This window comes from Reinekea marinisedimentorum (genome assembly GCF_004341165.1).
GTDB lineage: Bacteria > Pseudomonadota > Gammaproteobacteria > Pseudomonadales > Natronospirillaceae > Reinekea > Reinekea marinisedimentorum.
Window position 1 is genome coordinate 115,343 of record NZ_SLZR01000004.1, and the last position, 115,343, is coordinate 230,685.

Below are 115,343 nucleotides of genomic sequence, written 5' to 3' on the forward strand. Positions count from 1 at the left end.
CTTTATTGATATCTTTAACAGTCATCATGCCGGTTAGCTTGAAGTTGTCATCGACTACCAGCACTTTTTCAATACGGTGTTCGTGCAGCAGATCACGCACGACATCGGCACTATCGCCTTCCTTAACGGTGACCAGCTTTTCTTTCGTGGTCATAATGGCAGAAACCTTGGCATCCAGGTTCTTTTCAAAGCGGACATCACGGCTGGTCACAATACCGACCAGGTCACCGTTCTCGAGCACTGGCACGCCAGAAATATTGTGCAGGCTGGTCAGGTTTATCAGCTCACGAATGGTTGCGTCAGAAGCGATGGTGATCGGGTCGCGAACCACACCGGCTTCATATTTTTTAACCAGTCGAACCTGATGAGCCTGCTGCTCAATAGTCATATTTTTATGGATAATACCGATACCGCCTTCCTGCGCCATCGCAATAGCCAAACGGGATTCTGTCACGGTATCCATAGCCGCAGAGACCAATGGAATATTCAGGGTAATGTTTCGGCTGACTTTAGTTTTCAGTGAAACATCTTTTGGCAGGACTTCTGAGTGCCCTGGTACTAATAGAACGTCGTCGAATGTGTAGGCAGTTTGAGCGATGCGTAGCATGACTTATCCCTTTGCTTAAAGTGGAAAGGAAATAGATGTAGCACCCATAAGTGGGATACCAACCTTTAATTGGCGCGGCATTATAACCATATTTGATTAATTGCAAAGTTTTATGGCATTATCGCCCGCTTTTATAAACTGCCTCTTTGCGGGTCGGACAAAACCTCCCACTTCTAACAAATCAAAGCGACGAGTATTTCGGTCATGTGGAGCCAACCTTCTGCCCCTCTCAGTGTTTCACAACTGAATCGCCAGGTTAAGCAACTACTGGAAAGCCAGTACCCAGCCATACCGGTTCGCGGTGAAATTTCCACCTTAAGCCGCCCCGCTTCCGGGCATATCTACTTCACCCTGAAAGACAGCAATGCCCAAATTCGCTGCGCCATGTTTAAAGGCCAGCTGGCTCGCAGCAGGTACATCCCAAAACAGGGTGACGAAGTCATTGTGCAGGGCCGGATTAGCCTCTATGAGGGCCGTGGTGACTACCAGATGATAGCCGCAAGCGTAGCGCCTGTCGGTGAAGGTGAGCTACAGGCCGCTTTCTTTCAGTTGAAGGAACGCCTTGCCGCCGAAGGCCTGTTTAATACCGAACACAAGAAGCATCTACCGGCTTCGATACAGCGCGTTGGCCTGGTTACCTCCAGCACTGGCGCGGCAGTTCACGATATTCTCACCGTGTTAAAGCGTCGCTACCCGGCAATAGAGGTAACACTTTACCCCAGCCAGGTACAGGGCAATGAAGCCGCCCAGACCATTGTCAGTGCCATCGCAACCGCCAACCGCAGAAAAGAGGTCGACCTGCTGATCGTCGGCCGGGGTGGTGGCTCACTGGAAGACTTATGGTGCTTCAATACAGAGCCGGTCGCTCGGGCAATTTTTAATTCTGATTTACCGGTGGTTTCTGCTGTTGGCCATGAGGTTGATGTATCGATTGCAGATTTTGTTGCCGATATCCGTGCAGCAACCCCCTCCCAGGCCGCAGAGCTGATCAGTCCGGATCAATTCGAGCGGATGCAGCAGCTCGACGCGATCAACCAAAAGCTTGCCAGCCTGATCAAGGCAAAAATTCAGCACCAAAAAGTGCAACTGCAGCACGCCAGTCAGCGCCTGAAAAGCCCGGCACAAATTGTCAGCGACTGGGCTAAGCAACTCAGTGCTCTGCAATCCCGGTTAAACTACTCAATGCAACAACCATTGTCGCTTTTCAGGCAAAAGAGCGAGGCATTGCAGAACCGTCTGTGGCTTTCCTCGCCAGACAAAGAGATAGCCAAACGCCAGCAGCTGGTACAAACGCTGACCGACCGCATGGCAAGAAGCACACAGAACAACCTGAAACAGAAAAAGAATGGCTTCGATATAGCCATCTCTAAACTCAACATCTTATCCCCCCTGGCGACTCTGGATCGCGGCTACAGCATCAGCCGCAATGACCAGGGCAATATTGTAAAAACCACAGACAACCTGAGTCTGGGCGATAAGATCAGCACGCGACTGTCGAACGGATCGTTTGTTTCTGAAGTAATTTCAGTCGCCCCTTCCAAACCTCAGGACTGATCCTTTCACTTAATTTTTGCTCAGATTCGGCATTCAGGATCTGTTTTTGCAATAGACGCATTTATTTTGAACGAAACATGACAATAAAATTGTGGAGACTTTAATGACCATCAACAACTTCGTCGACTTCGGACCACTACAGCTTTTAATCGGCGAATGGACCGGCAGCAAAGGTGATGACCGATCACCGGAGCCGGACGGCATCGAAGAAAACGCCTACCGCGAAACCATCCGTTTCGAGCCCATCCGGGAGGTGACCAATGCAGAAGAGCAGCGCCTGGCGGTATTGCAGTATCGGCAGATTGTTCACCGAATCCGCGACAACAAACAAATTCATGATCAGAGTGGTTATTGGATGTGGGATGCAGTTAATAACCAGATCATCCACACCTTCTGTATTGGTCGCGGCATTGCAGTGGTAGCGGGCGGCAGCTTCACTGAAACCGAAGACCGGGAATTCACCCTGACGGTTGCTGCCGAGGCTGGCGGTTCAGAATGGACAATTCAGCAAGCACCCTTTTTGACTGAAAAAGCCAAAACTACAGGCTTTACGATGTCTCTCACCGTTAAGGGCGATACGCTCAGCTACGATCAAACGACGATCGTAGACATCTACAACTACAAGCAGTTTGAGCATACCGATAAAAGTACGCTGACCCGTAAGCTGTAATCGAGGCATAAAAAAAGGTCGCACGAGCGACCTTCTGGTCTTTGTAGGTTGGCCTTCAGGCCAACAAGGATTGTCGGGCTGAAGCCCGACCTACACTAGTGTGGCTTGCTGTAGGTTGGTCTTTAGGCCAACTGAGTTTCTGTCGGGCTGAAGCCCGACCTACAAATAAGCCCCAGTTGTAGGTTGGCCTTTAGGCCAACATGGGATGTTACTAAACCCAGGTTAACTGTCGGGCTGAAGCCCGACCTACAAATAAGCCCCGGTTGTAGGTTGGTCTTTAGGCCAACATGGGATGTTACTAAACCCAGGTTAACTGTCGGGCTGAAGCCCGACCTACAGCCAGCAGCTACTTACGAGCCCCGCGCCTACCCTTCGGCTTGGTAGAACGACGACCTTTGGCCGCATCATCATAAGGGTTTTCACCCACTTTAAATTCGAAGCGGATCGGCGTACCGCGTACCTTCAACGCCTTGCGGAAGGCATTCTCCAAATAACGCTTATAGCTGCCCGGCAACTTATTCAACTGGTTACCGTGAATAACAACAATCGGCGGGTTAGTTCCGCCCTGGTGCGCATAACGCAGCTTAATACGGCGACCACCCACCATCGGCGGCTGATGCATCTCTACAACGCCCTGCATCAGGTTGGTCAGCTGATTGGTACTCCAGTGGCCACGGGCACTTTCGTAGGCAGTATCGACCGACTCGTAAAGGTGGCCAACATTGGTTCCGTGCTTGGCCGAAATGAAGTGGAGATCTGCCCAATCCATAAAGGGTAAACGGCGGTCAATAGCTGTTTTAACGGTGTCTTTCTGGTCTTCCGGCAGGCCATCCCACTTATTTACCGCCAGCACCAGCGCGCGACCGGACTCCAGCGCGAAGCCAAGCATGTGCATATCCTGATCGACCAGGCCAACCTGCGCATCAATCACCAGCACAACGACGTTGGCATCCTGAATAGCCTGCAACGTCTTAACGATAGAAAACTTCTCAACAGCCTCAGAGATATTCTTTCGGCGACGCACACCGGCCGTATCAATCAGGGTATAGTTCTTACCATGACGCTCAAACGGGATGTAGATGCTGTCCATGGTGGTACCCGGGTGATCGTATACCACGACGCGCTCTTCACCGAGCATGCGGTTTACCAGCGTAGATTTACCCACATTCGGCCGACCGATAATCGCCATACGAATGGTGTCGTCATCCATTGGGTCGGTGCGGTCTTCCGGTACCGGGAAGTTAGCCAATACATCTTCCAGCAGCGAAGACACGCCCCTGTTTTGTGAAGCGGCAATAGGAATAGGCTGCCCCAAACCCACTTCAAAGAAATCTGCCATGGCGACATCCGGATCGCGACCATCGGTTTTATTCACCACCAGGTACACCGGCTTATCGACCTTACGCAAATGGTCTGCCAAAAACTGATCGGCACCGGTCAGGCCGGTTTGAGCATCAACTAGGAACAGAACCAGATCGGCCTCTTCAATGGCCGCGAAACTCTGCTTAGCCATTTGAGCATCGAGACCTTCCTCGAAACCACTGACACCGCCGGTATCAATGACAATAAAGGGGTGCTCGCCAAGCTTGCCTTCCCCGTATTTACGGTCACGGGTTAGCCCGGACCAATCCGCAACTAATGCGTCCCGAGAACGGGTGAAGCGGTTGAAAAGAGTTGATTTGCCAACGTTCGGTCGGCCAACAAGTGCTATTACGGGGATCATTTTAATGTTCGTCTTAAGTTTTGCGTCTATTGTAGCCTGAATCGTCACCCGACTCAGTCTAAATTCTTGTTCAGCCACTTTTCAGCGGCCATAAAAAACGGCTCTTTCGCAGTAAACGCACCAGGCTGGTGGTTTCAGCTAAAAGAACCGCTTCAGTGTTTGTATTAGTTAGGCTCTACAACCAGATATTTAATACGGCTGCTACGCCCCTGGAACAAAACACCGTCCTGAAACTCAATCGGATCGCTGTTAGAGCCTTTCCAGTCAATCTGACGGGAAGTTAACCATTCGCCGGTTTCAGCATCAATAACGTGCACATAGCCCTTGATATCTGCAACAAACAGGTAGCCATCCTTAAGAAGGATTTCACTCAGCTGACGGTACTGGAAGCTTTGCAGGCTCCACAGCTCATTCATCGTCGCCGGGTCAAAGGCCTTCAGGTGCGATTGGGCATTCACGCCGTACCAACGCTCTCCATCCGATTGGATCGACCGGAATGAAGAAAACGGCAGCGCCTGTAATACCCGCCCGGTACCGGCATCAATAACCACCATATCGCCCTGATAACCACTGACAATCAGGCGGTCATCCAGCACGGTAACGGCTGCATCGACATCAACCAGGCGGCTGATGTCGGTCGTGCCGCTGGCTCTGGCGATGCGGTATTCCCAGAGCACCGAACCATCCGCGACACTCAATGCCACCACCTTGCCATTGGACAAGCCAGTCACCACGGCTTCGCCCTGATCGGTTTCAATCAGAACAGGCCGACTGGTGCCGGTAATGGTTAGATCGGGTTCAGAATCCTGATAGGCCCATAAAAGCCGCCCGGTTACCCTTTCCAGCGCATTCACCCGACCATCAATGGTCTGAACGAATATGCGGTACTCCGTTACCAGCGGCTGCTCTACAGAAATAGCCCCCAAACGGCTGGACCAGATTTCGTTGTAACTCAGGTTGTAAAGATGCGCTTCGCCGTTATTGTTCAGCACCAGCATTTCTTCATCCGCGAACACAACCGGTGCGGTAATACCACTGCTCAGGTGCTGTTTGTGCAGCACTTTGCCGTTCTCGCTCAGCTTGTATACATCGCCGCTGGCCAGTGGCACATATATGGAATCGCCATAAACCGTCGGATTTAAGTGAGCAAAGGCATTGAGGTCGGTGTCATTATCCAGAATACGCCACCAGTCCACCTTCAAATCAACGACAGAAGGCAATGGATCTATGAGCTCAATAGGCTCTTCTCGCAAACCGCCATTAGAGCAACCTAGCAGAGCCGCAGAAGCGGCTGCTATCAGAAACAGGCGGCCAAAGGTGTTTTTATTCGGCAACGGCTAGATCATCCAACTTAATTTTCAGATAAGGGTTGTTGATGCTTTGGCTTTCGGCCAAATCACTGGCAGTCTGATAGGCAGCCCGGGCATCTTCGACTTTACCCTGTTCCAGTAGGATATCGCCTTTTAACTCATAGCTAACCGCTTGATGACCTTCGCCTTCAATGGCGTTCAGGGCAGTTAAGGCATCATCCAGCTCATCCAATGCATACAGCACCTGAGCTTTTCGGTACAAAATAACGGGAGTCAGAGTCTTATCGGCGTTATCAAGCGCCCAATCCAGCTCAGTCAATGCGCTGTCCAGATCGCCCTCTTCAACAGAAATTTTTGCTTCCAGCAACGCGGCCATAATTCCGTAACCCAGATCGGCGTAGTCATCTTTAAGCTCATCAATCAGCTGCTGGTGCTTCTCGTCGGCCTGTGCGCCACTGGCCAGGCTCTCGCTCAGCTCTTCATAAATAGCTGAAGCTTCCAGGCGGTGATTCTCAGTAGAGTTCTGATAGAGCTGAACGCCAACATAGGCCGCAATAAAGATAATGAAACCGCCGACTACCCAGTTTCCGTTTTTAGACCACCACTTCTGTAAGGCTTCAATCTGTTCCTGATCGGTGTCGTACACGCTGTTACTCCAAAATATACACAAAATTGCCGGTTCAATACCGGCAGTTTCAAATTCGGCTGAATGGCTTCAGCCGGTTAAATTCGCAAGGCCGGAGATTATAGCCCGAGTTCACGTAAAACTTCAGCTACCTGATTCCAGGAAGTTGACTGCTGTTCGTTGTGACCTTGTAAATCTTTCACCTGCACAATCTCTTGCTCCGCTTCCTGATCACCGAGAATCAATGCAAAGCGGGCACCGGATTTATCGGCCTTCTTCATCTGGCTCTTAAAGCTGCCACCGCCGCAGTTCATCTGCAGGCGAACGGCCGGTAATGCATCGCGAAGCTTTTCAGACAGCGCAATAGCCGCAATCTCTGCATTATCACCGGCGGCCACCATAAATACATCGACGGTGTTATAAATCGATTCCGGTACGGCTTTCAGCTCTTGCAGCAACAGCAGAATACGCTCAATACCCATCGCGAAACCGGAGGCCGGTGTCGGCTTACCACCGAGCATTGGCACCAGGCCATCATAACGACCACCTGCACAGACTGTACCCTGCGCACCCAGTGCGTCAGTGATCCATTCAAAGACGGATTTAGTGTAATAGTCCAGGCCACGAACAAGGCGCGGATTAATAACGTAGGGGACGCCAGCGGCTTTCAGCAGTGCACACAGGCGATCGAAATGCGCCTTGGATTCTTCATCGATGTAATCATCGAAGCTTGGCGCACCGTCGAGCAGTTTCTGTGTGGATGCCGACTTGCTGTCAAGGATGCGCAGCGGGTTAACATACAGGCGGCGCTGACTGTCTTCGTCTAACTGATCTTTCACGCCTTCCAGGTAATCAACCAGCGCTTTACGGTAGCGGCCACGCGCCTCACTGCTGCCCAGCGTATTAATATTGAGCGTAACAGAATCTGCAACGCCCAGTTTCTTAAACAGACGATAAGAAAGAACGATAAGTTCAACATCAATATCTGCCCCGGCCATGCCGAAGGTTTCCACACCGATCTGATAGAACTGGCGGTAACGACCTTTTTGCGGCCGTTCATAGCGGAACATAGGGCCCTGATACCACAGACGCTGAATCTGATTATGCAGCAAGCCGTGCTGCAGGGCGGCACGGACACAGCCCGCGGTACCTTCCGGGCGCAGAGTCAGGCTGTCGCCGTTACGGTCGTCAAAGGTATACATTTCTTTTTCAACGATATCGGTGTGTTCACCAACACCACGGGCAAACAATTCTGTTGGTTCAACGACCGGCATCCGGATTTCCCGGTAACCGTATTGAGCGAGAACAGATTTCATCTGATCTTCGAGGTACTGCCAGAGAGGGCTATCAGTTGGCAGAATATCATTCATTCCGCGGATAGATTGCAGATTAGCCAAGCGGAAATCTCCTTAACTTTCTTTTGCGATTATTGCTTGTTCAAGCGCTTGCTTAGTTTTAATTTTTTCACGAATCAGCTTTTCAAAATGGTCGACCAGATCGGCGTTATCGACCTTATGGTCCGGCTTACCGCCAACATAAATCAGGTTATTTGGCGAGCCGCCGGTAACACCCAGATCGGCCTCTTTGGCCTCACCCGGACCGTTGACGACACAGCCAATTACGGCAACATCCATAGGCGTAAGAACATCTTCCAGACGCTCTTCAAGCTGATTCATGGTACTGATGACATCGAAATTCTGACGTGAGCAACTTGGGCAGGCGATAAAGTTGATCCCTTTGTTACGCAGGCGAAGGCTACGCAGAATATCAAAGCCAACCTTTATTTCTTCAACCGGGTCCGCGGCCAGCGAAACACGAATGGTGTCTCCTATGCCATCCATCAGCAACATGCCCAGGCCAACGGCCGATTTTACCGTACCACTGCGTAAGCCGCCGGCTTCAGTAATGCCCAGGTGCAGAGGCTGTTCAATCTGGCTGGCAATAGCGCGGTAGGCTGCGACTGTCATAAACACATCGGATGCTTTCAGGCTGAGTTTGAACTCCTGAAAGTTCAGGCGATCGAGAATATCGATATGACGCATGGCCGATTCAACCAGAGCCTGCGGTGTCGGCTCACCGTATTTCTTTTGCAGGTCCTTTTCCAGAGAGCCGGCATTCACACCAATGCGGATCGGTATATTGTTGTCACGCGCGCACTCAACAACGGCACGGACCCGATCTTCACGACCAATATTACCCGGATTGATACGCAGGCAATCTACGCCCAGCTCGGCAACACGCAACGCGATTTTATAGTCGAAGTGAATATCTGAAATTAACGGGACAGACACCTGCTTTTTAATCTCACCAAACGCTTCGGCTGCCTCCATGCTGGGCACGGAAACACGCACCATGTCGGCCCCTGCTTTCTCCAGTGCTTTAATTTGAGCAACGGTGGCTGCCACATCGGTGGTTTGGGTATTGGTCATTGACTGAACACTGATAGGCGCATCACCGCCCACAGGGACATCACCTACCCATATCTTCCGGCTTTGACGGCGGGTAATCGGACTTTGTTCCTGTTTATTCATAAAGATTTCTGCCAATCGATGAACTGTGCATATTCTTTTGTTTTGGAATACTGGTTTTTAAGCTGTAGGGCATAAGAGGCATACGCATCGGAATCGTCCTGCTCGTGCGCCAGCTGAATACCGAGCCAGAGCGTTGACGCATTCTGGCGTGCCAGCTTAGCCCGTACCAGTCTTACGAAACCGTTATAAGTTCGATAAGCCCGCGCGTAGTCTTCCTGCTCTTTATAGATGGCAGCCAAGTTCAGGTAGCTACTGCTCATTGAAGGGTTCAGCACAATGGCCTTTTGATAGGCCAGAATAGCCTCTTCCTTCATTCCCAGGCGATTGGCGACCAGACCTTTGAAATCGAATGCCTGAGCCCTGCGCGCATAGAGGGTATCTTTTAGTACCATATCGAACTCATCGATCGAGGCTTCCAAGTTACCACGGTTATAGAGGTATACCGCATATTGAAAATGTGCCTCGGTACCGCCGTTATACTTTATTGCTTTCCTGAAGTGATCATCAGAAAGTTCAAACTCCAGCTCTCGCTCGTATACTCTTGCCAGCCCCATGTGAGCACCGGCACTCTGACTGTTGATATCCAATGCATTCATCAGATTTTCTTTCGATTTGAGTAAGTCGCCCTTCTGGAAATAGCCATAGCCGATTTGAATGTAGGTTTTTTCGGCTTTATCCAGGTCTTTCTTATCTTCATATGGGCCGGTTTTGGTAGTAACGCAACCGGCTGCAACAAGTGCAATTACAGCTAAAAATACATACTTCACAATCAGTTTCATTTGGCAGAACTCCGATCTGAACGTTGGTTAGCAACCGTGGCGGCTGTGTGACCCAACTCAACGGCTTCAATAAACTTTTCAGAGCGGCGGGTTTTATCTGCAACCTGGCCAATGAGCTGGCCACAGGCTGCGTCGATATCGTCGCCGCGCGTTTTACGAATGGTTACATTGTATCCGCCCTTTTGAAGAATGTCCCTAAAGCGGTGAATTCGATTGTTGCTCGGACGCTGATAACCGGAATTCGGGAACGGATTAAACGGTATCAGGTTAATCTTACAGGGCGTGCTCTTTAACAGCTGCACCAGCTCTTCCGCGTGTGCCGGTTCATCATTCACCTTGTCGATCAGGGTGTATTCGATGGTACACACCCGCTTATCCGGCAGGCGGTCAAAATAGGTGTTTACTGCATCAAGCGTTGCTTTCAAGCCATAGCGCTTGTTTATTGGCACCAGTTGGTTACGCAGCGCATCGTTGGGCGCATGAAGAGAAAGAGCCATAGACACATCTGTGACCTTGGCCAGATCAAGTATTCTTGGTACCACACCAGAAGTACTGACGGTGACACGACGCTTGGAAAGGCCGTAAGCGTTGTCTTCCATCATCAGGTTCATCGATTCAACAACATTATCGTAATTCAGCAAGGGCTCACCCATGCCCATCATCACGACGTTGGTAACGTGACGTTCACGCTTTTTGCCCGGCTCATCCCAGGAGCGAGCGGCAACCCAGAGCTGACCAATAATTTCAGCGGAACTCAAATCACGGTTAAAACCCTGCTTACCCGTAGAGCAGAAGGAGCAATCGAGCGCACAGCCGATCTGCGAGGAAACACAAAGTGTGCCGCGATCGTCTTCAGGGATGAACACCGTTTCAACGGCACTGCCACCGGGCATTTTCATCACCCATTTGCGGGTACCGTCTTTGGAATATTTTTTATAGGTGATCTCAGGGCCGACGATTTCACAGCGCTGCTTCAGCTTTTCACGCATAGACTTGCTGACATCCGTCATTTGGTCGAAATCATCGACTCCACGCTGATGTATCCATTTCATAATCTGAATGGCACGAAACTTCTTCTCACCGAGTTCCTCAGTGAAAAACTGAACCATGTTATCCAGGCCCATGCCCAGTAAATTAACTTTTTGCGATGACTCTGACATACCAACCTTTCCGGAGACCTTAAACCACTAAGCTACTCATAATGATAAAGACAGAAAAAGGGAGGCCACTGATGACCTCCCTTTTATTATTCTGGCTAGTGTAGCTAGCCGGCGTATGTTACTAGAAAACGTGATGAATTATCTTGTAAATATCTTAGATTCACCGAAAAAACAGGCTATTTCACGTTCTGCCGAAGCCGGTGAGTCAGATCCGTGCGCCGAGTTCTTACTCATGCTGATCGCGAAGTCGTGACGAATGGTCCCCGCTGCGGCATTTTCCGGGTTGGTTGCACCCAGAATCTCGCGGTACTTGGCGATAGCGTTCTCTGCCTGCAGCACCTGAACCACAACTGGGCCGGAGGTCATATATTCGACGAGCGAATCAAAGAAGGGCTTGCCATCATGCTCGGCGTAAAAATTCTGCGCCTGCTCGACTGTCATTTGGATTAAACGCATGCCGACGATAACAAAGCCGGCCGCTTCCAAACGCGCATTGATAGCGCCGATCAGGTTACGTTCTACTGCGTCTGGTTTAATAATGGAAAATGTTTGTTCGATTGCCATGGTACTTCTCTCTATATTTATCTTTTAGTTATTTATTTTTAACGCGCGGATTATAGGTAGCTGCAGCACGACTGCCTATCTGACTAAGGTTGGAGTCAAAAGCGGCGCGGATATGTTAGAGCTTGTCCCAGATATCCTCGTTCATTTCCAGAATGACCGGCTTTGACAGGAACTGCACCTCTGCTTCCTTCGCAGAAAGCGGCCGGCTGAAGTAGAAACCCTGAATAGAGTCGGCCTTCATATCTCTTAGCAGACTGATCTGATGCGCCGTTTCAACGCCCTCTACGACCACCTCCATCTGCAACCCGTGAGCAATTGAAATGATCGCCTGCACCATTTTCAGATCTTTCGAATTGGTCGTTAAGCCATCGACAAAAGACTTATCAACCTTAAGTACATTAAATGGTAGCCGGTTCAGGTACGACAGCGACGAGAAGCCTGTGCCAAAATCATCCAACGCCAGCAACACACCGGATTGCTTAAGGTAATCAATGCCATCCAGAATCCGGTCAGACGCGGATAAAAACAGACCCTCGGTGACCTCCAGCTGAATTGAGCCGGGCAACACTCCGGTTTGCTTAATAACACTCTTCAGTGCCGGCAAAATGGTTTCATCCTGGAACTGTCTGGGTGATACGTTAATCGACATTATCAGCGGGCGATTGTACTTCAGCTGCCAAGCCTTCAACTGCTCGGTTGCCTCACGCAGCACCCAGGTACCTATTTCTGAGATTAAGCCAACCTGCTCTGCCACTTCGATAAACTTAACCGGTGAAATACTGCCCAGCTCCGGGTTGTTCCAGCGAATAAGCGCCTCGAAGCCCTTCAGCTTGCCACCCTGACTGTAGACAATAGGCTGATAAACCAGTGAAAACTCGCCTCGCTCCAGCGCACCGCGCAACTGTTGATCGATCAGCAGTCGCTCGGCTGCCACCTGGTTCAGGCTGCGGCTGTAGAACGAATAACCTTTACGGCCATTGGATTTACACAGCTTCAGTGCGCTTTCAGCGTGGCGGATCAGTGATTCACTGTCTGCACCGTCACTGGGAGCGACGGATATCCCGATACTGCAGGAAACCGTCAGTTTATGCCCTTCCAGCATGAACTGATTGGTCATGCTGTTAATCACCCTACGGGCAACCAGCTCTGCGGCCATACCATCGTTAATGTTGGGAAGAATGATAAAGAACTCATCGCCGCCGTTGTAACCCAGCAAGTCACCCTTTTTCACGATACTGGCCAGGCGTTTAGCCACCTTAACCAGCAGCTGATTGCCGAGGGTATGACCCAGTGCCTCGTTAAATTCTTTGAAGAAATCGAGATCCAGATAGAGTACTGCACAGAACTGGTTACGTTTAATGGCCACATTGACCATTTCATCGAGCCGCTCCTGAATGTACAGGCGGCTGTTTAAACCAGTGAGCGGGTCTTTGTTGGCACTGAGACGTACATTGGCAAGCTCTTTTAAAACGGAATGGGCATAGAGCTGCGACTCATCCAGCTCTTTGGCCAGCTGTCGCTCCAACAAGCGAGCCAAAACGAAAAGAAGAATCACAGGAACTGCGAGAATACTGATGACAAAGGCATTAACGCCCTGAAACCATAAATAAGCGGCAACGGCAGTTTGCGCAATGGTTGCAATAAGCGTGATTTTTAATGCACTAATCTTCACAGATGGCCTTATCAGTTAACTAAACAGCCAGATGAAGTACGACCCTACGCCTGAGCTGCATCCTTAATTCGACTAACCATAGCGCGAAGTCCGTTTCCACGTGTCGGGCTAAGGTGACGTATCAGATCAATGCTTTCAAAATAAGCATCTACGTCGAAGTCTAGGATGGCTTTGGCCGTCTTGCCATTAAATGCAGACAATATTATGGCCAAAAGGCCGCGAACTATGTGGGCATCGGAGTCAACCTGAAAGAAATATTGATCTCCCTCAACGGTTGGAACCAGCCAAACCTGGCTTTGGCAGCCTCGTACGATGTTAGCATCGACCTTCAGCGACTCATCAATGGCGGGAAGTTCTTTGCCCAAATCAATAATGTATTTGTAGCGCTCTTCCCAGCTGTCAAAAAAAGACAGATTTTCGAGAATATCTTCTGAAGTTATGTCGACACCAAAAACTGAACTCATAGGAATTAATCACCCATTATGCAAAACCGCAAGGGTGTCAGAAGAACATACCGGTTTCAAGCTGCGCTTCTTCAGTCATCATGTCGCGATGCCATGGCGGATCAAAAACCAGCTCGACATTGACCGAAGCAACATTAGGCACCATAGCAACACGATACTTTACATCATCAACCAGAACCGGCCCCATTCCGCAGCCCGGCGCCGTCAGTGTCATCTTGATGTTTACCTCCTGGCCGGCGATATCAACACTGTAAACCAAGCCCAACGCTACAATGCTGACCGGAATTTCCGGATCAAATACAGTAGAGAGTGCATACCAGACCTGATCTTCGACAACCTCATCGCCCTCAACTGCAGAAAAATCGAGCTTTTCTGCTTCAAAACCCAGCGCATCGGCATCGGTGCCATCAATGCGAGCCATATTGCCCTGATGCACCACCGTATAGGTACCACCCAGCGCCTGTGTCAGGGTTACAAAGGTATCGGAAGGAATGACGATGGGTGTACCCACAGGTACCAGTCGCGCATTAACTTCCCTGGTTGTTACGACAACGCGTCTTTCCACTATGCTTCGCCCTCAGCTTCTACAACAAAACTTTCGCCACAACCACATTCACCGGTCACATTCGGGTTATTGAACATCACCAGCTCATTGAGCCCGTCTTTACGGAAATCTATTTCAGTTCCTTTCAGAATGGTGATCGCATCACCCTGAACATGCAATGGAAAATCATCACAAACGGCGATGCTTTCATCACCCGGTTCAGCCTGAGAAACCAACGCCACACGATACATGTAGCCGGAGCAGCCGCTTTCTTCGATGTACAGCCGAACGGCATTGCCTTCAGACCTGGCCAGCTGCTTTTTAAAGTGAGCTACAGCCGATTCAGTCATCGTAATATTGGGGTTGTGCTTGAGCTCTTTGGGGTCAATTGATTGAACTGTCAAAACCTATACCTCGCGATAGAGCAAACTAAAAAAGAAAATACTTAACTTTGTCGAGCGCGTTAAACAGGCCATCGACATCCTCACGACTGTTGTAGAGGGCAAAGCTCGCACGCACCGTTCCGGTCACGTTAAAGTGATCCATGATCGGCATTGCGCAATGGTTACCTGTACGCACAGCAACACCCTGCTGATCGAGCAATGTGCCCACATCCTGCGGGTGAGCCCCATCCAAAACAAAGCTCATGACACCGGCCCGGTTTTTGGCATTTCCGATCAGACGAAACCCTTCATAACCGGCTGCACGCTCCAGCGCATATTGCAGCACATCATGCTCATGCGCGGCGACGGCTTTACGATCCAGCGCGGTCACATAATCAATCGCCGCTCCCAAGCCAATAGCACCGGCAATATTGGGCGTTCCCGGCTCAAACTTGTACGGCAGTTTGTTGTAGGTGGTTTTTGCAAAGGTGACGGTTTCAATCATTTCACCGCCGCCCATAAATGGCGTCATTTCATCCAGTAAAGCCTGCTTACCATATAAAACGCCAATGCCTGTCGGGCCATAGAGTTTATGACCGGAAAATGCGTAAAAGTCACAATCCAGCTCTGCCACATCAATCGGCCAATGGGCAACAGCCTGTGCACCATCGATCAGCACTTTCGCACCCACCTGATGTGCCAGCTCAATCACCTCTTTGACTGGGTTTACCGTCCCCAGCGCATTGGAAACCTGCACCATAGACACAAATTTCACGCGCGAATCGAGCAGCGCTTTAAAGGCATCCATGTCCAGCTCGCCGTCTTCGGTCACCGGAATCGGAACCAGCTCTGCCCCGGTACGCTGACAAACCATCTGCCAGGGAACAATATTGGCGTGATGCTCCATTTGCGACACCAGCACGCGATCACCGGCTTTCAGGTTTTCTAACCCCCAGCTGAACGCCACCAAGTTCACGCCCTCTGTGGTACCCTTGGTCCAGATAATTTCATCTGTCGAGGCAGCATTAATGAACGCTTTAACGGTTTGCCGGGCCTGCTCAAAATAACCGGTGGCCCGGTCACTCAGTGTATGAGCACCACGATGCACATTACTGTTGTCATGACGGTAGTAATGACAGATGGCATCAATCACCGCATTCGGTTTTTGCGTGGTCGCACCGTTATCTAAGTAGATCAGCGGCTTATCGTTGATGGTTTGCGCCAGAATCGGAAAATCCTGACGAATGATGTTCACATCAAAGCTCATGGAATATGCCTCGTTAAATCTGCCTGCCCCTTAGCAAACAGCTCACTCAGCATGGGTTGCAACAACAAACGCACCGGCTCATCGGACAGTGCGTCGAGCAACTCATTGATAAAACCAAAACTCAGCATAACTTCGGCTTCTGCCCGGCTGATGCCGCGCGAAAGGAAGTAAAACAGCATGTTGTCGTCGAGCTGGGCAATTGTAGCGCCGTGAGCACAACGTACGTCGTCGGCATAGATTTCCAGTTCCGGCTTGGTATCGATCTCGGCTTTCGGGCTTAACAGCAGGTTGCGGTTATTCATATCTGCCAGCGACTTTTGTGCATGAGGGTGAATATGAATACGACCATTAAAGACCGCCTTACCCTGCTCACCGAGAATGCCGCGGAAGATCTGATTACTGACGCAGTTCGGCACGGCATGATCAATACTGGTGTGGTAATCGATCACTTCATTGCCGGTTGGCAGATAAACGCCATTCATGCTCAGCTCGGCACCTTCGCCTCGGTAAACAACCGCAATATCTTTGCGCTTTAATACACCACCAATAGCCATGTGGAAGGTTGTCAGCCTGGCGCTGCGCTCAAGTGCCGCACTGACTCGACCAATGTGGTGGCTCTCGCCTTGCTCCAGCAACAGGTGATAATGCGTTAAATGCGCATTTTCACCGACAACAATGGTGGTATTGGCATTGGTAAACCCTACACAGCCTGCAACCTGCGTGAAGGTTTCGGCAACGGTCGCATTGGCGCCCGGCTCAACCTCAATCAACAACTGGGTGTTAACCATGCTGTTGCTGCCGGCCTGTAAAAAATTGAAATGTAATGGCTGAGCCGCCTGAACATTTTTATCAATTTTCAACCAGTAGCCCTGATCCAGAGCGCCCTGATTCAGGCTGTCAAAAAAGAAACTGCCGCGCTGCGCTTCAATCTTTTCAATAAAAGACTGCGCCTGTGCTTCGCTGAAGTCATCTGAGCTGATCAACGTTACACCAGCCGGCAACTCACCATGAAAGTTAAGCTTACCGTTTTCAATCCGAATAGAAACTTCGTTCCAGTCCGCAAACTGTATACCTTCACCAAAATCGGTTTCCGCGTGCTTTTGCCACGGCACCGCGACAACTTCTTTCAGCGGCGTGTACTTCCAGGCTTCCGTTTTACGCGTTGGCAGGGTTGCAGCTGTAAAGGCACTCTGCCCTGCGGCCTGCCAGCTTTTCAGCCAAGCTGGTTGTGATGCTGCGTTCGCAGCACTGAATACGTCAGATGTATCGAAACTGTTACTCACTTATACAGTCTCCTTTTCGATCCACCCATAGCCGTGCGCTTCCAACTCTTTCGCAAGTTCGCTGCCACCGGACTTAACAATTTTGCCGCCGGCCAGAACATGAACGTAATCCGGCACAATGTAATCCAGCAGACGCTGATAGTGGGTCACAACAATGAAAGAGCGGTCTGGGCTGCGTTGTGAATTCACACCATCGGCAACCACCTGCAGGGCATCGATATCGAGGCCAGAATCGGTTTCATCAAGAATACACAGCGACGGCTCAAGCAGCATCATTTGCAGGAGCTCATTACGCTTCTTCTCACCACCGGAAAAACCTTCGTTAACCCCGCGCTTCAGGAAGTCTGCAGGCAGGTTAACGGCTTTGGATTTTTCACGAGCCAACTTAATAAATTCTACCGATGTGTAAGGGGCCAGGCCCTTCGACTCACGGACAGCATCCACAGATGCCTTAAGGAATTCCATATTTGAAACGCCCGGAATTTCAACCGGATACTGGAACGCCAGGAACAACCCCTTACGGGCACGCTCTTCGGCATCCAGCTCGAGCAGATCTTCACCGTGAAAATCAACACTTCCACCAATGACTTCATAGCCGTCACGCCCGGCCAATACATTGCCCAGGGTACTTTTACCTGCGCCGTTAGGGCCCATAATGGCGTGAACCTCGCCCGGGTTAATGGTTAAATCCAACCCTTTGAGGATTTGCTTTTCTTCAACGCTTGCTTGCAGATTTTTAATGCTTAACATGAATTTGAATAACCTATAAATAATTTCAGGGTGGATTAACCAACGGAGCCTTCGAGGCTCACTTCCAATAACTTTCCGGCTTCTACGGCAAACTCCATAGGCAGCTCTTTAAAGACTTCCTTACAGAAACCGTTAACGATCATCGACACGGCCTTTTCAGCATCAATGCCACGCTGCTGACACAGGAACATCTGGTCATCACTGACTTTAGAGGTCGTCGCTTCGTGCTCTACAACCGCCGACGGGTTCTTACTTTCAATATAAGGGAAGGTGTGTGCGCCGCACTGGTCGCCAATCAACAGTGAATCGCACTGTGTGAAGTTTCGCGCACCCTCAGCACCGGCCTGCATTCTCACCAGACCTCGATAGCTGTTCTGGCTTTTCATTGCACTGATACCCTTGGAGATAATGGTCGACTTGGTATGTTTACCAATGTGGATCATCTTGGTTCCGGTATCGGCCTGCTGCTTATTACGCGTCAGCGCAACGGAATAGAACTCACCAATGCTGTGATCACCCTTGAGAATGCACGACGGATACTTCCAGGTAATTGCAGAACCGGTTTCAACCTGCGTCCAGCTGACTTTGGCCCGGGTATGAGCAATCGCACGCTTGGTCACAAAGTTATAGATACCGCCCTTGCCATCTTCATCGCCCGGATACCAGTTCTGAACCGTTGAGTATTTGATATCGGCGTCATCCATCGCTACCAGCTCAACCACCGCAGCGTGTAACTGGTTTTCATCGCGCATGGGCGCGGTACAGCCTTCCAAATAACTGACCTGGCTGCCTTCATCGGCCACAATCAATGTCCGCTCAAACTGACCGGTGTGGGCTTCGTTGATCCGGAAGTAGGTAGAAAGCTCCATCGGGCAACGCACGCCCTTTGGAATGTACACAAAGGAGCCGTCAGAAAACACAGCAGAATTAAGTGCTGCATAAAAGTTATCGCGCTGCGGTACGACCGAACCCAGGTACTTTTTAACCAGTTCCGGGTATTCCTGAACAGCTTCAGAAATAGAACAAAAAATCACACCGACTTCAGCCAGTTTTTCACGGAAGGTTGTACCAACCGAGGTGGAATCAAAAACCACATCAACTGCGACACCCGCCAAACGCTCACGCTCGTGAATGGGCACCCCTAACTTTTCATAGGTGGCCAGCAGTTCAGGGTCGACATCATCAAGCGATTTAGGCCGGTTTTCTTCAATACTTTTTGGCGAAGAATAGTAAGAGAGCGCCTGAAAATCGGGTGTAGGATAGTTAACATTGGCCCAATCCGGCTCTTCCATTTCCTGCCAGGCAGCAAAGGCTTTTAAACGCCATTCCAGCAGCCACTCGGGCTCGTTCTTTTTCGCCGAGATAATGCGAATGACTTCTTCATCCAAGCCAGCGCGAATGGTTTCAGATTCAATATCTGTCACAAAGCCAGCTTCATAATCTGACTTTATATACTTCTCTACTTCTTCACTCATATTTAAACCTTTTAACTTTTCGCAACTGTTCGCAAAGATGTGACTGCTTCAGTAATGGCTGAGACAGCATTATCGATATCTTCTTCGGTGGTATAACGACCCACGCTGAAACGGATTGAGCTGTGGGCATCGTGATCGGATAGCCCCATTGCCTTTAATACATAAGATGGGGCCACCGTCGCCGACATACAAGCCGAACCGCTGGAAACGGCCAGCATACGCAGACCCATCAACAGTGATTCACCATCGACCCCGTGAAAACACACATTCAAGTGCGCAGGAGAACGCGGCGCCTGACTGCCATTAACAGACACATCCGCTAATGAAGATGAGATGCCCTGCCACAACTGGTCACGTAGCTTTTGTAGCTTTTCAATTTCAGTGCCAGCTTCATCGCTCAAAATTTGTGCCGCTTTTCCAATTCCAACCAGCTGATGCGTGGGTAAGGTGCCGGAGCGCATGCCACGCTCATGGCCGCCACCGTGCATTTGAGGCAACAGTTTCAGTGTGCTGCGCCGTCGCACATACAAAGCGCCGACTCCCTTCGGGCCATAAAATTTATGTCCGGACATCGACAACATTGTCACTGGCAGCGTTTCAACACTGAGCGAAACCTTACCAATAGCCTGAGCAGCATCGACATGAAAATAGACGCCAACCTGCTCACACAAGCCGGCGATCTCATCGATCGGGTTTATTACGCCCGTTTCATTATTCACAGCCATCACAGAAACCAGCCGGGTATTTGGCCGCAACTCTGCCTCGACAGCCGCCTTGCTGATCACGCCTGTAGAATCCGGCTGAATAATCGAAACTTCATAACCCTGCTGCTGTAAGTGCACAACCGGGTCTAATACGGCCTTATGCTCTGTCGCGCTAGTGATAATGTGGCAATCTGACGGCGCATAGTTTTCTGCGACGCCCTTAATGGCCAGATTGTTTGATTCTGTGGCGCCGCTGGTCCAGACGATCTCGCGGCTGTCCGCACCGATCAGGTCCGCAACCTGATTACGGGCTTCTTCAACCGCTTCCTCGGCCATCCAGCCGTAAAAATGAGAGCGGGATGCCGGGTTGCCGAAGTCGCCATTAACATCGAGGTACTTCACCATTTCTGTAACGACGCGTTCATCAACCGGAGTGGTCGCGGCGTAATCTAAATAAATTGAGCGCATTAGTTAATTTCTACTTTATCTATGTTTGTGCTTTCTAACAGCATCGACAGCCTCTGGTTTTGCCGATTATTCACGGCCTGAATCTCATTCCGGGACACCAAATCTGCCAGACTGATACTATCAAGAAAGGAATATATCTGGGCGCTGAGATCTTGCCACAAATGATGGGTTAAGCATATTTCACCCTGCTGACAGCCTACCGAGGCACCGCCGCATTTGGTGGCATCCATAGACTCGGAAACCGCGTCTACAACCTTGGCAACACTGATTTCATGCTTTTCTTTGCCCAACAGGTAGCCCCCGCCGGGGCCACGCACAGACACCACCAGCTGCTGCTTTCGCAATTTTGAAAACAGCTGTTCCAAGTATGAAAGGGAAATCCCCTGCCTTTGCGAAATATCCGCAAGACTTGTTGGGCCCTTGGCCTCGTTAAGAGCCAGATCGAGCATTGCCGTTACCGCATAACGGCCTTTGGTGGTCAGTTTCATAGCGAAGCATCAACTAAGGATTTCGCTAAAAATTATAAATACCTGACTAAAACAGTCAACTATTAAAAATCCGAAGGTTATATGCGTATTTTTTGCATATAAATTAAAAGCACCGCTGGAAGCTGCCTCGTTGAGATAAGTGACGCTCAAACTTAACGCTAATCGAATTTTCAGGGTGCCATTTAAAGAAAACCCCAGCTAGAACTGGGGCTTTCGTGTCACTCGTTTAAGAGCATGACTTCACCATCACGGGCCTTAACGCAACAGCAACAACGGCACCTTAGTATTCAGCAACATCTTCGCAGTAAAGCTACCAAACACCAGCTCACGCAACCGGTTATGGCTGAACGCACCCATAACGGTCAGGTCAATGTTATGGATCTCCTGATACTGGCAAAGTGCTTTAGCCGCATCACCTTCCAGTACACCGGCATAGACCTTGCGCCCTGCCGAAACGAGTTTCTGCTTGGCTTTTTCAATGATCTCTGCACCCTGCCCCTTTTCTTTAGCGACATAAACCAGATGCACTGGAATATCGTTAAACATAGGGCTACTGGCGACCATTTCCAGGGCTTTATCACTGCAGGCGCTGCCATCGTAAGCGATCATAGCGGCCTTTGGCTCGGCAAACTCTTTGTTTACGACCAGAATGGGGCGTTGAATGCTGCGCACCAGAGTTTCCAGATGCGCGCCTAAATGGTCCGTGGCTTCCTCATGCTGTTCGCCACGAATACCAACCACGACAACCCGGGTTTCATGTTCAAAATCAAGCAGCGTTTCGGTAATAGAGCCATGACGCTGAACGGTAACAGGATTTTCAATGCCGGCTTCAGTGGCCCGTAGCTTAACGGTCTCAAGCATCTGCCGGCCCTTCTGCATTTCCAACTTATTACGCTGCTGTTCCAGCTCCGTCAGCTCAGAAAGCAGCAACTCCTGCGCGCCCAGGCCAATGGCACCGGTCAAGTCGGCAGCAGCCGTCGTCGTCGCATGCTCAATAGCGTAAACCGCCTTAAACGGTGCAGCCAGAACACGGCTTAACCAAACGGCATAATCACAGACCGCAGAGTTGAATTGAGAACCATCAATACAGGCAATAGTCCAGGTACGTTCGTTATTTTTATTTTCTGCTGCCACTAGTGGCCTCCCAGTACTTTTTCGATTTCATCAGATTTATCGTGCTTACCAAAACGGTCAACAATCGTCATGCTGGCTTCGTTCATGCCGGTCACATTTACTTCAGTGCCTTCCCTACGGAATTTCAACACAACCTTATCCAATGCTTCAACCGCTGTTATATCCCAGAAGTGGGCGCGGGATAGATCAATATCAATCTTTTCAACAGCTTCTTTAAAATCGAACGCTGCGGTGAACTTTGGCGCAGAGCTAAAAAACACCTGACCATGCACTTTATAGGTTCGGGTATCCGTACCTTCATCAAAGGAAGAATCAATATACATAAAGTGGCCAATCTTATTGGCAAAGAACATCGCGGCCAGTAAAACACCGGCAAAGACACCGAATGCCAGGTTATGCGTCCAGACCACAACAATAACAGTCACCAGCATCACCAGGTTAGTAGAAAGCGGGTATTGCTTTAAATTTCTGATCGACGCCCAGTTAAAAGTCCCGATCGAAACCATAATCATCACGGCCACCAGCGCGGCCATTGGAATTTGAGCAACCCAGTCATTCAGGAAAACAACAAGAATCAACAACACCGTACCGGCAACAAAGGCTGATAAACGGCCACGACCACCGGATTTCACATTGATTACAGATTGCCCGATCATCGCGCACCCTGCCATGCCGCCCAGCAAGCCTGCACCAATATTGGCTATGCCCTGCCCTTTACATTCACGGTTTTTATCGCTCGTTGTATCCGTCAGGTCATCAACGATGGTTGCTGTCATTAAGGATTCCAGCAAGCCAACAACGGCCAAAGGCGCAGCATAAGGGAAGATAATCTTCAGCGTTTCCAGGTTCATAGGAACATCAGGCCAGAGGAAGATTGGCAGCGTATCCGGTAGCTCACCCATATCACCTACGGTACGAATATCCAGATCCAGAACAATTGCAACAACGGTCAACAGCAGAATACACACCAAAGGCGACGGTATGGTCTTGTTAAGCAGCGGGAACAGGTAAATAACCCCAAGGCCGGCCGCCGTCATCGCATACACCACCCAACTGACGTCCGTCAGCTCTGGCAGCTGGGCCATGAAGATCAGAATCGCAAGCGCATTAACAAAGCCGGTTACCACTGACCGCGACACAAAGCGCATCAGCTCGCCCAAGCGAAGATAGCCAGCAATAATCTGTAATACACCGGTCAAAACCGTCGCTGCCAGCAGGTATTGCAGACCATGCTCTTTCACCAAGGTCACCATAACCAGCGCCATGGCACCGGTTGCCGCCGAGATCATCCCCGGCCGGCCGCCGACCACAGAGATCAGCACAGCAATACAGAAAGAGGCATACAGGCCAACTTTAGGGTCTACACCTGCAATAATAGAGAATGCAATCGCTTCAGGGATGAGTGCCAGTGCAACCACCAGACCCGCCAGAACATCGCCGCGGATATTACCCAGCCAATCTGCCTTCTTTTGTGCCAATAACATTTATACGCCTCTTAGTCTTTCTGAAATCAATATTCAATGAGTGTGCCATCTGATTATTTCAAACAGCCGATCAAAAAGCGCGCAAGCGTACACAGTCGGTGTGCACAATTCAATGAATTAGAGTGTGAAGCCTGCACTCATACTTTATGAGTACTAGCTCAAAAAATAAGCTTACAAACATATGCAAACGGTCAAGAAACTGTCACATTTGGGCCATAAGGTGACTGGCTGCTACTCAGATCACCTGATTACGAACTAAAAAAAGAGCGATACCCGCCGTACGTCTAATCACTTTGAGAGCAACATGAAATGGTCGCCGGTTTCTTTGAAGCCCGACCTAAAAGATAAAGATAAAGTCACCTATTGGGAGAGTATCCATGAAACAGCCTCTTGCTATCTTAGTGAGTAGCATAGTCCTCGCCTCTGCGGCGCAGGCAGATGTCATTTTTTCTGAATATATTGAAGGCTCCAGTAATAATAAAGCCCTCGAACTATACAACTCTGGATCAGAAGCCGCTGACCTTTCTGAATACACCATTGAACTATACACCAACGGCAATAGTGACGGTGCAGGAAGCACTAAAACACTATCTGGAACCCTATCTGCAGGCGCCTACTTTGTTATCGCCAATAGCTCAGCAGACAGTACTCTTGCAGCTCTTGCAGACCTTACTTCATCTGTTACTAACTTTAACGGCAATGATGTTCTGCTGCTTAAGCAAAACGATACAGTTGTCGATCGAATCGGCCAACTGGGAAATAACGAATATTTCGCACAAGATGTGACCCTGGTACGCAACAGCGATATTACCAGCGGTGACAGCGATTATGAATCAGCTTTCGATACCTCTGAAGAATGGACAGAGTATGATCAAGACACCTTCGATTACCTGGGTAATGGCGATGGCGGCGATGGTGATGGTGATGGTGATGGCGATACTAATGACTCTACAGCAGAAATAGATACCCCGCCAGAATATGCTGCAGAACTCACTATCATGCAGGTTCAGGGCGATGGCGACAGTTCTCCATACATCACATCCGGCTATGAAACAGAAGACAACTACAAGGTTACCGGCATTGTCACCGGCATTCAAACCGACACCAGTGATACCATACTTTCCAAAGGCTTCTTTATTCAGGACGCCAGCGGAGATGACGATGAAACAACCTCCGATGGCGTCTACGTTTATTATTCTGACACCGATGAATTAGGCCTGAGCATCGGCGATGAAGTCAGTGTTTATGGCCCCATCAAAGAGTATTACACCCTGACGGAACTGGCGCCGGTGTATGTAGAACTCACCGGTAATACCGGCAACATTGAGCCCACAGCACTGCGTATTCTAGAGAGTGATGAAGACTTCGAAGATACCCTTGAGCGCCACGAAGGCATGTATGTATTGCTGGACGAAGAAGCGGATATGCACATTACCCGCACCTTCAGCTTTGACTATGTGACCCGAGAAAATAGTGGTTACACCGAGTACCGTGACAACATGGTCGTTGCACATGGCGACTGGAATATCAATCCTAATCAGAACTTTGGTCCTGGCTCAGAGGGTGCCATAGCCCAATCTGAAAATAACGCCTTGAACAGACTGTATGTTGAATCTATGACTGAAGGAGAAAGTGGCGCTATTCCATGGTATTCCACCTTCCAAGATGATACTGACTTAGATGGCTCAGCCGATGAATACCTGCGCGTAGGTGCGGTGGTTGATGGCATGACGGGTTTTATTGGCTACGACTACTCTGAATATCGCTTTTATGTTGAAAAAGAACTGGATTTAAATTCTGAAAACTTCATCTATGCCTATGGTTACGACCGTACCGAAGAACCCCAACTGCTCGATGGCGATTTGCGCGTTGCAACGTTCAATGTACTGAACTATTTCAACTCTGCAATTGGTGGAAACGCCAACCCAGCAAACGACAACCGAGGTGCTGATAATACAGATGACTTTAATACTCAAACAGCCAAAATCATCAGCGCCATCATAGCAATAGATGCAGATATCGTCGGCTTAATGGAAATAGAGAATAACGGTTTTGATGAATATTCAGCTATATCTGTACTGGTTGATGCCCTGAACCAAGAACTTGAAGAAGATGATCAATACTCTTTTGTTGCACCAGAGGGTTATGACTATATCGGCACCGATGCAATCACCAACGCCATTATCTACCGTGCGTCTACTGTTTCCTTGGATGACGTTATCGTTATTGAAATGCCGGAACAACATGCTCCTGCAGTTACTTCCAGTACAGGTACTGTAGAAGAAGATGGTGACAACTATCAGCGTGATGCACTCACACCAACATTCACCCATATCGACAGTGGCGAACAACTCACCATTTCCGTTAATCATTTGAAATCAAACGGCTCTACTTGTTATGACGACTTTGATAGTTCTGGTGAACTAACAGATGATGATCTGCAGGGTAACTGTGAAGCGCTACGAGTTTCCGGCGCCTATCATCTAGCAGAACAACTGAGCGATATGGACGGTTACAAGCTCATCATTGGTGATTTGAACTCCTATGGTAATGAAGATGCCATCATGTTACTGACCAATCAGGATAACGCAGCTGAAGGCTATGAAATCGACGCGGCTGCTTACACCTATATTAGCGGTGAAGACGGCGAAGTATTGCATGGCGAAGATGGCGCTGTTCTGACCGAAAGTTATGGTTATTTAAACCTAATCGAGCTATTTGATGCGGGCTATTACAGCTACTCCTATAACGATGAATTGGGCACGCTGGATTACATTCTGGGCAGTGCAGATATTGAAGATATAGTCATTGATGCCATGCACTGGAATATCAACGCTGGTGAAAGCGATCTATTTGAATACGACTACAGCTATGGCGATGTGCAGACTTATGAAGATGCCTACCGCTCTTCAGATCACGACCCCGCCATTGTGGTACTGGAGTTTAATTCTGACAGCAGCACCGGCGGTGAAACGACCGACGATGAGGATGAAGAAGACGACGAAGACACCTCTGCCGGCTCATTTGACCCGTTCACGCTGATGGGAATGCTCAGCTTACTTGCTATTGGTGCCGTTCGACGCCGTAAGCTTTAATTATCTATCTCGATTCCAAACAAGCCGGGTTCGCCCGGCTTTTTTGTCACAAACTGTTCACCAAGCCTTCACAGTCCGGTCATGCGAAATTTCTACTGTTTGCAAAACGTAGACGGGCAAAGCCAATGCAGAAGCGCAACGTAAGAACCCTATTCCTTTCCGACATTCATCTTGCAAACCCGAACAGCCAGGTTAAACGGCTCAGTGAATTCCTGAACATGGTGGATGCCGAGTACATTTTTCTGCTGGGCGATATTGTCGATTTGTGGAAGCTCTCCAGCCGCAAAGGCCGTTGGTATAAATCGCATGAAAAGGTACTGCACCAGATTATGGATTTAGCCAAAAACGGCACCAAGGTGATTTACGTGCCCGGCAACCATGACCCCTTCTTCCGCACCTTTGGCGGCCTGAATATTGGCCAGGTCGATGTGTACGAAGAGTATATTCACACCATGGCCAACGGCGATAAATTCCTGCTGATGCACGGCGACCGCTTTGATAAAGAACTCTATGTGGGCGATACCTGGCACTACATTGGTGAAGCGCTTTACGAAACCATCGTCACCTGCAACCGGCTTTTGAATCAGGTACGCAGCTGGATGGGCAAACCTTATTGGTCACTTTCGGTTGCACTGAAGATGAACAGTAAAAAAGCGCGCGATTATATTGAACGCTTTGAACAACTGGCGGTGGACTACGCGAAACAACAAAACGCACAAGGCGTTGTTTGCGGGCACATCCACCAGAGTAAGCTGATCAAAAAGGATGGCATTATTTACGGCAATGACGGTGACTGGGTTGAATCCTGCACGGCACTGGTTGAAAACACCGACGGTACCTTGGAGCTATTAACCTGCAAAGCCGTAACGGTTCAGAAAACCAAACCAACAGTGACTGCCAGACCCGCCGTGGAAGCCTAAGCCAGAGCCAGTTTTTAACTGGCTAACGGCTTCTGGGGTTTAGGTTGCTTACGGGTTACCTCTATGTGGTCCAGCCAGTGAGCAACCACATAAATAAGCAACAGTGCAACGACCAGCTCGAACGCCCGTAAAAAGATCGACTGCAAGCCATAGCTGTCTCCGTTAGTGGCCACATAGAGTTGATAGGGAATTAAAAATCCCATTAAAGCATCGGCATGAATCGCCCTGTCACCCGGTTCGGCATAGTGGCTCCAGTACAGCAGCAGATAAATCAATAAAAAAGAAACAACGAAATAAGCAAACAAATTCGTTTCTGTACCAGACCACAATACTGAAACCACAATGGCAAGGCTGCACCCACCTACTTGAGAAAGAATTTTCTCCCGCGAATGGTTCTTCATGGTGGAATGCGTAGGCTGCATGGCAGATGTTACCAAGGGTACCAGGCAAAAAACGGCACTGGTTATTTCGTTAATCATAATAAAAGCCAAACCAACGCCAACTAACACCAACATCTTTAAGCGATCTGCACCGGTCACAGGCTGCTCTATAATTTGTGGCATTGGCGGCTTTATTCGCACCGGCATCAGGTGATTCACGGCACTGGCAACGACAGCAGAGAGAAACGTGGCACTAATAACACCCCTGAGAATAACCGGAATCGAGGCGTGATAAGCGCTGCTGTTAAAGTAGATAGTAATAAAAATAATCATAAACAGCGGCAAGGTCGCCATTCGAATTCTTAAGTTGGTATTTGCACGCCGGCGTACAAAATCAAAATAAACAAGAACAACCGTCCAGATAATAAATGGATGTTCAGAAAATAAATTATTGATCAGCACCGCCACCAGCGTTGCAAAAACTGAAGGTGCCAGAACCTTCAGCAAATGAACGATATGACTGGAAAAACTCGCTGTCGCCAGAACAACCGAAAACAGCACCACATAGACGCTGGCAGTTAAGTGCATAACTTTACTGAGCAACAGACATATGCAAATTATCAGCGCCTTACGGGTTAATTCGTACATAAAATACCTACCTGGTTACCCGCAACTAATACAGATACCTGAACCAACTCAGAATGGTCATCCAGACATCGGAAATATGATAGTTGTCTTTCACCATCAGGCTGGCACGGCTACCGGCTACTATCCTTAGCGGCGAATCGTCTGCTGCGACCCGAACCCGAATTTTCTGCTGCGAGCGAATCCATTGAGTACTGCTGCTAACCTGCGCTAATTGACTGGAGCTGGTCACACCTGAGCTGATAGCCGGGTCCACAGAAAGAATATGGCCAGAGAAAACCTGGTTTGGGTAGGCATCGTAAACAATATTCACCTGCTGATTTTCAGTCAGTACTGATATGCCCTTTTCGGTAAAGTCTGCGGCAATCCACCAGTTCTGCTGATCAACCAAGTGCACCACAACACTGCCGGCGGATACATACATCCCTTCACGGTAAAACAGATTCGTAATCACTCCGGGCTGCTCGGCGACAACCAATGTTTTATCCACATCTCGCTGAGCTTTACTAACCTCGGCGATGGCTGCACGAAGGTTAGCCTCTGCCGTACGGGTCGCTGTTTCGGCCTCCAGAGCGGCTTCCTTACTGACCGAACCGGATAACCCCTGGAGTGACGACACCCTTTCAGCATAAGATTTTGCCCGCTGCAGTTGGCTTTCAGCACTCACCTGCTGAGCTTTGGCTTTTTCCAGAGCAATCTGATACAGGCTTTTATCAAGCTGAACTAACGGCGTACCTTTCTCAACCTTTTGACCTTCTGAAACCAGCATTGATTCGATAGTGCCCTGCACCTGCGGAACGACTTCAATCACATTGGTTTTAATTGTCGCTTGCGTCGTAAAAGGTATGCGATTGTCACTTATCACCAGAAACGCACTAAAACCAACAGCCACACTCAGAACACCTGTCGTTAAATAGGCATAGACATCTCGTTTCATATTACAAAAACCCCAAAATTAGAAAGCCCTGCCCGCTCGACTGAATATGCCGATGTTTGCCAATCCACAAACGCTGTGATTACGCAGATCTGCGAGGCCAAAGGCGGGCAATAGTAGGGAGGTTTGGCAACCAGCAGGTAACAATGCTATTTCATATAGGGTATAAATATACTTATATCCAAATGGCAGCATTGGAAACCCTATGTCTTTAACTCGCATGCGCACCTTTATTGAAGTATTCCGCCAGAACTCAATCAACAAAGCGGCGAAATCCCTTAACCTGACGCAGCCAGCTGTGTCGCAGCATATTGCAGCGCTGGAAGTCGTTGTCGGTTACCCACTCTTTGAGCGATCTTCCAGCGGCGTTGTTCCGACCGCTGCAGCTACCGAACTGGCACTGGAAATTGGCGATAAACTGGATGCTGCTGAAGCCGCACTGGCAGCGGCACGAGCACGCTCAATGGATATAACGGGGGTTTTACAGGTCGTTGGCCATGCAGACTTTCTGGCTGAAATTCTCAGTGAGCAGCTACTGCCGCTGCTTGAGTCCGGCATAAAAGTGCGCATGCACACCGGCAGTCGGGAGATCGTCACAAGTATGCTACTGGAGGGCCACTGCGATTTAGGCGTATCAGCCTACCCGGTCATCGATAACCGTTTGAAAAGCGAAAAGATTTATACAACCAGAGCCTTGCCCGTTGCCTCTCCAGCGGTTGCAGAACGCCTGAACAACGCAGCAGACTTCACTCAGGCAATAAGCGAAGAACCCCTGCTGACCTATAACCTGGAATTAACCCTAATAGACAGGTGGCTGACAAAGAACCGAATCAACATTGATCGGGTTACACCCAGTATGGTTAGCCTCGACCTTCGGGCATTGCGCAAGCTCGTTATATGCGGCTATGGCTGGACGATACTTCCTGAGTTTTTATGTACCGAACATCTGCACAGCGGCAAGCTGGCACAGCTTCCTTCGCCGATTGGCACGCATGAAATAGATTATTATTTGATCTGGTTGCCCAGCGCGCTGCGCACTGCAAGAGTGGCTCACGCGCGGCAATTGTTACTCAACCAGAAAACGTTATCCCAATAAGCCACTCAATAAACTGCATCGCAGATGACGGCCTAATTTATTGTAAATGAAGTCATGGTCAGGTTCTGGATGTAAAGACTTAAACATCAATCTGAGTGATTTTTCACTCTCGCCAGGCTGTAAGTGCATTAGAAAAGCAAGCTCATCTCTATTTCCATTTATATAATCAACACATTATGCACAACAACAACATATTTTCTGTCGATTTAATTTACATGCAGAAAGGCTGCTTAAGCGAATTGAGTTAGATACCTCATTTTTTCTTTATTAACAAGCAAACCAACATGTTATGTCCAGTAAATTCACGCTCCCTTCTCTAGGCAAGGAATCTCAATGCCTGTAATCGATTTAGACTCAGGCATCAACATCATCGATTTTTTTTCAAAAGCAAATTTTAGTCCACATTTCAGACAAATTTGCTTGTCGATTATATTTACAGTTATGCCCGAAAATATCAGAGGAATCTTATTAACTCACTATATATCAGATACTTAAGAGCCATGGCGCAACCTATGCATTATCTCCTCCATACAACATAGCAATGTTGTTTACGTAAATTACCATCGCATCTATTCCGTAGTAATTTAACCTAGGAAGGAAATAAAAAATGAAAACGACCAATAAATTACTTACAGCTGGATTTGCAGTACTTGCCGCTGCTTTTTCAGCGAATGTGAGTGCTGAAACGTTTGTTTCATGGACTTCACCAGCTAACGGTTCTAGTTATGACTCAGGCTCAACAGTAACGTTAACAGGTACCGCAAACACAACTGGCTCGATAAGCGATCAGCTTGACCTTGTAATTGTCATGGACTCTTCAGGTAGTATGGGTTCGTATAGAAATAGCACAGGAGGGTATTGCTATGATTATGGGTCCTCAAGCTGTAAAACCGTCCAGGATTGGCAAAAAGAAGCAGCCTTAACATTGGTCAATAATTTGCCTGCCGCTACAACATCGGTCTCTATCGTTGAGTTCGATTCTTATTCAAGCACTGTCCAAACTTTGGTTTCTCTTTCTACAAACCTCGCAGATATTACTAATGCAATTAACTCAGTAAATGCATCTGGGGGCACCAATATTGGTACAGGGATTGACCAAGCAACCTCTGAGCTTACTGGCATTAATGCGACAGCTGGCGCTTCTAGCCAAATGGTTGTTTTTTCAGATGGCTATAGTTCTGGCTCCCCTGCTGCTTCAGCAAGCGCCGCCATTGCAGCCGGAGTCGATGCGGTTCATTCTGTTGCGCTACCGGGAGCAAGTATTACTACAATGGAATCAATTGCAACGGCAGGTAATGGCACGTTTATTAATGCCACAACTGACATCTCCAGCTTAACGTCTATCTTCACCAGTGGCGGTACTCTAGCCGGCTTAGACTATGTAGATATTACTCTAAATGACGGAACATTAGTGTCAGACGTCGCTACTGATGCATTCGGCAACTTTTCCATCGACGTCGTAATTGCTGCAGGAACCAACAACTTCTTTGCAGATGCCTACGGAACTGATGGAACAAGTGCCACTGCACAATTAACGTTAAACGGCAGAACATCGGATGTGCCAGAGCCTGCCACACTAGGACTACTAGCCGCTGGTCTATTTGGCATGGGCGCCGCTCGCCGCAAGAAAAGTGCTAGTTAAGTCAAAGGGAGAATAGTCCAAATAATCTCCCTGCCCTGTACGACATCAAGCAATGGCGCTCACGTGTCATTGCCTGATGTCGAATTCGAGCTAATATGAGGAAACAGCTTAAAGCATAGGAAGCAATAATAATGCTGAAAAAAATTTGTACAGTCCTGTTTGTCACAATAGTATCTGCTAGTTACTCATCAGCAGTTCCGCTAGAACTTGAAAATGATTCTTTTAGCGATAACAGGGAAATAGAGCTCCCCAAAATAAACTTCGATCTGAATTCCAAACTTCCTCCTTACCACAGTTTATCGAATGACCAAAAATACGCATTAATGCTGACTTCAACTCAGAATGGGCAGTTCAACTATGCTATTGCAATTGCGAAGGAGTTAGAAAAGGTTCGTAGTGCAGATACATCCATAAAGGCACTATTGGCAGCAGATCTAGTTCAATCAGGTAATTATAGCAAAGCAGAAACAGCCCTTAGCAAGCTCGCACCTAATGACAAATATGAATCAGCCCTAATTAATTTGGTAACAGCAATCCTATACTATAAGAACAATGACTTAGAGGTCGCTGAAAAACTAATTGACGAAACATTAGAAGAAATACCAAGGCACCCCTACGCACATGCAATTAAAGGTATGATTGCCCAGTCTAAAGGTATTTACTTTGAAGCTAAGCAATCCTACTCAAACGCTATATCCTATTTTGATCGTATGGCGCTAGCCCACATAAACCTAGCTAATATACTTTTTGAGGAAGGTGATACTGAGAAAGCCTTGAGCCACTACAATCATGCGATCTCCATTGACCAGAAAAACTGTAATGCTGTCAATGGCAAAGCTCGAATCCTTTATTCGTATGAACAGCGTACAGAAGCAGAACAACTGCTAGAGGAATGCGTATCTGAAAAATCTTTAAATTCTGTATTACTTAAATCTGAAATCGACTTCGCACAAAAAGAATACGGAAAGGTTGTTAAGTTACTCACCCCTCTATCGAAGGCCGATTTGCTCAACAGCTGGCATAGAACCATATTCATTCAAAGTGCTCTTAAGTTAAACGACCTAGACAGCGCTTTAAATGCAAACAAACAGGCGACAGACCAGGAAAAATACTTGCTTGCAGTTACTCTAATGGCTCAAGAAGATGCCCAAGGTGCTAACAGGATTTTTTTAGAGTTGTGGGATAAGAACGAGAGTAATGTAAGTGCGCTTCTCGGGGCTGTCATAACCTCTATTTCTCTAGGAAACAACCCTGACAAAAACCATATAAATGTCATTTCTGATTCAAAGTACTCAGCTCTAATGAGTTTTATTGAATCAAAAAATTTATTTTCAACAAACACAAAATCAGCGATATATAGCTTCAATAAAGCCGCTTCTTTTGATGAAAACAATGATTTTTCCAGAGTAAATCCATCTATCATTGAATCTCAAATAAGGAGCACTGAACTAAAATACTTTCTACCTGGGGTTTATTTTTATCTGTTCGAGCTTTATGAACCTGCAACTAAGAATTTCAACTTGTCCGCAACAACTAAAGAGTTCTTCACTCAGTTCCTGATAGGAAAATCAGCCTTTATTACCGGAGACTACGAGCAGGCTGAGCTCTCGTTAAATACGGCTCTAAGTACTGCACCTCAGTACTGGTCTGCACAAATATTGTTAGCAGAGACATACTTAAAGTTAGGTGAAATAGAAAAGTCTAAATTTGCATTTAAAAAGAGCATTAATATACGCCCGACGTCAGACGCTTACTTTAAACTCGGAGCTTTGTATGAGAAAACGGGCGATATTAAAAGAGCTCTTGAATATTACGAACAATTAGTAAATGTTGAACCAGATAACTTTATCGCACTAAACCAACTGGCTTGGGTCTATGCCGAAAACAACACAAAAATTGACAGGGGAATTCAACTCGCCTTAAGAGCAAACCAACTGTACCCCAATTCACCTATTATTTATGACACTCTCGGCTGGCTGTATTATAAAGACAACAATTTAAATGAAGCATATAAATGGCTGGATAGTGCAAAAAACCTAAGCAACTCAAAGAGTGCTTCAGTACTATACCATCTAGCCAGCGCTCAAATTAAAGGTGGTCAAGAACAAAAAGCCAGAGAGAACATTAACCTTCTACTCGAAATGGATGGCCCTTACAAAGAGCGAGCAAAAAACCTACTGAATAAAATGTAAACTGTAACAGATTTATGAGTTTCGAACTCAGATTACAGTTTCTAAATACGCATGGATTATTGCTTTCAATATCTAGAACTCTGCACCGAATGAACATATCTCTATTAGCTAACCGATGTTTTGCTGATCAGACTCTTCAATTGGTGCAAAATCTTCATCTTTTAATGCAACCGCATCTTCAATTTTAAAGTTTTTATCCAGCTGCTTCAGCACACCGCACATACGTTCCATACGCTCATCCTGAGCATGCTGGTGATCCAATAGTGCCTTAATTGCATGCGCGGTCACATCGGGCATATCGGCCACACCGTAGGCATCGAAGCCCATTTTCTTGGCCAGTTCCTGCTGCTGATCGGAAAACGGCACCACCTTTTTGCCATTCTGTCGAACAACACGCCCCGGAATACCAACCACCGTCGCCGATTCCGGCACAGCCTTGGTAACCACAGCATTAGAGCCAATGCGCGCATTCTTTCCGACGGTAAAAGGCCCAAGTACTTTCGCGCCGGCGCCGACGATTACGCCGTCTTCCAGCGTTGGGTGGCGCTTGCCCTTTTCCCAGCTGGTGCCGCCCAGAGTGACGCCCTGATAAACCGTAACGTCGTCGCCAATAATGGCGGTTTCACCGATCACCACGCCCATGCCGTGGTCGATAAAGAAGCGCTTGCCGATGGTTGCGCCGGGATGAATTTCAATACCGGTAAACCAACGCGCTACCTGCGATGACCAGCGCGCCAGCGTTTTTAAGTTCCACTGCCACAGCTTGTGGTTAAAACGGTGAAAGATAATGGCGTGCACGCCGGGATAGTTCAGTAAAACTTCCACCCAGCTTCGTGCTGCCGGGTCTCTGTCAAAGACACTTTTAATATCGTCTTTCAGCTGAGAAAACATCAGTTTCTCCTCAATTTTTTATCAATATGGCTGAGCATTCCACGCAGAATATTGGCTTCTACTTCATCCGGAAGCGCACGCAGTACAAACCGTCGCAGTTTGGTCATCAGGTGCCTCGGGTTATTGGGGTCGAGAAACTCAATATCAACCAACACCTTCTCCCAGTGATCAAACAAACCTTCCAGCTGCTTGCCTTTTGCCAGCGGTTGATCCCATTCTACGCCCCATTCGGGCTTTTCCTGCTCTTGCGATGCAATGGCCGACATGCGCAATTCGTAACACAACACTTGCACAGCAGATGCCACATTCAGGGAACTATAGTCCGGATTCGCCGGTATATTCACATGCACATGGCAGCGCGCCAGCTCTTCGTTGGTTAAACCGCTGCGCTCACGGCCAACCACCAGAGCGACCTTTGCATCCTCTGGCAAGGCCAGAACCTTAGTGGCCATTTCCCGCGGATTCACCAGTGGCCAAGGCAGGTTGCGTGACCGGGCCGATGCGCCAATAACGAAATCGCAATCGGCTACCGCCTCTTCCAGAGTATCTGTGACAACCGCCCTCTCAAGAATATCCGTCGCCCCTGAAGAAAGCGCCGTCGCCTCTTCGGAAGGGAACTGTTTAGGCTCAACCAATACTAAATGATGAAGCCCCATGGTCTTCATAGCACGGGCAGCCGAGCCAATATTACCGGAATGAGAAGTATGAACCATTACAATGCGTGTACGGTTTAGAACATTGAGCGCGGAGTTTGTCATGGAGTTGTCTTGCTCTGACACGAACGGGTACCTGATTGAATAACTGAACGAGCGCAAAGGATAACAGCTTTTTCACCGCAACTGACCGATAACGAAATCAGCGTGAATTTGAGCTGGCTAATAAGCCCCCTTTTAACGTAGAATGCGCGCCCATTGAAGAACCGCAATCCAACCGGTTCACGGGTAAGTGCCGAAAGCCGCGCTGCCCTGCGCTTTTTAACATGTCCCTGCGGGCCCAAATTTCCTGAGCTTCTCCTCTTTGGGGAGGTTCCGTTTACGTGTGAGAAAATTATGCAACCTATTTTAGCCATAGCATTGCGCGCTGCTCAAAGCGCTGCCGATAAACTCAACTACACCGTTTTGAACATTCTGTCCTTAACAGCAGATGGTGATTCCCGCATGGATGTGTTCAACAAATCTATCGAGGACGCCGCCTGGCGTGCCCGTAAGACCATCCGTAATGCCCACACCCAACACCACATTGATTCCGTACAGCTTGGCCTGGAAGAAAGCCGCGACTGGGACCGACAATCACGCTGGGTAATTGATGTAGCTTGTGGCGAAGAAAACCTGCGTAACGGCCTGCCCGGTTTTGTTGTAAACGTCGCGCTTTACACCAAAGACAAGATCGACTGTGTCGCCATTGTTGACCCGATGACCGGCGATTACATGACGGCCTTTAAAGGCCGTGGCGTTCAGTTCTCGGACAAGCGTGTTCGCGTTGAAGCTGCGCCATTGAAAGAAGCTATCTGCGCCATCGAAACCAAAGACATTCATGTTCTGAGCAATTGGCATCAAAAAGTAAAAGCGCTGCGCGTATCTGGCTGTGCACTGCAAAACTTTGTTAACTTGGCCGCCGGTCGCATCAATATCGCCGTTGCCCAAAATATGTCACCGTCAGATATGGCCAGCGCCATGCTGATTGCACAGGAATCCGGTGCGCTGACCGGCGATGCTAATGGCCGCCCGGTTAAAATGGACAAAGGCGAACTGATGGCCGCAGCACCAAAGCTGTTTAAGCAGCTGATGGCGCGATAAACCCAACTCCGCCCAGACACAACTGAGTACAGCCCCAATGCAAGCAATCGATATTTATGCCGGTAGTGAAGCCTACCGGCACATTGAACAGCACGGCTTAAAACCGGAACACACCCGCATGATTATCGGTGCATCCGGTGGGCCCAAGTGGTTTGTACTCAGTCATCTCGACCGCTACCTGGTAGAGCACTGGCTTCCCAAAATTCCACACAAGATAGATTTAATCGGCAGCTCAATCGGCGCATTCCGCATGGCATGCTATGCCAGTAAAGACCCGCTGCAAGCGATTAAAAACCTGGAATCGAACTACGTTAATCAACGTTACTCAGCAAAACCGACGGCTCGCGAAGTCACTCAGTCCGTTGAAGAGATGCTGGATGTCATAGCCAGCGCTGAAGACCTGCAACATCACCAGCTGCGCAAGCTGCACATTGTTGCGGCGCGCACCAAGGGCTACTGCAGTTCAGAGAACAAGTTTGTTCAGTCACTGGGGCTGGCCGGCGTAGTTCTGGGAAATTATATGTCGCGCAATACCTTGCCGATGTGGTTCGACCGGGTCATCTTTCAGTCACCCGGTGGTGAATTACCGGTTGAAAACTGGGATAAATTTAAAACCAGCGCCATTACTCTGTGTGAAGAAAACTACCGCGATGCCCTCTTTGCCAGCGGTGCGATACCCATCGTTATAGAAGGGGTTGAAACACCCTATGGCGCACCTAAAGGCCTGTACCGTGATGGCGGCATGGTGGATTACCACTTTGACCTACCCTTCAAACCCAAAGATGGTCTGGTACTGTACCCGCACTTTTCACCGGTCATGAAACCCGGCTGGTTTGATAAATCCATTGCCCGACGCAAAATTTCGGCACACAACTATTCGCATACTGTCGTGATTTGCCCGAGCCGGGAATTTATTGATTCGTTACCGCATCAGAAGATTCCTGACCGGAAAGACTTTGAAAAAATGACCACCGAAGCCCGCATTGACTACTGGAAAACCGCCGTAGAACAAAGCAAGCAGATTGCCGAACAGTTCGACCAGTGGCTAAGTCAGGGCGCGCCTATCTCAGCGGTCCAGCCAATAGAAGCGATTGCAAACTAAAAACTGCGGCCTAATCAAGGCTATTGCACGGTTGCGGTAATCGACTCGAACATTTCACTGATCATCTGCTCCAGCGGCGCATCGTCGTTGGCTTTCGCATAAATACGCAGCCCGGCTATCTGCACCTGAACAAAGCGCGCCAAGTGTTCTGCGTTTTTTTCTGCAGAGATTTCACCCGCCTGTTGCGCTTCCTTAATCAATTCAGCAATTGCATCCTCAACGGATTTTAACTTTGCCTTGGCAAACTCGAGTAACTCCGCTTCATTATCCGTCAGTTCTGCCACAGTCTTAACCAGCATGCACATGGAGCTGGGGGCATCTGTTTTCGACTGAATAACCACCTGCCTAACGGTATTCTTCAGCGCCTGCAGGGGTGAGCTCGCAGCAGCACGCTGCGCGCGGAACCGGCCGATGCTCTGCTCGGCATAATGCTCCAGCGATTCTCTAAACACCCCATCTTTACTGCCAAAAGCGGCATAGATACTGCCGGGGCGCATATCTATAGCATCCTGCAGGTTGCGCATGGATGTTGCGTGATAACCCCGCTCCCAATAAAGATTGGTCGCTTTAGCTACAACCTGCTCACGATCAAACTTGGGACTTTTACTCATGAAATTACCTATTTGAAAAAATATTTGAGCGATTGTTCAAATATAGCTTGAACGATTGTTCAAATCCAGTTAAATTAGCCCTCAAATTGAACGATTGTTCAATCAACAGCACAATCCCTTAAGAATACGAGAGAGTACAAAACATGACAGATTTCACTTTTCACACTCTGGAAACAGCCCCTGAATCAGCCAAACCCGTATTGGAAGCCGCTCAGGCAAACATGGGCCGCATCCCTGGCCTGTTCGCAATCATGGCTGAATCACCAGAAATTCTGAAAGCCTACACACAACTGCAGCAGGCTTTTACCAGCACATCTTTCGATGCCGAAGAGCTGACAGTTGTCTGGCAAACCATTAACGTAGAGCACGAATGCCACTTCTGCGTTCCGGCTCACACTGCCATTGCACATTCAATGAATGTTGATCCGGCGTTGACCGAAGCACTGCGCAACAAAGAACCGATGCCTACGCCAAAACTTCAGGCATTGCAGGATTTAACCCTGACGCTGGTTCGCAGCCGTGGTAACGCAACCGATGCAGAACTGGAAGCCTTCTACGCAGCCGGCTACAGCCCTAAGCAGGTGCTGGAAATCATTCTCGGCCTGTCGCAAAAGGTGATCAGCAACTACGTTAACCACGTTGCTAAAACGCCGGTTGATGAAGCGTTTAAACAATTTGAATGGAGCAATAAATGAGCAAAGACTATGTACCTGCCGAAGTCTGGAGTCTCGACTCCGGCAACGGCGGTGAATGGGCGGGTGTAAACCGCCCTGTTTCCGGCGCGACCCATGAAAAGGCTCTGCCTGTGGGTCAGCACCCTTTCCAGTTGTACTCTATGGGCACGCCGAATGGTCAGAAGGTGACCATTATGTTTGAAGAGTTACTCGCCCTTGGTAAAAACGCTGAGTACGATGCCTACCTGATTAAAATCATGGAAGGCGACCAGTTCTCTTCAGGCTTTGTCGACATTAACCCGAACTCCAAAATCCCTGCCCTGGTCGATCATTCCGGTGCAGAGCCGATTGAGGTGTTCGAATCCGGCTCTATTCTGGTTTACCTGGCCGAAAAGTTTGGTGCTTTTTTACCGGAAGACACCGTTCAGAGAACCAAAACACTGAACTGGCTGTTCTGGCTGCACGGTTCAGCGCCCTTCCTAGGTGGCGGCTTCGGGCACTTCTACGCCTATGCACCGGAAAAGTTTGAATACCCAATCAACCGCTACACCATGGAAGTAAAGCGCCAGCTGGATGTACTCGATAAGCACCTGGCGAAAAACCGCTTCCTGGCCGGTGACGAATACACCATTGCCGACATCGCCACCTGGCCGTGGTATGGCAATCTGGTGATCTATAACGGCTACGATGCCGCTAAATTCCTGTCCGTACATGAATATACCCATGTTGTGCGCTGGGCTAATGAAATTGCCGAACGCGAACCCGTTCAGCGTGGCCGTATCGTCAACAAAATCCGTGGCGAAGAATGGGAACAGCTGGCGGAACGACACAAAGCGGAAGACATTACCGAAGTTCTTAATAAAAAAAGTTGAGGAAAATCTATGAGCTATCCAGTTGAAGGTTCCTGCCAGTGTGGTCAGGTAACATTTAAGATTCATGAAGCGCCTAAAATGGTCATCGCCTGCCACTGCAAAGAGTGCCAAAAGCTGGCGACTGCTCCCTACAGCGTCACTGCTGTTATCGACTACGACAAAATTGAATTCAGTGGCGAACTGAAAGAATGGAGTCGACCTGCCGATAGCGGTAACACCAGCACAGCAGCTTTTTGCCCGGATTGCGGTAACCGCCTCTACCACTACAACCCTGCGGATAAAGCAACGCTGAAACTGAAGTTAAAGCCAGTGGGCCTTAAAGATGACGCGTTTTACAAACCAACGGTTCATGTCTGGACTGATGAAAAGCAAAACTGGGTAGAAATTCCTGAAGGCGTAAAAACCTTCGCCAAGCAGCCCTGATAAGCACAACCCCCTTTGGCCGGAATGTTTCTTTTCCGGCCCGGCTTAACGCCATTCAGATTAAGTTCAGCCTCCGCATTGCATAGTTAATGCAAAAGGAGGTGAGCTTATGTTTTTGAACGACCAATCTTTTCAGCCTGTCAGCGTATTCCGGTTTGGAGCCGCCAGCTCCCTGCTACTCGCCGTTTTTGCACTGAGTGGCTGCTACGTGGAGGTTGGCCCGAACCCATCGGCTTACTATGACACGGAAGTTAATTACTCGACTGATATCACCGACTTCAGCACAAAGTATCTGGTTCTGACCGCTGTCACACCTTTGGCGTTAGCGATGGAAGCCCCCGAGATGATCGCGGACCCTGATGATTACACAGCACCCAGAAGCGTTCAGCGTGCCGTGGTCACAGAAACGACCTACACCTATCTGTATGACGATTGGTATTGCGATGCCGGCGGCTACACGGAGATTGAAGCCGAAGCCGATACAACCAGCTACTCAGATGGCTTTACTTATGTCGATATTCAGTTGAGCAGTGAATCCCACAACTGTACCGGTTGGTCGAAAGGCACGGCCTATATGGTCAATAGCGATCTGTTCTATGACGTTTATGGCTGGTATGACGACTGGCAAAACAAAATTGATTCCGTTAATGGCGCTCTCAGCGGCGAGCTGGTCACCAGCTTTAGCGGAAAAGCCATTGATTACAGCCACCTGGATGTCACCATCAATGATATTTCACCCAACGATTACGCGATTCAGGTAAGGGCTGATTTAGCACTGGACTACGACTGGGATTTTGAATACGCCAAGCTGACAACGAGCAGCACCTTACACTGGTACCGCTACGATTCTCACCCGCATCAGGGCAAGGTACGCATCAGCGACGGTCACACCTGGGTAACCCTTCGCTTTGACGCCGGCGGTGTATGGCGCGAAGACAGCAGTTACCACGACAGTTACTACAGCTGGTATGAGCTGGGCTATTAAAGGCAGATACTCATTAGGGATTAAGGTATTCACTAGGGATTTAAGGTATTCACTAGAGTTTTAAATAGTAAAAAGCCCGGAGCTATATGCCCGGGCTTTATTCCCTGCTTACGAACCAGGGGGTCTTTCTTAGCCTTATCGGTCGTATAGGGCTGAAAGCCCTAAACCTGAATCAGTTACCCACATCATAGTACATTTAATGGAATTTTCAGGTAGCGGGTGCCGTTATCTTCAGCCGGGGGCATTTCACCGGCCCGCATGTTGATTTGCACCGATGGCAGAATCAACACTGGCATGGCCAGGGTTGCATCCCGTTCGGTACGCATCTTCACGAACTCCTGCAGGCTGATATTTTGGTTCACATGAATATTGGCCTCACGCTGTTCCTTAACGGTTGTCAGATACTTGTACTCCCGCCCGTTAGGCGCGTAGTCATGACACATATACAGCTTGGTATCGTCCGGTAATTGCAGAATACGATGAATAGAATTGAACAGGGTGTTGGCATCGCCACCGGGGAAGTCACAGCGGGCGGTGCCCTGGTCTGGCATGAAGAGGGTATCGCCCACAAAGGCAAGCTCGTTTTCAACAACGTACGTAGAACAGGCTGGCGTATGGCCAGGCGTATGCATGACATAAGCCTGCAGGTTACCAATGCTGAAGGTATCACCTTCAGACAGTTTGACATCAAACTGTGAACCATCGGTGCTGAATGACTCTTCGGCATTGAAGATCGACTTAAAGGTTTCCTGAACAATGGTAATGTGATCACCAATGGCCACCTTGCCACCGAGCTTCTGTTTGATGTACGGCGCGGCAGAAAGGTGATCGGCATGCACATGGGTTTCCAGCTGCCACTGCAGCGTTAAGCCGGCATCCTGAACATAGGCGATAACCTCATCGGCAGATTGGGTATCGGTTCGGCCGGATTTAGGATCGTAATTCAGCACCGAATCAAAAATGGCCGCCTGCATTGTTTCCGGATCATGCAACACGTGGGTATAGGTAAAGGTCGCCTGATCGAAAAAGGTTTTAACGACTGCTTTGGATGACATAATCTCTCTCCTTCTAATCTTTATATTAGAATTTTCTAATTTAGATATAGCATAATCTGTGTTTTTATTTATGCAAGCCTTATTAATTATTTATTTTAAATACTAGTATAAAGATGAAACAAGCTGATTAATTAGGTTGAATCTGGCGTCAATAAGCGCCATAACAGTTTAGCTGGTGTTTAAGCAAACCCTGACTGAATACCAAACCGAACGGTAACCTGAAATAACGAAAACTAACCTGAACCACGATGGAGAGACCTATGAGCTGGACACAAATCGCCGACAAATTTTTTGTTAATGGCCAGATCGATGCTGCAGATGTTGCCGCAGCAAAAGAAGCGGGTATTGAATTAATTGTCTGTAATCGCCCGGATGGCGAAGAAGCCAATCAACCGCCACATGCACAGCTGAAAGCGCTGGCAGAAGAAGCCGGTATTGAATTCACCTACCTGCCAATGCGCGATCTGAACGTACTGCCCGAGGCTGTTGAAGGCTTAAAGGCTGTGCTGGCGCAGGATAAAAAAGTGCTGGCTTACTGCCGCAGCGGCCGCCGCAGCTCCGTGCTGTTCGAAGCAGCGGTAGTGTGAGGCGCGTTGGACGTTAGATGTTAGATGTTAGATGTTAGATGTTAGATGTTAGATGTTGAATATGGGTGGTCCGGCATCCCGGCGTCAAACCCTACATGTAATGTAGTAGCTCAGACTCGATCTGACAGGTTTTAAAGCAAGCAGAGACTTGATCTGACAACCCATATTACTCATTTCTGGCCCTTTTCGAGTTTGAAAGTGGCAATTGGAAATGATTCTGTCGGCCTAAAGGCGCGACCTACAGAGTGACCGAAATGTGCAGGCTGAGTAGGGTTTTGTAGGTCGGGGCTTTAGCCCGACAAATATAGAAAAGTCAGATAAAACACGAAACTATCCAGTAATGAGTTAACGCTCGAAAGCTAGACTTGCCAAGCCTAGTACAGCCTCTTGGCCAAAACTGTCAGATTAAGTCTAAGCTACTATGCATATAACTTCTAACGCCGGGATGCCGGATAACGTCTTACATCTAAAGCCACGCGCTACCATCCGGTACTTCCCCTAAAAAACCATTTCCCCCTTGCATTTCTCCGCTTTATCGCCACAATATTAGTCATCACTAATATTTATTACGAGAGTTAAGATGGAGATCATCAATTTTACACCCCTTTCCGCCACCATTGGTGGTGCTTTAATTGGCCTTTCAGCTGCTCTGCTGCTGTTGGCCAAGGGCCGAATCGCGGGTATTTCCGGTATAGCCGGCGGTATCATCTTCCCTGAGAAGGGTGATGTTGTCTGGCGGGTTATTTTTATTGTTGGCCTGATACTGGGTGGGTTTCTATACCAGCTACTGAGCAGTGACAGTTCCGAAGGCCTGTTCAAGGGTGTTGAACACATTCAGCCTGTGGTAGGTACTCCGCTGTTGATCCTCGGTGGTCTGTTTGTAGGCATTGGCACCACGATAGGGACCGGTTGTACTTCCGGCCATGGTATTTGTGGTCTGGCACGTCGCAGTCCTCGCTCGCTGGTCGCAACGCTAACCTTTATGGCGACGGGCTTTATAACCGTTTTCATTGTTAAACAGCTGCTGGGAGCCTGATGATGACTGTCGTATCCAAAGCTCTGTTCCGATTGTTTTTTGCCCTGATTGCCGGTGTGCTGTTTGGCCTGGGTCTATCTGTTTCGCAAATGATCGACCCTGCCAAGGTTATTAATTTTCTGAATATCTTCGGCGCATGGGATCCGTCACTGGCGTTCGTAATGGGTGGCGGTCTGCTGGTGAATGCGATTGCCACACCTTTGATTCTGAAGCGCAGACAACCCATCTTTACCCATATGTTCCGGGTACCGGCGAAGAGCCAGATTGATTCACGGCTGGTTATTGGCGGCGCACTCTTTGGTATCGGCTGGGGTCTGGCCGGCTATTGCCCGGGCCCGATGATTACATCATTGAGCTTTGCCAGCACGGAAATTTTAACGGTCGTACTGGCCTATGTAGTTGGCACTTACGCCACTAAGTGGGTGCTGTTTAAAATTGAACAGGTCAATCAGATTGAACATCAGAAAGACGAAGCCTGCGTGGGTTAATCCGAAGGCGCTCTAAACCTAAGCGCTCCATCTGGGAGCGTTTTTAGCTTTCTATCAAATCCTGAGCTGAAACGAAGCTCAACCACTGTTTACTGATCCAATGGTGCCCCAGGTACGTCGGGTGAACGCCGTCACTCATATAATCGAACAGCTTGCCGCGCGCTGTCGACATCAGCGCATCCTGCAGCGGCAGAAAGCTGGCGCCATGCTGTGCAGCCAGTGCACGCTGCCCTTTTGCCAGCTCATCCATATAAGACCACCATTGCTGGGTTACTTCACCGCAAGGCAAGGCAACGGGCTCACAGATCACCACCTGTTTAGCGCGTTCCGATAAGCGGCGGACCAGTTCGTCAAAGCTTTGCAGCGATCGATCGATGTTGTGTGATAATCCTCGCCAGAACGGCATCCAAACGTCATTCACACCTATCATCACACTGACGATATCGGCAGTTTCCAGCTGTTCCGGCCACCAATCGAGCTGACTCATCAATTCATGGGTCTGGCAGCCGGCATAGCCACGGTTAAACAGCTGATATTCCTGCGGGCGAGCCTGCAGAACACTGCCGACCTTCGAGACCCAGCCATCGCCAAGGCTTTCGGGTAAGCCCTGGTATCGGGCTGCACGTTTGCGTGAACAGTCGGTTACTGAGTCACCCAGAAATAAAATACTGCTCATATCATGCTCCTTCATACAGCAGACTGAACCACTGGCATCGGGCTATTGCGCGACAACCTTTTGCCATTGCTTTTCCAGTCGCTTTTTAGACACAGGGAACCGCGTCTTTAAACTCTGCGCAAACAGAGAGACACGATACTCTTCTATCATCCAGCGGAACTCGGTTAAATCTTCCGATATACGCTGGCTACTGCTCAGCTGTTCGTTGTGCTTCAGATAACGTTGCCACAATTCCTTCAATTCATCGACCACCATGGTCTCTGACGATGGAATGCCCGAGGTTCGGTTTAGGCGCTTATCAATGGCCGATAAGTAACGCGGCAACTCACTGCGCCAGTATGCAGGCGTTTTTGCGATAAACCCCGGGTAAATCAGGTTATCGAGCTGTGCCGCAATATCAGCAAAAATAAAGGCCGTGGCAAACGATACCTTGCCTTTTATCTGCTTGCGCACCTTGTGGTGCAGCAACAGAACATCGTGAACCTCTTTAGCTAATTGCTCTGCAACACTGACAAAATCAGCCCTGCCCTTTTCCAGCCAGCGGAGAAAATCCTGCTCCGTTCTGGGCATATCAGCATTCAATGGTAAGGCCGCCTGAACGGAGGCAAACAGCATATCCTGCCGAAGGTTATCGGCTTTACCATAGGGCGCAAACAGCAGTGCCGATTCTTTAAATTGCGGCAGGCGCTTAGACAGGTACTGGATGTTTTCATGCCAGTAGAAACTGGCGAGGCGCCACAAGGCTTGGCGGTGCTGTTCATCAGACCAGTCCTGACTGGTGAAACTTTCACGCGAAACGGCATTGATTTTATCGACCAGCGCCGGGTACATCACCACCTTAATACCCGCCTGAATCCGGTGTTCTACCGGCGGCAAATCGGAAAATTGCCAGCGCGTCGCCGTGGGGATTTCTTTCTTCTTCGCTGTGATCTCGGTTGCCTGCTTTTGCGCAGTTTCATTGGCCGGTTGCAGAATCTTTTCCAGATCGCGCCCTGCGGTAACGACCTTACCCCGCTCATCCACAACCTCGTAGCGCATACGCAGGTGGTCGGCAACGGTATCGACCGGCCATTCATCCTCCGGCACGCGTACACCGGTCATACGGAACAGTTTTTCAGCCATGCCTAAGTGCAGCGGCGTTTCATCCGGCACCAGTGCAGCCATCAACGCATCCACATAGTTCGGCACCGGCACAAAATTTTTACGGTAGGCTTTCGGCAGGCCTTTCAGCATGGCGGTCACTTTTTCACGCAGCAGGCCCGGTACCAACCATTGCATTCGGCCCGCCGGAATTTGGCTAACAGCGCCCGCCGGTACCTTCATGGTAACGCCATCGGCTTTATGCCCGGGCTCAAAGTGATAGCTGAGCGGCAGTACCATGCCGTTAATCTCGAAGGTATCGGGAAAATCATTTTCCGAAACGGCTGTAGCGTTGCTGGCAATCAACAGCTCCGGCTTATAATTCAAAAAGTCTTTCGGCTGCTTCTTCAGCCAGGCATGAAAGCCCCGGCTGTTAACAATGTTCTCCGGCAGCTTGCTGTCGTAAAACTGAAACAGAGTTTCTTCATCCACCAGAATATCTTTGCGGCGGGCTTTGTCTTCCAGCTCTAAAACATCTTCAGTGAGCTTTTTATTATGTTTAAAGAACTCCGCCTTGGTGACCAGTTCACCTTCCACCAGCGCGGTTCTGATAAATATTTCACGCGAAAGTTTTTCATCGATGCGGCCGTAATTTACCGTCCGATTGACAACAATCGGCAGGCCATAGAGCAACAAGGTTTCACTGGCAGTCACCTGCCCGCGCTTCTTCTCGTAATGAGGCTCAGAATAGTTACGCTTGACCAAATGCATGGCCAACGGTTCCAGCCAGGCCGGTTCTATCTTGGCCACACAACGGGCAAACACCTCGGTGGTTTCTACCATTTCCCCACAGACAAACCATTTCGGGCCGCGCCGGCGGTGTACCGATGATGGGTGAATGACACAGCTCTTACCGCGTGCGGCACTGTAAACTCTGTCTTCCTTGTGGGTAGCAACATGGCTCAGCAGGCCCGACATCAGCGATTTGTGGATAGCCACATAATCGGCTTCCTGACTGTTTTGCTTGTAATTAAGCTGCTGGCACATCAATGTGAGCTGGCGGTGAATATCGCGCCATTCACGCATGCGCAGGTAATTTAAAAACTGGGTTTTACAGTACTTGCGTAATTGATTCTGCGATAGCACCTGCCGCTGCTCTTCATAACGCTGCCAAAGATTGTAGAACGCCAGAAAATCAGATTCTTTGTCTTTATCCTGGGCATGCTTTTCTGTCGCGGCCTGTTGTTTATCTTGCGGACGCTCACGCGGGTCCGGCACGGAAAGCGCACTGGCAATAATCAGCACTTCGCGCAATGCACCCTGCTTGTTGGCAGCGATGACCATGCGCCCAATACGCGGGTCGACCGGCAGGCGCGCCAGCTCTTTACCCTCGGTGGTCAGATTGCCCTTGTCATTGACAGCACCCAGTTCATTGAGCAGCGTATAACCATCACGAATCATGCGGTGATCCGGCGGCTCTACAAACGGGAAATCGGCCAGCTGGCCCAATCGCATGTGCAGCATCTGCAAAATAACGGAAGCCAGATTGGTACGCAGAATTTCCGGGTCGGTAAATTCAGGCCGGCTGATGAACTCTTCTTCATCGTACAACCGAATAGCAAGGCCCGGCGCAATACGCCCGCAGCGCCCCGAGCGCTGGTTCGCTGAAGCCTGAGAGATGGGCTCAATCGGCAAGCGCTGAATCTTAGAGCGGTAGCTGTAACGGCTGATACGCACCAAGCCGCTGTCAATAACATAGTGTATGCCCGGAACCGTCAGCGAGGTTTCAGCAACATTGGTCGAAAGAATAATTCGCCGACCGCTATGGCCGGAAAAAATTCGCTGCTGCTCACTGGCGCTTAAGCGCGCATAGAGCGGTAATATTTCAGTCGCGCGTAGCTCCGAACGACGCAGAAAAGTATAGGCTTCTCGAATCTCACGCTCGCCGGGCAGGAAGACCAGAATGTCTCCGCCACGGCCATGGGTATGGCCACTGCGCTCCAGCTGCTCAATCTCTTCCACTGCGTTGAGAATTGCACCGGGCAGATCCGCCGCGTAGTCGTCTTCATCGGTACTCATCGGCCGGTACAACACATCCACCGGGTAAGAACGGCCACTGACTTCAATGACCGGGGCATTATCGAAGTGCTGTGAAAAGCGCTCTACATCGATGGTTGCGGAGGTAATAATCAGCTTTAAATCCGGACGCTTGGGCAGCAGTTGCTTCAGGTAGCCGAGCAGGAAATCGATGTTCAGGCTGCGCTCATGCGCTTCGTCGATAATCAGCGTGTCGTAATTATTCAGGTACGGGTCGCTCTGAATCTCGGCCAGCAGAATACCGTCGGTCATCAGCTTGATCGCAGTTTCGGTACTGGACTGATCGGTAAAGCGCACCTGATACCCCACCAGCTCACCCAGGTTGGTATTCAGTTCTTCGGCAATACGGCCGGCCACCGAACGCGCAGCCAGGCGCCGGGGCTGGGTATGCCCAATCATACCTGCCGAACCCAACCCCAACTGCAGGCAGATTTTCGGTAACTGAGTGGTTTTACCGGAACCGGTTTCACCGGCAACGATGACCACCTGATTGCCGGAAATAGCCTCGCGGATTTTATCGGCATGCTCACTGACCGGTAAATCAGCCGCCAGCTTCACCTCCGGCATGCGGGCCTTTCGGTTGGCGTAAGCCTCAACGGACTTCTTAAACGCATGATCAACCACGCCTTCCAGCTGCCCGCTCGGCTTATTCGCCTTTTTGAGCGAGGCAATGCGACGACATCGCGTTGCCAGAAAGTGACGGTCTTTAATTAAACATTTATCCAGTGAGGAAAGAATTTCCTGAGGGCTTACCAGTGAAGACATGTGTAACCAGCGCGAAAATGAAAGCGGGATTATAGGCGCAGTACCGAAGGGAGGAAACCCGCCAGTCGTTCTGGCGGGCACAGACGCTACTGGGCCGGATCGCGCAGTTCGCGGCGCAGAACCTTACCAACGTTAGTTTTGGGCAGTTCATCTTTGCGCTCGTACAGACGCGGCACCTTGTAGGCCGTCATCTCTTTACGGCAGAACTTAATCAAATCGTCATCCGCAATATCAGACTTACTGACGTAGTAAACCTTAACCGCTTCGCCGGTCTTCGCATCTGGCACGCCCACCGCTGCACACTCGATGATATCCGGATGGCCAGCCAGCACCTCTTCAATTTCATTCGGGTACACATTAAAGCCGGAGACCACGATCATATCTTTCTTGCGATCGACAATTTTCAGATAGCCATCGGGTTGCAGAACGGCAACATCACCGGTTTTCAGCCAGCCTTCTGCAGTGATGGTTTTCTTGGTATCACCGGGGCGGTTCCAGTACCCCTTCATCACCTGAGGGCCGCGCACCCAAAGCTCACCTGCCTCGCCCATGGGCAGCGGTTTTTCGTCATCATCGACAATCATCACATCGGTCCCGGGAGCCGGAATACCAATGGAGTCCACCTGACTGGCACCGGGCGGGTTAAAGGAGATCACCGGCGAGGACTCGGTCATACCGTAGCCTTCGTTGATGCTGCAGCCGGTTACCTGCTGCCATTGATCAGCCGCCGCCTTTGTCAGCGCCATACCGCCGGAGATGGTCAGCTTCAGGCTGGAGAAATCGAGCTTTTTAAAATCTTCATTACTGCAAAGCGCAACGAACAGCGTATTCAGACCGACAAAGCCGGTAAAGCGGGTTTGCTGCAGGGCTTTCACGAAACCCGGAATATCACGCGGATTGGGGATCAACAGGCTGTGGTTACCGGTGTACATCAACACCATGCAGTGAACAGTAAAAGCATAAATATGGTAAAGCGGCAGCGGTGTGACCAGTGTTTCTTCACCTTCGTTCAGAGACAGCTTAAAGAATTCATAACACTGCATCATATTGCCGATCAGGTTGCGGTTAGTGAGCATTGCGCCCTTAGCCACGCCGGTGGTACCGCCGGTGTATTGCAGGACAATCGGATCGTCGTGGCCGGTGTGTACCGGCTTGAACTTGTGATACGAACCGGCACTGAGCACCTGACGGAAGCTTTCTGTCGCTGTCGCATCGTAGGCCGGAACCATCTTTTTAATATGCTTAACCACATTGTTGATCAGAATTCGCTTTAACGGCGAATGCATGTCGGCGATCTCGGTGACGATGATCCGTTCGACCGGTGTTTTCGGCTGCACCTTCAACGCCGTTGCCGCCATACCGGCGTAGACCACCATCGCCTTTGCACCGGAATCATTAAGCTGATGTTCCAGCTCGCGCTCGGTGTAGAGCGGATTGGTATTCACGATGATCAGGCCCGCGCGTAACGCGCCCCAGGCGGCTATCGGGTACTGCAGGATATTGGGTATCTGTAAAGCAATGCGGTCTCCGGGCACCAAATCAGTTTCAAACTGCAGATACGCCGCAAACTGGGAAGACAAGCGATCCAACTCACTGTAGGTGATCGTTGTTCCCATACAACTGAAAGCAGGCAGGTTACCAAAGCGAGTAACCTTTGCTTCAAACAGATCGGTGACGGTAACGAAACTCTCGGGGTTAATAATGGCTTTCATGCCCTGAGGATAATTCTGATGACGGTAGAACTGCGCCTCTGTCATGTCTCTCTCCAACATTTATTCTTGTTATAAGGCAGAATAGCCAACCTTCCGACGGTTAAACTGCCGGATCGGAATGGCTATTCTAAATTTGACATGAATCAATTGTTATCGCCTGAGAGCCATTCATCAACCAGTACTTGTGAGAATTTCTCTCATAACAAGACTAATTGATGACTAAAAGGACAGACTAAGCACTCTTGCAGCACTCATCACGCTTCTTGTGAATCACCTCCGGGCCATAGTCACGCCAGACGCAGAGACCATCGCGGAACATCCTGCCCTCACCGGACTTCATGGTTTCCCACTTTTCGTTATCGGTCAGCGGCTCGGTCGCGATGACCGTGGCGATATCGGTTTCGTTCGTTACCGCAGCGAAATCGAGTGACACATCGCAGTCGCGCAGGTGCGCTTCACCAAACGGAGCCTTACGGGTAATCCAGCTGAGCTTGGTAGAGCAGAAGGTAAAAATATCTTCACCGTCTGAAAGAATAATATTACTGACGCCTAACGAATTCAGGTGATTACACAGGGTCAGCAGAAAGGCAGAAACCTTGGCAATGGCAGTACCGCAACGGTATTCATTGCGTAACTCGCTGAGTATCCAGCAGAAGATTTTTTCGCTGTCTGTGGTGCCGACCGGCTGATAATGGGTTGGCTCCGGTACCGATTCGATAGGCATTTGGCCGTTATGCGCAAAGGTCCAGGTCTTGCCGCATAGCTCCCGGTGGAAAGGATGGGTGTTCTGCAGGTTCACGTCACCCACATTCGCCTGACGGATATGACAGACAATATTCTTACTGCGAATAGGGTAATCCTGCAGGAATTTCGCAATCGGGGATTGGCAGCTGGGCAGGTAATCTTTGAATTCCCGCATGCCACCGTGTTCATAAAAACAGATGCCGAAACCGTCGCGATGCGGACCGGTCTTTCCGCCTCTTGGGCTAAAACCAGTAAAGCTGAAACAGATATCGGTTGGTACATTGGCGCTCATCGCCAGCAGTTCACACATGATTGCCTCCTTAGTGCAAACATTCTACCGTAACCGCGAGCCCTTTTAATGCTCCAACTCAGGTAATTCATTACAGTAGTACCGAGAATCTTGTGGTTTTTCAGCTAGTTAGGCAATGGCTTTTTAAACTTTATTTTTTTGTGTCATCAATATCAGCAAACGGGTCATCGCCATCCAGGGCTAAATCCAGGTCTGCCAGATCATCATCGATACTGCTGATATCAAACAGCTCTTCTTCCTCTGTTTCCGGCTCTGGCGCGGGCTCTTCAGCGTCCAGTAGCGCCTCCGGCAGGGTGTCATCGAGCATGTCTTCCATCGCTGGGTTCGGTGCCTGTGTATTTTTTGGCGGTGGCGGCGGACGGTTGTCAGACATGATGGCATCAATTTCAGCATCGCTGAGAGACTGCGGCTCTGCTTCTGTGTCGGCTTCAGGCTCAGGCGCAGCCTCGGGCTCAGGCTGCAAAACGGAGAGATCCAAATCATCCGGGCTTTCTTCATCCGGCATATCCAGATCAAGATCCGGGTCCGGGCCTGGCACAGTGCCCACATCGGCCAGCGAATCTTCGCCGACCAGAAAATCCGGCTCAGCACTCTTCAGCTCGCGACGGCTCTCAAACCATCGATAACCCAAATAGCCAACACCCAGCACAAGGGCACCGGCCACACTGAGCAGCAGGTAGGTAAGCCAGGAGACCGGCTCAGAAACCGGAATAGTCTGCGTTTGACCTTGCGGTGCCGTCGGGGAGGCCTGTTCATCGCCGGGCTCGGTGACCGTCAGCTCCGGCTGCAACTCTTCAAACTCCGGCATGGGCTCTTTAATAAATTCAGTGCCAGTCATGGCTGTTTCCGCCATCAGTGGTAGCCGGTTCATAGCGGCAGCCTGAGTTTGAATCATACCGGGCACAGCCATGGGTGGCAGCGTAAACAGCTGCTCTTCCGGCTCAAGTTGCGTGCGCAGGCCAGCCGCCTGTATCAGCTGACCACTGAGCTTCACCTGATATTGACCATCGGGCTTATCAAACGGCAGCCGCCAGTACCAGTAGCCGCCATCGTGCTGAACGAAGACTTCAGACATCATTTGACCGCTCTGCTCATAAAGAGCCAAGGCTTTCAGACTTTCAACATCGAGGAAGCGGTTGGTGTAAAGGCGCCATTCATAGGCGTTTTCGAGCATCAGTACTTCGGTCATGTACGGCTCAATGGCGTGTAATTGCCGGGTAAGGCTGCGGCTGAAGGTGCCACCATCGACGTTCAACTTCACCTCACGGATGTTCATGGAGTGCTCTGCCGGCAGCGATGCATGAATGACCTGATCGGTCTGGTGAACCGGCACACTGGCACCCTCTACCATCATCATCACGTTGATGTGCTCCGGCATGGCCATCAGGATCGAACGCCCGCGATTGTCTTTCAGGCTCGCTTCCAGGGTTACGCTCGCACCCTCAGCCACACTGCTCTGATCCGGCCTTACCCAATTGAGCTCAATATCTGCATACTGCTGAATCTCGCTGGCTTCAACGCCCTTCACCTGCCATTCGCCCGCTTCAGGTTGGCTGACCGTCACCTGGCTCATGCCCGCATAAACCTGCCAGCGCTGTTTGGCCGGGGCCACAGCTGAGGTTTCCTGCCCGGAAGGCGCTACCAGTATCGCCGCGCCGGAAGAGTGCTTCACCGTCACGGTCAGCTCTTCTATATCGGCATCAACTCTGAACCGGTTGGCAGCACTGACAGCCGGATTAGAGCCTGATGTTGCGGCTCTGCTATTCGAAGCACTGACCGATGACACGTTAAACAAGGCGTCCACAAACGCTTCCGGGTTTTCAACGCGGTAATATTTGCCTCCGGTTTCTGTCGAAAGCTGTTTCAGCAGGTCGTGATCGGCATCATCGGAAAGCGCGACTGTGTGAATCTTCGCATTTGCGCCCCGGTACAAGGGTATCAACTGGTTGATCACCCGGGTGCGCTCTACCCGGTTCACTTCCGCATTTGGTGCGATATCCACTTCGCCGTCGGTGATCAGAATCACCTCAACATCGTTTTCAAAGCCAGGAAACCGGAAATCGTAGGCGGCCTTCTCCAGCACTCCGCCAATATTGGTGCGGGTCGCGGGCGCACCCAAGTTCTGGATTTCTGCCCGCGCCGTTCTGCGCCAGCTATTGTTGACGGTTTCGTGTGGCACCAGCAGGTTGATGTACTGGCCAAAGGTCCAAATAGCGGCGCGGTCACCTGCAGGGATTGTGTCGACCAGCTGGTAAAGCGCTTCGCGGCGATGATTTTCGGGGTCGTGCTGCGCCATGCTCTGGGAAACATCCAACAGAATGCGGATATCGGCAGCCTGCGCTGCAGTCGCTCCCAGGCACAATACCCAGCCGAACAGCAGCATCGCCATCGGCCTGAAAAGCGCGCCGCTGTTATAATTTGAATGTTTACTCATCATTACCCCTGAATTGAATCGCTACCGCTCACTCTGATAAATCGGCACCTATTGCTTCAACTGTAGTCTTTTTTTCTGAAATACAGATACAAAAACGCCCCGTTTTAACGAGGCGTTTAAGCAGATCAGGGGTTATTGCCGTACCTTTCAGCCGGCACCGTTAGCTTCCGGGTCGCTATCGGCATCGGGTTCATCATTCCGCTTCAGCTGGCGGATCTTCAGAATAATGGCCAGGAAAACAATCACCACACTGCCAGCGACTATGGCGGCGATCATCGGCCGCAGAATCTCCAGCGCATCGGCCATTCCAAGATCCAGAAAATCAAACGCCGCGACAATAATAGCCGGCGCGTAATAGACCTCCGGTTCTGTCCCCTGCCAGGGCGTCAGCACAACGCAGAAGTAGATCCAGGTAATCCACCAGCGCAATGGCCGCCACGGAAGATAGGAGGTGATCTTCCAGATACAAAGCCAGAACCCGAGAAAGCCGGCAAAGTAAAACAGCGCCGCTTTCATGTATAAATCCTGATAAACCATGAGTTTCCCCAGTGTGGCTTTAAGCCATTAAGTTAAGTAATTCAGCAACTATTGATTATCGATAACGTAATCTTGCCAGTCTTCTTCCGGCACTTCGTTGTCTTTGACTAAATCCATATGCTGCACCGAAATATTTACCGCATGAATGATATCCGGGTCGCCACACACCAGCGGGTGCCAGGCCGGTAAATCGCGGCCTTCGGCCAAAATACGGTAAGCACAGGTTGAAGGCAGCCAGAAGAAATTCTCGACATCGGAAGGCTTCAGCCAGACGCAGTTCGGCACCAGTTCATGGCGGTTCTGATACTCCGAGCATTTGCAGTCGTCGGTCATGTAGCGACAGATCACCGAGGTGTAATACACCATACCGTCTTCTTCGTCTTCCAGCTTCTGCAAACAGCACTTGCCGCAACCATCGCACAGAGATTCCCATTCTGTCTGAGACATCTCCTGCAATGTTTTATGCTTCCAGAACACCCGATCAGCCATGATCCGAATAACCCTTTTCCCGGTACAAATCCAACAAGTAGTCTTCTTTTGGCGGTGGCAGCTGCAGGTAGAAGCCCTTCTCTTCGATACTTTCCAGCACTTTCGCTGCATCGGCCCGGGCCAGTTTTTTATCTTCGGTCAACAGCATATCCATCGCGGTAATGCCGCGGCCAAACAGTTCTTTCAGAGCATCCGGCAGGCCATCAAAGGCATCCTTCTTGCGCATATAAAGATATGTTTCCGGCGATTTGGACGAACGGTATACCCTAACAACTTCTCGTTTCAATGCAGTTCCTACCCGGGTTATGTGCCCCACTGGGCACTTAAAAGCTCATTAACAGGTGCCAGCAGAATTTGTCCCCGCCAGCCGTTGAACACATCCGGCGCACGGTACTGACCATCCCGGCAACCACTGCGCAACCAACTTTCCAGCTGCTTACGCTTGGCCAAAACTTCTGCCGGTATATTATGCTGATCCGCCAACTGACTGATGCGTTCACGAACCTTCTTCAACAGCTCGGATTGATCGGCCGGCAAGGGGCCATCGATTCGCTCTGGCCACTGCTGGCGGTTTATTGTTTCTGCTGTTTTCAGAATCTGCATAATCGCATCGCCATACAGGCGAATCTTACGCGGATTCAATTTTAACCGGTGTTGCAGGTCGCCTTTGGTCGACGGCATGCGCTCCACAATCTGGATCAGTTCTTTATCCTGCAGAATGCGGCCGCGGTTGCAGTTTTCCTGACGGGCCTTGCGTTCGCGCCAGGCTGCGAGTTCTTTCAGTGCAAACAGCGATACACCCTTGAGTTTCCAGCCACCGCGCAATTTTAAGTAATACTGATCAGGCTCGGCAGGCAGATTGTTCAGAATCTGCCGCTCGCTGTCTTCAGCAACCCAATCGTAGCGCTCAATATTCTTCAGTTGCTCAGCCAGCTCACCATAAATGCGGTACAGCCAGAATACGTCGGCCGCCGCATATTCACACTGCTTATTGGTGAGCGGTCTGGCCAGCCAGTCACTGCGGGTGGCGTCTTTATCAATTTGCTCGCCAAACAGGCCTTCAACCAGCTTGGCATAGCTGACCTGAAGCGGGTAACCCAACAGCGCCGCAGCGATTTGGGTATCAAACACATTGCACAGCAGCACGCCGACACTGTGTTTTATCACCTCTGAATCTTCTGAAAGAGAGTGAAACACCTTGGTAATGTCAGGGTTTGTCAGCACCTGCTGTAACGGCCGCCAATCCTGAATATCCAATGGATCGACCAGCCAGACGGTATCTTCAATACAAACCTGAATCAGGCCAAGGTTGGCGTGAAAGGTTTCTGTACGTACAAATTCGGTATCAATCGCAATTACTGAAGACTGCTGCCACTGCTGGCACACCAGAGCGAGTTGCTGATCCCCCTGCACCCAGATGAAAGGATCACTTCTGCTCAATGTTTATCTCCCTTTTGTGTTCAATGGCGCTGACCAGATGACGGCTTTCGGCCTGATCGAGACTGCCATTTTTAAGATGAGCAACCATTGCCCGGCTGCATTTCACGTTTAATCCCTTAAGCTGTTCGGTGATGTAATAGATGGTCGCTTCCGACTCCATCTGGTCATCCAGAACGAACATAATCTCTTCAATGGATTCGGCTTTAACCTTATCGACCAGATCGAACACGCCCAGCTGCTCAGGGCCGACAGCATCCATCGGCGAAAGCACGCCATGCAGCACGAAGTAGCGACCAGTAAAACGGTTGGACATTTCAATGGCCGAGCGGTCAGCGTCGTTGGCAACCACACACACCAGTTTGGTATTGCGGTCGGTACTTTCACAAACCGGGCACACCGGAAGTTCTGTCAGTGTTCGGCATGAAGGGCAGCGATGCACTTTTTCCAGCGCATCTGCCAGCGAGTGGCTCAATTGCCGGGCCGAGTCGGTATCGCGCTCCAACAGGTACAACGCCATGCGCGTTGCCGAGCGGGTTCCGATGCCGGGCAGCAATTGCAAAGCACGGATCAGTTCTTCAGTTGCGGGTGTGTATGCCATGATTCAGTCGTTTGAGTTCAGTATTCAGAATGGCAGTTTCATGCCCGGTGGCAAACCCATACCGGCAGTCACTGAAGCCATCTTTTCCTGGCTCTGGGTTTCAATTTTGCGCACGGCATCATTTACCGCAGCGGCGAGTAAATCTTCCAGCAGGTCTTTTTCTTCACTCATCAGCGAGTCATCAATCGATACCTTGCGGACATCGTGACGGCCAGTCATAACCACTGAGATCAGGCCTGCGCCAGCTTCACCGGTCACTTCCATGTTGGCTACTTCTTCCTGCATCTGCTGCATTTTTTCCTGCATTTTCTGGGCTTGTTTCATCATGTTGCCCATGCCGCCTTTCATCATTACTTATTCTCCTGAAGGAATCGGATTGTGGTTGGTCACCGCTGTTTCGCGCTGCAACTCCGCATTGTATGTTGCGATGAGCTGAGAAACGAACGGATCTTCCTGTAAATATTCATAGGCCTGATCTTTGGCTTTCTGCACCAGCTGATCAACCCAGAGCTGTGGCGTCTGCTCTACCGCGGTAAATTCATAGGAAAGCTTTTTACAGCCTTCCAGCCACTGCCCTATTACCTGCATCAGTTTTTCCTGATGGCTGGGATTCATAATTTTCCGGTAGTTCTGGGAAATTTTCAGCGACAGCGTTTCACCATCGAAGCCCACCCATTCGCTGTTGGCGAACAGGGTTTTGGTCATCCCCTGAAGGCCCAAACGGTGCAGGGTTACCTGCCACCAGAACATTGGGTCGGTATCCAGATTAGTTGCCGGCCATTCAGCGATATGCGGGCGCTCTGCATCTACTTCAACTGACGCTGTTTCAACGGGTGCTGGCGCAGACATGACCGGCGCTTGCGGAACAGGCGCAGGCACCGGTTCCGCAAGCGGTTCTGGCTCTGGTTCTGGAGCGGGTTCTGCCTGAACAGCAGCAACGGCGGCTATTGCTGGCTCCGGCTGCAGTGCAGCGACATCCGCCACCGGCTCTTCCCAGGGTGGCGGCATTGATTGCGGTTGCGCGGTTGCTACAACAGGTTCAACGGGCTGAGGCTGTGGTTCGGGTGCCACGATGGGCGCCTCCTGCGGCACAGCCGGCTGTGGCTGTGGCTGTGGCTGTGGCTCGGGCTCCGGCTCGGGCTCGGGCTCGGGCTCGGGCTCGGAATGAGCCTGTACCGGCTCCGGTTGAGCCTCAACATACGCTTCAGACTTTTTTGTCTCAATACCTGCACTGGCCGGTGCAGCTTCAATTGCCGCGGGCTCTGCAGAAAGCTCGGGTAACTGCCCGACGTTGGCGGCTGGCGTCTGGCTAAACGCCAGCATGCGCAGCAAGGCCATCTCAAACCCAGCACGCTCACTCGGCGCCAGGCTCATCTCCGGCTTGGCTTTCGCGGCAATCTGGTAATAAAGGTGTACATCTTCCGGCTGCACGGCACCCGCCAGCTGAACAACGGCGTTGCGATCACCCTTGCTGTTATCAATCGCGTTCGGTGCGGCCTGAGCAATGGCCGTTCGGTGCAGCACGGACATCAATTCGGTCATCAGCGCCAGGTAATCCGGCGAGTGAGCGTCTATCTCTGCCACCAGCGCCATCAATGCATCAATATTGCGTTCGAACAGGGCCACGGCAAGGCGCAGTACGCGCTTTAAATCAACCGTACCAAGCATGGAGGCCACTTCCTGATCTTTCAGCTCGCCTTCACCGAAGGCAATGGCCTGATCTGTCAGGCTCAGGGCGTCGCGCATACTGCCGGCCGCCGCTTCGGCGATGGACCACAACGAAGGTTCATCGTGAGGAATACTTTCTTGCTGAAGGATATGAGCCAGATGATTCACGATATTCTCGCGGGTCATATTCTTCAGGTTGAACTGCAGACAGCGGGAAAGCACCGTCACTGGCAGCTTTTGCGGGTCTGTCGTAGCGAGCAGGAATTTCACATGCTCTGGCGGTTCTTCCAGCGTTTTCAGCAGCGCGTTAAAGCTGCTGGTTGAAAGCATGTGCACTTCGTCAATCAGGTAGACTTTATAGCGACCCCGGGTAGGCGCGTACTGGACGTTATCGAGCAGCTCGCGGGTATCTTCAACCTTGGTTCGGCTGGCGGCATCCACTTCAATCAGATCAACAAAACGGCCTTCGGCAATCTCCACACAGCTGGAGCAGACTCCACAGGGCTTAGAGCTGACACCCTGCTCACAGTTCAGGCTTTTGGCCAGCAGACGTGCGATTGAGGTTTTACCCACTCCGCGGGTACCGGTGAACAGATAGGCGTGATGCAAGCGCTGCTGATCGAGCGCATTCACCAGAGCACGTAAAACATGTGCCTGCCCCACCATTTCTGAAAAAGTAGATGGGCGCCATTTTCTTGCCAAAACCTGATAGGACATAGGAATTCAGTTCTAAATTTGCTAAGCGCGTATCCTAACTATGATTACCGGCCTCTACCAGTCCTGAAATGAACCAAGCCCGCAAAAAGCCAAAGAAAACAAAAAGTTAGATTGCTGAAGCAAAAACGGATCAATGACTGCAATGCCTTTGCCGATCACTTAGCCACCCGCAGTTAAAGCCTGCTGCACCAGCGGCAGTACGTTCTGTAGAATGATGGGCTGAGCTTCCGCGGTGGGGTGAAGACCATCGCTTTGCATCAGGGAAGGCTCCAGAGCGACACCTTCAAGCAAAAAAGGCAGGTAAGCACTGCCGGATGCCAGCGCAACATTTTCAAAGGCTTTAAAGAACGGCTCGGTATAACGCTTACCAAAGTTGGGTGGCAAATGGGTGCCCACCACGATTACGCTGGCCCCCATGTTCTGGCTCATGGTAACCATAGCCTCCAGGTTCTGCTGCATCATGGTCACCGGAAAACCTCGCAGGCCGTCATTTGCGCCCAGTTCCAGAATAAGGATATCCGGCTTCACACTGCTGAGCAGAACCGGTAAGCGCTCCAGGCCGCCACGGGTGGTTTCACCGCTGATGCTGGTATTGAGCACCTCATGTTCCGGCTGAAGCGCCTGCGTCAACAGCGCCACCCAGCTCTCTTGCGGGTTAATACCGTAACCGGCTGAAAGGCTGTCGCCGTGAACCAAAATGGTTTGCGCCTGACTAAGCTGAGTAAAGTGGCACAGAAACACCGCCAGAAACAAACCGTACATCGGCTTCAGCCGTAATTTAGAAATTTGGAATCGCATAGTTATGAACAGCCCAGTCATCATTCAGACCGTCGATCTTAAACAGGTTGTCTCTAATCGAGAAGAGCCCATTGTCATTCTCGATGGCATCAATTTGTCGATACAGAAAGGCGAAACCGTTGCCATTGTTGGGGTTTCCGGCTCCGGCAAGTCCACCCTGCTGGGTATGCTGGCGGGTTTGGATTACCCCAGCTCCGGCCAGGTACTGATGGCAGGCGAAGACATTACCGGCCTGGATGAAGAGGCCCGCTCAGAGCTTCGCGGAGAAAAGGTTGGCTTTGTCTTCCAGAATTTTCAGTTGCTACCTGGCCTGACCGCACTGGAGAATGTCATGCTGCCGATGGAAGTACGCGGTGACCGGGCAGCCAAAGAAAAGGCCAGCCAATGGCTTGAAAAGGTCGGCCTGGCCAAGCGCGCCAGCCACCTGCCTCAGCAGCTGAGCGGCGGCGAGCAGCAGCGTGTTGCCGTGGCCAGAGCCTTTGCCGGCGAGGCTGACATTTTGTTTGCCGATGAACCCACCGGCAACCTGGATACCAAAACCGGCGAACACATTGCCAACCTGCTGTTCGAGCTGAATGAACAACAGGGCACCACGCTGATTCTGGTGACACACGACAACAAACTCGCCAGCCTCTGTCAGCGACAATTGCGTATGGAATCCGGCCGATTGAGCGAGGTTAGCGCATGAGCAGAAAGGCAAGCTCACACCTGACCCGCCTTGGCTTAAAGCTGCTGTGGCGCGACTGGCGCAGCGGTGAATTGAATGTCCTGGTATTCGCACTGGTGGTTGGTGTTGCCACAGTCACCGGGATCGGCCTGTTCGTAGACCGTATTCAGCGCTCCATTCTCGATGAAGCCAGTACCCTGCTGGCAGCGGATGCACAGATTGGCGGCTCGCAACCCATTCCAACCGAATGGGTAGATCAGGCTGAACAGCAAGGGCTGGACACTGCCTTTTCCACCTCGTTCAGAGCCATGGCCTTTGGTGGCGAAGGCCGTATGCAGCTCGCCTCCATCAAGGCAGTTTCCGATGAGTACCCGCTCAAAGGCGAGCTGGAAATCAGCCAACAGATATTCAGCGAAGGTCAAAAGACCCGAAGCGGCCCGCAACCGGGCGAGGCCTGGGTCAATTCGCGTTTACTGGCGGCACTGAACCTCAGCATCGGAGATTCTATCGGCGTGGGTGATGCCGACTTCACCATCGCCCAGGTGCTGTTGAGTGAGCCGGACAATTCAGGCGTATTCGCCTCGGTTAACCCCCGGGTAATGATCAGCCAGCAGGATTTAGCCGCAACGGCCGCCGTTCAACCCGGCAGCCGGGTGCGCTATGAATTACACCTGCTGGGCGATGTTGAGCCCTTCTACGCCCAGTGGCAGCAGCAGGACCACAACCATCACCGCTGGCAAAGCGTTGAAGATGCCAGCGAGCAGGTTGCCGATACCCTGAGCCGGGCGGAGTCTTTTCTGCTGTTGGCCGGGTCGTTATCAGTCATCCTTTCCGGTGTTGCACTGGCCCTGTCATCCAACCACTACGCCCGGCATCAGGCCAGCCACGTTGCCTTACTGAAAACGCTGGGCCTGACCCCGAAAGCAATCACCCGCCTGTACGCCGGCAACCTTACCCTACTGGCCGTCATGATCGTCATCTGCGCCATCGCGCTGGGCTGGTTGATCCACTGGTTATTTCTGCAGCTGTTTGCGGGACTGCTGCCGCGTGAACTGGTTGAAGCATCGGCCAAGCCCTACCTACTGGGTCTGGCGACCGGCATGATCTGCTTTCTCGGCTTCTCACTGCCGCCGATATGGCTACTGAGAAACACGCCGCCCGCCAAAGCCCTGCGCAGCCAGGAAGCCGGCGGTCAACTGACGCAATTGAAGGCGACCCTGCTCGGCATCGTTGCCGTTATCGGGCTGATCTACCTCTATTCGCAGAGCCTGCTGATTACCACCGTACTGTTTGGCGCGGGTGTCATTGCCATCTTTGGTGTCGCCGTTTTAGCGCGCGCTCTTATTGTGCTTGCCCGCCGATCGGCTTCACGCTTAGGGCCTATCTGGCGAATTGGTCTTGCCAGTGTGCAGCGAAACCAGGCGCAGAACTCTTACCAGATCATGATATTTTCGGTCGCCTTTCTGCTACTGTTTGTTCTGATTCTTGTGCGAACCAGCCTGGTTTCAGAGTGGCAGCAGCAACTGCCGGAAGGTACACCCAACCACTTTGCCTTCAATATTTTTCAATCGGAACGCGACTCTATTGAACAGATACTGACGGATAACGGCGTCGACACTCAGGCGTTCTACCCTATGTCACGCGGCCGGTTAGTGCAGGTAGACGGTGAGGAAATCAGCGAACGCATTGAGCGCCTGCAGCCCCGCGGCGACGATTATCAGCGCGAACTGAACATCACCTGGACAACAACACTTGCCGACGACAACGAAGTCATAGAGGGCGACTGGTTTACCGAAGCCGATACCTCACAAAACCTGATATCCGTTGAGCAGGATTTCGCCGAAGGTTTGGGTATTGAGTTGGGCAGCGAACTGCAGTTTTCCTTTGGCGGCCAGTCTGTCAGCGCCACGGTAAAAAGCATCCGCACCGTTCAATGGGACAGCATGGCACCCAACTTCTATGTCATCTTTTCCTCACCGGTACTTGCAGGCAGCGGCGCCGCTTATCTGACCAGCTTCTATCTGGACGCTGAACAAAAACCGGCGCTGGTGGATATTCTTCAGGCGCACCCCACCGTTTCAGTGATCGAGGTCGACATCATCATTGCCCGTATTCAGGCCATTGTTGGCCAGGTAACCCGAGCCATTGAGTTCATCCTGAGCCTGACCCTGGTGAGCGGATTAGTGGTACTGATCGCCAGCATTCAGGCCACCATTGATGAACGCATGCGCGAAAGCGCCATGCTGCGGGCATTGGGTGCCAAACAGAAAATGGTGCTGGGCGCACTGGCCATCGAATTTCTGTTTATCGGCGCCATTGCAGGGTTCTTAGGTGCGCTCGGTGCCCAAGTAGCACTCTACTTCCTGCAGACAGAATTGTTCGGCATGGACTTCAACCCGAACGGGCTGGTGTTTGCACTTGGCCCGGTTGTAGGGGCGGTGATTATTGGTTTGGTAGGATTGGTTTCGACCAGGAAAGTGGTCAGGGTGGCACCGCTGACAATTTTGCGCGGGACTTAGCGTTTATCGGGAAGGCAGCTCAAATGAAATCTATGATCAGGCTGGAAAATTCCTGCTTTAATGGCCGCGATTCAATGTTTTAATTTTTTGGCTGGCCAAACCTAACTGATGATTTCAGCCAGCCTTGTTTACATGAGTGGTACCTTATTTAGAAACCCATTGATTATCTACATTGATGATTTCGCAAGCAATTCTATCGCTTACTTCATCGTACTTTTTCAGCAGTTGCTGATTACAATTTTCTAAAGCCAGCTCTATAGCAAAATCAGCAGTTGTTTTGTTTGTAACATAGCTAGAAGCTCTAGTTCCTTTTGATTGAGCCCAAGCTTTGTGATCTGGCTTATTGTAGTACTTCTCATACATTCCAAGAGCATTATTGGTCTTCAAAGTCACTTTAGCTTGTTCATACGACTCTTCATATGCAGCCGGGTCTTTAGTCGAAAGTGTCGTAGCACAACCTGTGAGTGCAAAAGCAGTTAGAAATATGCAAATCTGATTTTTCATGTAACTTCCCTTGTTTTTATTAGGTTCTAAAAGTTAATTCGACTGGCACTACTTAGTGAGAAATATTTCAGCCAGATCGCCAATACTGAGCACGAGTGCTTAGGATTATTGTTGTTCTCAAGCCGAAATATGAACGCCATTTGACAGCGTGTCAATTTGTCACACAAATAGGCTATGACCTATATCAATTGCGAGCGTTACTGAACGAGCCCCTCCTTGGCAACTCAGTCGCGGCGGCAATTTCAAAACCATCTCACAGCACGCTCAGACACATCCATGTAAGGACTACCACGCCCACCGGAAGCCCTTAATTAGAGCCTACCAGCCCTCTCCAGCACCACAGAGCTACTCATAAAGGCACAACGCCGATCACTAGTCTGCAATGAGCGTTTGATATGAGTACAGGAGAGCGAATCAACAAGTGCAACAGGCACGCGCTGACGAAAGTAATAAACACCGTGACGGGAAGTCTGCAAATATGCTGAGTTTCTGGAAATGTGTCCCACTTTGTGTCCCACCTAGTGGTCAACAAAGCGAATTTCAGAGAAAACCTATATAAAACAATAGGTTAAAAAGATTGGGTGGCAACCCACCAGCCACACCCCGGCACACGATGCAGTCGCTACCGTTGCTCCCTTCCGGGCCTGGCGGGGTTTACGACCTTTCGTTGCGAGGGGACCGGCAGGTCGCCATAACGAGAGGCGGCATTATCCACAGCCTGAAAAAAAACTCAACTCAAATTCGCCCTATTATTCAATAATGAACTGAAAAACACCGCAATCTGTTCCAGCCGACCAACAGTTCAGGCCATGTTTAACAGCAGCTGCTAAGCTGTTGTGATCATTGAGAATTAACTCTCATCCGGAAAGCAGCTTTTTGGTAAAACTGTCACACACTGCTTTACTTGTTGATAATCCTTAACAAAGAATCCCGCTTCTAGATGCTCAGAGACAAAAGCGCTATTCCACAGTTCAGTAAAAGATTGTCTGTTCGGGCAATCGTTGCGGGCATTCTAATCACGCTGGTTACCAGCGGGCTTGTGACTGTTTTCCAGGTGATTTCTTCCATCAACAGCAACAGCAAATTACTGTCGTCAGAGATACTGGCTCGTGTGGAAACGTATCGCAGTGATGTCACTTATGCCCTAATAGAGGGTGATGCCGCGGCGGGCATTGAAGTGCTTAAGAATATCAGCGCTCCGCCTTTTGTCATCCGTGCAGGCTTGTACCATAACGATGATCAGACTCTTGCGGAAACCGCCAAACCGGCCAGTTTCAGGAACCGAAACTTCACAGGCATTGCCGACCTGGTGAACAACCCCATTCGCGAGCTAACCCTGGCTGTTACGGAGCAAGACCAGGTTTTGGGCTATCTGAAGCTGGAACTGGACGTGCGCTTTCGCCTGGAGCGTATCTCCAGCAGCATTGTGCACGGAATGTATCTGCTGTTGGGCCAGGGTGTGCTTATCTCCTGCGTTCTGGCTTACTTCTATCTACGCTACCTGATAAAGCCAATCAATGAAGTTGCCCGGCAAATTAAAGAAAGCCCTATAACCGGCAATACCCAAACTTTGATCGGAGAAAAGCACCTGTCACGCGATGACGAAATTGGCATTCTGGTCCGGGAGGCGAATCGATTTATTCGCCTGATCAACGAAACCTCCAGCGAAAAAGAAAGCGCCTTAGCTGCGGCCGACCAATCCTATAAAAGCATCGCGGATCTGCTGGAAAGCCTGCCGCACTTTATCAATGTGAAAGACACCTCAGGAAGGTTAATGCTGGCCAACAAGTCCTTTTTAAAGGCATTAAAGCTCAACCCCGAAACCTATATTGGTGCTGATGAAGACGACTTCATGACTCTAATCCCCGAAGCTACCCGCAAGATGGTCAAAGAGGCCGATGAAGATGCACTGGCACTGGAAATACCGGTGGTTCTGCCTGAGGTGGAATGGAAGCACGCGGACGGCAGCTATATGGCGCTGGAAGTCCGTAAAATAGCCATTAGCTATCGCGGCCAAAAGGCGATTCTTTCTGTCGCCATGGACGTTACCGAACGCAAGGAACATCAGGCACGGGTGCAGTATCTGGCCTATCACGACTCGCTGACCGGCCTGCCAAACCGCCATCTGTTTCTGGATCGTCTCGATCAGGCGCTGCTGCGCGCCGAGCGCTCCGGCCTGTATGGCGCGCTGATCTTTTTCGACTTGGATAATTTTAAAAACTATAACGACACCCGCGGCCACCTGTTTGGCGATGAAATTCTGGCAAATATCGCCAGCCGGCTGAAAGAGACGGTTCGCAGTCAGGATACCGTCGCCCGGTTGGGTGGCGACGAATTCGTAGTCTGCATGACCGAACTCTCCGAAGATGAGCAAACCGCAAAAACACTGGGCGGTGAGCTGGCGGAGCGCATTGTCAGCAATCTGAGAAAACCGCTGATGATCGAAAACTTCGAAGTAAACATCAGTGCGAGCCTTGGTATTGCCTACTTTAACAGCTACGGCCTGAATGCTTCAGAACTGCTTCAGCACGCCGACATGGCCATGTACAAGGCTAAGGATTCCGGCCGCAACAAGGTTATTGTCTTTGAAGATAAGATGGCCGACGCCGCAAACCGATTGCGCCAACTGAAGGCAGACTGTAAGCAAGCACTGGCCGAAGAACAGTTCTTTCTGGTATTTCAACCCCAGATCAACTCAGAAACCAAACAGATTATCGGCGCAGAAGCTCTGATCCGCTGGCGTCACCCTGAACGTGGGGTAATATCGCCGGGCGAGTTTATTCCCCTACTCGAAGAAGCCGGGCTGATGACCAAAGTGGGACAGTGGGTTCTGAAAAAATCCATTGAGACCACTGCAGACTGGCACAACCAGAACCTGGTTCACGATGGCTTTAAAATCAGCATTAATGTCAGCCCGCAGCAGTTCAGGCAGTCTGGCTTTGCAGACGAAGTACAAAGCATCATTCATGACTATTCGCTTGAAGCGCAGCTGATTAATCTGGAAATCACCGAAAGCATGATCATCGATGACATCGCCCATACCGCCAGCTCAATGAACGATCTGCGCAATATCGGCATTAACTTCTCGATTGATGATTTTGGAACCGGCTATTCAAACCTGAACTACCTGAAGCAGCTGCCGCTGGATGTTATCAAGGTCGATCAATCCTTTATCCGAGACCTGCTTAACGACCAGAACAGCATCGCCATTGTGCACACCATTCTAACGATGGCTAAACAGCTGAAGCTGACGACCATTGCCGAAGGCGTGGAAACCAACGAGCAATTGCTGGAGCTGAAAAAAATGGGATGCCATGTTTACCAAGGCTATCTATACTCCCCGCCGGTCGAAGCCGAACGGTTTCAGCAACTCCTTACAGATTAAAGCCTTATTCCAGTTATGACTTACAGCGTAAAAGAAATGTTTTACAGCCTTCAGGGGGAAGGCCACCACAGCGGTCGCCCGTCTGTTTTCTGCCGGTTTGCCGGCTGCAACCTGTGGAACGGCAAAGAAGCCAGCCGCGCGACATCCGTATGCACCTTCTGCGATACAGATTTTATCGGCACCGATGGCCAGAACGGCGGCAAGTTCAAAACAGAAGCGGCACTGGCAGAGGCCATCGAATCATTGTGGCCAGAAAACGCCGGCAACCGGTTCGTGGTTTTTACCGGTGGCGAACCGGCTCTGCAGTTAACCCCGGCATTGATCCGCGAACTACAGCAAAGAGGGTTTGAATGCGCAGTGGAATCAAACGGTACCCTGCCACTGCCCACCGAGCTGGACTGGGTCTGCATCAGCCCCAAGGGTTCATCCGAGGTCGTCATTACAGAATGCGATGAGTTAAAGCTGGTTTACCCCCAGCAGAACGCTCTGCCGGAACGCTTTGCGGCTGTGAAGGCCCGCTACCGCTATCTGAGCCCGTTAAACGACTGGACACAAAGCTCATTGCTGGCCAGCAGCCACGGCAACACGCAGCAGTGCATCGAATACTGCCTGCAAAACCCGCAATGGCGGCTGACACTGCAGAGCCACAAAATTCTCAACATTGACTAATAAACATACAGAGAATTAATTCCGGCGGTAACAAACATTCACCGCATGAATGCCGCCTATTAGTCTTGTTTGACCGGTATTCACTTAACTTTCAAGCCTTTATTCACTAAACTTTTCCCGCAATACAGCCTGATCGGGTGCCAGCAACGCTTCATACAGCGCAGCACCTGAACTCTTTGAACAGTGCATTATCCTAAAGAGCTGGCTCGGACTACCCGCTTTGGGTTTACAACTATTTCCGTAATGGATAGACGCTGCAGAGAAAATAACCGGCGCAAACCATTCACCCCAAAGCTCACACTTACGAGAATGGAGATCAAATCGTGCTTGAAGCTTATCGTAAACATGAACAAGAGCGCGCCGCACTAGGCATCCCAGCTAAACCTCTGAGCGCTGAACAAGTAACCAGTTTGGTCGATCTGCTGAAGAACCCTCCTGCCGGCGAAGAAGCATTCATCAAAGACCTTCTGGTCAACCGCGTACCGCCAGGCGTAGACGAAGCCGCCTACGTTAAAGCTGGCTTTTTATCCGCGGTTGCCAAGGGCGAAGACAGCTCTCCTCTAATCACCAAAGCTGAAGCCGTTGAACTGCTGGGCACCATGCAGGGCGGCTACAACATTGAAACTCTGGTCGCCCTTCTGGACGATGCTGAACTGGCCGAACTGGCCGGCGAGCAACTGAAGCACACCCTGCTGGTTTTCGATGCCTTCCACGATGTTAAAGAAAAGGCCGATTCCGGTAACGCCTCGGCTAAAGCGGTCATGCAAAGCTGGGCCGATGCCGAGTGGTATCTGAACAAGCCTGAAGTCCCTGAAAAAATCACCCTGACCGTATTCAAGGTGACCGGTGAAACCAACACCGATGACCTGTCTCCGGCGCAAGATGCCTGGTCGCGTCCGGATATTCCGCTGCACGCTCTGGCCATGTACAAAATGGAGCGCGATGGTCTGACCCCGGATAAAGACGGTGAAATTGGCCCGATCGCACAAATCGAGAAACTGAAAGAACAAGGCTACCCGCTGGCACTGGTGGGCGATGTCGTTGGTACCGGCTCGTCGCGTAAATCTGCGACCAACTCGGTATTGTGGTACACCGGCCAGGATATTCCGAACGTACCGAACAAGCGCTTCGGTGGCTTCTGTCTGGGCGGAAAAATTGCCCCAATCTTCTTCAACACCATGGAAGATGCCGGTGCCCTGCCGATTGAACTGCCGGTAGAAAAAATGAACATGGGCGATGTTATCGACCTGTTCCCATACGCTGGTAAAGTCGAAAAGAACGGCGAAGTTGTCTCTGAATTCCAGCTGAAAACCAACGTGCTGCTTGATGAAGTGCGCGCTGGCGGCCGAATTCCACTGATCATTGGCCGTGGCCTGACAGACCGTGCCCGCGAAGCCATGGGCCTGGAACCTTCAACTGTCTTTAACCGTCCGGGTGATGTTGAAGATACCGGCAAAGGTTACACACTGGCGCAGAAGATGGTTGGTAAAGCCTGCGGTGTTGACGGCGTTCGTCCAAACCAATACTGCGAACCTAAGATGACCACCGTCGGCTCTCAGGACACCACTGGCCCAATGACCCGTGACGAACTGAAAGACCTGGCCTGCCTCGGCTTCTCTGCCGACCTGGTGATGCAATCATTCTGTCACACTGCGGCCTACCCGAAACCAGTGGATATCGACACCCAGCACACCCTGCCCGACTTCATCATGAACCGTGGCGGTGTTTCCCTGCGTCCGGGTGACGGCATTATTCACAGCTGGTTAAACCGTATGTTGCTGCCTGATACCGTCGGTACAGGTGGTGACTCTCACACCCGCTTCCCAATGGGTATTTCCTTCCCGGCCGGTTCCGGCCTGGTCGCCTTTGCGGCCGCCACCGGTGTTATGCCGCTGGATATGCCAGAGTCGATTCTGGTGCGCTTTAAAGGCGAAATGCAGCCGGGTATCACCCTGCGTGATCTGGTTCATGCCATTCCTTATTACGGCATCAAAGAAGGTTTATTGACCGTTGAAAAAGCCGGTAAGAAGAATGAGTTCTCTGGCCGCGTCCTGGAAATTGAAGGTCTCGACCACCTCACGGTAGAGCAGGCATTTGAACTGTCTGATGCTTCTGCAGAGCGCTCTGCAGCTGGCTGTACCATTGCGCTGTCGGAAGAGTCTGTTGCCGAATACCTGCGTTCCAACATTGTGATGCTGCGCTGGATGATCGCCAACGGCTACGGCGACGAACGCACTCTGGAGCGTCGCGCCAAAGCCATGGAAGAGTGGCTGGCCAACCCAAGCCTGATGAAAGCCGACGCCGATGCTGAATACAAGCACATCCTCGAAATCGATCTGGCCGACATTAAAGAGCCTATCCTGTGTGCACCGAACGATCCGGACGATGCCCGCCTGCTGTCTGAAGTGGCTGGCGACAAGATTGACGAAGTCTTTGTTGGCTCCTGTATGACCAACATCGGTCACTTCCGTGCCGCCGGTAAACTGCTGGAAAACCACAAGGGCTCTATCTCAACCCGCATGTGGATTGCACCGCCAACCAAGATGGATGCCCACCAGCTGATGGAAGAAGGCTACTACAACATCTACGGTCGTGCCGGTGCACGTACCGAGATGCCGGGCTGTTCACTGTGTATGGGTAACCAGGCACGGGTGGCGGATAAATCGACCGTGGTTTCTACCTCGACCCGTAACTTCCCGAACCGTCTGGGTGCCGGTGCCAACGTCTACCTGGCCTCTGCAGAGCTGGCCTCGGTTGCTGCGGTTATGGGCAAACTGCCAACGCCGGAAGAATACCTGGAATATGCCAACAGCCTGAACAGCATGTCCGCTGAAATCTACCGCTACATGAACTTTGATCAGATGGAAGAGTTCACCGACGCGGCAAGCTCGATCATTGCTTCGGTCAAGTAAATAAGACTGACAACACAAGCCCGGTTCGCCGGGCTTTTTAGCATCCTCAGGATGCACGTCAAATTACCGCCTGTTTAAAAAACTCATACAAATCACCAGTCTTTTGGCCAAATATTTGGCCAAACTCAACGGTCCTTATCGTACTTTCTGACCATTCAAACGAATTTTATTGCTTGTTGAAAATTCGCCCTTATAGTGCGCCACCCCCTATTCAATTCACCGGTTTTCAGACTTTATTGTCGTCAGAGGTTTAAGGATGAAAGCATTAGCATCACTTTCCATTAAGTCGCGACTGATCATTTCCATGGTCCTTGCGGTTATCTTATCCACCAGCATTGTTACCGCCGTTGGTTTGCATAAAACCAAAGCGCTGCTGGTCACCCGTGTGGAATCATCAGATTTACCCAATCTGGTTTTACGCATCCGCAACGCTGTTAACAGCGAGATTTTAGAAATGAAATCCTATACCCGTGCGATAGCAACCAACCCGTTCATTATTGAATGGTCAAAGGCTGGGGCAGACAGCGCCGGTGAAGCCCGGCTGACGGAGTACCTGGGCAGCATCAAGCGGCTTGGGCACCTGAGCAATGCCTCGTTCGTGGACCGTGAAACCAACAATTACTGGAATCAGGATGGTTTTCTGCGTCAGCTGAAAAACGACAACCTGGACAGCTGGTTCTTTGCCTTCAAAAACAGTGGCAACGCAGAGTCTGCCAGTACCTACACCTACCCCAACGGCGATGTCGATATCTTTGTGAATTACCAGCAATTGAACGGTCGTGGTGCCTCCGGCGTATCGAAATCGTTCAATGAAATGGTCAGGTACCTGAACGGCTTCGAGGTAGAAGAAACCGGTACCGTTTATCTGGTCGATGCCAACGGCCTGGTTAAGGTACACAAAAACAAAAGCATTACCGATTCAAAGCGTCTGCACGACCTCTATTCCGATATAAACTACGCCAGCCTGCTGAACAGAAAAGACTTCAGCTTTGAGCATACCGATGATCTGGTGATTGCCTCCAGTTACGTATCCGGGCTGGATTGGTACGTCATCGCCGAGGTGCCCAAGGCCGAGCTGTACGCCGGTTTAGACAATACCCGCAACTATATGCTGCTGATGCTGGCCGGCTGTGTACTGCTGTTTACGCTGGTCAGCTACGTCATTGCGAAAAGCGTTGTCCGACCGATCGATAAAATGGCCCAGGCCTTTGAACAGCTTGGTGCCGGCAGCGGTAATCTGAACAGCAGCATCAGCGAACAGGAAGCAGAGGAAATCTCCCGCCTGGCTGCCGGCTTCAACAGTTTCGTCAGCAAGATACGCTCGGTGGTTGTCGATGTTTCTGAAACGTCGGCGCAGGTTAAAAAAGCCTCGGAGATGACCTTTTCCGACGCCCAAAAACTGAAGGCTATTGTTGAACAGCAGCGTGACGAGAGCCATCAGGTGTCTGTCGCCATGAATGAAATGGGCAGTACCATTGCCGAGATCGCCCAGAGCGCTAACGTCGCCGCACAGGCTTCGAGCGACGCCAATGAAGTGGCCCACAGAGCGCGTGATACCGTTACTCAATCGAGCGGTACCATCGAGCAAATGGCCGGCAATATGGATAAGGTTTCTGACAGCATTGAAAGCCTGGCCGGTAAAAGCGACTCAATCAGTGCGGTACTGGAGGTTATTCGCGGTATTTCTGAGCAGACCAATCTGCTGGCACTGAACGCCGCCATTGAAGCAGCGCGCGCCGGTGAACAGGGTCGCGGGTTTGCCGTGGTAGCCGACGAGGTGCGTAACCTGGCCAAGCGCACCGGCGAATCCACCGAAGAGATTCACGAGATGATCTCTGAATTGCAACAGGGTGCGAAAGCAGCGGTAGAGGCCGTACACGACAGCCGCACTCATGTGCAGATGAGTGTTGAAGCATCCGATAAAACCAGCCAGGCGCTGGAGGATATCGTTGCCAATGTTCAAAACATTTCTGATCTGAACATGCAGATTGCAACAGCAACCGAAGAGCAAGCCGCTGTGGTGAACGAAATCAATTCACATATTGTCAGGATCAGCGATACCACCGAAGAGAGTGCAGATGCCTCGGCCAGCATTGAAACATCCAGCGATGACCTGAACTGCATGTCGGAAAGCCTGGAAAAACTGGTTGGCCGCTTCGAGCTTTCCTGACCGGGAAAACAGCCAATCTTAAGCCCGTAAGTTACGGGCTTTTTTGTGCAATCAATAAAACGTAGCGGCCAATATCGCAGTAAGGCCGCTGCTCGCACAGCTGCAGCTCTGCATTGAACAGCTCTTGTTCTTCATACCAGTCGATGACGGTTTTTTCCGCCAGGTCTGAAAAGGTGCGAATACCGGCCTGACACAACAGCCTGAAACCTGCCTTTTCCAATTGGGCAATTACCTCCAGGGGGTCGAGCGGCGAAATCGGCGTTAAACCCTTGCGATCACCGGCGATGTTCCCGCTCATGGCGCGCTGCAGAGTACCCCGCATCAGGTGGCGCAGCATCAGCATATTGCGGTTGTAAACCATCAAGCCAAGATAGCCGCCAGGCTTCACCGCGCTGCACAGGCTTTGCAGTGCGCTATAAGGCTGCTCCAGCCATTCAAGCACGGCATGGGCATTGACGATGTCATACTCACCTAGGGCATCCAGATCGGTAATGGATAGGCACAGGGTTGTTAATGCCCCGGCTTCTATCGCAGCTGAAAAGTTCTGCCGAACGCTTTCAACCATTTCAGTGGATACATCAAAATAATCGACCGCACTGCCTTCGGATAGAAACCAGTGACTCATTTGCCCCAACCCGCCTGCGGCGTCGAGCACCCTGAGCCCGGAAAGCCCGCTAACCGGTAAATATTTTTTATAGAGCGCATCGATCAGCTGCATGCGCAACCGGCCTTTTCGGCTCTGATAGATCTGTTGTGAGAACCGGTCGAACAGACCGTCGAAATTTACACCAGCCAATGTTGTTACCTGCCAATTAAACCGGCGCTATTGTATGCAAAAACTGCAAGAAAAGATTTAAGGGCACCTCTAATAACTCTGATATGTCTCTGCGGAGTCTAAAAAGCTCAGCGGCAAGGCGACGATGAAAAATCATAGTTATTAGAGGTGCCCTTAAGGCAGGCTCAGTGGCCTGCCTGGTGCGGGTAGCGGTTTATTCCGGGTACAGCTTCACAACCGCAATCTCACTGCGTTCCAGCGGCAAATCGGTAAAGCCGGTGCTGAATCGGGTACGCACAATCACCCGCGCAGAATTAACCGAAATCATTTCACCGGTGAAGGTATAACCGTCTTTGCGCTGAATCTGTACCGTGCGGTACTGGTGATTTGCCAAAGACGAAAGCGGCACCTCAATGAGCATGCGGGTTGGCGCACTTCGGGCAGCCGCTGCCGCCTGCTCTGCTTCCTCTTCGGCATTAGCGATACGGAACTCACGACGTATGTTGCTTAAATCGAGCTCCGCTAATTTGTCGTTATCCCATTCGAATTTGCCGATAGCCAGTGGCTCATCATTGATCGAGATTTTAAGGTCTACCAGGTCGATCAGCTCGCTGGCGCCATAAAACTGCAGGTCGCTCATGCTGAAACCAGACAATGGACGCAGATCTACCTCTATGTAGGATCGATCCGCCAACAGTTGACGGTATGCCCCCAGCAGATCGAAATCGGTAGACAAGTCAATATCACCAATCACAGCGTTGATCATCTTAAGGTGGTGCTCTAACCACTCAGACTTTTCCATTCCGGATTCAACGGAACAAAAAGACTGATACTTGCTGTTATAGCCAAGGTCGGTATAGGCCATGGAGATGTTCGTGGTGGAAATGGTGGAAGGATCGAGGCCAAACAGCGCGTTACGGTAGTTTTCCATCACCGGGTACAGGCCGATAATCGTCTGATCCATCTCCATGCGGCCCATGCCATCCATATACAGATCGACCGAGCTGATCAGCTCATCGCTGCTATCGTTGTAATCGTAGCCTACCGATAAATCCATGGTCAGATTGTTGATGCCCATATCGTAGTAATTCACCGGGCTTAAGGCGATATGACGGCCACAACCCAGTGTACTTAGTTCAGCCAGCAGGTTTTGTGATGACCCCTGCTGTGAAAACGCGGCCAGTGCCTCGCGTTGCAAATCGATACTGAAGGTATCGATATCGACCTGCATGGATTTAGGCAAGCGGCCTTCCTGCAACGATTTTTCTATACTCAGGGTTTCCCAGAAGTTACTGGTGGCAAAGGAAATACTGTTGACATCAATGGTCACGCCGGCCAGAGGTATTTCGACAATGATGTCGTGAACCGTCATTCTGCCGTTAAAGTCGAAACTGAAATCATCGTAAGTGCCTTCAACTAAAGGCATATTCTGAAAAAAATCATCCAGCGTTTTTCTTACCTTCCATTGCATGCCGATATAGCTGGCAGCGGTCGCAATGACCAATCCAATTAAAATAATGACCAGAAGTTTTTTCATAGTGCCCTCTTGAATATGCCGGTTTCCATCCGCCAGCCCGGCAGGAAATTAGATAAGCGTTAATTAACCATAAGGTAATGATACAACAAATCTCAACGATGACATGCCCCCTGGGCCTGTTCGATACGGCCGCAGCTGTCATGAAGCCGAATGCATTGAGTAAGCATTGAATAAGACCAGTGAACGAAAAAGCAGCCATTGACCCATATCAAGCCAATTTTACCAATAGCGACTACAACTAATATTCATATTATGCGTTAAAGGTGGCCGGTATGAATATTCCGAACCCAATCACCGTAGACGGCAATGAGGCTGTCGCACGCATCGCGCACCAGACCAGCGATATATTGGCAATCTACCCGATTACTCCTGCCTCCCCGATGGGTGAAATTGCTGACCTATACTCCTCTTTGCAACAAAAAAACCTGTGGGGCGTTATACCGTCGATCGTAGAAATGCAAAGTGAAGCCGGAGCCGCGGGTGTTCTGCACGGTGCTTTACAGGGCGGCGCTATCAGCTCAACCTTCACGTCATCGCAGGGCCTGCTGCTGATGATCCCCAACCTGTATAAGATTGCCGGCGAACTGACACCCTGCGTGATCCATGTCGCCACACGCTCTGTTGCGACGCATGCACTGTCTATTTTCTGTGATCACAGCGATGTCATGGCGGCCCGCGCGACTGGCTGGGGAATCTGGTTTTCCAATTCTGTCCAGCAAGCTCAGGACGGCGCTCTGCTCTGCCAGATGTTCAGTCTGAAAAGCCGCATTCCATTCATACATGCCTTTGATGGCTTCCGTACGTCACACGAAATTTCGAAGATCGACGGCATTACCCGCGAACAGGCTGCAGAGCTGTTCCCCTGGGCGGAAGCCGCGGCGCACAGAGCCCGCGCCATGCAGCCGGAGCAACCGGAGGTACGCGGCACCTCGCAGAATCCGGATGTTTTCTTCCAGTCCCGCGAGCGCATCAACCCAATTTATCAGAACAGCCCGGCAATCTTTACCGAATGCCTGGCGCAGTTTGAGCGGGTGACCGGTCGCAGCTACCAGCCATTCGAGTACTTCGGAGCCGCCGATGCGCAAAGAGTCGTTATCGCTATGGGCAGCAGTATTGGTGCAATACGTGAAACCGTACAGCAGCTGAACAATGCCGGTGAAAAGGTCGGCATGATTGCTGTACACCTGTACCTCCCGTTCCTGAGTGAGCCGTTTATCGAGGCTCTGCCGGACACAACCCGCAGTATTGCCGTTCTCGACCGAACCAAAGAACCCGGCGCTCAGGCCGAGCCGCTGATGCTGGATATTTCTCTGGCGCTGGTGAAAGCCGGCAAAGCAAACATCGAGATATCTCATGGCCGCTACGGACTGTCTTCAAAAGAGCTAACACCGGCAATGGTGACGGCATTATTCCGCGAAATGAGTCATTCGGTTCTGAATGGTTTCACACTGGGCATAAACGACGATCTGACTAACCTGTCGGTGGATTATGACAGCGCTATCCATTGTCAACGCCCGCCCGGCACGCACCAGTCGGTATTCTATGGTTTAGGCGCAGACGGCACCGTCTCAGCAAACAAAAACACGATAAAGATCATCGGCGAACTGACCGACCAGTTTGTTCAGGGCTATTTTGAGTACGACTCTAAGAAATCCGGCGCGGTGACGGTATCCCATTTACGCTTCTCACCAGAGCCGATTCACTCCAGCTATTTAATTGAACCGGACAGCGCAGACTTTGTTTCTTGCCACCAGTTTAATCTGCTCGATAAATACGACGTTCTGAACAAGGCAAAGCACGGTGCAACACTGCTGATCAATGCACCCTTTGAAGCAGAGAATGTCTGGCTGAGCCTGCCTTACCGTACCCGCAACCAGATAGCCAGCAAGGGTTGCCGGCTGTATGCAATCGATGCCTACAAACTGGCCAGAGAGCTGGGCCTGGGCAGGCGCATCAATACTATTATGCAGGCCTGTTACTTCAGGCTAAGCGGTGTTCTGCCAGAGCAGACTGCGCTCGATAAAATGAAGGAATACACGACCAAAACCTATCAGCGCGCTGGCACCGAAATACTGAAAGCCAACCATGACGCCATCGACAGGGCTCTGGAGCGCCTGCATCAGATACCAGTGAACTGCGAAGAGGCAGAACCAGAGCAGCGGCCAGACCTGCAAACCGGCAATACCATCATTGACCAGGTGGTGTTGAGGGCCATGCGTGGTCAGGGCAATTTGATTCCGGTTTCTCAATTACCGCTGGACGGCAGCTACCCAACCGGTACCGCCAGATTTGAAAAGCGCAACCTGACCGATCGTATTCCGGTGTGGGAGCCAGATCTTTGTACGCAGTGCGGGAAGTGCGTTTATGTTTGCCCGCATGCGGTAATCCGCAGCAAGCTTATTGCTGAAGACAGCGCCAGCAATGCCCCCGCCAGCTTTAAGCAGCAACCGGCAAAATCGAAGGCTTACGGGGCGGGTTGGCTGATGAGCTATCAGGTATCTCCGGAGGACTGCACCGGCTGTGAACTCTGTGTGGATGCCTGTCCGATTACAGACAAACAGAACCCAGACCGCAAAGCCATCAACATGGCAGACAAGCAACCACTGCTGGCGCAGGAAATCGACAACTGGGAATACTTCCTGCAAATACCTGCTGTAGAGGCTCATCAGGTAAAAACCTCGACCATTTCTGGCAGTTCACTGGTCGACCCGCTGTTTGAGTTTTCAGGTGCCTGTTCCGGTTGCGGCGAAACACCCTATATCAGCTTAATCACCCGGCTGTTCGGCAATCGAATGCTGATCGCCAATGCAACCGGCTGCTCTTCTATTTATGGCGGCAACCTGCCAACCACTCCGTATACCAAGAACACCCGTGGCGAAGGCCCGGCCTGGAACAACTCGCTGTTTGAAGACAACGCGGAATTCGCTCTGGGGCTGCGATTATCTGCCGACCAGAATAACATCAGAGCCAGAAGCCTGCTGTCAGAGCTGGCAGCACAGTTGCCGGATCAGCTGGTCGACAGCCTGCTCAACAACCCGCAACAAACCGACCAACAATTAGAGCAGCAGCGACTGTCTATCATTGAGTTAAAACAGTTGTTGAGCACAATAGAACAGCCTGAAGCCACTGACCTCGGTTCCGTTGCTCAGTACCTGCAAAAGAAAAGCATCTGGGGAATTGGCGGCGATGGCTGGGCCTACGATATTGGCTTTGGTGGCCTGGACCATGTTCTGGCATCCGGCAAAAATGTGAACCTGCTGGTTCTGGATACCGAAGTTTATTCCAACACCGGTGGCCAAATGTCGAAGGCAACCCCGACCGGCGCCATTGCCAAATTTGCCGCCGGCGGCCGATCACGGCTGAAGAAAGACCTCTTTGCCCATGCCATGGCCTATGAAGATGTCTATGTCGCTCAGGTCGCCTTTGGCGCGAAAGACACGCAAACCCTTAACGCCATTATCGAAGCAGAGAACTACCCGGGCACCAGCCTGATCATTGCCTATTCGCCCTGCATCGCACATGGCATAGACCTGAAGAACAACCTGCACCAGCAGCAGCTTGCCGTTTCATCCGGGCACTGGCCGCTGCTGCGCTACAACCCGGCTGCCACAGCAAACGGCAGCAATCCATTAAAAGTGGATTATAAAAAGCCGATCATTTCAATTAGGGACTATATGGAAACAGAAGCGCGCTTCAGCTTATTAAAACGCACCCATCCGGAAGCGGCGGAACAGCTCGCCACTCTGGCACAGGAATACGCCTGGCACCGCTTCAACCACTACAGCGCGCTAGCCAATCTGCCTGCTGAAAACAACAGCAGTGAGGAGGCCTGACATGACAAACTTAACGACCACTTATCTGGGGCTGACGCTGAAAAACCCTTTGGTTCCGTCGTCATCTCCCTTCACCAAAAAATTAGACACGGCCAAACAACTTGAAGATGCCGGTGCCGGGGCGATTATCATGCACAGCCTGTTTGAAGAAGAAGTCACCGCGCACCAAAAGGTATTTGCCAGCCACCTCGCTGACAACAGTTTTGGCTTTGCTGAAATGGATAATTTCCTGCCGGAACCAACCGACTATGAAGATGTCACCAGTCAATATCTGAAAACCCTGACGGAATTGAAATCCGCGCTGGATATTCCCGTCATTGCCAGTATTAACGGCATCGGCAGTGGCGAGTGGCTGTCGGTTGCCAAGGATATTCAGCAGGCCGGCGCGAATGCACTCGAGGTTAACCTGTATTCGGTGCCGTCTGATACGGATAAAACAAGCAGCGAAATTGAAAAAAAATATCTGCAGATTGTGAATGCCCTGAAAGCTGAAACAACACTGCCACTGACCTTTAAGCTCAGCGATCAGTTTTCTTCGCCGGGGAATTTCGTTAAACAGTTGGAAGCAGCAGGTGCCAATGGCGTCAGCCTGTTCAACCGGTTCTATCAACCGGATGTCGACCTGGATACCGGCCAGGTTTACCCAAGCCTGAACCTTTCAAATAAGTATGAATACCTGCGGGCACTGCACTGGATCGCCCTGCTCTACAACCAGACCGGGCTGTCACTCGGCGCAACCGGTGGTGTTCACAACTCAGCAACCGTACTCAAGCTGATCGGTTCTGGCGCAAATGTTGTGCATACCACCAGCGCACTGCTTTCCACAGGGCCAAGCACCCTGACGCAATGGCAGACTGAAATTGAGCAATGGCTGGAAGAACAGGAACTGGAGCTGGAGGACTTCAGAGGCAGGTATTCAATGCAACAACTGAGGGACCCGGCAGTGTTTGAGCGCGTCAACTACTACCAGAACCTTCAGTTGTACCGTCGTTAATCACTGGGAGATCGCTAACCTGGCTTATTCCACCTGAACAGCTTCAATACCGAGCAGGTTGTTCAGGTCGGCTTTATTTTCGACCAGGTCGGCCAGAGTATAGCGATCCATCACCGCTATAAACTCACCCAGCGCCTTCTTAAAGATCGATTGCAACTGACAAACCGGCGAAATGACACAGCCTTCGCCCTCTTCTGCCATGCATTCAACAAAGGCGGTATCCGTTTGTGCAATACGGAAAATTTCCCCTAATCCAATTTCGCTCGCAGGCTTACTGATTCTGAGCCCGCCGGAGCGACCTCGTTCTGTTGAGACGTAGCCATTTTCAACCAACCTCGCCGAAACCTTCTTTAGGTGATTCAACGAGATATCGTAGGCACTGGCGATCTCAGTTAGAGAGATCGTCTTGTCCGGGTTGGCACCCAACATAATCAGGATTCGGTACGCATAGTTGGTAAAGCTATTAATTTTCATGTGTGGCAGTCCTTCTTATAAGGGCTTGGCGACTTTGTGACTCAGGCATCATATAGCCAATTCAGGCATATTAACTATCATTTTAGATCATCAGAGATCGTAGCGTTATAACCAGATAGTCTTATAGCGGTCTTTTTATCGTAATAATGGGTACTGAAACTGAAGACCACGAGGCTACAATGAAGCGTAATGGAAGTCATTCTCATAAATGTGGTAATTTTATTACATTGTTTAGAAGCCAATTCACGATTTTGTACATTGGCGCAGGCTGTTTCAAATTCTGGGTTTGCCGAACAAAAAACAACCAAAGCCCTGTGCATGGGGGCTGAAGCGGACTTTCCCGACACAAAACGATGATCTAAGTCATATAAATCAGGGCTCAAATTGCCTTTTGTATGACAAATAAACCTACGTACATAATGAAATATTCATTAAAAATTGCTAGTATTCGCCACCTATAAAGTTTTACTTAAGTTTTAAACCGAAACTGACAATCCTGAACAAAAGGGCTTCAAAAATGACGCGTAAGACCAAGATCGTATGTACGATCGGACCGGCTTCCGAATCTAAAGAAATGCTGACCAAACTGACTATGGCTGGCATGAACGTAATGCGACTGAACTTTTCTCACGGCGATTACGATGAGCACGGCGCTCGAGTAAGCGCTCTGCGTGAAGTTGTTAAGGAAACTGGTAAGAAAGTAGCGATTCTACTGGACACCAAAGGCCCAGAAATTCGCACCATGAACCTGGCAAACGGCGACGTTGTACTGAAGGCCGGTCAGACATTTACTCTGACAACTGACCAGACTGTAGTCGGCGACGAAACCCGCGTTGCTGTGACTTATGAAGATTTTGCAAAAGACCTGTCTGTTGGCAACACTGTACTGCTGGACGATGGTCTTCTGAACCTGACTGTAACTGAAATCAACGGCAACGACGTTGTTTGTCGTGTTGAAAACACTGGCGAACTGGGCAACAAGAAAGGTGTTAACCTGCCTGGCGTTAGCGTTAAGCTGCCTGCCCTGTCTGAAAAAGACAAGTCCGACATCATCTGGGGTGCAAGCCAGGATGTTGACTTCGTTGCAGCTTCTTTCATTCGTAAAGCATCTGACGTTCATGAGATCCGTGCTGTTCTTGAAGCCAACGGTGGCAAGCGCGTTAAGATCATCTCTAAAATTGAAAACCAGGAAGGCGTTGATAACTTCGACGAAATTCTGGAAGCATCTGACGGCATCATGGTTGCCCGTGGTGACCTGGGTGTAGAGATTCCGGTTGAAGACGTAATCTTCGCTCAGAAGATGATGATCAAAGCATGTGTACTGGCACGTAAGCCGGTTATCACTGCAACTCAAATGCTGGATTCCATGATCAAGAACCCACGTCCTACCCGCGCTGAAGCCGGTGACGTTGCTAACGCAATTCTTGACGGTACCGATGCAGTAATGCTTTCCGGTGAATCCGCCAAAGGTAAGTACCCAGCAGAAACAGTCGCTATCATGGCTCAGATCTGTGAGCGTACCGATATGGCTATGAAGCAGATTGAAATTAAACTGCCGGAAGAAAAAGGCGCGCTGCGTGTTACTGAAGCGGTTTCTAAAGCTGCAGTACAAACTGCGAAAGAACTGGATATCAACACAATCGTTGTATCTACTGTTGAAGGTAAGTCTGTTAAGGCTGTACGTAAGTACTTCCCTAAAGCCCGCATTCTGGCTATCACAACTGACCCGAAAACTTCTCAGCACCTGTGTCTGTCTAAAGGCGTTACTACTTCTGTTGTTGAGCCGTTTGCTGACACTGACTCTATCTACGAGAAAGCGAAAGCGAAAGCAGTTGAATACGGTCACGCTAAATCTGGCGATGCCATCCTGGTTGTTGCCGGTGCTCAGCACCAGTCTACCAACACCATATCGGTCCACTACATCGACTAATAGGGTAGCGGTTAGCTAATACCTAAAAAGGAGCCTCAATGGCTCCTTTTTTTATGGTTCAGTAAACCAGCCTGATAACTGCGGCTACTGAGTCAACAGACCCGTCTGGCTCCGGCATTAATCCTGAACCACCTTTTCAAAGGTGTGCGCATAAAGTTTATACCCCAGCTTCTGATAAAATTTTATGGCTGCCTTATTGGTGGCCAGAACCTCCAGCCGTAATATTTGTGCCGGCCCGGCATGAGCTTCAACATAGTCGAGCAGCTTTTTTGCCAACCCCCGTTTACGATAATTACGCAGGGTGAACAGTTGGCGAATATAAAGGCTTTCGGCCTCTGTGCGACACAAACAATAGGCCACCGGCAGGCTGCGGTGCATGATGGCGTAGCACTGGTACTGGCCGCTATCCAGCCAATCAATCATGCGCTCTTCAAGCTGTTGCAGGGTCATGCTGTTGCTGTGCCCCTCATCCTGAATTAACTCTGCGTTAAGCAACGCAAGGGGCTTTGAACTCTGCGATGTCAACCTTGCGACCGGGTATCCAACGGACTGCTGCAGTATCGTCATCAACCGCTCCTTCTCTTTTACTCTGTTTGTTAAAAGATTAGTCGTTTTTGGCGGCTGCTACAGCACAAAGATTAATCTAAATGATATGAATCGACCTCGACCGAACTCACCTTATAGCCCAATAAAACAATGCGGCCGGTATACCGGTATTCGCCGGTCGAGGAGAACTCAAACCGGTAGTTTCTGCGCAAGGCCAAACTGCCCTGCTCACCCCTGACCGGCCAGAAGCGGCGCAGCACCAGAGTTTCATCGAGCAACTGCAGATTATGCTGCTCACAGTATTTGCGCACCTTCTTCAGAGCGAATGACTTCACGCCCTGACCATGCCACCAAAGTGCCCCGGCGATACACAGAGCGCCAAACCAAACCACATCAGACAACATCAAATTCATAAATAACCCTAAGCTGTAATCAGTCCCGGTTCAGTCTGCAATGCTCTGGCATCGTTTAACAGCCCGGCATAGACGCCCTCGGCCCGCACCAGCTCATCATGATTGCCACGCTCGACAATAACCCCATTCTCGAGCACCAGTATCATATCGGAATGACGCACAGTGCTCAGCCTGTGGGCTATTGCAATGACGGTTTTTTCAGCAAATAAACGCTGCATTGCCTTCTGAATGAGATCTTCTGTGATTGAGTCCACCGAGCTGGTGGCTTCATCCAGCATCATGACCTGCCCGCCCTGAGCGACTGCCCGCGCAAAGGAGATCAGCTGCGTCTGACCAATAGACAGATTTGAGCCGTTTTTATCCAGCTTAAAGTCATACTTCTCCGGCAGCTTCTCGATAAACTGATCGGCATATACGTACTTTGCGGCCTGCCGGACTGCATCGTGAGTTATCTCCGGTTTACCCAAGGCAATATTGAAGTGAACGGTGCTTTCAAACAGGAAGGTATCCTGCATCATCAGCGAGAACAGGTGATTGCTGTCATCCACAGAAAGTTCAGAGAGCTCAATTCCGTTCAGCTGAATACTGCCCTCGTAATCCTGATAGGTTTTGGAGATCAACCTTAAGATGGTCGATTTGCCGGAACCGGTAGCACCCACCAACGCAACCTGATGACCGGCCTCCAGCACAAAGGAGACATTCTTCAACACATAAGGAGAATCTTCGTTGTAACGGAAGCTGACATTCTTAAACTCAAGCCGTTTAAATTCTGTTAACTGCCCGGCCACCTGCTGTGAAGGCAGCAACGCGCGGCCTTCGTCTTCAGTCGCCTCAGTGAACAGCTCTTCAATGTGATCGAACGCTGCAAATGAACTCTGGATAGAGGCAATCTGCGATGTGAAATCGCGTATCGGCACAAATACCTTTTCAAGGGTATTAATAAACGCAATCAACACACCCAGCGTAAGGCTGTTCTGCAACACCTGGCCGGAGCCGTACCAGATCATCAGCGCTATGGTGATGGAGGTGACGCCGGAAATAAATGCAAACAACACGGCATCGTATTTATTCACCTTTAACTGCGCCTTCAAAAACTCTTCTGTATAGCCTTTATATTTTCCCTCCACCTCATCTTCAGCCCGGTAAAGCTGAACGGTTTTCACGCCGTGCAATAATTCCTGCAAATAACCGATACCGCGTGCCAGCGCCGAACGGGTGACCTTAAAGGTTGCCCGCAATTTATTACGGATATAAACCGTCAGGTACATCACCGGTGGCATTACCAGGACAACCACCAGCGTTAACTTCCAATCGATGAAGAACATCATCACCAACAGAGCGATGGTGTTGATTGAATCTTTAACCAGGCCGACAATGGCCTGCACAAAGGATTCTCCGATGGTTTCAAGGTCGCTGGTCAGGCGTGAAAGTGTCACGCCGTTTGGCGTGTTATCAAAATAACTGCGCGGCAATTTCATGACCCGCGCAAACAGCGCGGCCCGCATATCGGTAATGGTGTATTGGCCGGTTTTTCGTAAGCTGTATGAGTAGGTGGACTCAACGATATAGTTCGCTACCAGCACCAGTACCAGGTAAAAGATGTATCGCCATAGGCTGTCCATATTGCCCTGAGCCAAATGCTGATCGATGACCTGAATGATCAGCCACGGAAACAGCAGGCTGGTGGCCACCGAAAACGGCAACATGCTGATCCCTAAAAACGCCGAAGCTTTATATTTCTTGGCAAACTTAAAGAAGTGCTTCATGTAATGTAAATCAACAGCCTTCAGCATGCGGCAGCCTCCTCTTCGTATTGCTGCAACTGCCAGGTTTCCCGGTAGTAAGCACTGGTTTTTAACAGCTCGTCGTGACTGCCGCTGGCGATGACCTGACCGTCCTTCAGCACAAGGATTTCATCCATATACTCAAGCGCACTGACCCGATGTGACACCACCAGAACCGATTGGGTATCGAGCCGGGCAAACAGCCCCTGCAGGATCTTACGTTCAGTTTCGTAGTCGACGGCTGAAAGCACGTTATCCATGATGATCAAATCAGCAGGCATCAACAGAGCACGGGCGATACTTAAGCGCTGCTTTTGGCCTCCGGAAAGCATGATGCCCTTTTCGCCAACCAGGGTCTGGTCACCCTTTTCAAAACGGGAAACATCGCCAGCCAGCTGGCTCAATGCAAGGACCTCTTCAACCTGCGATTTACTGACCTCACCATCGCCACTGCCGAAGCGAATGTTTTCTTCTACTGTAGCGGAAAACAGGTAAGGGTCCTGAGTAACGGTTTTAACGTAGCGCCGAAGGTCACTGCGGGACATTTCGGTAATATCCGTTTCGTTGAGAAAGATACTGCCCGCGGGAACATCCAAATGATGGTTCAGGCAATTCACCAGGGTAGTTTTACCTGAGCCAATGCTGCCCAACACGCCAATCTTCTTACCGGGTGGAATATCGAAGCTTATGTCTTTCAGTACCGGGCGGCTGTCATTGGGGTACTGATAACTTAGATTACGAACCGACAGTGTCGCTCTGCGCAATTTCTGCCGGTCGGCATCGGCATGCTGCTGAAGATCCTGCTCGGGAATTTCAGCGTTTAAAATGGTCTGCACACTGTCGATACCCACCATACCGCGCTGATAGATAGTTGCGACCCGCCCCAGCTGCATCAGCGGAAGCGCCAGCAACACCGAATAGGAAAGGAAGGCGGTTATTTCACCCAGCGTAAGGTTTTGATTCAGTAACATATAGCCGCCCAGCCCCAGCACCAGAACCTTCATCAGGTTATTTGCGTAATCCAGAACCGGCATCACAAAGGTTTGAATGCGGGTAATCTTCATACGGCAACGCAGTAACAGTTGATTCATCTTTTCAACCTCAGCGCTGACCCAGGGAGACATCTTCTGGCTTTTGATCAGATCGATCCCGGACAGGAAGTTCATGAGCTGCGCGGAGAGATCCTGCAGCCGGCGCTGATGCTCCACATGCAGCTTCTTCATGCGTTTAAAGCCCATACGGAAGACAACAAAGCCAAACACAATCGGAATAACCGAGTAAAGTGTCAGCTCTGGCGATATACGCCACATCCAGAGCGGGGTGAGCGAAAGAGCGAACACTACATTGGAAAGCTGTAAAAAGCCGGCACCGAAAAACAGCCGGACACCATTCAGATCGTTGTTAATGATTGAAATCAGCTTTCCGGATGCGAATTTTTCGTGATAGCTGTTGGGCAACCGGTTGAGCTTATGCAGCAGATCGCCCTTGAGCGCCGCTTCGGTAATCCGCCCCGGGTTAAGCGCATAAACCCGGGAGAGTATGCGTATGCCAATCATGGATACTGCCATGATGACCACGACCCATACATAGAATTTCAGCTGCTCATGCCCGGCCGATGTCGGATCATCAATCAGGTCAATCGCCTTCTGAATAAAGTGGGGGATCTCCACCTGCAGCCAGTTCACGGTAAAGATAAATACAAGCGCCAACAGGTAGGACGAAAGGTTTAACCGAAAGAAGTGACTGATAAACTGCCTTTTATTCATGACGATCCTTATTAGCCGGGCGTTGAATTCCGTACTGTTCCATACAGGCTTTGACAATGCTCTTGCGAGGATCGCCGACTTCTTCAAGCGCATCCAGCAGCCACTCAGGCAACCGGACCGGTCTGGTTTTCACACCCGGCTTGCGCCCGCAGCCTGGCCGCTTGCCGCCCCGCCCGCAACAGCTTTGGCTGTTTTCAGAATGCTCCGTCATACAGGTATCCAGATTAAAGATCGAATTGAATAGTGTACACTTTTCAATCTCAAAGACTATTGGCTTTGTGTAAAAGGTGGAGGCTTCAGGCAGGCCAACCCGAATTACAGGCATAAAAAAAGCGCCAGTTGGCGCTTTAGTGAAAAATACCCGTGCTGCTTACAGCGCACCCAGTACCTTTTCTTTAATTTCTTCTACGCTGCCAACACCTTCAATATAGACGTACTTTGGTGCTTCAGCAGGGGTCGCTTCTGCCCAACCGGAATAATACTCTACCAGCGGCTTGGTTTGCTCATGGTAAATATCCAGACGCTTACGCACGGTCGCTTCCTGATCGTCTTCACGCTGTACCAGAGGCTCTCCGGTTTCATCGTCCAGACCTTCCTGCTTAGGTGGGTTGTGCGCGATGTGATAAACACGACCGGAAGCCGGATGCACACGACGGCCACTCAAGCGTGCAATAATTTCTGCATCGGCCACATCGAAATTGATAACTGCATCAATATCAATGCCTTCAGATTTCAACGCATCTGCCTGTGGAATGGTGCGAGGGAATCCATCAAACAGACAACCATTTTTGCAGTCGTCTTCCTGAATACGCTCTTTAACCAGGCCGATAATAATATCGTCAGAAACCAGACCGCCCTGATCAATGATTTCTTTAGCCTGAACACCCAGCGGAGTACCCGCTTTTACTGCGGCACGAAGCATATCGCCAGTTGAAATTTGTGGAATATCATATTTTTCACACAGGAACTTGGCCTGTGTACCCTTACCAGCACCAGGTGCCCCTAGCAAAATAATACGCATTGAAAACGTACTCCTATTTTAATCGTACTTGCAGTTGCCTTTTACTTTTCAGCGTAGTCCCGGCAACCTAAGTTTTATAAGGGGCGCTACTTTACCTGCGCTCCTTTTTAGATACAACCAGCGGTCAGGTTTAACCGCTGTTCAGTCGTTGTCAAATTAACCTGTATTGCGCATACCGGCTGATATTCCCGCCATTGTCACTTTCAGCGCCTGCTCCAGCTCCGGCGCTATCTGACCGGCTTTACGCTCACGCTTCAACAGCTCGGCCTGAATATAGTTCAGCGGATCCGTATAGGGTGCGCGAACCTGAAGCGATTGCAGCAGCAAAGGATCGGAAGCCAGTAATTGATCCTGATTGCGCAGTTCGTTGAGCAAATTCTGGCAGCGCTGCAGATCATCACGCAGCTGAACACCCAGGCCCTTGTACTGCTCTGCGACCAGCTGCTCTTCATAATAGGATGCAATGGAGCATTCTGCCTTACCGACAACCATTTCCAGCAGATCAATGTAGGCAGCAAAGAACGGCCACTCTTCCATCATTTCCTTGAGCGTATCCAGTTCGTTTTCTGCGGCATATTCCAGAGCCTGCGTGGCACCCAGCCAGGCCGGCAGATTCAGGCGAACCTGCATCCAGGCAAACACCCATGGAATCGCCCGCAAGCTTTCAACACCACCACTGGCTTTGCGTTTGGCCGGGCGACTGCCCAGTGCCAGCTTGCCCAGCTCTTGTTCTGGCGTCAGCGAACGGAAATAAGGCACAAAGCGCTCGTCTTCACGAACGATGCGACGGTAAACCGCCAGGCTCTCATCAGACATCTTGCCGATTAAATCGCGCCACTCCTGCTTCGGCGCCGGGTTAGGCTTCAGTGTTGCCCGCAACGTTGCCGCCATATACACAGCGAGGCTTCGAATCGCAACACGGGGCGCACCGAACTTGTAGCGGATCATCTCACCCTGTTCAGTTACCCGAATCTGACCCGGAACAGAGCCCGGAGGCTGAGACGCCATAGATTTTTCAACCGGGCCGCCCCCGCGACCAATGGTGCCACCACGGCCATGGAACAGCATCAAGGATATTTCCTGCTGCTGAGACAGTTCCACCAGTGCCTCCTGAGCGCGGTACTGAGCCCAGGTTGCGGTGATTTTACCGGCATCTTTGGCTGAATCGGAGTAGCCGATCATGACGGTTTGCGAACCGGCGGCGTAATTGCGGTACCAGTCATTCGACCACAGCTGCGACATCACCTTAGGTGCGCGGTCGAGGTCGTCGAGCGTTTCAAACAACGGAACGATTGGCATATTCCAGGTAACGCCGCTTTCTTTGAGCAACAGCGCAACAGACAGCACATCCGAAGGTTGCTGAGCCATCGAAATAATATAGTGCGACAGCGCCTCTGGCGGCTCCGCTGCAATCACAACACAGGTTTCAAGAACCTCTTTGGTATCGTCAGATGGATTCCAGCTGCGCGGAATTAATGGACGCTTGCTTTGCAGTTGCTCATAAAGGAACGACTGACGCTTGGCTTCATCCCAACTTTCGTACTCACCCAGTTCCAGATAGCGGGTAATTTCATCAATAGCCTTAACGTGACGTTCACTGTCCTGTCGGATATCCAGCGGCGCGAGATTCAGGCCAAAGCAATGAACACGACGGATGGTATCCAGCAATGCACCATTGGCAACGCGGGTTAAACCCAGCGCCATCAACTCGTCATAACAAGCCACCAGCGGTGCCAGCAAATCACTCTTCGTCAGCAGCGGCTGCTCGGACTGCACCGGCAAAGGCAAGCCTTTCAGCTGGGCTTCCATCCTGCTGCGGGTTGCTTCCAGGCGGTCACGAATGCCATGCATACAGGCGCGGTATGGCGTTTTCTCACCGTTACCATACCTTTCACGGAAGTCGTCTGTTGAGGCTTGCATACTCAGGCTGGCGGTCAAATCTTTAATATCACGCAGATACAAATCTGCCGCCATCCAACGGCCCAGCAAAATAACCTCTTTGGTCACCTTATGGGTCACGTTCGGGTTGCCGTCGCGGTCGCCCCCCATCCATGAGTAGAAGTTAAACGGGCTGGCATCCAGCGCTAAACCCTGGCCAATCTTGCGGCGGGCAATGGCATCGAACTCACGCATGAAGTCCGGCAACGCATGCCACAGAGAGTTTTCGATCACCGCAAAGCCCCATTTGGCCTCGTCAACCGCAGAAGGACGCTCTTCACGCACTTCATCGGTATGCCAAATCTCGTCAACGGTTGAACGCAACTGACCACGCACCTTGTCGATTTCATAAGGGAATAAATCAGTTCTTCCCAGGTTGGTCAGTGCATTGGAAATTTTTTCATACTTGCGAATCAGGGTTCGGCGGGAAACCTCAGTCGGGTGAGCGGTCAGAACCAGCTCAATATTCAACTGAGACAAGGCCTCGCCTACCTTTTCTTTGCCCAGCTCTTCGGTCAGCTCATCAATCGCCTCTTCCAGAACATCACGCTGCGACGCCTCCGCACTGGAGAAATAATTCTGTTCAGCAATGTTAGCGAGGTTGAGGAACTGGTTGAATGAACGCGCAATAGGAAGAATATCTTTGTCTTCCAGGCTGGCCAGTACGGCTTGCAGCGGCTTTACATCGCTGTCGCGATCATCGTATGCCTCCTTGCCCAGTTTTCGAATTTCTTCCACCTTCCGGAACAACTCGGGCCCATGGCTCTCGAGCAGGGTATCTCCGAGCAGCTCGCCAAGGAGGCGCACGTGAGATCGTAAAGTATCCGGTATAACTGTCATTTGATAACTCCAATAGCTATTGCTGATAAACATCAGACATTGCTAATTAGCCTATTTCAGGCTGAGCAATGTGCCTATTAGACCTTTCGGCAGGCTAGCCAAAAGAAGCACACAATACTCAACCGCTGGATTAATAATGATAATGCATAAAAGAAAGGTTTCTTAGATGTTAGAGGTGAGACTATTCGCGTACTGTATTTCAATTGAAGCAATATTGTCATACAAAAAGAACCCCAAACGATTGTTTGGGGCGGCATAGTAATGCAAGAGAGTCAAAATCAGTGGCTATTCTAATGTGAATACACCAATCGTAAAACAATGATTCCAGTTTATACGATATTTCAAAACAACGAATTTCGTAAACTTAAACATACACTCTATTGCAATGGTACCGGTGTGCCATTCAGGAAGGTGCCATCATAAAGACTATCGATTCCTGGCTGATCAAGGCGGTATTCGTCACTCTCAAAACTCTCCAGGCGTAGCTCCCAAATGCCGTTCAGGCGTTTCTTTCGGTATTCCGACATATCATCGGTAACAATACTCGGGCGCATAATAACCAACAGATTGCTCTTTGAAGTTTCAGACGAGGTAGATTTAAACAGGTTACCCAGAATAGGAATACTGCTTAGCAAAGGCACACGGGTTTCAATCTCCTGTACTTCATCAGAAATAAGACCGCCGAGAATAACCACCTGCCCGCTCTTCACCAGAATTTCGGTTTTAATCTCTTTCTTACTGGTCACGATATCTACAGCACCATCGACAACATCATTGGTAACAGACTCAACTGACTGATCTACTTCCAACCGAATAGTGCCATCTTTCTGCACATGCGGAACGACTGTCAACGTTGTACCCACATCTTCACGGTCAATGGTGTAAGGATCATCATCGGTACCACTGCCACCCGTAATAAAGGGCACTTCATTACCTACAGTAATAAAGGCTTCGGTGTTATCCAGCGTTAGCACGCTAGGTGTCGATAACAGATTGGAATTGGTTTGCGACTCCAGTGCCTCAATGATGGCCATGATAGATAAGGTTGGGTCCGAAATAGCGAAAGTCGTACCGGTTGAAACCCCGGTCACCGCGCCCCAGGCACTGTCAGCATCGTCAATCGCCGAAGCAATCGTGCTGATGGAGTTGCCAGCAACATCACTGGAAGATGAGAAAAATGGCAGGCCATCCTCATAGGTACTTTCCGGGTTGGTCAGCCATTGCACACCAAATGACTCATCACCACTGGAGCTAATTTCAACGATAGCTGCTTCGATCAGCACCTGATTGCGAGCAATATCGAGTTGAGAAATAAGGTTTTCTATCTGGCTCAGCTCAGAGGGTGACGCCTTGATAACCAAAGCATTCTGGTTTTCATCCGCCAGAATGGTCACACCCTGGCTATCTTGCGGGCTGCCGTTTTCCGATTTGCTACTTGTAGAGGCAGGAGTCGAAATACCCTTCAGAATCTCGGACATTTGAGTCGCATCGGCGTAATTCAGAAAGATAACCTTATAGGATGAATCCTGCTCTTTATTGACCGGTGTATCGAGCTTGGTAATCAGGTCAATAATCTGCTGCCGCTCCGCCTTCTCACCCTTCACAATAATGCGGTTGCTGCGCTCATCACCCACCAGGTGAACGCCCTGAGCAGAAGATGAAGACTCTTTTCCGGTAGAAAGATTACCCGGCGCTATGCTTTCCAGAAGCGTAATCATGCTACTGACATAGCTGTGCTGCAGGCTGACCACTTCAATTTCCTGAGTATCTGCCCGGTCGAGCAATCGGATAATGTCCGCCAATCGCTCCATGTTGGTCGCGCGGTCGGCAACCACCAGCACGTTGGCTGAAGCCACACCTGCCAGGTGCCCGTACTTCGCTACCAGTGGACGCAGAATAGGCACCAGCTCTGTAGCCGTCACGTTTTCAATCGTGAATACACGGGTAACAATCTCTTCACCAACGCGTTCACCGTCCAGGTCGACCGAGATGCCGGACGATTTGATATCCGACTGAGAGATAATCTTAGTAACATCTCCCGCTTCTACCGCAGAAAAACCATATACCTCCAGAGTTGCCAGGAAGGTTTCGTATATCTGCGGCTCGGTCATCTCTTTATCTGAAACGACAGTCACATTGCCGCGTACACGAGGATCCACAATGAAGGTTTTGCCAGTTACTTTCGCGACTAAGTCGATGACCTCTTTAATATCAGCATTCTGCATGTTCAGGGTGTACTTCTCACCATCTGCAGCAAATATCATGGCCGACGCAAACACTACCGATGCAGCAAAAACCAGCTTAAGTTTATGAATAACTACCATTGTGAATCCTTTTTAATTAGTCGGTATTGTCTGGTAAATGGTTAGAGAGCGGGAGCCACGGGTAATCTGAATCTTCAGTTCACCCCCGGTGTCCATAATTTGGTTAAGCAATGCCTGATCGGTTGATACATCCCCCACCGGCACATCATTAACCGAATTGATAACATCTCCCGGACGCAAGCCAACCATCTGCAGTTGCCTTGCTTTTCGCGACACCTGATAGCCCTGATCGGTTACTTCAAGGCCCAGCTCTGCGATAAATGCCTCAGGGTCTGCATTGGCACGCTCAGCAACGTAGCCCATCACACCCTGTACCTCGGCGGCCATATCACCCCCTTCTGCAACGGCTCTGTTGGCGCGACTCATGACTTCACTGAGTGAAGAGGCCCCTTCAATGCTGTCGGAATCGTCTTCACCCGTTACGGCTTTTAACAACTCGGTAGACTTCAGCTTCTCGTAACGCAGCGTTTCCAGCTTACCGTTGCGATCAATAATCACCCTGTCACCATAAACGGCCTGCAGCTCGGCCTTACCGTATACATCATCCCCTACTCTGAACACCTTTCCGGTCGATTTCGCCTCACCAATAATGGCGTAGCCGGTGCCATCTGCCCCAGCCAATATAGCCAATAAACTGAGATTCAGACTGGTTTCAGGCGCTTCAATTGAGGTGGCTTTTTCTTCCTGAGCGACGGTCACTTCCTCACCAAAAAAGGCCCGCCTGGAAACCACAGAGCTGATCTGAACCCAATCTTCACCATTCTGAGCAGAAGATGAAGCCTTTGCAGGTTTAATGGCAGGCACACTGACCGCCGGTGCCGGCGCAATGATCAGCCAGGTGGCTTTAGCCAGCGTGACTCCGCAAAAGATGACCGCCAATACGATCAGCGGTGCCTGCGCTTTCGGCCACAATTTAAATAAGGCGTCTTTATTCATGGCTTAAAATACCTGCTGCGTGACATCGAGTAGCGAAGCGCCGGAACCGGGAACGGGCAAGGACATATCGTCTGCCAGCTGTCTCTTGACCGATAGCGTTGCCAGGCCATCCTGAGCCAGCTGAGCTTCCATATAAGTTTGCTTCTCAGCCCCCTGAACCGCTGCCAACCAGCCACTCTCGTCACTGGAAATAACCGCGATCATCATAGGTACTTCAAAGGTTTTACGCGAATTACCGACCGGAACTACCAGGTCACCACCAGACCAGGTCACACGCCCGGCAGCAGGCCCAAGTGATTTATTCCAGCCTATTTTTGCCGCAAAACTTTGAATACTTAACCGGCCTTTCAGCTCGGATTTATAGGATTTTGCGATCGAGGCGAATGCAGAGTCATCAGCGTAACCGGAGAGCTCACGCACGCTGATGCCCAGTGGCGAAACACTCAGCTCACCCTGAACATTCATATCCACATTGTAGGCATGGAAAGAAACCGGAACCTGCAGGAGCAGCAGCTTAAATGCATTAATCTTCCAGTTAACGTGGAACTGCCCCAGGCGATCAACCCTAGCGTTGGTTTCCCCCTGCCAGATCGTGCCAGCGGAATCCTGCAACACGATGCCGTTGGACTTCAACTGAGGCTCCAGATGCGGCAGCCACCAGTTTAGCGGCGCGGTTACTACCAGAGTAAGAAGGTAACTTACGAGCAGTAATGCCAATATTTTGAAATTAACTAACTTCATGAATTTAAAGCAATTCTGTGTATTTAGAGTCGAGCCAGTTTATATAAGGCACATGGGAACAACAATCTGTTTACATAGCGAATACTCCTAATCTAAACCTAGGTCGCACTGTTGAGGCATATTTAACGGTAAATCCTGCAATTTCTGCTTTTTTTGGACAAAAAAAAGCCCGCGAGTGCGGGCTTTTCTAATTAGGAGGGCGATTACATCATGCCGCCCATGCCACCCATGCCGCCCATATCAGGCATCGCAGGAGCACCACCTTCCTGAGGCTTATCAGCGATCATCGCTTCAGTTGTGATCATCAGACCTGCAACAGAAGAAGCCGCCTGCAATGCAGTACGGGTTACTTTAGCAGGGTCGATGATACCGGCTTCGATCATATCCAGGTATTCACCGGTCGCTGCGTTGAAGCCGAAGCTGCCTTGGCCTTTCTTAACTTCGTTCAGAACAACAGAAGCTTCGCCGCCAGCGTTTTTAACGATCTGACGCAGAGGTGCTTCCATAGCACGCAGTGCCAGAGCAATACCCACGTTCTGATCTTCATTGTCACCTTTCAGGTCGCCAATGTTGTTCATAGCGCGCACCAGAGCAACACCACCACCAGCGACAACGCCTTCTTCAACAGCAGCGCGGGTTGCGTGCAGTGCGTCATCTACGCGAGCTTTCTTCTCTTTCATTTCAACTTCGGTAGCAGCACCAACCTTAATGACGGCAACACCGCCAGCCAGCTTGGCTACACGTTCCTGAAGTTTTTCTTTATCGTAGTCAGAAGTTGACTGTTCGATTTCAGCGCGGATCTGTTCAACACGTGCTTTGATGTCAGCTTCATCACCGGCACCATCTACAACAACCGTGTTTTCTTTGGTAGAGGTTACGCGCTTGGCAGAACCTAAGTGTTCCAGAGTCGTGGACTCCAGGCTCAGACCGATTTCTTCAGAAATAACAGTACCGCCGGTCAGAATCGCCAGATCCTGCAGCATAGCCTTACGGCGATCGCCGAAACCAGGTGCTTTAGCCGCAGCAACCTTAACAGTACCGCGCATGTTGTTCACAACCAGAGTCGCCAGCGCTTCGCCTTCAATATCTTCAGCGATGATCATCAGAGGACGACCCGCTTTTGCAACAGCTTCCAGTACCGGAATCAGATCGCGGATATTGGAGATTTTTTTGTCGACCAGCAGGATGTATGGGTTTTCCTGCTCTGCAGACATCGTTTCCTGATTGGTTACGAAGTATGGAGACAGGTAACCACGGTCAAACTGCATACCTTCAACAACGTCCAGCTCGTCTACAAAGCCGCTGCCTTCTTCAACAGTCATCACGCCTTCTTTACCAACCTTCTCCATTGCATCAGCAATCAGCTGACCAATGTTGGCATCAGAGTTAGCAGAGATAGTACCCACCTGAGCGATAGATTTGGAATCAACACATGGAATGGAAAGCTTAGCCAGCTCTTCAACGACTGCAGCAGCCGCTTTATCGATGCCACGCTTCAGATCCATTGGGTTCATGCCTGCAGCAACAGCTTTCAGGCCTTCGTTTACAAACGCCTGAGCAAGTACTGTGGCAGTAGTGGTACCGTCACCCGCTTCATCATTCGCTTTAGACGCAACTTCTTTAACCATCTGCGCGCCCATGTTCTCGAACTTGTCTTCCAGCTCGATCTCTTTAGCAACAGAAACACCGTCTTTTGTTACGGTTGGTGCACCAAAAGACTTTTCTAATACAACGTTACGTCCTTTAGGGCCCAGAGTAACCTTCACGGCATCTGCCAGCAGGTTGACACCGATTTGCATTTTGTCTCGTGCAGAAAGACCAAATAAAACTTCTTTAGCAGCCATATTCTTAACCTTGTTAACTCACGTAATTGTTAAAATTATTCAATAACACCAAAGATGTCGCCTTCGCTCATGATTAGCAGCTCTTCGCCGTCAACCTTCACTGTATTACCAGCATACTGGCCGAATACAACGGTATCGCCAACTTTCAGGTCTACCGGACGGACTTCACCGTTCTCCAGAACACGGCCATTACCAACGGCGAGAACTTCACCTTGAGATGGCTTTTCTTTGGCAGAACCTGGCAGCAGGATGCCTCCTGCAGTGGTTTCTTGCTCTTCTTTGCGGCGTACTACAACGCGATCCTGCAAAGGGCGAATATTCATGGATAGATCTCCTAAAAATAGATGATGGGAGTATTTTATAAATTGCTGTGGTTAACACCTGTTTTAAAGCCCACAGCCTCATCGCAGCGGTTATGTGGGGGCGGTTAAAACCATTTCAACAGTATTTTCTCAAAATTCTTGCACTGCTTTACCTAAAGTTATGAATTCCTCAGCAGATTAACTTACCCAGTCGTGATCAAATCCTATTAACGCTTGCATCATTTTTTACACAGATTGGTGTACTATGCTGAGCAGAATTGATTGTCCTTTTCATAAAACAAGGCAGGCATTCTATTTTGAGTAATAAAGTCGTGATGCCGACTCAGTCGGCAAGGCAGTAAGGCAAAGGAAATGCAACCAACAACCTGTTCAATCATGATCGTCGACGACACCAAATTCAGCAGCGCTGTCGTCAATAAAATGCTGAGAAATGAAGGCTTTTCGGACATTCGCATTGCAGAAACCGCAATAGACGCCCTGACAATGCTGAAAGAAAGAAACGCTGACATTCTGCTGGCAGACTGGCTGATGCCCGGAATGGATGGCCTGGCACTGACCCAACTGGTGCGCGAACTCAACCGCCGTCAGAATAAGTTCACCTATGTTGTACTGCTGACAGCAAAAGAAGGTAATGAAGACCTGAAAGAGGCATTCGCCAAGGGCGTGGATGACTTCGTCGGTAAAACAACGCTCAAATCCCACCTGCTGCCGCGTGTTCATGCGGCCCAGCGTATTTCAAGGTTCCAGAACTCCCTGCTGAGGCGCGAACTGAAGCTGAAAGAACAGTTCAGGACGCTATCGCTGATAAACCGGGTCGACCCGCCTACAAACGTGGGTAACCTGCAGTTTCTGGAACAGCAACTGGGGCGATACCTTGAGCAACACAAGGGGCGCAATGGCCACATTGGCCTGCTGCTGTGCCGGATAGACAACCTGCAATCGTACAGAGAGCAGCATGGTGACCGGTTCAGAAATCAAATATTGAAACAGGCATGCGAACGGCTCAAAGCAACTGCCCGGCCACTCGATGATGTCGCCCGGGTGAATGAGAACACGCTGGCGCTGGTACTTTACGGCCAGGAGGCTTCGTTTATTACCCACACGCTGATCCGGCGCGTACAGGATTCTCTGTTTACACGAGCCTACTCAACCAGCGTCGGCTTTACCTCACTGACCGGTACACTGCAGTACGACATCATCGATGCCAACGGCAAAACACCTCAAACCGCAGTCGAAGTGATTACCGGCGCGCTCGATCGGCTCAACACACTGGAAAAGGGTCAATCGATACACTTCTGGGAACAGCCCAGCGAGGATCCGGCAGAATCAGACGATCCTGACGATTTACCGGAAATGGGCCAGCAATAGCTGATACCCTACCTGAACCGATCATGCCGTAAACCGACCCATGCCAAATTCTAATTCCATTATTATAGGGCCCGGCGCCATTGGCGCCCTGGCCTGTGCACACAGCCAATCCAATGCTAATTGCCTGGTTCTTGCTCACCGGAAAAACCAGAAGCTCAGCAAAACACTGCAAACGAACAGCGGCACCATTGCCCTCAACTGGCATTTAACTGAGCCGACCGAAGAGGTCGCACTCATCTGGGTGTGCAGCAAAGCCTCTGCCGCGTATCTGGCAACCAAACCGCTGCTTGAACAATACCCCTCTGCATACGCTATTATGCTGCATAACGGTATGGGCCCGCAGCAGACGCTGAGTGAGGAATTTCCCGGCAGAGTCATCTGGGGTGCCACAACCTGCGGCGCGATGCGCAAAGACACCAACACCATCATTCATACCGCAGCGGGCCGAACACTACTCGGCTTACCGCAAGGCGCGCAGATACCGGTGGCTGTTCAACAATTGATTTCGCCGGCCAGCAACAGCGCCCGTGACGTTCTGGGTATTGAATTCAGCGACACCATTGAACAAACGCTATGGCATAAGGTGTTAATCAATGCAGCGATCAATCCGCTCACCGCAGTGCACCAGATCGCCAATGGGGAACTGTTGCAACAGCAATATCTAACAGATATCAGTAACATCTGCCGGGAAACCTGCGCCATCATGCAACAGGCAGGCATAACACCACCGCCCGAGCCAGTTGAATTTATTCTGCAGGTTGCCCGTGCGACCGCAAAAAACCGCTCATCAATGGCTGAAGATATCCGGCTGAACAGAGCGACAGAAATCGACTACATCAACGGTTTCCTGATCGCTCAGGCAAGGCTGCACGGGCTGGATGCCCTCTACCTGCAAAAGTGGTACGACGCCGTTGCAGAATAAAGTGATAAACGACAACCTGTGCTAGTGTAAACATACTTAGGCAGGCATCAATACAGATGAAACTCTATGATTAAGTTCACCTCTCTTAGCCAGAAGTTTTTATTTGGCTATATTCTGGCAATCGCCAGCCTGATTCTTCACTTCATTATTATCGGGCAAGCCAAAAACCTGACCATGCTGGCCACAACCATTGGCTCCATTGTGGTGATCAGCACCATCTTCTTTATTCTGCACCTTTACCTGTACCGGAATTTTATCAAGCCGATCCATCATCTTATTCAGGTAACCAAAGACCATACCGCCAACACCCATTCCAAGCTGCGTGCCCGAAAGATCAGCGATGATGAACTGGGCGATCTGGTGGATACCTTTAACGAGATGATCAATCAGATTCAGCTGCGCGAGGAAATCATCATCTCTGAACGCGATCGCGTAGCCATCGCCCTGGAACAGGCAGACAACTACGCCGAAGTCACACAAAGTACCAATAAAAAGCTGGAGCTTGAAGTTCAGGTCCGTAAAGGCATTGAGGCGGAATTGACGGAAGTTCAACAGTTTCTGAATTCGGTGATCAACTCCAACCCCTCTGCCCTGATCGCCATTGATGAAAACCTGACGATTAAGCTGTGGAACTTTGCCGCCAGCCAGCTGGGCGGAATTGAAGCCAAGCAGGCCTCCGGTAAGAATCTAAATGAAGCCCTGCCCATACTTAATGACCATATCGACTGGATCCGCAAAGTATGGGATGCCAACGCAACACGGCTGATCAGAAAGGCAGAAGTGCATCTGAATGACCGAACCCGCTCACTGGAGCTGATTGTGTACCCGCTGCGTAACACCCGGCAGCTGGCCGCCGTTATTCGCATTGATGACGTCACCGAAAAGATAAAGATGGAAGAAGCCATCGTTCAGTCTGAAAAAATCATGTCACTCGGCGGTATGGCCGCAGGCATGGCGCATGAGATTAACAACCCGATCAGCGCCATCGTGCAGAACGTGCAGAACATTCAGCGGCGCATCAGAACCGACCTTGAAGCCAACCAGGAGCTGGCCCGGGAGATCGGCATTCACCTGGATCAGCTCAACGCCTATCTGGATCAACGCAAGATTACCGGCTTTTTAAAGAACATTTCCGACAGCGGCCTGCGTGCCTCGCAGCTCGTGGCCAATATGTTGCAGTTTAGCCGAGCCAATGATTTGAGCCTGCAGCCGTGCAGGGTGGTCGAGGTCTTGGAAAAAGCCATTAGTATTGCCTCGACCAACGATCTGATGCACGACTTCAAAGACACCATCTCGTTAAATTTCGACCAGAATTTCAAAGACCCCGATGCCTATGTACGCGGCGTTTTTACCGAGCTGGAGCAGGTGATACTGAACCTGATCAAGAACTCAACCCATGCCATTCACCAGCGCAAACTGACACTGAACGACATTGATGAGGGCGTGATCCGGATCCACCAGTTCACCCGTGATGACCGATGTTTTATTCAGGTTACCGATAACGGCATTGGTATGTCTGCAGAGACCCGCCGGCATGTTTTTGAACCCTTCTTCACAACCAAGGATGTGGGTGCCGGGACCGGCCTGGGCATGTCAGTCAGCTACTTCATCGTTACATCACACCACAAAGGTACGATGCACGTGGATTCGGAATTAGGGCATGGTGCAACCTTTGAGATCGCATTACCACTTTTGAAAGATTAAGGGATACAACATGGGGATCCGCCTGACCAAAATTTACACACGCTCCGGAGATAAAGGCAAAACCGGCCTGGGCATTAAAGACAGAATCGCAAAGGACAGCCTTCGAATCACCGCCATTGGCGATATAGATGAGCTGAACAGCACTGTCGGCGTGCTGATAGAAACGCTCGATAAAAGCTCTGAACTGATAAAGCCATTACGGCAGCGACAACATGACCTGTTCGATCTGGGTGGCGAGCTGGCCATGCCCGGCTACGAGCTGTTAGGCAGTGAGCTGATAACGGATCTGGAAACCGAAATTGATCAGCTCAATGAAGCATTACCGCCGCTGGAGAACTTTATCCTGCCGGGTGGAAACCTGGCGGCAGCGCAGACCCATATGGCGCGCTCCATTTGTCGTCGCGCAGAAAGAACCGTGGTCAGCTTTAACCGCGAGGAAGAAAAACCCCACCTTCTGGCTCAGCAATACCTGAACCGGCTTTCAGACTACTTTTTTGTTCTGGCCAGGCACTTGGCGCGGCAGAGCGACGGTGAAGAAATCCTCTGGCAATCCCGGCATAAGCGCTAATTGAGCTCTTTATACAGGGCAACCTGTATTTGCTCACAAAACCGACCGAAATGATTAAACCTGCCGGAGTCGCGGCCGATAAACCTAGATGTAACCACTGGCGTTTAAGAGACCATGACTCATGGCAGCAATCATTCTTGGTAAAAACCTGCTTAGCAAAGAAGAGCTTATCGAATTCGCTTTCAGCGAACTCAACCACCGTGGCCTGAATCTGGCGCAATTGACGGATTTGACCACCGATGCCGCCGTGCAATCATCGTTATCGCTGATTCGCATGATGAAGGCGGAACGGATTTATGTCAGCACCAAACCTGCCATCACAAACACGCCTGCACCGAACCGATAAGCTTTGATTTATCGGTTCCACCCCGGCAACGGAGCAGGCCGTGTCTTTGCCGATTTATCCATCGTTAGCCAGCTGAAACCGCCATCCTGTTCACGAATGGTTCCGCCCCGGTGCCGGAACCCATCTGAGCTGTGCAAATAACAGTCATACCGGCAATTAAACAGGCCCGGCGCTGCATAGCTGAATTGACCAGTGGCTCATTTTCACCGACACTTATTACCCTGATGCAGAGGCAACAGCAAAACTGATGCATTGGCGCCATCATCCGGTTGCTATGCCTGACACGCTTTCGCCTTTTAGCCAACTATCTATAATTTTGTCTGAGAAGACAAAAAAGCAAATTAACCAGTTAAAAACCCGACTTAAGGAAACTTTCATGAGCAATATTCCAGCCGACCTGAAATACGCCGACTCTCACGAATGGGTAAGAGAAGAAGCAAACGAGGTTGTTGTTATAGGTATCAGTGATTACGCACAAGAAAAGCTGGGTGACGTGGTTTTTGTTGAGTTACCGGAAGTCGGTGAAGAATTTAACGCAGGCGATGCGGTAGCGGTGGTTGAATCTGTAAAAGCCGCTTCTGATATTTACACCCCGGTTACCGGCACCATTACCGAAGTCAATGCCAGCCTGGAAGACAGCCCGGAACAGGTCAATGAAGATGCCTACGAAGATGGCTGGCTGTTCAAAGTTAAGATGTCCGACCCGGAAGAAGTAAACGACCTGATGGATGCGGATTCTTACGCTGATCAGTGCACTGAAGAAGACTGATAAAAACTACAAATATAAAAAGCTGCCAGCAGGCTCACAGACTGGCAGCCAAGCTTTTCGACAGGCAATCACACATTAAAAATAATACTGAAAACAGTGCACAAGCCTCTGTTAAAAGTCGCCCTGAACATTTGCCGAGACATTCATGACCTCATCACTCACAGAATACGAAAATCGAGATGCCTTCATTGGCCGCCACATAGGCCCCAACCGATCAGAGCAGAAAGAACTGCTCTCTGCCATACATGCCAGTTCGCTGGATGAACTGAGTCAGAATATCGTTCCCGCCGACATTCAGTTAAACACCCCGCTGACGCTGGAAAACGCGACTCCAGAAACTGAAGCACTGGCCTACCTGAATGCCATTGCAGAGCAGAACATCGTTGGCAAAAGCTACATCGGCATGGGCTATTACGACACCGAAGTACCGGGTGTTATTCAACGCAATGTTCTGGAAAACCCGGGCTGGTATACCGCCTATACGCCCTATCAACCTGAAATTGCTCAGGGCCGTCTGGAAGCGCTGATGAACTTCCAGCAAATGGTTCTGGATTTAACCGCCATGGAAATTGCCAATGCGTCGCTGCTGGATGAAGCCACCGCCGCAGCCGAGGCCATGGCCATGGCTAAACGCTGTGTGCGCAAGAACAAATCGAATCTGTTTTTTGTGGATGACAACACCCATCCGCAAACCATCGATGTACTGCGTACCCGCGCCGAGTATTTTGACATCGAGCTGGTTGTCGGTGAGCTGACCGAGCTGAGCAAGCACGATGTTTTCGCGGCACTGATCCAATACCCCGGCTCCAATGGCCGCATTCTTAATCCGGAGCCGTTCATTGATGCGCTGCACGAGCACAACGCTCTGGCCATCGTTGCAACCGACCTGATGGCGCTTTGCATGCTGAAGCCGCCCGGTGAAATGAAGGCCGATATTGTCTTCGGCAGCAGTCAGCGCTTTGGCATCCCGATGGGCTTTGGCGGCCCGCATGCCGCATTTTTTGCCACCCGTGAATCTTATAAGCGCGCCATACCCGGCCGGATCATCGGCGTTTCCAAAGACAGTGCCGGCAAGCCGGCGTACCGCATGGCACTGCAAACCCGCGAACAGCACATTCGCCGCGAGAAGGCGACTTCCAATATCTGTACCTCGCAGGTACTGCTGGCCAACATGGCAGGTTTTTACGCGGTGTATCACGGGCCGAAGGGGCTGACCAAGATCGCCAAGCGCATTCACCGCCTGGCAGGCATTCTGGCAGAAGGCCTGGAAGCCAAGGGTGTCTACGTGGTCAATAGCCACTTCTTCGACACCATCACGATTAACTCGCTGCACAATGCCGAAGTTATTCAGGAACGGGCGCGGGCGCAAAATGTTAACTTCCGTATTAATGGCAGCCATATCGGCATCTCTATTAACGAGACCACGACCCGCTTCGACATTGAAGAGCTGTTCGACATTCTGCTCGGCGAGCACGACCTGAATACCGAAAGCATCGATGAATACGTTACGGAGCAAAGCACCACCTTTATTCCTGAAAATCTGGAGCGCAGTACCGCCTTTATGACACACCCGGTGTTTAATTCGCATCACAGCGAAACCGGCATGCTGCGCTATCTGAAAAAACTCGAAAACCGCGATTTGGCGCTGAATCACAGCATGATTGCGCTGGGTTCCTGCACCATGAAGCTAAATGCGACGGCGCAGATGCTGCCGGTCACCTGGGAAAAGTTCAGCCGCATCCACCCGTTTTCGCCCAAGTCGCAAACCCGCGGCTACCGCAACCTGATCGATGAACTGCAAACCATGCTGAAAACCATTACCGGTTTTGAAGCCATCAGCCTGCAGCCAAACTCCGGTGCTCAGGGCGAATATGCCGGCCTGCTGGCAATCCGAAAATACCAGCAAGCCATGGGTGATACTCAGCGCGATATCTGCCTGATCCCACAATCGGCACACGGCACCAACCCGGCTTCGGCGCAGATGATGGGGCTGCAGGTCGTGGTGGTAAAAACCAATGCTCAGGGCAATATTGATATTGAAGATCTGGCAACCAAGGCCGAAGCTGCCGGTGAACGCCTGAGCTGCATGATGATCACCTACCCTTCCACCTACGGTGTGTATGAACGGGGAATTAAAGAGGTCTGTGCACTCATTCATGAACATGGCGGCCAGGTTTACATGGATGGCGCCAACCTGAATGCGCAGGTTGGCCTGACCCGACCGGCAGACATTGGTGCCGATGTCGCCCATATGAATCTGCACAAAACCTTTGCCATTCCACATGGCGGCGGCGGTCCGGGCATGGGCCCAATCGGCTGTGCGGCACACCTGCAAGCCTACCTGCCCGGCCACAGCATTACAGAAATAAAAGGCGGCAACCGTGCAATGGGTGCCGTTTCAGCGGCGGCATTCGGCAGCGCCTCGATCCTGGCGATTTCCTGGATGTACATTCGCCTGCTCGGTGCCAACGGCCTAAAAGAGGCCAGCCAGGTGGCAATACTCAATGCCAACTATGTGGCCCAGAAGCTGGCGCCCTGCTTCCCGATTCTGTACACCGATGAAAATGGCCGTGTTGCACATGAATGTATTATCGATTTGCGACCACTCAAGGCGGCTACCGGTATTACCGAGGTCGATATTGCCAAGCGTTTGATGGACTATGGTTTCCATGCACCGACCATGTCATTCCCGGTGCCGGGCACCTTCATGATTGAGCCGACCGAATCAGAATCAAAAGAAGAACTGGATCGCTTTGTAGAGGCGATGACCTCGATCTACCATGAAGTCAAAAACGTCCAGAACGGCATCTGGAGCCTGGAAGATAACCCGTTGGTGAACGCACCGCACTCTCAGGCAGATTTAATTAAAGACTGGCCGCACAGCTATAACCGTGAACAGGCGGTTTACCCGCTGCCTTGGGTTGCTGAAAACAAGTTCTGGCCATTTGTGAACCGCATTGATGATGCCTGGGGTGACAGAAACCTGTTCTGCTCCTGCCCGGAAACGTCGAGTTACGAGGAATAATTAATGGAAGTCATCTTAACAGTACTGGCCAACGATAAACCCGGCATTGCCGAATCACTGGCTCAGAAAATTGAGCAGTATCAGGGCAACTGGCTGGAAAGCCGTATGGCAACAATGGCCGGTAAATTTGCCGGCATTATCCGCATCGAAATTGATGAACACAAAGCGCCAGAGCTGCAGAAGGGTTTGCAGACGCTGCGCGATATAGGCTTGTCTATCCAGTTTGAACTGGGTGAAACACCGGAAGAACCGGTTGATGTGCACTCCGTTGAGGTTGTCGGCAACGACCGGCCCGGCATCATTCGCGAGGTAACCGAAGCACTGACACCTATTGGCGTTAATGTCATCGACTTACAAACGGAGATCGAACCGGCCTCCATGAGCGGCGGCAACCTGTTCAAAGCAAAGATTAAGTACACAATTAAAGAAGGCCAGCCTATTCAGCTGGTGACCGAGGCTCTGGAAGAGTTATCACCAGATTTAATGGTCGATCACTGATCCGCAACGCCAGGCTGGCCCGTTTAAATCTCCACAGTACTGAGCGCTGCAGCAGAAAACAGCCGTAACAAACGATACCGGTTAATCGCTGCAGCCAAATCGTGTTCAGTACTGTGGGTACTGAACAGCCTCACGCCTGCCTCGCCTGCGTTGCTTGGTTCGCCTTCAGCAAACCTGCGCTTAACCTCCTGCGCGATGGCATAGCTGGTATCAACAACCGAAACAGACGGGCTGCACAACTGAGCAATTTCATCCTTCACGAGTGGATAGTGGGTACAGCCGAGCACAATCTGATCAATGCCATTATCGATCAGCGGTGAGCAGTACTCGTGCAGCAGCGCCGGCAGCTCATCACTGCAGCGTTCAATAGCCGCGGCAAGCCCGGTACAGCCCTGACTGATGACCTCTACCCGCGGTAAAAACTGCTCCAGCAATGCCTGATAACGCCGCGAGGCCAGGGTGTTATCTGTCGCCAGAATAGCGATCTTTTGCGATAGCGATCTCAGTGCCGCCGGCTTTACTCCCGGCTCAACACCAACAATGGGCACAGCAAACTCACCGCGTAACTGGCGAATGGCTATCGCGGTAGCGGTATTACAGGCAACGACAATCAGCGTGCAGCCCTGCTGTATAAGCCACTGAGTAATACGCACAGAGCGCTCTGATACAAAGAGTTCAGGCTGGTTTCCATAGGGTGCAAACTTCTGGTCAGCGACATAACAGAGGGGGGCTTCCGGAAGTGCTTGGTGTATTTCAGCGAGAACTGTCAGGCCACCAATACCTGAATCGAAGACTCCGATCATCGGCTCAGCATCAAAAGAAAACAGATGCCGCATGCTAATGCTTTCCGGCCGCTAAAAACAGGAAGGCCGGAGTAAATACCCAGGCCCCAGACTGCTTACAAAGTCACCGCAGACCTCAAGGCGATGAAAAGGTAGCTCCTAAATAGACGTCGAAAACATGGATGTTTTCGTCGAGCGTATCAGGACGATACTTGCAGCGGTCTATTTAGGGGCTACCTTTTCGTCGACGGGGTTTATCGACAACCTGAGGCCGGAGTAAATACCCCGGCCCTGTCCATACAATGCTAATCCTATTGGCGCATGCGCTACTAAATTAACTTCAGAGCTTCTCCGGCATCCAGATACTCAAGCTGCTGATCCTCAGCCACGTTGCGATAAGTCACCTTACCCCGGCACACATTCAGACCATTGAGCAGGTGCGTATCATCAAGCATGGCCTGTTTGGCACCCTTGTTGGCCAGCGCCAGCACGAACGGCATGGTGGCGTTGTTCAGGGCGATGGTTGAAGTACGCGCCACGGCGCCCGGCATATTGGCGACACAGTAGTGAACCACATCATCAACAATGTAGGTTGGCTCTGCATGGGTGGTTGCTTTCGAGGTTTCAAAGCAGCCGCCCTGATCAATCGCCACATCACACAGCACGGCACCTTTTTTCATTTTACTGACCATCTCACGAGTGACCAGTTTAGGGGCAGCGGCACCCGGTATCAGCACAGCACCCACAACCAGATCGGCTTCCAGCACATGGGTATTGAGGCTTTCTTTGCTGGAGTAAACCGTCGTAATACGGTTGCCGTATTGCTTATCCAGCTGGCGCAGGGTGTCTACACTCTTATCCAGCACCACCACATTGGCACCCAAACCGACAGCCATAGCAATCGCATTCTGACCAACAACACCGGCACCAATAACCACTACTTTTGCCGGCTCAACGCCCGGCACACCGCCCAACAGCAGGCCACGACCGCCCTGCGCTTTTTCCAGACAGTGCGCACCGGCCTGTATCGACATACGGCCAGCCACTTCAGACATCGGTGCCAGCAAAGGCAAGTGACCGTTGGCATCGGTGACAGTTTCATAGGCAATACATACGGCACCGGATTTAATTAAATCCTGAGTTTGTGCGGCATCCGGCGCTAAATGCAGATAGGTAAACAGGGTGTGCTGAGGCGTCAGCATGGCACGTTCAACTGCCTGCGGCTCTTTTACCTTCACGATCATTTCGGCCCAGTCGAATACGGCAGGAGCATCCGCTAAAATTTCGGCACCGGCGGCAATGTAGTGCTCATCGGTAAAACCAATCGCTTCCCCGGCCATAGTTTCAACGGCCACTTCATGACCACGATGGGTCAGCTCCAACACCACCATGGGGGTCAGACCAACACGATACTCATGATTTTTAATCTCTTTAGGTACACCAATCTTCATGGGGAACGACTCCTAATAAGGTTGTTTTTTCATTTTTAACATCACGAATTGACGGCAACCAGTATAGGAAATGAGAATATTTTTAGAATTCTTTAATTCGCCTATTTTTAAGAAGATAAAACTATATAAACAGCATTAATTAAGCAATAAAAACCAATAAATTACACAAGCACAGAAAATACCACTAAAAAATAACAACCCACAAACAGCCAGAACCTAGCCAATAAAAGTCTAACAAGCAACGGCAAAGATTCTTTACAGAAAATCAGATCCAATTGGCCACAGGCACCCGCATTAGAGTGCCAGAGTAAACCAATTGAACAGCTGAGAAAGGGTCTAGTGGGCCACGCGCAAAGTTAGGTCACTAGGCTGAACGCTGAACAACGGACTGGCGTTCAATCAAACGGGGGGTAAAACGCAGCGGATGCTCGTTTTTCGGGTAAGAAGGGTCAATCTCATGCAGCAGGCGCTGGGCCGCCAATGCGCCCATTTCGCCTATCGGATAACGCACCGTGGTTAAATGCGGCTTAAGTACTCGGGCAAGAATCACATCATCGAAACCTACCAGAGACACCTGCTCGGGCACCTCGTAGCCGGTATCCTGAAGCATCATTGTTGCACCGGCTGCCATGGCATCGTTGTAGCAAAAAACGCCGGTAATACCGAGGTCGCGCGCCATCAGTTCTGCCATAGCGTAGTTACCGCCTTCCTCATCCGGGAACGACTTCACCAGCTTCTGCTCATCAAACTCGATGCCAGCGGCCGCAAGGGCCTTTTTATAGCCTGCGATACGGCTTTCGCCATCTTCAATGCCGATATTCGTACAAATACACCCAATATTGCGGTGCCCTTTTTGAATCAGGTGACGCGTTGCCAAGTAAGCACCGTATTCATTATCGAGGAACACACAGCGGTCTTCCCAGCCTTTCACCAGACGGTTGACCAGCATGGTTGGAATACCGCTTTCAAACAGCGCAATAATCTCTTCATCCGGCAGAGCCTTGGAGTGGATAATCAAACCATCGCAGCGGCGCTCGCGCAGAAACGCAATGGAAGAGCGCTCCAGATCTGCCTTGTGATAACCCGCCGTGGCGATGACATGCTTGCCCGCATTCATCACCTCTTTATGTACAGACCCCATCAGCCGGCTAAAGAACGGTGATTCTATTTCGCCGACCAACAACCCTATGCAGTCGGAACGGTTGTTCACCAGCGCGCGGGCCAGGGTATTAGGCTGATATTTAAGTGCTTCCATCGCCGATATAACAGCCTGACGTTTTTCCGGCACCACCGATGCGGAATTATTGATCACACGGGAAACTGTTGAAACAGAAACCCCTGCCGCCTTTGCTACATCTTTGATATTTGCCATTGAACCAGCCTACCCCCTGAAACAGGTTTCAAATACTGACCGTTTTTTTCTTATATAACAATAGCTGAAGGATTGAAAACGTTTTCAAATACACTAAAATAACACCAAACAATAATTACAGGATTCCAGCATGACAGCCGCAAAATTCGACCCGACCGATCATCCGCACAAGCGCCTGAATGTTCTGACCGGTGAATGGGTTCTTGTTTCCCCACACCGCGCCAAGCGCCCGTGGCAGGGCCAAAACGAGTCAAAAGACGATACGCCACTGCCCTCTTACGACCCCGACTGTTTTCTCTGCGCCGGTAATAAACGTATTTCCGGTGACATCAACCCGAACTACAAAGGCACCTTCGTTTTTGAAAACGACTTTGCCGCCCTGCAAAAAGACATCCCGGATTCTCCCGAGCCTGTCGACCCTCTGTTCCAGCTGAAGTCCGAGAAAGGTGAAGCACACGTTATCTGCTTCAGCCCGGATCACAGCAAAACCTTACCAGAGCTGGACATCCCCGCTCTGGAAGCCGTTGTGCAAACCTGGGCAGACCAATATCGCCGGCTAAGCAGCAAGTACGAATGGGTTCAGCTGTTTGAAAACAAGGGCGCGATCATGGGTTGCTCACAGCCACACCCGCATGGCCAGGTGTGGGCGAACTCCAGCGTCCCGACTCTGCCCGCCAAAGAGCATGACCAGCAAAGCCAATACTACCGGGAGCATGGCAAGGCTCTGCTGCTCGACTATGCACTGAAAGAGAGTAAAGACGGCACCCGAACCATTGTTGAAAACGAGCACTGGATTGCCGTTGTCCCCTATTGGGCATCGTGGCCATTTGAAACCCTTCTGCTGCCAAAATTCGCCTGCCGTCACTTCCATGAGCTTAACGCTGACCGCAAAACCAGCCTGGCAAAAGCCATTAAGGAACTGACCATCCGCTACGACAACCTGTTTGAAACTTCCTTCCCTTATTCAATGGGCTGGCATGGCGCACCCACCTCTGAAATCAAAAACGCTGCCTGGCAGTTGCATGCGCACTTCTTTCCGCCACTGCTGCGCAGCGCCACGGTGAAAAAGTTCATGGTTGGTTACGAAATGATGGCGGAATCCCAGCGGGACCTCACACCCGAGCAGGCGGCTGAAAAACTGCAGCAGGTGAGCAACAAACATTACAAGGAAGGCAAACAATGAGCGGGCAAGAAAAAACCTTACAACAACAAGCCACCGAGTCATTTACCAGCCACTTCGGTTACCCACCCAGCCACAGCTTTCACGCGCCGGGTCGCGTTAACCTGATTGGCGAACACACCGACTACAACGATGGCTTTGTACTGCCGGCGGCCATTGATTTCGGGACGACGGTTGTGGCCAGCCAGCGCAGTGATTCAAAAATACGCGCCTGTGCCGTGAATTTCGATCAACAGATAGCGCAGTTCGATTTGAACGAAGAAATAACACACAGCGATGACGGCTGGTCCAATTACCTGCGCGGTGTAGCCGATCAACTGCTTAAAGCCGGTTTCAAACTCGCCGGCGCAGATCTGGCTATCGTCGGTGACGTGCCTTACGGTGCCGGCTTAAGCTCCTCTGCAGCGCTGGAGGTGGTGCTGATTCGTGCACTGCTGGAGTTGTGCGACAGCAGCATCGACCCAACCCAGGCAGCGCTCCTGGGCCAAAAGACCGAAAACGAATTCATTGGCGCGCAAACCGGCATTATGGATCAACTGATCATTGCCCACGGAAAAAAAGACCACGCCGTGCTCATTGATTGCCGCAGCCTGACCACACAACCGGTGCCGCTCGATGCCGACTTTAAAATCGTCATCTTCCACTCCAATGTGAAGCGCGGGCTGGTCGACAGTGAATACAATACCCGGCGCTTAAGCTGCCAGGCCGCGGCAGATAAGCTGGCAATCAGCCACTTGCGCGATGCCACTATGGACATGCTCGATAACATCAAAGGCGAAATCGACGAGGTTATTTACCGCCGCGCCCGGCACGTCATTACCGAGAATGAACGCACACTGGAAGCCGCCGATGCACTGAAAGCGAGAGACTGGCAAACCCTGGGCAGACTGATGGCAGAGTCTCACACCTCCATGAAGGATGACTTTGAAATTACTGTTCCGCCTATTGATGGGCTGGTCAGCCTGATTCAGGAAAAAATCGGCCGCCATGGCGGTGGCGCACGCATGACTGGTGGCGGCTTTGGCGGATGCGTCGTTTCGCTGGTGCACAACAGCCAGGTGGATGAGGTGATTGCACACGTAAAGGCGAACTACCAAGCGAAGTTTGGTATAAAAGAAACCGTCTATATTTGTCAGGCGGTCGATGGAGCCTTTGCCTGACGCCTATAAGAAAAATAAAAGGAAACAACATGACTGCAGGCATCTCAGAAGTAGAGATCGGAAGCCTTCCAAATGGCCAGACTGTTAAAAAATACTGCTTACGAAACGACAACGGCGCACAGGCAAGTTTTTTAAACCTGGGCGCTTCCTGGATAGAATTCAAACTCGCAAAAGATGAGCCCAGCCTTGTTCTGGGCTGCACAACGCTTGAAGCCTTTATCGACCAGCAAGCCTATCTCGGTGCAACCGTCGGCCGCTATGCCAACCGCATCAAGAACGGCCAGTTCCGGTTGAACGGTGAGAAGATTCAATTGGATAAAAACCAGGCGTCTCATCATTTACACGGTGGCAGTGAGGGCATTTCCAACAAAATCTGGGACAGCCACATCAAGTTAAAAGACGATAAAACGCCCATCCTCACCTTTCATTGCCTGAGCAAAGACGGCGAATCCGGCTTTCCCGGCAATGTTGATATCACGCTAACCATTACCCTGACCGAAGCGAATGATGTGCGGTTCCATTACAGCGCCACCACGGATAAGCCCACCATTCTTAATTTAACCAATCACGCTTACTTTAATCTGGATGGCAACCGTTTTGGCAATATCAACAATCACGAGTTTAAGCTGAACTCAACAACCTATCTGGATACCGATGCCTCCGGCATCCCGACCGGGCTGCTGATAGACGCGTGCGATTCCGCACTGAATTTTACCGACTGGAAAAACATAGAGCGTGAACTGACTGACCTGACCGAGCCACACCTTGCCCTATGTGAAGGCTACGACCACTGCTTCTGCTTCCAAAACGACAGCAAACTTCGAACCCTGGCCAGCGCTCAATCGCAACATTCCGGCCGAAAGCTCACCTGTCGCTCCAACCTGCCCGGCATGCAGTTTTATACGGCGAATTTTTTGCAGGGCACACCCACGGGCGACGGCGATTCTTACCGCCGGCACGGAGCCTTTTGTTTTGAACCGGGGTATTGGACAGATTCGCCAAACCACGCACATTTCCCGGATTGTACGATTGACCCGGACAACAGCTACTCCGCTATAATCGAGTACTCTTTTAGTTAGTCGGAATACACCATGAAAAAAATAATGATTGCTGCTGCTATTGCCTTGTGTTCATCGCCACTGACGTTTGCCGGCGGTAAAGGCGGCACAGAGTTAGGCTTGGCCTCTTACAGCGGAGTCGGAATCATAGCCTCAAAGGGGATTCCTCTGGATGTTGAGTTTTTAAGCTCTAAAGGGCTCTACTCTTTTGGCGAACTGGAGTTTGGCGTAGGGTTCGGAGATGACTTTGCTGCCGGTGTTGAACTGAGCGCTGGCTTATTATTCCCGATTGATAATGGCATCAGTATTTACGGTAGCCTGGGCCCTGCACTTGGGTTTGGTGACGATACTGAATTTGGTCTGGGCGCTGAAATCGGCCTGAACATTGATGTAAATGAAAGCTTAGTCTTCATTGAAGCTGGTACTCATCCGGCTTCTAACTACTTCGCGGTTGGCATGCGCTTCTGATAATACCTTGTCGGGCTGAAGCCCGACCTACCAATGAGCCGCGGTTGTAGGTTGGTCTTTAGGCCAACATAGGATGTTGCTGAATTCGGGGCTAGCTGTCGGGCTGAAGCCCGACCTACCAATGAGCCGCGGCTGTAGGTTGGTCTTTAGGCCAACATAGGATGCTACTGAATTCGGGGTTGAGTGTCGGGCTGAAGCCCGACCTACAAATAAGCCCCAATTGTAGGTTGGCCTTTAGGCCAACATAGTATGTTACTGAATTCGAGGCTGACTGTCGGGCTGAAGCCCGACCTACAAATGAGCCGCGGTTGTAGGTTGGTCTTTAGACCAACATAGGATGCTACTGAACTCAGGCTGACTGTCGGGCTGAAGCCCGACCTACCAATGAGCTGCGGTTGTAGGTTGGCCTTTAGGCCAACATGGGATGGTACTGAACTCAGGGCTGACTGTCGGGCTGAAGCCCGACCTACCAATGAGCCTCGGTTGTAGGTTGGCCTTTAGGCCAACATGGGCTGCTGCTGAATTCGAGGCTAACTGTCGGGCTGAAGCCCGACCTACAAATAAGCTGCGGGTGTAGATTGATCTTTAGGCCAACTTAGGATGCTACAGAATTCGGGGCTGGCTGTCGGGCTGAAGCCCGACCTACCAATGAGCCGCGGCTGTAGGTTGGCCTTTAGGCCAACATAGAATGCTACTGAA

Annotated in this window: 98 protein-coding genes and 1 other RNA gene (1 of these 99 cut by a window edge); 38 read left to right on the forward strand and 61 right to left on the reverse strand. The window is 50.6% G+C overall.

Going from position 1 to position 115,343, the window contains the following annotated elements:
- Window positions 1-607, reverse strand: partial view of an IMP dehydrogenase gene (gene guaB, locus BCF53_RS06630; RefSeq protein WP_132700758.1) — the start only. Its footprint begins 863 nt before the window's first position; only the first 607 of its 1,470 coding nucleotides appear in the window; the start codon lies at window positions 605-607; the stop codon falls past the left edge of the window.
- A 204-nt stretch (window positions 608-811) separates the two neighbouring features.
- Here guaB and xseA point away from each other — a divergent pair, with 204 nt between their 5' ends.
- Both xseA and BCF53_RS06640 read left to right on the forward strand, forming a co-directional pair.
- On the forward strand, window positions 812-2,161 hold the full coding sequence (gene xseA, locus BCF53_RS06635; RefSeq protein ID WP_132700760.1) for an exodeoxyribonuclease VII large subunit: 1,350 nt from the start codon (window positions 812-814) through the stop codon (window positions 2,159-2,161).
- Window positions 2,162-2,264: 103 nt separating this feature from the next.
- Window positions 2,265-2,831 (forward strand): heme-binding beta-barrel domain-containing protein, encoded by a 567-nt coding sequence (locus tag BCF53_RS06640; RefSeq protein ID WP_132700762.1) that lies wholly within the window; start codon window positions 2,265-2,267, stop codon window positions 2,829-2,831.
- Window positions 2,832-3,177: 346 nt separating this feature from the next.
- On the opposite strand, the gene der is transcribed toward BCF53_RS06640, so the two are convergent.
- The 20 genes from der to BCF53_RS06740 all read right to left on the reverse strand — a co-directional run bounded on the left by der (window position 3,178) and on the right by BCF53_RS06740 (window position 23,639).
- On the reverse strand, window positions 3,178-4,554 hold the full coding sequence (der, locus tag BCF53_RS06645) for a ribosome biogenesis GTPase Der (RefSeq protein ID WP_132700763.1): 1,377 nt from the start codon (window positions 4,552-4,554) through the stop codon (window positions 3,178-3,180).
- Between the two features lie 164 nt (window positions 4,555-4,718).
- A complete protein-coding gene (locus BCF53_RS06650; RefSeq protein ID WP_132700765.1) occupies window positions 4,719-5,888 on the reverse strand; it encodes an outer membrane protein assembly factor BamB in 1,170 nt (389 codons plus the stop codon).
- Window positions 5,878-6,510 (reverse strand): YfgM family protein, encoded by a 633-nt coding sequence (locus tag BCF53_RS06655; RefSeq protein WP_165901830.1) that lies wholly within the window; start codon window positions 6,508-6,510, stop codon window positions 5,878-5,880. The genes BCF53_RS06650 and BCF53_RS06655 overlap by 11 nt, the downstream gene beginning before the upstream one ends.
- 98 nt (window positions 6,511-6,608) lie before the next feature.
- Window positions 6,609-7,886: a histidine--tRNA ligase gene (hisS, locus tag BCF53_RS06660; RefSeq protein ID WP_207902668.1), complete on the reverse strand. Its 1,278-nt coding sequence runs from the start codon at window positions 7,884-7,886 to the stop codon at window positions 6,609-6,611.
- A gap of 12 nt (window positions 7,887-7,898) precedes the next feature.
- Window positions 7,899-9,020, reverse strand: coding sequence for a flavodoxin-dependent (E)-4-hydroxy-3-methylbut-2-enyl-diphosphate synthase (gene ispG, locus BCF53_RS06665; protein ID WP_132700769.1), 1,122 nt, complete (start codon window positions 9,018-9,020; stop codon window positions 7,899-7,901).
- Window positions 9,017-9,799 carry a tetratricopeptide repeat protein gene (locus BCF53_RS06670; protein WP_132700770.1) on the reverse strand — a complete coding sequence of 261 codons (783 nt, stop codon included), beginning with the start codon at window positions 9,797-9,799 and terminating at the stop codon, window positions 9,017-9,019. The genes ispG and BCF53_RS06670 overlap by 4 nt, the downstream gene beginning before the upstream one ends.
- A complete protein-coding gene (gene rlmN, locus BCF53_RS06675) occupies window positions 9,796-10,959 on the reverse strand; it encodes a dual-specificity RNA methyltransferase RlmN (RefSeq protein ID WP_132700772.1) in 1,164 nt (387 codons plus the stop codon). Before rlmN ends, BCF53_RS06670 begins: the two co-directional genes overlap by 4 nt.
- 138 nt (window positions 10,960-11,097) lie before the next feature.
- On the reverse strand, window positions 11,098-11,523 hold the full coding sequence (ndk, locus tag BCF53_RS06680) for a nucleoside-diphosphate kinase (protein WP_132700773.1): 426 nt from the start codon (window positions 11,521-11,523) through the stop codon (window positions 11,098-11,100).
- A 115-nt stretch (window positions 11,524-11,638) separates the two neighbouring features.
- Entirely contained in the window at window positions 11,639-13,195 is a 1,557-nt protein-coding gene (locus tag BCF53_RS06685; protein WP_132700774.1) for a putative bifunctional diguanylate cyclase/phosphodiesterase, read from the reverse strand.
- Between the two features lie 44 nt (window positions 13,196-13,239).
- Window positions 13,240-13,659 (reverse strand): SufE family protein, encoded by a 420-nt coding sequence (locus tag BCF53_RS06690; protein ID WP_132700775.1) that lies wholly within the window; start codon window positions 13,657-13,659, stop codon window positions 13,240-13,242.
- A gap of 37 nt (window positions 13,660-13,696) precedes the next feature.
- Window positions 13,697-14,224 carry a putative Fe-S cluster assembly protein SufT gene (gene sufT / locus BCF53_RS06695; protein ID WP_132700777.1) on the reverse strand — a complete coding sequence of 176 codons (528 nt, stop codon included), beginning with the start codon at window positions 14,222-14,224 and terminating at the stop codon, window positions 13,697-13,699.
- Window positions 14,224-14,607 carry a HesB/IscA family protein gene (locus BCF53_RS06700; protein ID WP_132700779.1) on the reverse strand — a complete coding sequence of 128 codons (384 nt, stop codon included), beginning with the start codon at window positions 14,605-14,607 and terminating at the stop codon, window positions 14,224-14,226. The genes sufT and BCF53_RS06700 overlap by 1 nt, the downstream gene beginning before the upstream one ends.
- A gap of 25 nt (window positions 14,608-14,632) precedes the next feature.
- A complete protein-coding gene (locus tag BCF53_RS06705) occupies window positions 14,633-15,853 on the reverse strand; it encodes a cysteine desulfurase (protein WP_132700781.1) in 1,221 nt (406 codons plus the stop codon).
- Window positions 15,850-17,136, reverse strand: a complete 1,287-nt coding sequence (sufD, locus tag BCF53_RS06710; RefSeq protein ID WP_132700783.1) for a Fe-S cluster assembly protein SufD — start codon at window positions 17,134-17,136, stop codon at window positions 15,850-15,852. Before sufD ends, BCF53_RS06705 begins: the two co-directional genes overlap by 4 nt.
- A complete protein-coding gene (gene sufC / locus BCF53_RS06715; protein ID WP_132700785.1) occupies window positions 17,137-17,886 on the reverse strand; it encodes a Fe-S cluster assembly ATPase SufC in 750 nt (249 codons plus the stop codon).
- Between the two features lie 35 nt (window positions 17,887-17,921).
- Window positions 17,922-19,361 carry a Fe-S cluster assembly protein SufB gene (gene sufB / locus BCF53_RS06720; RefSeq protein ID WP_132700787.1) on the reverse strand — a complete coding sequence of 480 codons (1,440 nt, stop codon included), beginning with the start codon at window positions 19,359-19,361 and terminating at the stop codon, window positions 17,922-17,924.
- Between the two features lie 11 nt (window positions 19,362-19,372).
- On the reverse strand, window positions 19,373-20,533 hold the full coding sequence (locus tag BCF53_RS06725; protein WP_132700789.1) for an IscS subfamily cysteine desulfurase: 1,161 nt from the start codon (window positions 20,531-20,533) through the stop codon (window positions 19,373-19,375).
- The gene (locus BCF53_RS06730) at window positions 20,533-21,021 is read right to left on the reverse strand and encodes an Rrf2 family transcriptional regulator (RefSeq protein ID WP_132700791.1); all 489 of its coding nucleotides are present in this window, start codon (window positions 21,019-21,021) and stop codon (window positions 20,533-20,535) included. Before BCF53_RS06730 ends, BCF53_RS06725 begins: the two co-directional genes overlap by 1 nt.
- Window positions 21,022-21,276: 255 nt before the next feature.
- Window positions 21,277-22,155: a universal stress protein gene (locus BCF53_RS06735; protein ID WP_132700792.1), complete on the reverse strand. Its 879-nt coding sequence runs from the start codon at window positions 22,153-22,155 to the stop codon at window positions 21,277-21,279.
- Window positions 22,155-23,639: a SulP family inorganic anion transporter gene (locus BCF53_RS06740; RefSeq protein WP_132700793.1), complete on the reverse strand. Its 1,485-nt coding sequence runs from the start codon at window positions 23,637-23,639 to the stop codon at window positions 22,155-22,157. The genes BCF53_RS06735 and BCF53_RS06740 overlap by 1 nt, the downstream gene beginning before the upstream one ends.
- Before the next feature lie 377 nt (window positions 23,640-24,016).
- On the opposite strand from BCF53_RS06740, the gene BCF53_RS06745 reads away from it, so the two are divergent.
- Both BCF53_RS06745 and BCF53_RS06750 read left to right on the forward strand, forming a co-directional pair.
- Window positions 24,017-26,734, forward strand: a complete 2,718-nt coding sequence (locus BCF53_RS06745) for an ExeM/NucH family extracellular endonuclease (protein ID WP_132700794.1) — start codon at window positions 24,017-24,019, stop codon at window positions 26,732-26,734.
- A 125-nt stretch (window positions 26,735-26,859) separates the two neighbouring features.
- Entirely contained in the window at window positions 26,860-27,654 is a 795-nt protein-coding gene (locus BCF53_RS06750; RefSeq protein ID WP_132700795.1) for a UDP-2,3-diacylglucosamine diphosphatase, read from the forward strand.
- Window positions 27,655-27,668: 14 nt separating this feature from the next.
- Here BCF53_RS06750 and BCF53_RS06755 read toward each other — a convergent pair whose 3' ends face one another.
- The gene (locus BCF53_RS06755) at window positions 27,669-28,682 is read right to left on the reverse strand and encodes a DUF2955 domain-containing protein (RefSeq protein WP_132700796.1); all 1,014 of its coding nucleotides are present in this window, start codon (window positions 28,680-28,682) and stop codon (window positions 27,669-27,671) included.
- Between the two features lie 25 nt (window positions 28,683-28,707).
- Window positions 28,708-29,616 (reverse strand): HlyD family secretion protein, encoded by a 909-nt coding sequence (locus BCF53_RS06760; protein WP_132700798.1) that lies wholly within the window; start codon window positions 29,614-29,616, stop codon window positions 28,708-28,710.
- A gap of 202 nt (window positions 29,617-29,818) precedes the next feature.
- On the opposite strand from BCF53_RS06760, the gene BCF53_RS06765 reads away from it, so the two are divergent.
- The 3 genes from BCF53_RS06765 to BCF53_RS06775 all read left to right on the forward strand — a co-directional run bounded on the left by BCF53_RS06765 (window position 29,819) and on the right by BCF53_RS06775 (window position 34,543).
- A complete protein-coding gene (locus BCF53_RS06765) occupies window positions 29,819-30,709 on the forward strand; it encodes a LysR family transcriptional regulator (RefSeq protein WP_132700800.1) in 891 nt (296 codons plus the stop codon).
- Between the two features lie 607 nt (window positions 30,710-31,316).
- Entirely contained in the window at window positions 31,317-32,351 is a 1,035-nt protein-coding gene (locus BCF53_RS06770) for a VWA domain-containing protein (protein ID WP_132700801.1), read from the forward strand.
- A 131-nt stretch (window positions 32,352-32,482) separates the two neighbouring features.
- Complete coding sequence (locus BCF53_RS06775) at window positions 32,483-34,543, forward strand: tetratricopeptide repeat protein (protein WP_132700803.1); 2,061 nt, start codon at window positions 32,483-32,485, stop codon at window positions 34,541-34,543.
- Between the two features lie 108 nt (window positions 34,544-34,651).
- Here the strand turns inward: BCF53_RS06775 and cysE are convergent, their stop codons facing one another.
- Window positions 34,652-35,434, reverse strand: a complete 783-nt coding sequence (cysE, locus tag BCF53_RS06780) for a serine O-acetyltransferase (protein ID WP_132700805.1) — start codon at window positions 35,432-35,434, stop codon at window positions 34,652-34,654.
- Entirely contained in the window at window positions 35,434-36,192 is a 759-nt protein-coding gene (gene trmJ / locus BCF53_RS06785; protein ID WP_132700807.1) for a tRNA (cytosine(32)/uridine(32)-2'-O)-methyltransferase TrmJ, read from the reverse strand. Before trmJ ends, cysE begins: the two co-directional genes overlap by 1 nt.
- Before the next feature lie 291 nt (window positions 36,193-36,483).
- On the opposite strand from trmJ, the gene BCF53_RS06790 reads away from it, so the two are divergent.
- Both BCF53_RS06790 and BCF53_RS06795 read left to right on the forward strand, forming a co-directional pair.
- The gene (locus tag BCF53_RS06790) at window positions 36,484-37,230 is read left to right on the forward strand and encodes an inositol monophosphatase family protein (protein ID WP_132700808.1); all 747 of its coding nucleotides are present in this window, start codon (window positions 36,484-36,486) and stop codon (window positions 37,228-37,230) included.
- Window positions 37,231-37,267: 37 nt separating this feature from the next.
- Window positions 37,268-38,332: a patatin-like phospholipase family protein gene (locus BCF53_RS06795; protein ID WP_132700809.1), complete on the forward strand. Its 1,065-nt coding sequence runs from the start codon at window positions 37,268-37,270 to the stop codon at window positions 38,330-38,332.
- A gap of 20 nt (window positions 38,333-38,352) precedes the next feature.
- Here BCF53_RS06795 and BCF53_RS06800 read toward each other — a convergent pair whose 3' ends face one another.
- Window positions 38,353-38,943, reverse strand: a complete 591-nt coding sequence (locus BCF53_RS06800) for a TetR/AcrR family transcriptional regulator (RefSeq protein ID WP_132700811.1) — start codon at window positions 38,941-38,943, stop codon at window positions 38,353-38,355.
- A gap of 143 nt (window positions 38,944-39,086) precedes the next feature.
- On the opposite strand from BCF53_RS06800, the gene BCF53_RS06805 reads away from it, so the two are divergent.
- The 4 genes from BCF53_RS06805 (at window position 39,087) to BCF53_RS06820 (ending at window position 41,897) form a co-directional block, all read left to right on the forward strand.
- A complete protein-coding gene (locus tag BCF53_RS06805; protein ID WP_132700813.1) occupies window positions 39,087-39,638 on the forward strand; it encodes a carboxymuconolactone decarboxylase family protein in 552 nt (183 codons plus the stop codon).
- On the forward strand, window positions 39,635-40,489 hold the full coding sequence (yghU, locus tag BCF53_RS06810) for a glutathione-dependent disulfide-bond oxidoreductase (RefSeq protein WP_132700815.1): 855 nt from the start codon (window positions 39,635-39,637) through the stop codon (window positions 40,487-40,489). Before BCF53_RS06805 ends, yghU begins: the two co-directional genes overlap by 4 nt.
- A gap of 9 nt (window positions 40,490-40,498) precedes the next feature.
- The gene (locus BCF53_RS06815; RefSeq protein WP_132700817.1) at window positions 40,499-40,912 is read left to right on the forward strand and encodes a GFA family protein; all 414 of its coding nucleotides are present in this window, start codon (window positions 40,499-40,501) and stop codon (window positions 40,910-40,912) included.
- A gap of 109 nt (window positions 40,913-41,021) precedes the next feature.
- Window positions 41,022-41,897, forward strand: coding sequence for a hypothetical protein (locus tag BCF53_RS06820; protein ID WP_132700819.1), 876 nt, complete (start codon window positions 41,022-41,024; stop codon window positions 41,895-41,897).
- Between the two features lie 185 nt (window positions 41,898-42,082).
- Here the strand turns inward: BCF53_RS06820 and BCF53_RS06825 are convergent, their stop codons facing one another.
- Window positions 42,083-42,952: an MBL fold metallo-hydrolase gene (locus BCF53_RS06825; protein ID WP_132700820.1), complete on the reverse strand. Its 870-nt coding sequence runs from the start codon at window positions 42,950-42,952 to the stop codon at window positions 42,083-42,085.
- A 260-nt stretch (window positions 42,953-43,212) separates the two neighbouring features.
- Between BCF53_RS06825 and BCF53_RS06830 the strand changes: the two genes are divergently transcribed.
- The 3 genes from BCF53_RS06830 (at window position 43,213) to BCF53_RS06840 (ending at window position 45,063) form a co-directional block, all read left to right on the forward strand.
- Window positions 43,213-43,539: a protein tyrosine phosphatase family protein gene (locus BCF53_RS06830; RefSeq protein WP_165901831.1), complete on the forward strand. Its 327-nt coding sequence runs from the start codon at window positions 43,213-43,215 to the stop codon at window positions 43,537-43,539.
- Between the two features lie 580 nt (window positions 43,540-44,119).
- On the forward strand, window positions 44,120-44,575 hold the full coding sequence (locus tag BCF53_RS06835) for a YeeE/YedE family protein (protein WP_132700824.1): 456 nt from the start codon (window positions 44,120-44,122) through the stop codon (window positions 44,573-44,575).
- A gap of 2 nt (window positions 44,576-44,577) precedes the next feature.
- Window positions 44,578-45,063: a YeeE/YedE family protein gene (locus BCF53_RS06840; protein WP_207902669.1), complete on the forward strand. Its 486-nt coding sequence runs from the start codon at window positions 44,578-44,580 to the stop codon at window positions 45,061-45,063.
- 43 nt (window positions 45,064-45,106) lie between these two features.
- On the opposite strand, the gene BCF53_RS06845 is transcribed toward BCF53_RS06840, so the two are convergent.
- From BCF53_RS06845 to BCF53_RS06905, 13 genes are all read right to left on the reverse strand, one after another.
- Window positions 45,107-45,739 (reverse strand): SGNH/GDSL hydrolase family protein, encoded by a 633-nt coding sequence (locus BCF53_RS06845; RefSeq protein ID WP_165901832.1) that lies wholly within the window; start codon window positions 45,737-45,739, stop codon window positions 45,107-45,109.
- A gap of 42 nt (window positions 45,740-45,781) precedes the next feature.
- Window positions 45,782-49,681, reverse strand: coding sequence for an ATP-dependent RNA helicase HrpA (gene hrpA / locus BCF53_RS06850; protein WP_132700827.1), 3,900 nt, complete (start codon window positions 49,679-49,681; stop codon window positions 45,782-45,784).
- An 86-nt stretch (window positions 49,682-49,767) separates the two neighbouring features.
- Complete coding sequence (locus tag BCF53_RS06855; protein ID WP_132700829.1) at window positions 49,768-51,438, reverse strand: AMP-binding protein; 1,671 nt, start codon at window positions 51,436-51,438, stop codon at window positions 49,768-49,770.
- Between the two features lie 187 nt (window positions 51,439-51,625).
- A complete protein-coding gene (locus BCF53_RS06860) occupies window positions 51,626-52,447 on the reverse strand; it encodes a class II glutamine amidotransferase (protein WP_132700831.1) in 822 nt (273 codons plus the stop codon).
- Window positions 52,448-52,577: 130 nt separating this feature from the next.
- On the reverse strand, window positions 52,578-54,881 hold the full coding sequence (locus tag BCF53_RS06865; RefSeq protein ID WP_165901833.1) for a vWA domain-containing protein: 2,304 nt from the start codon (window positions 54,879-54,881) through the stop codon (window positions 52,578-52,580).
- A 147-nt stretch (window positions 54,882-55,028) separates the two neighbouring features.
- Entirely contained in the window at window positions 55,029-55,418 is a 390-nt protein-coding gene (locus tag BCF53_RS06870; RefSeq protein ID WP_132700835.1) for a hypothetical protein, read from the reverse strand.
- A gap of 48 nt (window positions 55,419-55,466) precedes the next feature.
- Window positions 55,467-55,907, reverse strand: coding sequence for a YcgN family cysteine cluster protein (locus tag BCF53_RS06875; RefSeq protein ID WP_132700836.1), 441 nt, complete (start codon window positions 55,905-55,907; stop codon window positions 55,467-55,469).
- Window positions 55,900-56,193, reverse strand: a complete 294-nt coding sequence (locus BCF53_RS06880; protein ID WP_132700838.1) for a YcgL domain-containing protein — start codon at window positions 56,191-56,193, stop codon at window positions 55,900-55,902. Before BCF53_RS06880 ends, BCF53_RS06875 begins: the two co-directional genes overlap by 8 nt.
- A gap of 17 nt (window positions 56,194-56,210) precedes the next feature.
- A complete protein-coding gene (gene rnd / locus BCF53_RS06885; RefSeq protein ID WP_132700840.1) occupies window positions 56,211-57,347 on the reverse strand; it encodes a ribonuclease D in 1,137 nt (378 codons plus the stop codon).
- Entirely contained in the window at window positions 57,334-57,945 is a 612-nt protein-coding gene (gene recR / locus BCF53_RS06890; RefSeq protein WP_132700842.1) for a recombination mediator RecR, read from the reverse strand. The genes rnd and recR overlap by 14 nt, the downstream gene beginning before the upstream one ends.
- A 24-nt stretch (window positions 57,946-57,969) precedes the next feature.
- The gene (locus tag BCF53_RS06895; protein ID WP_132700844.1) at window positions 57,970-58,296 is read right to left on the reverse strand and encodes a YbaB/EbfC family nucleoid-associated protein; all 327 of its coding nucleotides are present in this window, start codon (window positions 58,294-58,296) and stop codon (window positions 57,970-57,972) included.
- 3 nt (window positions 58,297-58,299) lie between these two features.
- Window positions 58,300-60,330 carry a DNA polymerase III subunit gamma/tau gene (gene dnaX, locus BCF53_RS06900; protein ID WP_132700846.1) on the reverse strand — a complete coding sequence of 677 codons (2,031 nt, stop codon included), beginning with the start codon at window positions 60,328-60,330 and terminating at the stop codon, window positions 58,300-58,302.
- A 159-nt stretch (window positions 60,331-60,489) separates the two neighbouring features.
- Window positions 60,490-61,128 (reverse strand): arylesterase, encoded by a 639-nt coding sequence (locus BCF53_RS06905; RefSeq protein ID WP_243645787.1) that lies wholly within the window; start codon window positions 61,126-61,128, stop codon window positions 60,490-60,492.
- 4 nt (window positions 61,129-61,132) lie between these two features.
- Between BCF53_RS06905 and BCF53_RS06910 the strand changes: the two genes are divergently transcribed.
- Window positions 61,133-61,816 (forward strand): ABC transporter ATP-binding protein, encoded by a 684-nt coding sequence (locus BCF53_RS06910; RefSeq protein WP_132700847.1) that lies wholly within the window; start codon window positions 61,133-61,135, stop codon window positions 61,814-61,816.
- Window positions 61,813-64,314, forward strand: a complete 2,502-nt coding sequence (locus BCF53_RS06915; RefSeq protein ID WP_132700849.1) for an ABC transporter permease — start codon at window positions 61,813-61,815, stop codon at window positions 64,312-64,314. The genes BCF53_RS06910 and BCF53_RS06915 overlap by 4 nt, the downstream gene beginning before the upstream one ends.
- Window positions 64,315-64,458: 144 nt before the next feature.
- Here the strand turns inward: BCF53_RS06915 and BCF53_RS06920 are convergent, their stop codons facing one another.
- The 3 genes from BCF53_RS06920 to ffs all read right to left on the reverse strand — a co-directional run bounded on the left by BCF53_RS06920 (window position 64,459) and on the right by ffs (window position 65,502).
- Window positions 64,459-64,818, reverse strand: coding sequence for a hypothetical protein (locus tag BCF53_RS06920; RefSeq protein ID WP_132700851.1), 360 nt, complete (start codon window positions 64,816-64,818; stop codon window positions 64,459-64,461).
- A gap of 311 nt (window positions 64,819-65,129) precedes the next feature.
- Window positions 65,130-65,336, reverse strand: coding sequence for a DUF6538 domain-containing protein (locus BCF53_RS19605; protein WP_424511402.1), 207 nt, complete (start codon window positions 65,334-65,336; stop codon window positions 65,130-65,132).
- 69 nt (window positions 65,337-65,405) lie between these two features.
- Window positions 65,406-65,502, reverse strand: an RNA gene (ffs, locus tag BCF53_RS06925) — signal recognition particle sRNA small type.
- A 256-nt stretch (window positions 65,503-65,758) separates the two neighbouring features.
- Between ffs and BCF53_RS06930 the strand changes: the two genes are divergently transcribed.
- The 4 genes from BCF53_RS06930 (at window position 65,759) to BCF53_RS06945 (ending at window position 73,954) form a co-directional block, all read left to right on the forward strand.
- Window positions 65,759-68,203, forward strand: coding sequence for a putative bifunctional diguanylate cyclase/phosphodiesterase (locus BCF53_RS06930; protein WP_132700852.1), 2,445 nt, complete (start codon window positions 65,759-65,761; stop codon window positions 68,201-68,203).
- A 15-nt stretch (window positions 68,204-68,218) separates the two neighbouring features.
- Window positions 68,219-68,872: a 7-carboxy-7-deazaguanine synthase gene (gene queE, locus BCF53_RS06935; protein ID WP_132700854.1), complete on the forward strand. Its 654-nt coding sequence runs from the start codon at window positions 68,219-68,221 to the stop codon at window positions 68,870-68,872.
- A gap of 323 nt (window positions 68,873-69,195) precedes the next feature.
- The gene (acnB, locus tag BCF53_RS06940) at window positions 69,196-71,784 is read left to right on the forward strand and encodes a bifunctional aconitate hydratase 2/2-methylisocitrate dehydratase (RefSeq protein WP_132700856.1); all 2,589 of its coding nucleotides are present in this window, start codon (window positions 69,196-69,198) and stop codon (window positions 71,782-71,784) included.
- Between the two features lie 256 nt (window positions 71,785-72,040).
- A complete protein-coding gene (locus tag BCF53_RS06945) occupies window positions 72,041-73,954 on the forward strand; it encodes a methyl-accepting chemotaxis protein (RefSeq protein ID WP_132700858.1) in 1,914 nt (637 codons plus the stop codon).
- Between the two features lie 31 nt (window positions 73,955-73,985).
- On the opposite strand, the gene BCF53_RS06950 is transcribed toward BCF53_RS06945, so the two are convergent.
- Both BCF53_RS06950 and BCF53_RS06955 read right to left on the reverse strand, forming a co-directional pair.
- Window positions 73,986-74,750 (reverse strand): methyltransferase domain-containing protein, encoded by a 765-nt coding sequence (locus BCF53_RS06950; RefSeq protein WP_132700860.1) that lies wholly within the window; start codon window positions 74,748-74,750, stop codon window positions 73,986-73,988.
- Between the two features lie 193 nt (window positions 74,751-74,943).
- On the reverse strand, window positions 74,944-76,266 hold the full coding sequence (locus tag BCF53_RS06955; RefSeq protein ID WP_132700862.1) for a hypothetical protein: 1,323 nt from the start codon (window positions 76,264-76,266) through the stop codon (window positions 74,944-74,946).
- A gap of 272 nt (window positions 76,267-76,538) precedes the next feature.
- On the opposite strand from BCF53_RS06955, the gene nifJ reads away from it, so the two are divergent.
- Entirely contained in the window at window positions 76,539-80,099 is a 3,561-nt protein-coding gene (gene nifJ / locus BCF53_RS06960) for a pyruvate:ferredoxin (flavodoxin) oxidoreductase (protein ID WP_132700864.1), read from the forward strand.
- Between the two features lies 1 nt (window position 80,100).
- Window positions 80,101-81,093: a dihydroorotate dehydrogenase-like protein gene (locus BCF53_RS06965; RefSeq protein ID WP_132700866.1), complete on the forward strand. Its 993-nt coding sequence runs from the start codon at window positions 80,101-80,103 to the stop codon at window positions 81,091-81,093.
- A gap of 24 nt (window positions 81,094-81,117) precedes the next feature.
- Here the strand turns inward: BCF53_RS06965 and BCF53_RS06970 are convergent, their stop codons facing one another.
- Window positions 81,118-81,567, reverse strand: a complete 450-nt coding sequence (locus BCF53_RS06970; protein ID WP_132700868.1) for an RrF2 family transcriptional regulator — start codon at window positions 81,565-81,567, stop codon at window positions 81,118-81,120.
- A 189-nt stretch (window positions 81,568-81,756) separates the two neighbouring features.
- Here BCF53_RS06970 and BCF53_RS19290 point away from each other — a divergent pair, with 189 nt between their 5' ends.
- Complete coding sequence (locus tag BCF53_RS19290) at window positions 81,757-81,924, forward strand: hypothetical protein (protein WP_207902670.1); 168 nt, start codon at window positions 81,757-81,759, stop codon at window positions 81,922-81,924.
- A 160-nt stretch (window positions 81,925-82,084) separates the two neighbouring features.
- A complete protein-coding gene (gene pykF, locus BCF53_RS06975; protein ID WP_132700869.1) occupies window positions 82,085-83,497 on the forward strand; it encodes a pyruvate kinase PykF in 1,413 nt (470 codons plus the stop codon).
- Window positions 83,498-83,614: 117 nt separating this feature from the next.
- Here pykF and BCF53_RS06980 read toward each other — a convergent pair whose 3' ends face one another.
- From BCF53_RS06980 to BCF53_RS07035, 12 genes are all read right to left on the reverse strand, one after another.
- Entirely contained in the window at window positions 83,615-84,064 is a 450-nt protein-coding gene (locus tag BCF53_RS06980) for a GNAT family N-acetyltransferase (protein WP_132700871.1), read from the reverse strand.
- A gap of 71 nt (window positions 84,065-84,135) precedes the next feature.
- Window positions 84,136-84,456: a DUF3301 domain-containing protein gene (locus tag BCF53_RS06985; RefSeq protein WP_207902671.1), complete on the reverse strand. Its 321-nt coding sequence runs from the start codon at window positions 84,454-84,456 to the stop codon at window positions 84,136-84,138.
- A gap of 8 nt (window positions 84,457-84,464) precedes the next feature.
- A complete protein-coding gene (locus BCF53_RS06990; RefSeq protein WP_132700873.1) occupies window positions 84,465-86,249 on the reverse strand; it encodes an ABC transporter ATP-binding protein in 1,785 nt (594 codons plus the stop codon).
- The gene (locus BCF53_RS06995; protein ID WP_132700874.1) at window positions 86,243-88,006 is read right to left on the reverse strand and encodes an ABC transporter ATP-binding protein; all 1,764 of its coding nucleotides are present in this window, start codon (window positions 88,004-88,006) and stop codon (window positions 86,243-86,245) included. Before BCF53_RS06995 ends, BCF53_RS06990 begins: the two co-directional genes overlap by 7 nt.
- The gene (locus BCF53_RS07000) at window positions 87,999-88,217 is read right to left on the reverse strand and encodes a hypothetical protein (RefSeq protein WP_132700875.1); all 219 of its coding nucleotides are present in this window, start codon (window positions 88,215-88,217) and stop codon (window positions 87,999-88,001) included. Before BCF53_RS07000 ends, BCF53_RS06995 begins: the two co-directional genes overlap by 8 nt.
- Window positions 88,218-88,376: 159 nt before the next feature.
- Window positions 88,377-89,027: an adenylate kinase gene (gene adk, locus BCF53_RS07005; RefSeq protein ID WP_132700877.1), complete on the reverse strand. Its 651-nt coding sequence runs from the start codon at window positions 89,025-89,027 to the stop codon at window positions 88,377-88,379.
- 156 nt (window positions 89,028-89,183) lie between these two features.
- The gene (gene ppc / locus BCF53_RS07010) at window positions 89,184-91,805 is read right to left on the reverse strand and encodes a phosphoenolpyruvate carboxylase (protein WP_132700879.1); all 2,622 of its coding nucleotides are present in this window, start codon (window positions 91,803-91,805) and stop codon (window positions 89,184-89,186) included.
- A 377-nt stretch (window positions 91,806-92,182) separates the two neighbouring features.
- On the reverse strand, window positions 92,183-94,129 hold the full coding sequence (gene gspD, locus BCF53_RS07015; protein ID WP_132700880.1) for a type II secretion system secretin GspD: 1,947 nt from the start codon (window positions 94,127-94,129) through the stop codon (window positions 92,183-92,185).
- A 12-nt stretch (window positions 94,130-94,141) separates the two neighbouring features.
- A complete protein-coding gene (locus BCF53_RS07020; RefSeq protein ID WP_132700882.1) occupies window positions 94,142-95,065 on the reverse strand; it encodes a type II secretion system protein N in 924 nt (307 codons plus the stop codon).
- A gap of 3 nt (window positions 95,066-95,068) precedes the next feature.
- The gene (gene gspN / locus BCF53_RS07025) at window positions 95,069-95,806 is read right to left on the reverse strand and encodes a type II secretion system protein N (protein WP_132700883.1); all 738 of its coding nucleotides are present in this window, start codon (window positions 95,804-95,806) and stop codon (window positions 95,069-95,071) included.
- Window positions 95,807-96,009: 203 nt separating this feature from the next.
- Window positions 96,010-97,650, reverse strand: a complete 1,641-nt coding sequence (gene groL / locus BCF53_RS07030) for a chaperonin GroEL (protein ID WP_132700885.1) — start codon at window positions 97,648-97,650, stop codon at window positions 96,010-96,012.
- 35 nt (window positions 97,651-97,685) lie between these two features.
- Window positions 97,686-97,973 (reverse strand): co-chaperone GroES, encoded by a 288-nt coding sequence (locus BCF53_RS07035; protein WP_132700887.1) that lies wholly within the window; start codon window positions 97,971-97,973, stop codon window positions 97,686-97,688.
- A gap of 351 nt (window positions 97,974-98,324) precedes the next feature.
- Between BCF53_RS07035 and BCF53_RS07040 the strand changes: the two genes are divergently transcribed.
- The 8 genes from BCF53_RS07040 to BCF53_RS07075 all read left to right on the forward strand — a co-directional run bounded on the left by BCF53_RS07040 (window position 98,325) and on the right by BCF53_RS07075 (window position 107,173).
- Window positions 98,325-99,341: a response regulator gene (locus tag BCF53_RS07040; RefSeq protein WP_132700889.1), complete on the forward strand. Its 1,017-nt coding sequence runs from the start codon at window positions 98,325-98,327 to the stop codon at window positions 99,339-99,341.
- 40 nt (window positions 99,342-99,381) lie between these two features.
- Window positions 99,382-100,263, forward strand: a complete 882-nt coding sequence (locus BCF53_RS07045) for a ketopantoate reductase family protein (RefSeq protein WP_132700891.1) — start codon at window positions 99,382-99,384, stop codon at window positions 100,261-100,263.
- A 66-nt stretch (window positions 100,264-100,329) separates the two neighbouring features.
- Window positions 100,330-101,967, forward strand: coding sequence for a HAMP domain-containing sensor histidine kinase (locus BCF53_RS07050; RefSeq protein WP_132700892.1), 1,638 nt, complete (start codon window positions 100,330-100,332; stop codon window positions 101,965-101,967).
- 10 nt (window positions 101,968-101,977) lie between these two features.
- A complete protein-coding gene (locus BCF53_RS07055) occupies window positions 101,978-102,535 on the forward strand; it encodes a cob(I)yrinic acid a,c-diamide adenosyltransferase (RefSeq protein WP_132700894.1) in 558 nt (185 codons plus the stop codon).
- A 121-nt stretch (window positions 102,536-102,656) separates the two neighbouring features.
- Window positions 102,657-102,881, forward strand: coding sequence for a hypothetical protein (locus tag BCF53_RS07060; RefSeq protein ID WP_132700896.1), 225 nt, complete (start codon window positions 102,657-102,659; stop codon window positions 102,879-102,881).
- Window positions 102,882-103,257: 376 nt separating this feature from the next.
- Window positions 103,258-103,650, forward strand: a complete 393-nt coding sequence (gene gcvH / locus BCF53_RS07065) for a glycine cleavage system protein GcvH (RefSeq protein WP_132700897.1) — start codon at window positions 103,258-103,260, stop codon at window positions 103,648-103,650.
- A 145-nt stretch (window positions 103,651-103,795) separates the two neighbouring features.
- Window positions 103,796-106,675 (forward strand): aminomethyl-transferring glycine dehydrogenase, encoded by a 2,880-nt coding sequence (gcvP, locus tag BCF53_RS07070; protein ID WP_132700899.1) that lies wholly within the window; start codon window positions 103,796-103,798, stop codon window positions 106,673-106,675.
- 3 nt (window positions 106,676-106,678) lie between these two features.
- Window positions 106,679-107,173 carry a glycine cleavage system transcriptional repressor gene (locus BCF53_RS07075; protein WP_132700901.1) on the forward strand — a complete coding sequence of 165 codons (495 nt, stop codon included), beginning with the start codon at window positions 106,679-106,681 and terminating at the stop codon, window positions 107,171-107,173.
- 23 nt (window positions 107,174-107,196) lie between these two features.
- On the opposite strand, the gene murI is transcribed toward BCF53_RS07075, so the two are convergent.
- The 3 genes from murI to BCF53_RS07095 form a co-directional block, all read right to left on the reverse strand.
- Window positions 107,197-108,009, reverse strand: coding sequence for a glutamate racemase (murI, locus tag BCF53_RS07080; RefSeq protein ID WP_243645789.1), 813 nt, complete (start codon window positions 108,007-108,009; stop codon window positions 107,197-107,199).
- A 275-nt stretch (window positions 108,010-108,284) separates the two neighbouring features.
- A complete protein-coding gene (gene ald / locus BCF53_RS07090) occupies window positions 108,285-109,406 on the reverse strand; it encodes an alanine dehydrogenase (protein WP_132700903.1) in 1,122 nt (373 codons plus the stop codon).
- A 364-nt stretch (window positions 109,407-109,770) separates the two neighbouring features.
- Window positions 109,771-110,778, reverse strand: coding sequence for a LacI family DNA-binding transcriptional regulator (locus BCF53_RS07095; RefSeq protein ID WP_132700905.1), 1,008 nt, complete (start codon window positions 110,776-110,778; stop codon window positions 109,771-109,773).
- A gap of 130 nt (window positions 110,779-110,908) precedes the next feature.
- On the opposite strand from BCF53_RS07095, the gene BCF53_RS07100 reads away from it, so the two are divergent.
- Genes BCF53_RS07100 through BCF53_RS07115 form a run of 4 tightly spaced genes read left to right on the forward strand, consistent with a single transcriptional unit; the run spans window position 110,909 to window position 114,644 of the window.
- Window positions 110,909-111,961 (forward strand): UDP-glucose--hexose-1-phosphate uridylyltransferase, encoded by a 1,053-nt coding sequence (locus BCF53_RS07100; RefSeq protein ID WP_132700907.1) that lies wholly within the window; start codon window positions 110,909-110,911, stop codon window positions 111,959-111,961.
- Window positions 111,958-113,118 (forward strand): galactokinase, encoded by a 1,161-nt coding sequence (gene galK / locus BCF53_RS07105; RefSeq protein ID WP_132700909.1) that lies wholly within the window; start codon window positions 111,958-111,960, stop codon window positions 113,116-113,118. Before BCF53_RS07100 ends, galK begins: the two co-directional genes overlap by 4 nt.
- A gap of 29 nt (window positions 113,119-113,147) precedes the next feature.
- Window positions 113,148-114,197 (forward strand): aldose epimerase family protein, encoded by a 1,050-nt coding sequence (locus BCF53_RS07110; RefSeq protein ID WP_132700911.1) that lies wholly within the window; start codon window positions 113,148-113,150, stop codon window positions 114,195-114,197.
- 12 nt (window positions 114,198-114,209) lie between these two features.
- The gene (locus tag BCF53_RS07115) at window positions 114,210-114,644 is read left to right on the forward strand and encodes a hypothetical protein (protein ID WP_132700912.1); all 435 of its coding nucleotides are present in this window, start codon (window positions 114,210-114,212) and stop codon (window positions 114,642-114,644) included.
- Window positions 114,645-115,343 lie beyond the last annotated feature (699 nt).

What these genes read in the sequence shown, in the direction of transcription:
- BCF53_RS07060 (WP_132700896.1), top strand. Translation starts at nt 102,657, where the DNA reads ATGGCAGCAATCATTCTTGGTAAAAACCTGCTTAGCAAAGAAGAGCTT.
- BCF53_RS06825 (WP_132700820.1), bottom strand. Translation starts at nt 42,952, where the DNA reads ATGTCATCCAAAGCAGTCGTTAAAACCTTTTTCGATCAGGCGACCTTT.
- BCF53_RS06795 (WP_132700809.1), top strand. Translation starts at nt 37,268, where the DNA reads ATGCAAGCAATCGATATTTATGCCGGTAGTGAAGCCTACCGGCACATT.
- BCF53_RS06765 (WP_132700800.1), top strand. Translation starts at nt 29,819, where the DNA reads ATGTCTTTAACTCGCATGCGCACCTTTATTGAAGTATTCCGCCAGAAC.
- trmJ (WP_132700807.1), bottom strand. Translation starts at nt 36,192, where the DNA reads ATGACAAACTCCGCGCTCAATGTTCTAAACCGTACACGCATTGTAATG.
- BCF53_RS06830 (WP_165901831.1), top strand. Translation starts at nt 43,213, where the DNA reads ATGAGCTGGACACAAATCGCCGACAAATTTTTTGTTAATGGCCAGATC.
- BCF53_RS06640 (WP_132700762.1), top strand. Translation starts at nt 2,265, where the DNA reads ATGACCATCAACAACTTCGTCGACTTCGGACCACTACAGCTTTTAATC.
- BCF53_RS07035 (WP_132700887.1), bottom strand. Translation starts at nt 97,973, where the DNA reads ATGAATATTCGCCCTTTGCAGGATCGCGTTGTAGTACGCCGCAAAGAA.
- BCF53_RS07055 (WP_132700894.1), top strand. Translation starts at nt 101,978, where the DNA reads ATGGGGATCCGCCTGACCAAAATTTACACACGCTCCGGAGATAAAGGC.
- BCF53_RS06965 (WP_132700866.1), top strand. Translation starts at nt 80,101, where the DNA reads ATGACAAACTTAACGACCACTTATCTGGGGCTGACGCTGAAAAACCCT.
- xseA (WP_132700760.1), top strand. Translation starts at nt 812, where the DNA reads ATGTGGAGCCAACCTTCTGCCCCTCTCAGTGTTTCACAACTGAATCGC.
- BCF53_RS06670 (WP_132700770.1), bottom strand. Translation starts at nt 9,799, where the DNA reads ATGAAACTGATTGTGAAGTATGTATTTTTAGCTGTAATTGCACTTGTT.
- BCF53_RS06970 (WP_132700868.1), bottom strand. Translation starts at nt 81,567, where the DNA reads ATGAAAATTAATAGCTTTACCAACTATGCGTACCGAATCCTGATTATG.
- ispG (WP_132700769.1), bottom strand. Translation starts at nt 9,020, where the DNA reads ATGAATAAACAGGAACAAAGTCCGATTACCCGCCGTCAAAGCCGGAAG.
- pykF (WP_132700869.1), top strand. Translation starts at nt 82,085, where the DNA reads ATGACGCGTAAGACCAAGATCGTATGTACGATCGGACCGGCTTCCGAA.
- gcvH (WP_132700897.1), top strand. Translation starts at nt 103,258, where the DNA reads ATGAGCAATATTCCAGCCGACCTGAAATACGCCGACTCTCACGAATGG.
- BCF53_RS06930 (WP_132700852.1), top strand. Translation starts at nt 65,759, where the DNA reads ATGCTCAGAGACAAAAGCGCTATTCCACAGTTCAGTAAAAGATTGTCT.
- BCF53_RS06775 (WP_132700803.1), top strand. Translation starts at nt 32,483, where the DNA reads ATGCTGAAAAAAATTTGTACAGTCCTGTTTGTCACAATAGTATCTGCT.
- BCF53_RS07045 (WP_132700891.1), top strand. Translation starts at nt 99,382, where the DNA reads ATGCCAAATTCTAATTCCATTATTATAGGGCCCGGCGCCATTGGCGCC.
- BCF53_RS06865 (WP_165901833.1), bottom strand. Translation starts at nt 54,881, where the DNA reads ATGAGTAAACATTCAAATTATAACAGCGGCGCGCTTTTCAGGCCGATG.
- BCF53_RS06915 (WP_132700849.1), top strand. Translation starts at nt 61,813, where the DNA reads ATGAGCAGAAAGGCAAGCTCACACCTGACCCGCCTTGGCTTAAAGCTG.
- BCF53_RS06740 (WP_132700793.1), bottom strand. Translation starts at nt 23,639, where the DNA reads ATGTTATTGGCACAAAAGAAGGCAGATTGGCTGGGTAATATCCGCGGC.
- sufC (WP_132700785.1), bottom strand. Translation starts at nt 17,886, where the DNA reads ATGTTAAGCATTAAAAATCTGCAAGCAAGCGTTGAAGAAAAGCAAATC.
- yghU (WP_132700815.1), top strand. Translation starts at nt 39,635, where the DNA reads ATGAGCAAAGACTATGTACCTGCCGAAGTCTGGAGTCTCGACTCCGGC.
- rlmN (WP_132700772.1), bottom strand. Translation starts at nt 10,959, where the DNA reads ATGTCAGAGTCATCGCAAAAAGTTAATTTACTGGGCATGGGCCTGGAT.
- BCF53_RS06725 (WP_132700789.1), bottom strand. Translation starts at nt 20,533, where the DNA reads ATGCGCTCAATTTATTTAGATTACGCCGCGACCACTCCGGTTGATGAA.
- nifJ (WP_132700864.1), top strand. Translation starts at nt 76,539, where the DNA reads ATGAATATTCCGAACCCAATCACCGTAGACGGCAATGAGGCTGTCGCA.
- BCF53_RS06875 (WP_132700836.1), bottom strand. Translation starts at nt 55,907, where the DNA reads ATGGCTGATCGGGTGTTCTGGAAGCATAAAACATTGCAGGAGATGTCT.
- gcvP (WP_132700899.1), top strand. Translation starts at nt 103,796, where the DNA reads ATGACCTCATCACTCACAGAATACGAAAATCGAGATGCCTTCATTGGC.
- ald (WP_132700903.1), bottom strand. Translation starts at nt 109,406, where the DNA reads ATGAAGATTGGTGTACCTAAAGAGATTAAAAATCATGAGTATCGTGTT.
- BCF53_RS06745 (WP_132700794.1), top strand. Translation starts at nt 24,017, where the DNA reads ATGAAACAGCCTCTTGCTATCTTAGTGAGTAGCATAGTCCTCGCCTCT.
- galK (WP_132700909.1), top strand. Translation starts at nt 111,958, where the DNA reads ATGAGCGGGCAAGAAAAAACCTTACAACAACAAGCCACCGAGTCATTT.
- BCF53_RS19290 (WP_207902670.1), top strand. Translation starts at nt 81,757, where the DNA reads ATGGAAGTCATTCTCATAAATGTGGTAATTTTATTACATTGTTTAGAA.
- BCF53_RS06870 (WP_132700835.1), bottom strand. Translation starts at nt 55,418, where the DNA reads ATGGTTTATCAGGATTTATACATGAAAGCGGCGCTGTTTTACTTTGCC.
- adk (WP_132700877.1), bottom strand. Translation starts at nt 89,027, where the DNA reads ATGCGTATTATTTTGCTAGGGGCACCTGGTGCTGGTAAGGGTACACAG.
- BCF53_RS07050 (WP_132700892.1), top strand. Translation starts at nt 100,330, where the DNA reads ATGATTAAGTTCACCTCTCTTAGCCAGAAGTTTTTATTTGGCTATATT.
- gspN (WP_132700883.1), bottom strand. Translation starts at nt 95,806, where the DNA reads ATGAAGTTAGTTAATTTCAAAATATTGGCATTACTGCTCGTAAGTTAC.
- BCF53_RS06835 (WP_132700824.1), top strand. Translation starts at nt 44,120, where the DNA reads ATGGAGATCATCAATTTTACACCCCTTTCCGCCACCATTGGTGGTGCT.
- BCF53_RS06750 (WP_132700795.1), top strand. Translation starts at nt 26,860, where the DNA reads ATGCAGAAGCGCAACGTAAGAACCCTATTCCTTTCCGACATTCATCTT.
- murI (WP_243645789.1), bottom strand. Translation starts at nt 108,009, where the DNA reads ATGCGGCATCTGTTTTCTTTTGATGCTGAGCCGATGATCGGAGTCTTC.
- BCF53_RS06860 (WP_132700831.1), bottom strand. Translation starts at nt 52,447, where the DNA reads ATGTGTGAACTGCTGGCGATGAGCGCCAATGTACCAACCGATATCTGT.
- BCF53_RS06855 (WP_132700829.1), bottom strand. Translation starts at nt 51,438, where the DNA reads ATGACAGAGGCGCAGTTCTACCGTCATCAGAATTATCCTCAGGGCATG.
- BCF53_RS07040 (WP_132700889.1), top strand. Translation starts at nt 98,325, where the DNA reads ATGCAACCAACAACCTGTTCAATCATGATCGTCGACGACACCAAATTC.
- BCF53_RS06755 (WP_132700796.1), bottom strand. Translation starts at nt 28,682, where the DNA reads ATGTACGAATTAACCCGTAAGGCGCTGATAATTTGCATATGTCTGTTG.
- BCF53_RS06705 (WP_132700781.1), bottom strand. Translation starts at nt 15,853, where the DNA reads ATGAGCTTTGATGTGAACATCATTCGTCAGGATTTTCCGATTCTGGCG.
- BCF53_RS06910 (WP_132700847.1), top strand. Translation starts at nt 61,133, where the DNA reads ATGAACAGCCCAGTCATCATTCAGACCGTCGATCTTAAACAGGTTGTC.
- recR (WP_132700842.1), bottom strand. Translation starts at nt 57,945, where the DNA reads ATGGCATACACACCCGCAACTGAAGAACTGATCCGTGCTTTGCAATTG.
- BCF53_RS06990 (WP_132700873.1), bottom strand. Translation starts at nt 86,249, where the DNA reads ATGCTGAAGGCTGTTGATTTACATTACATGAAGCACTTCTTTAAGTTT.
- BCF53_RS06945 (WP_132700858.1), top strand. Translation starts at nt 72,041, where the DNA reads ATGAAAGCATTAGCATCACTTTCCATTAAGTCGCGACTGATCATTTCC.
- BCF53_RS07075 (WP_132700901.1), top strand. Translation starts at nt 106,679, where the DNA reads ATGGAAGTCATCTTAACAGTACTGGCCAACGATAAACCCGGCATTGCC.
- BCF53_RS06760 (WP_132700798.1), bottom strand. Translation starts at nt 29,616, where the DNA reads ATGAAACGAGATGTCTATGCCTATTTAACGACAGGTGTTCTGAGTGTG.
- BCF53_RS06905 (WP_243645787.1), bottom strand. Translation starts at nt 61,128, where the DNA reads ATGCGATTCCAAATTTCTAAATTACGGCTGAAGCCGATGTACGGTTTG.
- BCF53_RS06690 (WP_132700775.1), bottom strand. Translation starts at nt 13,659, where the DNA reads ATGAGTTCAGTTTTTGGTGTCGACATAACTTCAGAAGATATTCTCGAA.
- BCF53_RS06895 (WP_132700844.1), bottom strand. Translation starts at nt 58,296, where the DNA reads ATGATGAAAGGCGGCATGGGCAACATGATGAAACAAGCCCAGAAAATG.
- BCF53_RS06995 (WP_132700874.1), bottom strand. Translation starts at nt 88,006, where the DNA reads ATGAATAAAAGGCAGTTTATCAGTCACTTCTTTCGGTTAAACCTTTCG.
- BCF53_RS06820 (WP_132700819.1), top strand. Translation starts at nt 41,022, where the DNA reads ATGTTTTTGAACGACCAATCTTTTCAGCCTGTCAGCGTATTCCGGTTT.
- hrpA (WP_132700827.1), bottom strand. Translation starts at nt 49,681, where the DNA reads ATGTCTTCACTGGTAAGCCCTCAGGAAATTCTTTCCTCACTGGATAAA.
- BCF53_RS06955 (WP_132700862.1), bottom strand. Translation starts at nt 76,266, where the DNA reads ATGAAAAAACTTCTGGTCATTATTTTAATTGGATTGGTCATTGCGACC.
- BCF53_RS06920 (WP_132700851.1), bottom strand. Translation starts at nt 64,818, where the DNA reads ATGAAAAATCAGATTTGCATATTTCTAACTGCTTTTGCACTCACAGGT.
- dnaX (WP_132700846.1), bottom strand. Translation starts at nt 60,330, where the DNA reads ATGTCCTATCAGGTTTTGGCAAGAAAATGGCGCCCATCTACTTTTTCA.
- ndk (WP_132700773.1), bottom strand. Translation starts at nt 11,523, where the DNA reads ATGGCAATCGAACAAACATTTTCCATTATTAAACCAGACGCAGTAGAA.
- gspD (WP_132700880.1), bottom strand. Translation starts at nt 94,129, where the DNA reads ATGGTAGTTATTCATAAACTTAAGCTGGTTTTTGCTGCATCGGTAGTG.
- BCF53_RS06805 (WP_132700813.1), top strand. Translation starts at nt 39,087, where the DNA reads ATGACAGATTTCACTTTTCACACTCTGGAAACAGCCCCTGAATCAGCC.
- BCF53_RS06790 (WP_132700808.1), top strand. Translation starts at nt 36,484, where the DNA reads ATGCAACCTATTTTAGCCATAGCATTGCGCGCTGCTCAAAGCGCTGCC.
- groL (WP_132700885.1), bottom strand. Translation starts at nt 97,650, where the DNA reads ATGGCTGCTAAAGAAGTTTTATTTGGTCTTTCTGCACGAGACAAAATG.
- BCF53_RS07115 (WP_132700912.1), top strand. Translation starts at nt 114,210, where the DNA reads ATGAAAAAAATAATGATTGCTGCTGCTATTGCCTTGTGTTCATCGCCA.
- BCF53_RS06980 (WP_132700871.1), bottom strand. Translation starts at nt 84,064, where the DNA reads ATGACGATACTGCAGCAGTCCGTTGGATACCCGGTCGCAAGGTTGACA.
- BCF53_RS07095 (WP_132700905.1), bottom strand. Translation starts at nt 110,778, where the DNA reads ATGGCAAATATCAAAGATGTAGCAAAGGCGGCAGGGGTTTCTGTTTCA.
- BCF53_RS07110 (WP_132700911.1), top strand. Translation starts at nt 113,148, where the DNA reads ATGACTGCAGGCATCTCAGAAGTAGAGATCGGAAGCCTTCCAAATGGC.
- sufB (WP_132700787.1), bottom strand. Translation starts at nt 19,361, where the DNA reads ATGAGTGAAGAAGTAGAGAAGTATATAAAGTCAGATTATGAAGCTGGC.
- queE (WP_132700854.1), top strand. Translation starts at nt 68,219, where the DNA reads ATGACTTACAGCGTAAAAGAAATGTTTTACAGCCTTCAGGGGGAAGGC.
- der (WP_132700763.1), bottom strand. Translation starts at nt 4,554, where the DNA reads ATGATCCCCGTAATAGCACTTGTTGGCCGACCGAACGTTGGCAAATCA.
- BCF53_RS06985 (WP_207902671.1), bottom strand. Translation starts at nt 84,456, where the DNA reads ATGAATTTGATGTTGTCTGATGTGGTTTGGTTTGGCGCTCTGTGTATC.
- BCF53_RS07020 (WP_132700882.1), bottom strand. Translation starts at nt 95,065, where the DNA reads ATGAATAAAGACGCCTTATTTAAATTGTGGCCGAAAGCGCAGGCACCG.
- BCF53_RS06845 (WP_165901832.1), bottom strand. Translation starts at nt 45,739, where the DNA reads ATGAGCAGTATTTTATTTCTGGGTGACTCAGTAACCGACTGTTCACGC.
- BCF53_RS06800 (WP_132700811.1), bottom strand. Translation starts at nt 38,943, where the DNA reads ATGAGTAAAAGTCCCAAGTTTGATCGTGAGCAGGTTGTAGCTAAAGCG.
- BCF53_RS06730 (WP_132700791.1), bottom strand. Translation starts at nt 21,021, where the DNA reads ATGAAACTGACCACCAAAGGCCGTTATGCGGTAACGGCAATGCTCGAT.
- cysE (WP_132700805.1), bottom strand. Translation starts at nt 35,434, where the DNA reads ATGTTTTCTCAGCTGAAAGACGATATTAAAAGTGTCTTTGACAGAGAC.
- BCF53_RS07100 (WP_132700907.1), top strand. Translation starts at nt 110,909, where the DNA reads ATGACAGCCGCAAAATTCGACCCGACCGATCATCCGCACAAGCGCCTG.
- BCF53_RS06815 (WP_132700817.1), top strand. Translation starts at nt 40,499, where the DNA reads ATGAGCTATCCAGTTGAAGGTTCCTGCCAGTGTGGTCAGGTAACATTT.
- BCF53_RS06840 (WP_207902669.1), top strand. Translation starts at nt 44,578, where the DNA reads ATGACTGTCGTATCCAAAGCTCTGTTCCGATTGTTTTTTGCCCTGATT.
- ppc (WP_132700879.1), bottom strand. Translation starts at nt 91,805, where the DNA reads ATGACAGTTATACCGGATACTTTACGATCTCACGTGCGCCTCCTTGGC.
- BCF53_RS06770 (WP_132700801.1), top strand. Translation starts at nt 31,317, where the DNA reads ATGAAAACGACCAATAAATTACTTACAGCTGGATTTGCAGTACTTGCC.
- BCF53_RS07000 (WP_132700875.1), bottom strand. Translation starts at nt 88,217, where the DNA reads ATGACGGAGCATTCTGAAAACAGCCAAAGCTGTTGCGGGCGGGGCGGC.